The 113,125-nt window shown below is 68.6% G+C and carries 108 protein-coding genes, 1 tRNA gene and 1 pseudogene (2 of these 110 running past the window's edge); 49 read left to right on the forward strand and 61 right to left on the reverse strand.

What is annotated here, in order from left to right; all coding sequences use genetic code 11:
• The 3 genes from ASC59_RS07205 to ASC59_RS07215 all read right to left on the reverse strand — a co-directional run.
• Positions 1–1,915, reverse strand: partial view of a helix-turn-helix transcriptional regulator gene (locus tag ASC59_RS07205; protein WP_235492608.1) — the 5' portion only. It extends 1,001 nt beyond the left edge of the window; 1,915 of the gene's 2,916 nt are visible here — the first part of the coding sequence; its start codon is at positions 1,913–1,915; its stop codon lies off the left edge, out of view.
• Positions 1,916–1,977: 62 nt separating this feature from the next.
• The gene (locus ASC59_RS07210) at positions 1,978–2,181 is read right to left on the reverse strand and encodes a hypothetical protein (RefSeq protein ID WP_055820127.1); all 204 of its coding nucleotides are present in this window, start codon (positions 2,179–2,181) and stop codon (positions 1,978–1,980) included.
• Positions 2,182–2,399: 218 nt separating this feature from the next.
• Positions 2,400–4,919 (reverse strand): DEAD/DEAH box helicase, encoded by a 2,520-nt coding sequence (locus tag ASC59_RS07215; RefSeq protein ID WP_055820130.1) that lies wholly within the window; start codon positions 4,917–4,919, stop codon positions 2,400–2,402.
• A 60-nt stretch (positions 4,920–4,979) separates the two neighbouring features.
• Here ASC59_RS07215 and ASC59_RS07220 point away from each other — a divergent pair, with 60 nt between their 5' ends.
• Both ASC59_RS07220 and ASC59_RS07225 read left to right on the forward strand, forming a co-directional pair.
• Positions 4,980–5,483: a hypothetical protein gene (locus ASC59_RS07220; RefSeq protein ID WP_055820131.1), complete on the forward strand. Its 504-nt coding sequence runs from the start codon at positions 4,980–4,982 to the stop codon at positions 5,481–5,483.
• 90 nt (positions 5,484–5,573) lie between these two features.
• Positions 5,574–5,918 carry a hypothetical protein gene (locus ASC59_RS07225; RefSeq protein ID WP_055820135.1) on the forward strand — a complete coding sequence of 115 codons (345 nt, stop codon included), beginning with the start codon at positions 5,574–5,576 and terminating at the stop codon, positions 5,916–5,918.
• Between the two features lie 5 nt (positions 5,919–5,923).
• On the opposite strand, the gene ASC59_RS07230 is transcribed toward ASC59_RS07225, so the two are convergent.
• The 4 genes from ASC59_RS07230 to ASC59_RS07245 all read right to left on the reverse strand — a co-directional run bounded on the left by ASC59_RS07230 (position 5,924) and on the right by ASC59_RS07245 (position 11,229).
• Positions 5,924–7,318 carry an NtaA/DmoA family FMN-dependent monooxygenase gene (locus ASC59_RS07230; protein ID WP_235492609.1) on the reverse strand — a complete coding sequence of 465 codons (1,395 nt, stop codon included), beginning with the start codon at positions 7,316–7,318 and terminating at the stop codon, positions 5,924–5,926.
• Positions 7,319–7,350: 32 nt separating this feature from the next.
• Entirely contained in the window at positions 7,351–8,673 is a 1,323-nt protein-coding gene (locus ASC59_RS07235; RefSeq protein WP_055820141.1) for an aminotransferase class V-fold PLP-dependent enzyme, read from the reverse strand.
• A complete protein-coding gene (gene msuE / locus ASC59_RS07240) occupies positions 8,673–9,260 on the reverse strand; it encodes an FMN reductase (RefSeq protein WP_055820145.1) in 588 nt (195 codons plus the stop codon). The genes ASC59_RS07235 and msuE overlap by 1 nt, the downstream gene beginning before the upstream one ends.
• A 70-nt stretch (positions 9,261–9,330) precedes the next feature.
• On the reverse strand, positions 9,331–11,229 hold the full coding sequence (locus ASC59_RS07245) for a thioredoxin domain-containing protein (RefSeq protein WP_055820147.1): 1,899 nt from the start codon (positions 11,227–11,229) through the stop codon (positions 9,331–9,333).
• Positions 11,230–11,270: 41 nt separating this feature from the next.
• Here ASC59_RS07245 and ASC59_RS07250 point away from each other — a divergent pair, with 41 nt between their 5' ends.
• Positions 11,271–12,143: a hypothetical protein gene (locus ASC59_RS07250; protein ID WP_055820150.1), complete on the forward strand. Its 873-nt coding sequence runs from the start codon at positions 11,271–11,273 to the stop codon at positions 12,141–12,143.
• Positions 12,144–12,157: 14 nt separating this feature from the next.
• Here ASC59_RS07250 and ASC59_RS07255 read toward each other — a convergent pair whose 3' ends face one another.
• From ASC59_RS07255 to ASC59_RS07280, 6 genes are all read right to left on the reverse strand, one after another.
• The gene (locus tag ASC59_RS07255) at positions 12,158–12,991 is read right to left on the reverse strand and encodes an aldo/keto reductase (RefSeq protein WP_055820152.1); all 834 of its coding nucleotides are present in this window, start codon (positions 12,989–12,991) and stop codon (positions 12,158–12,160) included.
• Positions 12,992–13,125: 134 nt separating this feature from the next.
• Positions 13,126–13,512: a PPOX class F420-dependent oxidoreductase gene (locus ASC59_RS07260; RefSeq protein WP_235492610.1), complete on the reverse strand. Its 387-nt coding sequence runs from the start codon at positions 13,510–13,512 to the stop codon at positions 13,126–13,128.
• 48 nt (positions 13,513–13,560) lie between these two features.
• The gene (locus ASC59_RS07265; RefSeq protein WP_055820157.1) at positions 13,561–14,313 is read right to left on the reverse strand and encodes an ABC transporter permease; all 753 of its coding nucleotides are present in this window, start codon (positions 14,311–14,313) and stop codon (positions 13,561–13,563) included.
• Positions 14,310–15,272: an ABC transporter ATP-binding protein gene (locus ASC59_RS07270; RefSeq protein ID WP_082513463.1), complete on the reverse strand. Its 963-nt coding sequence runs from the start codon at positions 15,270–15,272 to the stop codon at positions 14,310–14,312. The genes ASC59_RS07265 and ASC59_RS07270 overlap by 4 nt, the downstream gene beginning before the upstream one ends.
• Entirely contained in the window at positions 15,269–15,565 is a 297-nt protein-coding gene (locus ASC59_RS07275; protein ID WP_055820160.1) for a transcriptional regulator, read from the reverse strand. The genes ASC59_RS07270 and ASC59_RS07275 overlap by 4 nt, the downstream gene beginning before the upstream one ends.
• Positions 15,558–16,268, reverse strand: a complete 711-nt coding sequence (locus tag ASC59_RS07280; RefSeq protein WP_157487948.1) for a hypothetical protein — start codon at positions 16,266–16,268, stop codon at positions 15,558–15,560. The genes ASC59_RS07275 and ASC59_RS07280 overlap by 8 nt, the downstream gene beginning before the upstream one ends.
• 195 nt (positions 16,269–16,463) lie before the next feature.
• Between ASC59_RS07280 and hrpA the strand changes: the two genes are divergently transcribed.
• Positions 16,464–20,378, forward strand: coding sequence for an ATP-dependent RNA helicase HrpA (gene hrpA / locus ASC59_RS07285; RefSeq protein ID WP_157487949.1), 3,915 nt, complete (start codon positions 16,464–16,466; stop codon positions 20,376–20,378).
• 193 nt (positions 20,379–20,571) lie between these two features.
• Positions 20,572–21,084 carry a GNAT family N-acetyltransferase gene (locus ASC59_RS07290; protein ID WP_055820168.1) on the forward strand — a complete coding sequence of 171 codons (513 nt, stop codon included), beginning with the start codon at positions 20,572–20,574 and terminating at the stop codon, positions 21,082–21,084.
• On the opposite strand, the gene ASC59_RS07295 is transcribed toward ASC59_RS07290, so the two are convergent.
• The 7 genes from ASC59_RS07295 to ASC59_RS07325 all read right to left on the reverse strand — a co-directional run bounded on the left by ASC59_RS07295 (position 21,045) and on the right by ASC59_RS07325 (position 28,464).
• Complete coding sequence (locus ASC59_RS07295) at positions 21,045–22,466, reverse strand: aromatic amino acid lyase (protein ID WP_055820171.1); 1,422 nt, start codon at positions 22,464–22,466, stop codon at positions 21,045–21,047. The two genes, ASC59_RS07290 and ASC59_RS07295, sit on opposite strands and share 40 nt — an antisense overlap.
• Complete coding sequence (locus ASC59_RS07300) at positions 22,466–23,767, reverse strand: NtaA/DmoA family FMN-dependent monooxygenase (RefSeq protein WP_055820175.1); 1,302 nt, start codon at positions 23,765–23,767, stop codon at positions 22,466–22,468. Before ASC59_RS07300 ends, ASC59_RS07295 begins: the two co-directional genes overlap by 1 nt.
• On the reverse strand, positions 23,764–24,771 hold the full coding sequence (locus ASC59_RS07305; protein ID WP_055820178.1) for a PLP-dependent cysteine synthase family protein: 1,008 nt from the start codon (positions 24,769–24,771) through the stop codon (positions 23,764–23,766). The genes ASC59_RS07300 and ASC59_RS07305 overlap by 4 nt, the downstream gene beginning before the upstream one ends.
• A 185-nt stretch (positions 24,772–24,956) precedes the next feature.
• On the reverse strand, positions 24,957–25,748 hold the full coding sequence (locus ASC59_RS07310) for an amino acid ABC transporter ATP-binding protein (RefSeq protein WP_442915075.1): 792 nt from the start codon (positions 25,746–25,748) through the stop codon (positions 24,957–24,959).
• Positions 25,748–26,713 (reverse strand): amino acid ABC transporter permease, encoded by a 966-nt coding sequence (locus ASC59_RS07315; protein ID WP_055820181.1) that lies wholly within the window; start codon positions 26,711–26,713, stop codon positions 25,748–25,750. The genes ASC59_RS07310 and ASC59_RS07315 overlap by 1 nt, the downstream gene beginning before the upstream one ends.
• Positions 26,713–27,612, reverse strand: coding sequence for an ABC transporter substrate-binding protein (locus ASC59_RS07320; protein WP_055820184.1), 900 nt, complete (start codon positions 27,610–27,612; stop codon positions 26,713–26,715). The genes ASC59_RS07315 and ASC59_RS07320 overlap by 1 nt, the downstream gene beginning before the upstream one ends.
• 15 nt (positions 27,613–27,627) lie before the next feature.
• Positions 27,628–28,464 carry a sulfurtransferase gene (locus tag ASC59_RS07325; RefSeq protein WP_055820187.1) on the reverse strand — a complete coding sequence of 279 codons (837 nt, stop codon included), beginning with the start codon at positions 28,462–28,464 and terminating at the stop codon, positions 27,628–27,630.
• A 77-nt stretch (positions 28,465–28,541) separates the two neighbouring features.
• Between ASC59_RS07325 and ASC59_RS07330 the strand changes: the two genes are divergently transcribed.
• Positions 28,542–29,768: an MFS transporter gene (locus tag ASC59_RS07330; RefSeq protein WP_055820190.1), complete on the forward strand. Its 1,227-nt coding sequence runs from the start codon at positions 28,542–28,544 to the stop codon at positions 29,766–29,768.
• A gap of 23 nt (positions 29,769–29,791) precedes the next feature.
• Positions 29,792–30,589: an aldo/keto reductase gene (locus ASC59_RS07335; RefSeq protein ID WP_235492611.1), complete on the forward strand. Its 798-nt coding sequence runs from the start codon at positions 29,792–29,794 to the stop codon at positions 30,587–30,589.
• Between the two features lie 206 nt (positions 30,590–30,795).
• Here the strand turns inward: ASC59_RS07335 and ASC59_RS07340 are convergent, their stop codons facing one another.
• The gene (locus ASC59_RS07340; RefSeq protein ID WP_055820195.1) at positions 30,796–31,779 is read right to left on the reverse strand and encodes an aldo/keto reductase; all 984 of its coding nucleotides are present in this window, start codon (positions 31,777–31,779) and stop codon (positions 30,796–30,798) included.
• Between the two features lie 162 nt (positions 31,780–31,941).
• On the opposite strand from ASC59_RS07340, the gene ASC59_RS07345 reads away from it, so the two are divergent.
• The 12 genes from ASC59_RS07345 to ASC59_RS07400 all read left to right on the forward strand — a co-directional run bounded on the left by ASC59_RS07345 (position 31,942) and on the right by ASC59_RS07400 (position 43,176).
• Positions 31,942–32,907, forward strand: a complete 966-nt coding sequence (locus tag ASC59_RS07345; RefSeq protein WP_055820198.1) for a DUF4349 domain-containing protein — start codon at positions 31,942–31,944, stop codon at positions 32,905–32,907.
• A 9-nt stretch (positions 32,908–32,916) separates the two neighbouring features.
• Complete coding sequence (locus tag ASC59_RS07350; protein ID WP_055820202.1) at positions 32,917–34,080, forward strand: acyl-CoA dehydrogenase family protein; 1,164 nt, start codon at positions 32,917–32,919, stop codon at positions 34,078–34,080.
• 187 nt (positions 34,081–34,267) lie between these two features.
• A complete protein-coding gene (locus tag ASC59_RS07355) occupies positions 34,268–34,762 on the forward strand; it encodes a cation:proton antiporter regulatory subunit (RefSeq protein ID WP_055820207.1) in 495 nt (164 codons plus the stop codon).
• A gap of 15 nt (positions 34,763–34,777) precedes the next feature.
• A complete protein-coding gene (locus ASC59_RS07360; RefSeq protein ID WP_055820210.1) occupies positions 34,778–35,962 on the forward strand; it encodes a cation:proton antiporter in 1,185 nt (394 codons plus the stop codon).
• Between the two features lie 221 nt (positions 35,963–36,183).
• Positions 36,184–36,669, forward strand: coding sequence for a glutathione peroxidase (locus tag ASC59_RS07365; protein ID WP_055820213.1), 486 nt, complete (start codon positions 36,184–36,186; stop codon positions 36,667–36,669).
• Positions 36,670–36,678: 9 nt separating this feature from the next.
• On the forward strand, positions 36,679–38,043 hold the full coding sequence (locus ASC59_RS07370) for a threonine/serine ThrE exporter family protein (protein WP_055820216.1): 1,365 nt from the start codon (positions 36,679–36,681) through the stop codon (positions 38,041–38,043).
• 45 nt (positions 38,044–38,088) lie between these two features.
• Complete coding sequence (locus tag ASC59_RS07375; RefSeq protein ID WP_055820218.1) at positions 38,089–38,478, forward strand: VOC family protein; 390 nt, start codon at positions 38,089–38,091, stop codon at positions 38,476–38,478.
• A gap of 4 nt (positions 38,479–38,482) precedes the next feature.
• Positions 38,483–39,358 (forward strand): hypothetical protein, encoded by an 876-nt coding sequence (locus ASC59_RS07380; protein WP_055820221.1) that lies wholly within the window; start codon positions 38,483–38,485, stop codon positions 39,356–39,358.
• Positions 39,359–39,502: 144 nt separating this feature from the next.
• Positions 39,503–41,551, forward strand: a complete 2,049-nt coding sequence (locus tag ASC59_RS07385) for an acyltransferase family protein (RefSeq protein WP_268765488.1) — start codon at positions 39,503–39,505, stop codon at positions 41,549–41,551.
• Positions 41,552–41,599: 48 nt separating this feature from the next.
• Positions 41,600–42,322: a DNA alkylation repair protein gene (locus ASC59_RS07390; RefSeq protein ID WP_235492613.1), complete on the forward strand. Its 723-nt coding sequence runs from the start codon at positions 41,600–41,602 to the stop codon at positions 42,320–42,322.
• 83 nt (positions 42,323–42,405) lie between these two features.
• Complete coding sequence (locus ASC59_RS07395) at positions 42,406–42,579, forward strand: CsbD family protein (RefSeq protein WP_055820229.1); 174 nt, start codon at positions 42,406–42,408, stop codon at positions 42,577–42,579.
• Between the two features lie 96 nt (positions 42,580–42,675).
• Complete coding sequence (locus ASC59_RS07400) at positions 42,676–43,176, forward strand: DUF427 domain-containing protein (RefSeq protein ID WP_055820232.1); 501 nt, start codon at positions 42,676–42,678, stop codon at positions 43,174–43,176.
• A 47-nt stretch (positions 43,177–43,223) separates the two neighbouring features.
• Here ASC59_RS07400 and ASC59_RS07405 read toward each other — a convergent pair.
• The 4 genes from ASC59_RS07405 to galU form a co-directional block, all read right to left on the reverse strand.
• Positions 43,224–43,296: transfer RNA gene (locus ASC59_RS07405), tRNA-Ala, on the reverse strand.
• Positions 43,297–43,347: 51 nt separating this feature from the next.
• A complete protein-coding gene (locus ASC59_RS07410) occupies positions 43,348–44,346 on the reverse strand; it encodes a hypothetical protein (RefSeq protein ID WP_055820236.1) in 999 nt (332 codons plus the stop codon).
• A 64-nt stretch (positions 44,347–44,410) separates the two neighbouring features.
• Complete coding sequence (locus ASC59_RS07415; protein ID WP_055820239.1) at positions 44,411–45,073, reverse strand: GNAT family N-acetyltransferase; 663 nt, start codon at positions 45,071–45,073, stop codon at positions 44,411–44,413.
• A gap of 9 nt (positions 45,074–45,082) precedes the next feature.
• Positions 45,083–45,976: a UTP--glucose-1-phosphate uridylyltransferase GalU gene (gene galU, locus ASC59_RS07420; RefSeq protein WP_055820242.1), complete on the reverse strand. Its 894-nt coding sequence runs from the start codon at positions 45,974–45,976 to the stop codon at positions 45,083–45,085.
• A 91-nt stretch (positions 45,977–46,067) separates the two neighbouring features.
• Between galU and ASC59_RS07425 the strand changes: the two genes are divergently transcribed.
• Genes ASC59_RS07425 through mscL form a run of 3 tightly spaced genes read left to right on the forward strand, consistent with a single transcriptional unit; the run spans position 46,068 to position 47,523 of the window.
• Positions 46,068–46,646 carry a 5-formyltetrahydrofolate cyclo-ligase gene (locus ASC59_RS07425; RefSeq protein ID WP_055820245.1) on the forward strand — a complete coding sequence of 193 codons (579 nt, stop codon included), beginning with the start codon at positions 46,068–46,070 and terminating at the stop codon, positions 46,644–46,646.
• Positions 46,647–46,688: 42 nt separating this feature from the next.
• The gene (locus ASC59_RS07430) at positions 46,689–47,048 is read left to right on the forward strand and encodes an FmdB family zinc ribbon protein (protein WP_055820248.1); all 360 of its coding nucleotides are present in this window, start codon (positions 46,689–46,691) and stop codon (positions 47,046–47,048) included.
• 19 nt (positions 47,049–47,067) lie between these two features.
• A complete protein-coding gene (gene mscL / locus ASC59_RS07435) occupies positions 47,068–47,523 on the forward strand; it encodes a large conductance mechanosensitive channel protein MscL (protein WP_235492614.1) in 456 nt (151 codons plus the stop codon).
• Between the two features lie 39 nt (positions 47,524–47,562).
• Here mscL and ASC59_RS07440 read toward each other — a convergent pair whose 3' ends face one another.
• The 4 genes from ASC59_RS07440 to ASC59_RS07455 all read right to left on the reverse strand — a co-directional run bounded on the left by ASC59_RS07440 (position 47,563) and on the right by ASC59_RS07455 (position 52,672).
• Complete coding sequence (locus ASC59_RS07440) at positions 47,563–47,754, reverse strand: hypothetical protein (protein ID WP_055820256.1); 192 nt, start codon at positions 47,752–47,754, stop codon at positions 47,563–47,565.
• 34 nt (positions 47,755–47,788) lie between these two features.
• Positions 47,789–51,529, reverse strand: coding sequence for an AAA family ATPase (locus tag ASC59_RS07445; protein WP_442915094.1), 3,741 nt, complete (start codon positions 51,527–51,529; stop codon positions 47,789–47,791).
• A gap of 117 nt (positions 51,530–51,646) precedes the next feature.
• Positions 51,647–52,063, reverse strand: a complete 417-nt coding sequence (locus ASC59_RS07450) for a DapH/DapD/GlmU-related protein (RefSeq protein ID WP_157487950.1) — start codon at positions 52,061–52,063, stop codon at positions 51,647–51,649.
• Positions 52,064–52,180: 117 nt separating this feature from the next.
• On the reverse strand, positions 52,181–52,672 hold the full coding sequence (locus ASC59_RS07455) for a pyridoxamine 5'-phosphate oxidase family protein (protein ID WP_055820266.1): 492 nt from the start codon (positions 52,670–52,672) through the stop codon (positions 52,181–52,183).
• Positions 52,673–52,781: 109 nt separating this feature from the next.
• On the opposite strand from ASC59_RS07455, the gene ASC59_RS07460 reads away from it, so the two are divergent.
• Positions 52,782–53,126, forward strand: a complete 345-nt coding sequence (locus ASC59_RS07460; protein WP_055820269.1) for a helix-turn-helix transcriptional regulator — start codon at positions 52,782–52,784, stop codon at positions 53,124–53,126.
• Here the strand turns inward: ASC59_RS07460 and ASC59_RS07465 are convergent.
• The 3 genes from ASC59_RS07465 to ASC59_RS07475 form a co-directional block, all read right to left on the reverse strand.
• Positions 53,119–55,812: a hypothetical protein gene (locus tag ASC59_RS07465; protein ID WP_055820272.1), complete on the reverse strand. Its 2,694-nt coding sequence runs from the start codon at positions 55,810–55,812 to the stop codon at positions 53,119–53,121. The two genes, ASC59_RS07460 and ASC59_RS07465, sit on opposite strands and share 8 nt — an antisense overlap.
• 90 nt (positions 55,813–55,902) lie before the next feature.
• Positions 55,903–57,543: an esterase/lipase family protein gene (locus ASC59_RS07470; RefSeq protein WP_055820274.1), complete on the reverse strand. Its 1,641-nt coding sequence runs from the start codon at positions 57,541–57,543 to the stop codon at positions 55,903–55,905.
• A gap of 129 nt (positions 57,544–57,672) precedes the next feature.
• Entirely contained in the window at positions 57,673–57,930 is a 258-nt protein-coding gene (locus tag ASC59_RS07475; protein ID WP_055820277.1) for a hypothetical protein, read from the reverse strand.
• A gap of 99 nt (positions 57,931–58,029) precedes the next feature.
• On the opposite strand from ASC59_RS07475, the gene ASC59_RS07480 reads away from it, so the two are divergent.
• The 4 genes and pseudogenes from ASC59_RS07480 to ASC59_RS07495 form a co-directional block, all read left to right on the forward strand.
• Positions 58,030–59,913: a DEAD/DEAH box helicase gene (locus tag ASC59_RS07480; RefSeq protein ID WP_055820280.1), complete on the forward strand. Its 1,884-nt coding sequence runs from the start codon at positions 58,030–58,032 to the stop codon at positions 59,911–59,913.
• 205 nt (positions 59,914–60,118) lie between these two features.
• The gene (locus tag ASC59_RS07485; RefSeq protein WP_055820281.1) at positions 60,119–60,835 is read left to right on the forward strand and encodes a ribonuclease HI; all 717 of its coding nucleotides are present in this window, start codon (positions 60,119–60,121) and stop codon (positions 60,833–60,835) included.
• Between the two features lie 45 nt (positions 60,836–60,880).
• Positions 60,881–61,225 (forward strand): ArsR/SmtB family transcription factor, encoded by a 345-nt coding sequence (locus tag ASC59_RS07490; RefSeq protein ID WP_055820285.1) that lies wholly within the window; start codon positions 60,881–60,883, stop codon positions 61,223–61,225.
• Positions 61,226–61,326: 101 nt separating this feature from the next.
• A pseudogene (locus tag ASC59_RS07495) lies at positions 61,327–61,674 on the forward strand (SRPBCC family protein); the annotation flags it as partial.
• A gap of 61 nt (positions 61,675–61,735) precedes the next feature.
• Here the strand turns inward: ASC59_RS07495 and ASC59_RS17190 are convergent.
• Both ASC59_RS17190 and ASC59_RS07500 read right to left on the reverse strand, forming a co-directional pair.
• Positions 61,736–61,915: a hypothetical protein gene (locus ASC59_RS17190; protein ID WP_157487951.1), complete on the reverse strand. Its 180-nt coding sequence runs from the start codon at positions 61,913–61,915 to the stop codon at positions 61,736–61,738.
• Between the two features lie 59 nt (positions 61,916–61,974).
• Complete coding sequence (locus ASC59_RS07500) at positions 61,975–62,622, reverse strand: DUF2278 family protein (RefSeq protein WP_055820292.1); 648 nt, start codon at positions 62,620–62,622, stop codon at positions 61,975–61,977.
• A 107-nt stretch (positions 62,623–62,729) separates the two neighbouring features.
• Here ASC59_RS07500 and ASC59_RS07505 point away from each other — a divergent pair, with 107 nt between their 5' ends.
• Together ASC59_RS07505 and ASC59_RS07510 are read left to right on the forward strand one after the other, a co-directional pair.
• Positions 62,730–62,942, forward strand: coding sequence for a three-helix bundle dimerization domain-containing protein (locus ASC59_RS07505; protein ID WP_055820295.1), 213 nt, complete (start codon positions 62,730–62,732; stop codon positions 62,940–62,942).
• Between the two features lie 9 nt (positions 62,943–62,951).
• A complete protein-coding gene (locus ASC59_RS07510; protein ID WP_055820297.1) occupies positions 62,952–63,716 on the forward strand; it encodes a 4'-phosphopantetheinyl transferase family protein in 765 nt (254 codons plus the stop codon).
• On the opposite strand, the gene ASC59_RS07515 is transcribed toward ASC59_RS07510, so the two are convergent.
• The 3 genes from ASC59_RS07515 to ASC59_RS07525 form a co-directional block, all read right to left on the reverse strand.
• Positions 63,658–64,989: a M1 family metallopeptidase gene (locus ASC59_RS07515; protein WP_055820300.1), complete on the reverse strand. Its 1,332-nt coding sequence runs from the start codon at positions 64,987–64,989 to the stop codon at positions 63,658–63,660. The two genes, ASC59_RS07510 and ASC59_RS07515, sit on opposite strands and share 59 nt — an antisense overlap.
• Positions 64,989–68,972: a Pls/PosA family non-ribosomal peptide synthetase gene (locus tag ASC59_RS07520; RefSeq protein ID WP_055820303.1), complete on the reverse strand. Its 3,984-nt coding sequence runs from the start codon at positions 68,970–68,972 to the stop codon at positions 64,989–64,991. Before ASC59_RS07520 ends, ASC59_RS07515 begins: the two co-directional genes overlap by 1 nt.
• 79 nt (positions 68,973–69,051) lie before the next feature.
• Positions 69,052–69,645 carry a hypothetical protein gene (locus ASC59_RS07525; RefSeq protein WP_157487952.1) on the reverse strand — a complete coding sequence of 198 codons (594 nt, stop codon included), beginning with the start codon at positions 69,643–69,645 and terminating at the stop codon, positions 69,052–69,054.
• Positions 69,646–69,916: 271 nt separating this feature from the next.
• On the opposite strand from ASC59_RS07525, the gene ASC59_RS07530 reads away from it, so the two are divergent.
• From ASC59_RS07530 to ASC59_RS17195, 3 genes are all read left to right on the forward strand, one after another.
• The gene (locus tag ASC59_RS07530; protein ID WP_055820308.1) at positions 69,917–70,384 is read left to right on the forward strand and encodes a DUF805 domain-containing protein; all 468 of its coding nucleotides are present in this window, start codon (positions 69,917–69,919) and stop codon (positions 70,382–70,384) included.
• A gap of 130 nt (positions 70,385–70,514) precedes the next feature.
• Entirely contained in the window at positions 70,515–70,682 is a 168-nt protein-coding gene (locus ASC59_RS07535) for a hypothetical protein (RefSeq protein ID WP_157487953.1), read from the forward strand.
• A 5-nt stretch (positions 70,683–70,687) separates the two neighbouring features.
• Positions 70,688–70,855 (forward strand): hypothetical protein, encoded by a 168-nt coding sequence (locus ASC59_RS17195; protein ID WP_157487954.1) that lies wholly within the window; start codon positions 70,688–70,690, stop codon positions 70,853–70,855.
• A gap of 40 nt (positions 70,856–70,895) precedes the next feature.
• Here the strand turns inward: ASC59_RS17195 and ASC59_RS07540 are convergent, their stop codons facing one another.
• The 4 genes from ASC59_RS07540 to ASC59_RS07555 all read right to left on the reverse strand — a co-directional run bounded on the left by ASC59_RS07540 (position 70,896) and on the right by ASC59_RS07555 (position 76,096).
• Positions 70,896–72,896, reverse strand: coding sequence for a glycoside hydrolase family 127 protein (locus tag ASC59_RS07540; protein WP_055820315.1), 2,001 nt, complete (start codon positions 72,894–72,896; stop codon positions 70,896–70,898).
• Positions 72,893–73,798 (reverse strand): carbohydrate ABC transporter permease, encoded by a 906-nt coding sequence (locus tag ASC59_RS07545; protein WP_082513465.1) that lies wholly within the window; start codon positions 73,796–73,798, stop codon positions 72,893–72,895. Before ASC59_RS07545 ends, ASC59_RS07540 begins: the two co-directional genes overlap by 4 nt.
• 3 nt (positions 73,799–73,801) lie before the next feature.
• Positions 73,802–74,722, reverse strand: coding sequence for a carbohydrate ABC transporter permease (locus ASC59_RS07550; RefSeq protein WP_055820317.1), 921 nt, complete (start codon positions 74,720–74,722; stop codon positions 73,802–73,804).
• Positions 74,723–74,803: 81 nt separating this feature from the next.
• Positions 74,804–76,096, reverse strand: coding sequence for an ABC transporter substrate-binding protein (locus tag ASC59_RS07555; RefSeq protein ID WP_055820321.1), 1,293 nt, complete (start codon positions 76,094–76,096; stop codon positions 74,804–74,806).
• A 196-nt stretch (positions 76,097–76,292) separates the two neighbouring features.
• Between ASC59_RS07555 and ASC59_RS07560 the strand changes: the two genes are divergently transcribed.
• Positions 76,293–77,354, forward strand: coding sequence for a LacI family DNA-binding transcriptional regulator (locus ASC59_RS07560; RefSeq protein WP_235492615.1), 1,062 nt, complete (start codon positions 76,293–76,295; stop codon positions 77,352–77,354).
• A gap of 49 nt (positions 77,355–77,403) precedes the next feature.
• Here the strand turns inward: ASC59_RS07560 and ASC59_RS07565 are convergent, their stop codons facing one another.
• Positions 77,404–77,709: a Dabb family protein gene (locus ASC59_RS07565; protein ID WP_055820327.1), complete on the reverse strand. Its 306-nt coding sequence runs from the start codon at positions 77,707–77,709 to the stop codon at positions 77,404–77,406.
• 47 nt (positions 77,710–77,756) lie between these two features.
• Here ASC59_RS07565 and ASC59_RS07570 point away from each other — a divergent pair, with 47 nt between their 5' ends.
• Both ASC59_RS07570 and ASC59_RS07575 read left to right on the forward strand, forming a co-directional pair.
• Positions 77,757–78,353 (forward strand): hypothetical protein, encoded by a 597-nt coding sequence (locus ASC59_RS07570; RefSeq protein WP_055820329.1) that lies wholly within the window; start codon positions 77,757–77,759, stop codon positions 78,351–78,353.
• A 45-nt stretch (positions 78,354–78,398) separates the two neighbouring features.
• Positions 78,399–78,971: a YdeI/OmpD-associated family protein gene (locus ASC59_RS07575; protein ID WP_055820332.1), complete on the forward strand. Its 573-nt coding sequence runs from the start codon at positions 78,399–78,401 to the stop codon at positions 78,969–78,971.
• A 41-nt stretch (positions 78,972–79,012) separates the two neighbouring features.
• Here the strand turns inward: ASC59_RS07575 and ASC59_RS07580 are convergent, their stop codons facing one another.
• A complete protein-coding gene (locus ASC59_RS07580; protein ID WP_082513466.1) occupies positions 79,013–80,485 on the reverse strand; it encodes an HNH endonuclease signature motif containing protein in 1,473 nt (490 codons plus the stop codon).
• Between the two features lie 497 nt (positions 80,486–80,982).
• Between ASC59_RS07580 and ASC59_RS07585 the strand changes: the two genes are divergently transcribed.
• Positions 80,983–82,269, forward strand: a complete 1,287-nt coding sequence (locus tag ASC59_RS07585) for a DUF1214 domain-containing protein (protein WP_162243177.1) — start codon at positions 80,983–80,985, stop codon at positions 82,267–82,269.
• 15 nt (positions 82,270–82,284) lie between these two features.
• Here ASC59_RS07585 and ASC59_RS07590 read toward each other — a convergent pair whose 3' ends face one another.
• Positions 82,285–83,064, reverse strand: coding sequence for an IclR family transcriptional regulator (locus ASC59_RS07590; protein WP_055820341.1), 780 nt, complete (start codon positions 83,062–83,064; stop codon positions 82,285–82,287).
• Between the two features lie 189 nt (positions 83,065–83,253).
• Here ASC59_RS07590 and ASC59_RS07595 point away from each other — a divergent pair, with 189 nt between their 5' ends.
• Entirely contained in the window at positions 83,254–83,931 is a 678-nt protein-coding gene (locus tag ASC59_RS07595; protein WP_055823014.1) for a CoA transferase subunit A, read from the forward strand.
• A 1-nt stretch (position 83,932) separates the two neighbouring features.
• A complete protein-coding gene (locus ASC59_RS07600) occupies positions 83,933–84,577 on the forward strand; it encodes a CoA transferase subunit B (RefSeq protein WP_055820343.1) in 645 nt (214 codons plus the stop codon).
• A 139-nt stretch (positions 84,578–84,716) separates the two neighbouring features.
• Here ASC59_RS07600 and ASC59_RS07605 read toward each other — a convergent pair whose 3' ends face one another.
• Positions 84,717–85,889 (reverse strand): epoxide hydrolase family protein, encoded by a 1,173-nt coding sequence (locus ASC59_RS07605; protein ID WP_055820345.1) that lies wholly within the window; start codon positions 85,887–85,889, stop codon positions 84,717–84,719.
• A gap of 59 nt (positions 85,890–85,948) precedes the next feature.
• Here ASC59_RS07605 and ASC59_RS07610 point away from each other — a divergent pair, with 59 nt between their 5' ends.
• On the forward strand, positions 85,949–86,698 hold the full coding sequence (locus ASC59_RS07610; protein ID WP_055820349.1) for a hypothetical protein: 750 nt from the start codon (positions 85,949–85,951) through the stop codon (positions 86,696–86,698).
• A gap of 18 nt (positions 86,699–86,716) precedes the next feature.
• On the opposite strand, the gene ASC59_RS07615 is transcribed toward ASC59_RS07610, so the two are convergent.
• The 8 genes from ASC59_RS07615 to ASC59_RS07650 form a co-directional block, all read right to left on the reverse strand.
• Positions 86,717–87,430, reverse strand: a complete 714-nt coding sequence (locus ASC59_RS07615; RefSeq protein ID WP_082513469.1) for a nucleoside/nucleotide kinase family protein — start codon at positions 87,428–87,430, stop codon at positions 86,717–86,719.
• An 11-nt stretch (positions 87,431–87,441) separates the two neighbouring features.
• Positions 87,442–88,452, reverse strand: a complete 1,011-nt coding sequence (locus tag ASC59_RS07620) for a diacylglycerol/lipid kinase family protein (protein WP_055820351.1) — start codon at positions 88,450–88,452, stop codon at positions 87,442–87,444.
• A 63-nt stretch (positions 88,453–88,515) separates the two neighbouring features.
• Positions 88,516–90,240, reverse strand: a complete 1,725-nt coding sequence (locus ASC59_RS07625; protein ID WP_082513470.1) for a long-chain-fatty-acid--CoA ligase — start codon at positions 90,238–90,240, stop codon at positions 88,516–88,518.
• A 45-nt stretch (positions 90,241–90,285) separates the two neighbouring features.
• Positions 90,286–91,326: a family 43 glycosylhydrolase gene (locus ASC59_RS07630; RefSeq protein WP_055820354.1), complete on the reverse strand. Its 1,041-nt coding sequence runs from the start codon at positions 91,324–91,326 to the stop codon at positions 90,286–90,288.
• 74 nt (positions 91,327–91,400) lie between these two features.
• On the reverse strand, positions 91,401–94,043 hold the full coding sequence (locus tag ASC59_RS07635; RefSeq protein ID WP_055820357.1) for an alpha-L-rhamnosidase: 2,643 nt from the start codon (positions 94,041–94,043) through the stop codon (positions 91,401–91,403).
• 5 nt (positions 94,044–94,048) lie between these two features.
• Positions 94,049–94,960, reverse strand: a complete 912-nt coding sequence (locus ASC59_RS07640) for a carbohydrate ABC transporter permease (RefSeq protein ID WP_055820361.1) — start codon at positions 94,958–94,960, stop codon at positions 94,049–94,051.
• A gap of 5 nt (positions 94,961–94,965) precedes the next feature.
• Positions 94,966–95,850, reverse strand: coding sequence for a carbohydrate ABC transporter permease (locus tag ASC59_RS07645; protein WP_055820364.1), 885 nt, complete (start codon positions 95,848–95,850; stop codon positions 94,966–94,968).
• 97 nt (positions 95,851–95,947) lie between these two features.
• The gene (locus tag ASC59_RS07650; RefSeq protein WP_235492616.1) at positions 95,948–97,264 is read right to left on the reverse strand and encodes an ABC transporter substrate-binding protein; all 1,317 of its coding nucleotides are present in this window, start codon (positions 97,262–97,264) and stop codon (positions 95,948–95,950) included.
• A 206-nt stretch (positions 97,265–97,470) separates the two neighbouring features.
• Here ASC59_RS07650 and ASC59_RS07655 point away from each other — a divergent pair, with 206 nt between their 5' ends.
• The 3 genes from ASC59_RS07655 (at position 97,471) to ASC59_RS07665 (ending at position 100,069) form a co-directional block, all read left to right on the forward strand.
• Positions 97,471–98,481, forward strand: coding sequence for a LacI family DNA-binding transcriptional regulator (locus ASC59_RS07655; RefSeq protein WP_235492617.1), 1,011 nt, complete (start codon positions 97,471–97,473; stop codon positions 98,479–98,481).
• 203 nt (positions 98,482–98,684) lie between these two features.
• The gene (locus tag ASC59_RS07660) at positions 98,685–99,293 is read left to right on the forward strand and encodes a hypothetical protein (RefSeq protein ID WP_055820372.1); all 609 of its coding nucleotides are present in this window, start codon (positions 98,685–98,687) and stop codon (positions 99,291–99,293) included.
• Positions 99,290–100,069, forward strand: coding sequence for a PspA/IM30 family protein (locus tag ASC59_RS07665; RefSeq protein ID WP_055820375.1), 780 nt, complete (start codon positions 99,290–99,292; stop codon positions 100,067–100,069). Before ASC59_RS07660 ends, ASC59_RS07665 begins: the two co-directional genes overlap by 4 nt.
• 18 nt (positions 100,070–100,087) lie before the next feature.
• On the opposite strand, the gene sufU is transcribed toward ASC59_RS07665, so the two are convergent.
• Both sufU and ASC59_RS07675 read right to left on the reverse strand, forming a co-directional pair.
• Entirely contained in the window at positions 100,088–100,525 is a 438-nt protein-coding gene (gene sufU, locus ASC59_RS07670) for a Fe-S cluster assembly sulfur transfer protein SufU (RefSeq protein WP_055820377.1), read from the reverse strand.
• The gene (locus ASC59_RS07675; protein ID WP_055820380.1) at positions 100,522–101,832 is read right to left on the reverse strand and encodes a cysteine desulfurase; all 1,311 of its coding nucleotides are present in this window, start codon (positions 101,830–101,832) and stop codon (positions 100,522–100,524) included. Before ASC59_RS07675 ends, sufU begins: the two co-directional genes overlap by 4 nt.
• A gap of 126 nt (positions 101,833–101,958) precedes the next feature.
• On the opposite strand from ASC59_RS07675, the gene ASC59_RS07680 reads away from it, so the two are divergent.
• The 4 genes from ASC59_RS07680 to ASC59_RS07695 all read left to right on the forward strand — a co-directional run bounded on the left by ASC59_RS07680 (position 101,959) and on the right by ASC59_RS07695 (position 104,987).
• Positions 101,959–102,624, forward strand: a complete 666-nt coding sequence (locus tag ASC59_RS07680) for an HAD family hydrolase (protein ID WP_055820382.1) — start codon at positions 101,959–101,961, stop codon at positions 102,622–102,624.
• A 110-nt stretch (positions 102,625–102,734) separates the two neighbouring features.
• Positions 102,735–103,691 carry a TIGR03557 family F420-dependent LLM class oxidoreductase gene (locus ASC59_RS07685; protein WP_055820386.1) on the forward strand — a complete coding sequence of 319 codons (957 nt, stop codon included), beginning with the start codon at positions 102,735–102,737 and terminating at the stop codon, positions 103,689–103,691.
• A 66-nt stretch (positions 103,692–103,757) separates the two neighbouring features.
• Positions 103,758–104,273, forward strand: a complete 516-nt coding sequence (locus ASC59_RS07690; protein WP_055820387.1) for a DUF6328 family protein — start codon at positions 103,758–103,760, stop codon at positions 104,271–104,273.
• 114 nt (positions 104,274–104,387) lie between these two features.
• Positions 104,388–104,987 carry a dienelactone hydrolase family protein gene (locus tag ASC59_RS07695; protein ID WP_055820390.1) on the forward strand — a complete coding sequence of 200 codons (600 nt, stop codon included), beginning with the start codon at positions 104,388–104,390 and terminating at the stop codon, positions 104,985–104,987.
• Here the strand turns inward: ASC59_RS07695 and ASC59_RS07700 are convergent.
• The 6 genes from ASC59_RS07700 to ASC59_RS17705 form a co-directional block, all read right to left on the reverse strand.
• Positions 104,984–105,784: an SDR family NAD(P)-dependent oxidoreductase gene (locus ASC59_RS07700; RefSeq protein ID WP_055820393.1), complete on the reverse strand. Its 801-nt coding sequence runs from the start codon at positions 105,782–105,784 to the stop codon at positions 104,984–104,986. The genes ASC59_RS07695 and ASC59_RS07700 overlap by 4 nt on opposite strands.
• Before the next feature lie 16 nt (positions 105,785–105,800).
• On the reverse strand, positions 105,801–107,612 hold the full coding sequence (locus ASC59_RS07705; RefSeq protein WP_055820396.1) for a glycoside hydrolase family 15 protein: 1,812 nt from the start codon (positions 107,610–107,612) through the stop codon (positions 105,801–105,803).
• A 79-nt stretch (positions 107,613–107,691) separates the two neighbouring features.
• Entirely contained in the window at positions 107,692–108,747 is a 1,056-nt protein-coding gene (locus ASC59_RS07710) for a YihY/virulence factor BrkB family protein (RefSeq protein WP_055820399.1), read from the reverse strand.
• Between the two features lie 76 nt (positions 108,748–108,823).
• Positions 108,824–109,396: a DUF3618 domain-containing protein gene (locus ASC59_RS07715; RefSeq protein ID WP_055820403.1), complete on the reverse strand. Its 573-nt coding sequence runs from the start codon at positions 109,394–109,396 to the stop codon at positions 108,824–108,826.
• On the reverse strand, positions 109,393–109,809 hold the full coding sequence (locus ASC59_RS07720; RefSeq protein WP_055820406.1) for a phage holin family protein: 417 nt from the start codon (positions 109,807–109,809) through the stop codon (positions 109,393–109,395). Before ASC59_RS07720 ends, ASC59_RS07715 begins: the two co-directional genes overlap by 4 nt.
• Complete coding sequence (locus tag ASC59_RS17705; RefSeq protein ID WP_055820409.1) at positions 109,809–110,720, reverse strand: hypothetical protein; 912 nt, start codon at positions 110,718–110,720, stop codon at positions 109,809–109,811. The genes ASC59_RS07720 and ASC59_RS17705 overlap by 1 nt, the downstream gene beginning before the upstream one ends.
• Positions 110,721–110,997: 277 nt before the next feature.
• On the opposite strand from ASC59_RS17705, the gene ASC59_RS07730 reads away from it, so the two are divergent.
• The 3 genes in view from ASC59_RS07730 to ASC59_RS07740 are tightly spaced (at most 60 nt apart) and all read left to right on the forward strand, a layout consistent with a single transcriptional unit that may run on beyond the window.
• The gene (locus tag ASC59_RS07730; RefSeq protein WP_055820412.1) at positions 110,998–111,771 is read left to right on the forward strand and encodes a histidine phosphatase family protein; all 774 of its coding nucleotides are present in this window, start codon (positions 110,998–111,000) and stop codon (positions 111,769–111,771) included.
• On the forward strand, positions 111,755–112,636 hold the full coding sequence (locus ASC59_RS07735; RefSeq protein WP_055820417.1) for an NAD(P)H-hydrate dehydratase: 882 nt from the start codon (positions 111,755–111,757) through the stop codon (positions 112,634–112,636). The genes ASC59_RS07730 and ASC59_RS07735 overlap by 17 nt, the downstream gene beginning before the upstream one ends.
• A gap of 60 nt (positions 112,637–112,696) precedes the next feature.
• Positions 112,697–113,125, forward strand: the start of a protein-coding gene (locus tag ASC59_RS07740) for an alcohol dehydrogenase catalytic domain-containing protein (RefSeq protein WP_055820420.1). It continues 747 nt past the right edge of the window; 429 of the gene's 1,176 nt are visible here — the first part of the coding sequence; the start codon lies at positions 112,697–112,699; its stop codon lies off the right edge, out of view.

The following is a 113,125-nucleotide window of genomic DNA, read 5'->3' on the forward strand; positions in this document are numbered from 1 at the left end:
AGTACGGGTCGACAGCGTTCGAAGCGAGGATGACTCCCGAGATGCGTTCGACGCCGAGCTCACGAGCGCGCGCGAGGCCGCTCTCGGCGAGCTCCACGGCCGATCGGTACCGGCCGAGCAGGTAGTGCATGTCGGAGATGTTGACCCTGTAGCGCAGTCCGGCGACGCGGTCTCCGTCGCCCAGTTCCCGCGCACGCTCGAGCATGGCGAGCCCGCCGTCGATGTCGCCGCTGTGCACCATGCTGACGCCGGCGATGTTGTGGGCGACGGAGGAATAGCGATCGGAGCCCGCAGCAGCCGCCTCCGCCGAGGCATCCGTGGCCATCGCGATGGCCTCCTCAGTGCGTCCCTCGATCATCAGGCGTCCGGCGAGTGCGGTGAGCATGGTGGCGCGCAGCTCGCCGGGGCTGCCGGGCGGAACGAGCTCGATCGCCTGCTCGAGGAGCGGCACGGTGCCCGTGCGGCCCGCGTTGCCGAGGTAGAAGGCCTTGTCTCGGAGCGCGCGGGCGTACTGCAGCGGCCGGTCGGGTCCTCCCTCCGCCAGTGCCAGGTCGATGAGGGCGCACGAGCGCTCGTTCTCGCCGGCGTTCCGCAGGTGCGACGCCGTGCGGCCGAGGAGCTCGAGCCGATTCATGCCCGAGACCCGCTCCGGCTCCACGACCCGATCCCACAGGTCGAGAGCGCGCTCGCCCATCTGCCCTGCCGTGGCGTACGCGAAGGCCGCCCGGGCCTCGGCCATGGCGGCGAGCGTCGCCGGGAAGGCCTTCTCGGGATCGTGGGCGGCCATCCAGTGGTACGAGACCTCGGCCGCGACGCGACGAGTACCCGCGGTGCGTTCGAGGGCCTCGGCGTAGGCGGCGTGGAATCGGGCGCGCTCTCCGGGAAGGAGCTCCGCGTGGATCGCCTCGCGGACGAGGGCGTGGCGGAAGGCGTAGTCGTCGTCACCGGCGACGAGAACGCTCGCGAAGACGGCTTCGCGGATGGCGGCATCGAGCTCCTCGGCGGCTCCCCCGTGCACGTCGGCGATCAGCTCGTGCTGCACGCGCACGCCGCCGGCGGCCAGCAGGCGGAGGACCGCCTGCGTGTTCGGCTCGAGGCGTTCGTAACGGGCGAGCAGCAGGTCGCGAAGGGTGTCGGGCAGGCCGTCGTCGGTGGGGCAACCTCCGAGGCCGAGAAGCTCCTCGACGAAGAACGGCACGCCTTCGCTGCGGGCGGAGGTGCGGGCGAGCAGGTCGGGATCGGGCGACTCGCCCAGGATGGCCTTCACCTGGCGCCGAACCTGCGCCCTGCTGAGCCGGCCGAGCTCCCACCGGTCGATGGAGCGGCCGCGGTCGAGCTCGGCGAGGAACGCGCGGACGGGGTGCCCGCGCGTCACGTCGTCGCTGCGATAGGTGAGCACCAGCAGCAGGTGGCCACTGCGCACGGCACGGATGAGGAAGCGGAGCAGCGTGAGGCTCGCGGCGTCGATCCAGTGCAGGTCCTCGAGTATCACGACGACAGCACGGTCCTGTGAGAACCTCTCGAGGACCACCGCGACCGCCTCGTGGAGCTGCGCCGATGAGCCCGCCTCCCTCTCGCCGCGCGCGAGCTCGGGAAGCAGGGCGATCAGCGCGGAGCGCCCTGGGCCGGCGGCATCCGTCACGGCCTCAGCGCCCACGGCGGCCACCAGGCTCCGCAGCACGTCCTTGACCGGAGCGTACGGGGCGGCGACGGCGCCGAGGTCGACGGACTGGCCACGGAGTACGAGCACGTCAGGGGCGAGCGCGGCCTCGAATTCCGTCACGAGACGGGTCTTGCCGATGCCTGCCTCTCCGCCCACGACAGCAGTGCGAGGAACGCCGTCGGCAGTGGCATCGAGGAGCGCGCGCAGCCGCTCGAGATCACCCTCACGCCCGACCATTTGCGGGCTCGACATCGACGCAGGCACAGTCCGATCGTGCCACGGACGGCCGACATCCGTCAGTGAGGTCAGTGAACTCATCTGTGCGCCAGTCGCGCCGGCGCTCCCTTGCCGTGGCCGAACAGCAGCGACCACACGGAGTGGTGGTGAATGGGCGCTCGGTCGGCGTCGGATCCGTCTCCGTCCTCATCCGCCCGGCGGCGCTGCTCGAGCCTCTCTTCGGCCGCCACCGACTCGTGCCGGTGAAGCGTCTCTGCCATGTACTGAGCTGCGAACTGCATTGTGAGCCTCCTGGATTCGATGGATCCAGCGTGCTCGCTGAGGACCTCCGGGTGGATCGGGAGGATGACCTAGATCCGGGCTGCAGGCACCTCAGATCCGAGGGCGGCGGAGTGCGCGCTTCGACCGCGGACTTCGTCCGGGCCTCAGCGAGCGGATAGGTGGGCGGGGCGCGCGCTTCGACCGCGCACTTCGTCCGGGCCTCAGCGAGCGGATGGCCTCAGCGAGCGGAGTGCGGACCGACCCTCGTGACCCGGATGACGGCCTCACCGGCGTCGTCGGAGGCGTCGAGATCGACCGTGGCCTCGATGGCCCAGTCGTGGTCGCCGTCGGGGTCGTCGAAGATCTGGCGGGCCGTCCACACGCGGCTGCTCTCGTCGAGGACGAGCAGCGCCGAGCTGCGAGCATGCGGACCGATGCCGATGGCGTCGTACTCGGTGAAGTAGCCGTCCAGCGCCTGAGTCCAGGCCGCCGCATCGAAGCCGTGCTGAGCGTCGAGCTCGTCGAGCGCCGGATAGTCCTCGCGTGCGGCCAGTTGCACGCGCCGGAACAGCTCGTTGCGCACGAGCACGCGGAAGGCGCGGATGTTCGTGGTGAGGCGGCTGGGCGCCGGGGGCACGACGGCCGTCTCGAGAGCGTGATGGACGGCGGCATCCGGATGCGCCAGTTCGTTCCACTCGTCGAGCAGGCTCGAGTCGACCTGGCGCACCAGTTCGCCCAGCCACTCGATGAGATCGGTCAGATCCTCGGTGCGCAGGTCGAGAGGAATGGTCTGCCTCGCCGTGCGGTAGGCGTCGGACAGGTAGCGCAGCACGACTCCCTCCGAGCGCGCCAGTCTGTAGAAGGCGATGAACTCGCCGAACGACATCGCCCTCTCGTACATGTCACGCACGACCGACTTCGGGCTGAGGGCGAAGTCGCGCACCCACGGCTGCACGGCCGCGTAGGTCTCGTAGGCGGCGCCGAGGAGGTCGGCGAGCGGGCGCGGATGCGTGATGTCCTCGAGCAGCTCCATGCGCTCCTCGTATTCGATGCCCTCGGACTTCATGGCGGCGACTGCCTCGCCCCGCGCGACGAACTGCTGCTGCGACAGGATGGCGCGCGGATCGTCGAGGGTGGCCTCCAGCACCGAGATGATGTCGAGCGCATAGCTCGGCGACTCGGGTTCGATGAGCTCGAACGCCTCCAGCGCGAACGGGGACAACGGCTGGTTGAGAGCGAAGTTCGGCTCCAGGTCGATCGCGAGCCTGATGACGCCGTCGTCCTGCGTGACGATCCCGGACGCCCGCAGGGTGCGATAGATGCCGAGCGCCCGGCGGGCGAGCTCGAGCCGGCGCTTCCACGGCTCGTGATTGTCGAACACCAGCGTGCGCACGTTCTCGAACACGTCCCCACCGCGGGCGATCACGTTGATGAGCATCGCGCTGGTCATCTGCATGTGCGAGCGCAGCGCCTCGGGCTCGGCGTCGATGAGCTTGCGGAACGACGGCTCGCCCCACGACACGAAGCCGTCCGGGGCCTTCTTTCGGATGATCTTGCGCTTCTTCTTCGGGTCGTCGCCCGCCTTCTCGATGGCCTTGAGGTTCTCGGACTCGTGCTCGGGAGCCTGCGCGACGACGGTACCGGTGGTGTCGTAGCCGGCGCGCCCCGCCCTGCCGGCGATCTGGTGGAACTCGCGGGCGGTGAGCTGCCGCATCCGTTGGCCGTCGTACTTGGTCAGTGCTGTGAGCAGCACTGTGCGGATGGGCACGTTGATGCCGACGCCGAGCGTGTCGGTGCCGCAGATGACGCGGAGCAGGCCGCGCTGGGCGAGGGTCTCGACGAGACGGCGGTACTTCGGCAGCATGCCGGCGTGGTGCACGCCGATGCCCATGCGGATGAGCCTGGAGAGGGTCTTGCCGAACGCCGTGGTGAACCGGAACTCGGCGATGAGCTCGGCGATCTCGTCGCGTTGCTCCCGGCTGGCGATCTTCGCGCTCGCCAGTGCCTGCGCGCGCTCGAGCGCCGCGGCCTGTGAGAAGTGCACGATGTAGACGGGAGCACGGTTCGTCTGCAGCAGGTCGTCGATGGTCTCGTGCACCGGCGTGGTCTCGTAGTAGTAGCTGAGCGGCACGGGGCGTTCCACTCCGGTGACGGATGCCGTGTCGCGGTCCGTCCGGCGGGTGAGGTCGGCGGCGATCTCGCTCGTGTCGCCGAGCGTGGCCGACATGAGCACGAACTGGGCACGGGACAGGAGCAGCAGCGGAACCTGCCAGGCCCAGCCGCGGTCCTGGTCGGCGTAGAAGTGGAACTCGTCCATGATGACGACGTCCGCCTCGGTGTCCTCGCCGTGTCGGAGCGCCTGGTTGGCGAGGATCTCCGCGGTGCAGCAGATGATCGGCGCGTCGGGATTCACGGCCGAATCGCCGGTCATCATCCCCACGTTCGCCGCACCGAAGACGTCGACCAGGGCGAAGAACTTCTCGCTCACCAGAGCCTTGATCGGAGCCGTGTAGAAGGAGCGGCTGCCCGCCGCCATCGCCGCGAAGTGCGCGCCGACGGCGACGAGCGACTTCCCGGTTCCCGTCGGGGTGGAGAGAATGAGATTCGCGCCGGAGACGATCTCGATGAGCGCCTCCTCCTGGGCCGGGTAGAGCGTGAGCCCGCTGTCGACCGCCCACTGCTCGAACGCCTCGAAGATCGCGTCGGCATCCGTCGACTCCGGAAGGCGGTCGAGGAGGGGACGCGCATCGGAGCTCATGGGAATCGATCCTACGGTCGCCCATCCTGGGCACGATGCCAACGGAGTACGCTGCTTCCCATGCGGAGCGGTCGGCTCTCGAAGAACACGATCATCACGGTCGTCAGCGTGGTGCTCACCGGTGCACTCGTGCTCACGATCTGGATCGTGGTGGCGAACACCCGCCCCGACACCCCCACGACGCTCGCCGGCGTGAAGGCCGAGGCGATGCTGGTCGTCGAGGAGATCCACGATCTCGTGCCACCCGCATCAGTCGTGGACAGCACCGACGAGGCGCAGACCGTCGACTGCGTCGCGGGCGGCGGCTCTCAGATGATGCGCATCCGCCGGGTGATCGTCGTTCCCGAGGACTTCGATCGCACCCAGTGGACGCTCGAACTCGAGGAGAAGTTCCGAGCCAGGCAGGGCTGGGCAACCGACTTCGAACGACTGCCCGGTCAGGCGGGCACTCGAGTGCGGCTGGTGAACCCGCAGACACTGATCTTCAGCGTCGTGTCGACCGCCGAAGACGGTGTGCCGCACCTCACGATCCTGAGCACGACCCGCTGCTCCCACCCCGAGTGACCCAATCCGACGGGCCGTCGCACGACGAAATGCCGTTAACGTGCGTGTCACACGCGGTGCGTACTGTTGCATCAAGGGGAGGGTATTCGAATGTGGGAAGCACCGTGGGAACCGTTGCTGCTTGAGCAGTTGCGCAACGAAGCACGCGACGAATTGTCGGCCGTCATCGAGATCAAGTGCCGTCAGGGTGAGGATCCGTGGGACTTCCTCCCCGACCTGCCATCGGTCGACGAGCAGGTCGTCGCGACCATCCGCGCCGAGCGTCTCGCCGACAGCCGGCTGACCGGTGAGCGGGCCCGTGCGCACCACCCGGCCTCGCCCCGCGGTGCCGCGGAGGCCTTCGAGTACAAGCTGCTGCGCTCGATCGCCCTCGAGCATCCGGAGCTGTCTACGGCCGTCTGGCACCTGCTCGCCCGGCTGCCCCGGGCGGCGTAGAGCGCCTACGCGCGTCGCCTGACAGTCTGCGCGGCCTCGGCCTCTCGTGCCGCCGCGTGGAGATTGCCCGGGCGCGCCAGACCGAGGTGCTCACGCAGGGTGCGGCCCTCATAGGCGTCGCGGAACAGCCCGCGCCGCCGGAGTTCCGGGATCACCAGTGTCGTGAACGCCTCGAACTGGTCGCCGTGGAAGGCCGTCAGCACGTTGAAGCCGTCGACGGCATCGGCCTCGAACCACTCCTGCAGATGATCGGCGACGACACCGGCATCGCCGACGATGGCTGCGCTCGGCACCAGGTGGGTGGCAAGCAGGTGGCGCAGGGTGATCGGACGCTCGTCGTCACCGACGCGCCGACCCGTGCGCACAGCCACCACGTCGATGAGGTGCTGTCCGAGGTCGCTGAACCGCTCGGCCAGGCGTCGGGTCACGACGGCGTCGAGAGCCTGCGGACCCAGGGCGACTCCCACGGCCTGGGAGAGGGCACGGATGCCCCGACCGGAGGGGAAGTCGGGCGAGAGCGAGAGTTCGGAACCGTCGTCGAGCGGAACCAGGGCGAGCAGCTGATCGAAGATGGCCCACGCCTCCTGCTGGGTGGCGGCGACGACAGGGAGCACAGGCGAGATGATGCGCAGTTCGTCGGTGGCGCGCCCGGCGGCAACGGCCTGGCGGCGCAGCTCAGCACTCAACCGCACGCCCTCGGCCAGGGTCGGCACGGCGACGAGGGCGACGTCCGCCGTGGCCGCAGCCAGCTGGCGCGAGCGCAGCGCCGTTCCAGCGTGCACGATCGGCAGGTGGCCCTGCACGGGACGCACCACGTTCAGGGCCCCAGCCACGCGCACGTGCTCGCCGCTGTAGTCGGCAGCGTGCAGCCGCGTCGGGTCGATGAGCCGACCCGTGGCGCGGTCCTGGACGAAGGCGTCGTCCTCCCAGCTGTCCCAGAGCAGGCGCAGTGCCTCGATGAACTCCGTGGCCTGGTCGTAGCGGTGCTCGTTGCCCCAGTGCGCGTCGCGACCGTGGTTGCCCGCGGATCTCGGCTCTGCTCCGGTGACGAGGTTGAGGCCGGCGCGACCTGAGCTCAGCGCGTCGACGGATGCCGTGGCCCGCGCGAGCGTGTACGGGTCGCTGTACGTGGTGTTGGCTGTGGCGATCAGGCCGATGCGCCGGGTGATGCCGGCCAGGTAGGTGATCGCCGACAGCGGGTCGATGCGCGCCAGCAGGTACGGATCGCGCACCTCGAGGTCGCTTCCCGTCGCCAGCCAGTCGCCGAAGAAGAGGTAGTCGAGGTGCGCGGCCTCGGCCAGCTTGGCCGTTCGTCGGAGCACGGCCGTGTCGGTGCGCGGGTCGGCGTGCGCGCCGGGGATGCGCCAGCCCGAGGGGAATGCGCCCAGTGCCCTCACCATCGCTCCGATGATGATGTGCTCCCTGCCACCCATCAGGCAGCGCAGCCGAATCGTACGGCCGATGCTCCCCGTGCAGGTGCCCAGTCCGGCCTGGGCCTGGCGTCGTCGACCGGCGTCCACTGGCCGTCGACGTACTCGTAGCGCCAGGCCGGGCCGCTGGCGAGGAACAGCGTCAGGGCGCCGAGCAGGGCATCGATGTCGGCATCCGTCGATCCGACCCCGAAGCTCGCGCGCAGCGCCGGCCCGTCGACGCCGAGCCTGGCGAGGAGGGGGTGCGCGCAGAAGCGCCCGTCGCGCACGCCGATGCCGTGCTCCGCCGAGAGGTAGGCGGCGACGAGCCCGGCATCGGTTCCGTCGATGGAGAACGACACCACGCCGACGGCGTCGACACTGTCGCTGAAGATGCGGTGCGGATGCACGCCGGGCAGTGCCTCGAGCCCGGCCACGAGCCGGCCGCGGAGGGCACGGTCGTCGGCGACCCACTCATCGGCATCGAGCCGGCCGATCTCGCTGACGGCTCTGGCCAGGGCCGCCACCCCCACGACGTTGGGCGAGCCGGCCTCATGGCGGGAGGGCGCCGGATGCCAGGTGGCACCGTGCAGAGTGACCTCGACCACCGCTCCCCCGCCCTGGAGCAGGGGTGGCGCGGCGTCGAGCCAGTCCTTGCGCCCGACGAGCACTCCGGCACCGAAGGGGGCGTAGACCTTGTGGCCGGAGAAGGCGAGGTAGTCGACGCCGTCGCGCAGCAGGTCGACGCGGCGATGCGGTACCAGCTGGGCGCCGTCGACGGCCAGCCTGGCGCCCCGGCGGTGGGCGATCGTCGCGATGGCGCGGAGCGGCATGGTCTCGCCCGTGACGTTGCTCGCCCCCGTCACCGTCACCAGCGCGGCCGGGCGCGCGGCGAGTTCGGCGTCGAGGCGTGCGAGCGTCTCGGCGAGGGTGTCGGCCGCCAGCACGATGCGGGCCGCCCGCCGCTGCCACGGAAGCAGGTTCGCGTGGTGCTCGATGTCGAGCAGCACGGTCTCGCCGGGGACGGCGCTGGCGAGCAGGCCGAGCGCCTCCGTGGTGTTGCGGGTGAAGACGACGACGTCGCTCTCGCGGGCGTTCACGAACTCGCCGACGATGCCGCGGGCATTCTCGTAGACGCTGGTCGAGACCTGCGACGCATAGCCTGCGCCGCGGTGCACGCTGGCGTAGAGCGGGAGCAGTTCGGCGACGTGGTCGGCGACGGCGGTCAGGGCCGGGGCGCTCGCTGCGTAGTCGAGGTTGACGTACCGGCTGTCGCCGCCCGTCACCAGCGGCACCCGAAGCGAGGACCCGACGACGCCCGGCCTGCCGGCGAGAGTCACCGCCATCACCAGGTTCCGACGTACGCCGAGACGTCTTCCGGCGCGACGATGGTGCGGATGATGGGCAGCCCGCGGTTGATGGCCTGCTCGATGCGTTCGTCGAGGGCCGGGTTGGTCACCACGTAGTCGGTGAAGTCGGCGTCCTTCGCGTAGACGCCGATGGGCAGGGTCAACGCCTGGAAGAAGGAGAACAGCGGACGGAACTGGTGCTCGATGATGAGCGCGTGCCTGTCGCTGCCGCCGGTCGCCGCGAGCAGGACCGGCTTGTCGATGAGCGAGTACTGCCCGACGAAGTCGAAGAGGTGCTTGAACAGTCCGGTGAACGAGGCCCTATAGACGGGACTGGCCACGATGAGGAGGTCGGCGGCCTCGATGGCCCGAAGCTCCTCCTCGGCCTCCAGTGAGAGCTGATCGCGGCGCAGAGCGCCGGCGAAGGCCGGGCCGCTCACGCTCAGCTCGACGAAGCGTGTACGCACCTCGACAGCACCGCCGAGCGTGCGCTCGAGCACACGCACGATCTCGCGGACGAGGGCTGTGGTCTTCGACGGAGCGTGCAGGCTTCCGGAGACGGCGACGACATTCAGGATGGGCATGGCAGCGACGCTAGGCGCGTCCCCACCCCGCCGCCAGCGATCCAGCAACACGACGTAAGAGTGCGTTTTGTTACGGCTGTCGTTGCAATTCCGACGGGTCCGTCACCGGCAGGCGGCAGACGAAATCGCTGCAGAGATAGGCCGCCGCCGCTCCGTCGACACTGCTGCGGTACTCGAAGAGCTCGAAGCCGGCCTCGGCGAACTCCCGCGCCTGGGCATCGGTGACGATGGTGCTGACTGATGCCGGATGCCGAAGTGCGGCGTTCGTCAGAGCGTCGGCGGCGGCGGCCGGCGCACCGCTGGCGACGGCGACGGCCGCATCCGGGACCACCGTCACGAGTTGCACGATCGGCCGGGTCAGGCGCCGGAGCAGGGCGAGCGCTCCGCCGGCGGCGAGCGGGTTCGCGAGGGCGCCTGCGGCCGCGAAACCCATCGCCGTGCGTGCGGCGTCGAGGAAGTCCCGGTCGGCCGTGAGCAGGAACAGCCTGTGAGCTGCGTCTGCGGTCGCGGTCAAGCCCGATGGGTACGCACCCTCGGACGGGTCGACGCCCAGGGCGATGCCCTGCGCGGCGAGAACGGGGTCCGGTCCGCCGGGAACCCTGAAAAATCCGCCAGCGCTCGGCATGACAGCGGCGACGAGTTCCCGCGCTGCGGCAGCGTAGCGGGCGACGCCGCTGGCCAGGGCGAGGTCGAGCAGACCGCCGGCGAGCATGCCGTAGTCCTCGAGGGTGGCCGTGGCCTCTGACACCCGGCCGTCGAGCGACGAACGCACGAGCCTGTCCGGTCGCACGTGCTGGTCGAGAAGACGGTCAGCCGCGCGGGCGGCCGCGGCGACCCAGTCCGGGCGACCGAAGGCGAAACCGGCGCGACTCAGCCCACCGATGGCGAGGCCGTTCCAGCCCGTGAGCAGCTTGCGGTCGAGGGCTGGTGGCGTCTGGTGCGTGCGCCCCTCACGGTCGAGCGCGTAATAGCCGCCCTCGGAGCGTCGCCCGTCGATGGTGCTCTCCGAGTCCTGGGCGCTGGCGAATCCGCCGTCGGGGAGCTGCATCCGTTCGAGAAGGAAACGCGCGACCTCCGAGGCGACGGTGGCCGCCCACGGGTTCAGGTCTGGGTTCTGCCTCCACGCGGTCGTGTACGTGTCGAGAAGCAGGGCGTTGTCGTAGAGCATGCGCTCATAGTGCGGTTCGGTCCAGTCGGGGCGGGTGGCGTAGCGGAAGAAGCCGCCCTCGACGGAATCGCGCAGGGCCGAGGCCCCCATCGCCTTCAGCGAGCGGGTCGCTGATGCGGCGCCGTCCCCGCCTCCCTCCAGGAGGAAGGCGAGTACCGGGGCCACGGGGAACTTCGGCGCCGTGCCGAATCCCCCGTGAACGTGGTCCTCGAAGGCGATGAGTCCGGTGGCGGCGTCATCGAGGGCCGTGGCGTCGGGGAGGTCCACGTCGCCGTCCGGCGTCTGGGCCGAGGCAGCGCCGGCCGCCGCCAGCGCCTCTCCGATGGCCGAGGCCGTGCCCAGCACATCGGCACGGCGATCGGTCCAGGCATCGGTCACGGCACCGAGGAGCTGGAGGAATCCCGGAACACCCTGCACGGCACGCGGCGGATAGTACGTTCCCGCGAAGAACGCCAGGCCGTCGGGGGTGGTGAAGACGCTCAGCGGCCAGCCGAGCTCCTTCGTGAAGGCGCCCGCTGCGGCCAGATAGCTGGCATCGACGTCGGGATGCTCTTCGCGATCGACCTTGATGGCGACGAAGTTGTCGTCGAGGTATGCGGCGATCATCGGGTCGCTGAAACTCTCCCGCGCCATGACGTGGCACCAGTGGCAGGTGGCATAGCCGATGGACACGAAGACCGGCACGTCCCGGCGCTTCGCCTCGGCGAAGGCCTCGGCTCCCCATGGCCACCATTGCACCGGATTGGTGGCATGGGCGAGCAGGTACGGAGAGGTCGAGTCGGCCAGACGATTGAGCGCCATGTTCCCAGCCTACGACTGGTCGCGCGGCGTACTCTGGCCGCATGCCGACTGCCGACGATGGCCTCGAGGAGCGCTCAGCGCTGCTCGCCCGCGTCTACTCCGCTGCCGGTCAGGCCGAGCTCGAGCAGTCCTACCGCGATGCGACGAGCGGAGAAGAACTGCGGATGCGGCCCAGCGAGTGGGCGCTGCGGGAGTTCGACCGTGCCGCCGCGACGGCTGCCGCGACGGCCGCAGCAGCAGCAGCCGCCGCTTCGACGAGCGCCCGTCCGTCGACGGATCCTGGCACCCAGCCTGCGCAGCCCGGGCACGTCGACGGGGCTGAGGAGACCGCATCCGGCTCCGACACCGAATCGCGCTCCAGACGAGGCTGGCGCGGTGCAGCCCTCGTGGCCTCCGGCATTGCGGTCGGGCTGATCGCTGCGTACGGCGCCCAGAACGTCGTCGACGAGATGACCCCGCCGACCATGATCGGGCGCACCGGTGCCGTGTCGTACTTCGGCGCCGCCGAACCGCCGGTCGACCACGCCGTCCTGGCCGTCTTCGACCGCGCCGCGCCCGACGTGCGCTCGCTCCCGACGGAGATCCTCGCCGAGTTCGACGCCAGCGACCTGCAGCGCATCTACGACCCGTCGACCAACGGCGGTGGCTACGACATCTTCGCGGCGCGCAAGAGCCGGGACATGTTCTGCCTGGTACTGCTGAAGACCGGTGAGAACTACGAGGCGAACTGCGGGACGGAACAGCAGATCTCCGATGACGGCCTCCGCGTGACGGCGATCGTCCCTGCGGCTCGACCTGTCAGCCTGCTCGCGGACGGGCCGACTCCGACCCAGGCGCCCTGGCAGGTGGAAGCCCACTGGAACCGCGACGGGACTTTCTCGCTGTCGGGGTCGCCAGTGGGTTTCACCGGCTAGATCCGGTTCTGGGTCTACTCCACCTCGTCGGGGTGCGCGCTCACACGCCCCTCGCGCTCGAGCGCCGTGATCGCGGCGACCTCGGCATCCGTCAGCGAGAAGTCGAGGACGTCGAAGTTCTCCGCCATGCGCTCCCGACGGTTCGACTTCGGGAAGACGATGTTGCCCGTCTGGAGGTGCCAGCGGATGACGACCTGGGCCGGCGTCTTGCCGTGGGCGGATGCCGCACCTGCGACGGCCTCGGCCTCGAAGAGCGGGTACTTGCCCTGTCCGAGTGGACCCCACGCCTCGATGTGGATGCCGTGCTCGCGGGCGAACGCCGTGACGGCCGGCTGCTGGTGCGCCGGATGCAGCTCGATCTGGTTGACGGCGGGAACGACGTCGGTGCTGGCGAGGAGCTTCTCGAGGTGAGGGACGAGGAAGTTCGAGACTCCGATGGAGCGTGCGCGGCCGGACGCCTGGATCTGCTCGAGTGCCTTCCAACTCTCGACGTAGCGGTCCTTCTTCGGGCTCGGCCAATGGATGAGGTAGAGGTCGACGTAGTCGAGCCCGAGCTGCTCGAGGCTGCGGTCGAAGGCGTCGAATGCCGACTGCGTGCCCTGGTCGTCGTTCCAGAGCTTCGTGGTGACGAAGAGATCGTCGCGGGCGATGCCGGAGTCGGCGATCGCCTTGCCGACGCCGGATTCGTTGCCGTAGACCTTGGCGGTGTCGAGGTGGCGGTAGCCGACCTCGAGCGCGGCGGTCACGATGCGCTCCGTCTCGGCCGGGTCGACCTTGAACACGCCGAAGCCGAGCTGCGGGATCGTGTGGCCGTCGTTGAGGGTGATGCTGGGAACGGTGTTCGTCATGTTCTCAATCCCATCACGGATGCGAGGCACACTCCCGGGGGTTGACGTGGGGTGCCCGTGGGTCGTCACGCCATTTCGCGGGGATCCGCGCCACCCGATGTGGCGCGAACGCACACGAACTGGCGTGGCAGGCCTCAGCCCTGTCCGCTGACCTTCTCGGGGTCGATGGTCAGGATGATGCGCTGCTGGTCGCGGCCTCCGTACCAGGGGTAGGCGCGACCGGTGTACTTCTGCGACAGCGCCTCGATGCTCTCCTCGCCGCCCTCGGTGGTCATCGCGGTGACGCGACCGCGCACCTGGATGAAGCGGAACGGGTTCTCCGGGTCCTGGATGGCGACGGCGACCCGCGGGTCGCGGCGGACGTTGCGCACCTTGAGGTGGGTGACGACGGAGTTGATGATGACGTTGCTGCCGTCGGTGTCCACCCACGTCTCGGTCACCTGAGGTGAGCCGTCCTTCATGATGGTGGAGAGGAAGCAGGGGCTGGGCTGGCGGAGCAGGGCGAGGAGCTCGGGGGTCATCGGCATAGTGCCTTCAACGCTAACCGCGTTTCGGCGGGCATCCGTTCGTCAGCGGTAGCGGCGGCCCTCGTCGCGTCGGAACAGCAGCAGCGCGAGTGTGAAGGTGACGATCGTCCACGCGAGGACGCCCAGCCACACCCACGGCTCGAGCTCTCCGCCCTGCACGGCCCAGATGACGAGCTCGCGGGCCTGCCGCGACGGCGTGAACATCGAGATGGTGTTCAGCCAGTCGGCGAAGAGGAAGGGCGGCAGGAACAGTCCGCCGATGAACGCGAGCGCGAACATCACCACCTGCACGACCGCGATGGCCGCCTTCGACGGCATCGAGTATCCGATGCAGATGCCGATGAACATGAACGTCAGTCCTGAGACGGCGAGCGCCACGAAGCCGGCGAGCACATTGCCGAGGGGCGCCTGGGCCGCGGTCGCGAGCCCGCCGATCACGATCACCGGGATGATCGCGGCGAGACCGAGGGCGCCTGTCGAGAACACGTGTGCCAGCACTCTGGCCACTCCGGGAGCAGGCAGGGTGCGCAGGTAGGGATCCCACGGCTTCTCACGCGCCTCGGAGATGGTGAGTCCGAAGCCGAACAGTGCATTCGACATCACGGCGAAGACGCACAGGGAGATCACGGCCTGCGTCGCGAAGACGGGATCGTCGGCGACGGTGCGCTGCGGAACCACGAAGAACAGCAGGGCGAGGGAGGGGAAGGCCAGCGAGCCGATGAGGGCGATCGGGATGCGCGCCGTCTCGATGATGGAGTACTTCGCGTGCAGCAGGGTGAGCTGGACGGTGCTCATGAGCCGGTTCCTTCCGACGTGGCTTCGACGGAGCCGGGAGCCGCGTCTCCGGTGAGGGTGAGGAAGGCCTCCTCGAGCGTGGCGCCGCGCACGGCGAGGCCGGAGAACGGGATGCCCGATCGCACCAGGTCGACGATGAGCCTGTCCGAGTCCTGGGCGTAGAAGGTCGTCGAGCCGTCACCGGATGCCTCGTGCCTGACGACGCCGTCGAGGGCTGCGATGCGCCACACCTCGGGCGAGACCAGCCGCACCTGGCGGAGCGCGACGCGGGCGAGCACCCGCGGCACCGTGTCGTCGGCGATCACCCTGCCGTGCGCCATCACCACGACACGCTCGGCCAGGGCCTCGATCTCCTCGAGGTAGTGACTCGTGACGACGACCGTCGCCCCGGCCTCGTGCTGGCGCCGGAGCGCGTCCCACAGGGTGCGACGGGCATCGACGTCGAGGCCGGTCGTCGGTTCGTCGAGCAGCACGAGCCGTGGTCTCCCCACGAAGGCCAGCGCCACGCTGAGCCTGCGCTTCTGCCCTCCAGACAGCGAGCCGGTCTGGCGTCGCAGGAGTTCGGTCAGCCCGAACTCCCCGGCGAGGTCGGCCGTCGGCATCCGCTCGGGAAAATGCCTGCCGACGAAGTCGATGACCTCGCCGACCCTGAGGGTGGCTGGCAATGCCGTCTCCTGCGGAGTGCTTCCGAGGCCGACGCGGTTGCGGTGATCGCCCGGGGATCCGCCGAAGAGGCGCACGGTTCCGCTCGACGGCGATCTCAGCCCTTCGAGCAGCGAGATGAGCGTGGTCTTGCCGGCCCCGTTGGGACCGAGCAGCCCCAGGATGCTTCCCGCCTCGATGTCGAGGGTGACGTCGTCGATGGCGAGCCTGTCGCCGAATCGTCGACTGACGTTCCTGAGCGATGCCAGCGTCGTGCCGGCCGGCGCGGGCGTGGTGGGCGAGTCTGCGGTGATCATGATGGGGTTCCCAATACGGATCTGAGGGTGTCCATGTAGTCCTCGAATGCCCGCCGCCCGGTCTTGCTGAGCGCCAGGTAGGTGACAGGGGTGCGGCCCTTGTGCGACTTCTCGACGTCGATGTAGCCGGCGTCCTCGAGCTTGCGCAGGTGAGTGGAGAGGTTGCCGGCGGTCATGTCGAGCAGCTCCTGGAGACGGGGGAACGCGATCGACTCCCCCGGCTCGCGTGTCGCGAGTGCCGCCGTGATGCGCAGGCGCGCCTGAGCGTGGATGACGGGGTCGAGGTCAGGCACGGGTCCGCGCTCCCGATGCCGGTGCCGACGCCTTCGTCCGCAGAGTGCGCAGGTGCACCGCCGAGGCGACGCCCAGCGCGAGGAAGCCGATGCCGCCACCGATCGCCAGCACCAGGTAGTGCGTCGGGTACCCGAAGTACGGCGCCACGACGGCGACGAGCACGGTCCAGCCGCCGAGGATGACCGAGGGCACAGCCCGCCAGATCGCACCCGCGACGATGAACATGACGCCGGAGAAGAGCACGTAGGCGGTCGGGTAGAAGATGTTCGCGAGCTCGCGGTCCATGCCGTTGACGGCGAGGGCTCCTCCGAACGCGGCGATGGCGACGCAGCCGACCCACCAGGTCATGCCGTACACGGCTCCGGTGAACGAGGATGCCGATGAGGCACGGATGCCGCGACTCGAGCGCACTCCGAGGAAGGTCGAGACGCCGACGGCCACCACGAGAAGCACGCAGAACACCGTGATGGCGACACCCGGCGGGATGCCGAACTCGGGCTGGAGTCCGTCGATGAGCCAGAGGCATCCGAAGCCCAGGAGCCAGACAACACCCCAGGTGAGCATGATGACCGGAACGAAGCCGCCCATCTGCCCCTGCACGCTGCGCTGCTGATCGTTCAACAGGGCCATCATCTGCTCGGGCGCCAGCGCCTCGTCGTCGCGATCGACGGAGGCGGCACCCCCGGTGTCGTGGTTCGTCATGGTCGACTCGCTCTCGTCATCGCACCGGTTCGGATCTGACTGCTGCAGGGCCACTTCGGTGCCGGGCTGCTTCGGTGCTGGTTAACTTTGTATCGCAAAGTACTCTGCAGTGTCAATGACTTTGTGCAACGGGGTGAGGTCCGTGCCGACCCCTCCGCCCGATCAGCACCGGGCACAGGCTTAAGATGGATGGCTATGGCTGAGACCGCGACGACCCCGACGATCCCGGTCATCACCTACCCTCCGGAGCTGCCCGTCAGCCGCATGCGCGGCGAGATCGCCGACGCCATCCGAGACAACCAGGTCGTGATCGTGGCCGGAGCGACGGGCTCGGGCAAGACGACGCAGCTGCCCAAGATCTGCCTCGAGCTGGGTCGCAAGAACATCGGCCACACGCAACCACGGCGCCTCGCTGCTCGCACGATCGCCGAGCGCATCGCCGAGGAGCTCGGCGACGAGCTGGGCGGCCTCGTCGGCTACCAGGTGCGCTTCACCGATCGTTCGTCGGCCGACACCCGCGTGAAGCTGATGACCGACGGCATCCTGCTCAACGAGATGCACCACGACAGACTGCTGTCGAAGTACGACACGATCATCATCGACGAGGCGCACGAGCGCAGCCTCAACATCGACTTCCTCATCGGCTACCTGAAGCAGCTGCTCCCCCGCCGCCCCGACCTGAAGGTCATCGTCACCTCGGCGACCATCGACCCGGCGAGCTTCGCGAAGCACTTCGCGGATTCCGACGGCAAGCCCGCTCCGATCATCGAGGTCTCTGGGCGCACCTTCCCCGTCGAGATCCGCTATCGACCCCTGGTCGCCGAGACGGAGGGCGATGACGAGGACGACGACGGAGCCGCCCGCGACGACAAGGACTACCTGCAGGGCATCATCGACGCCCTCGACGAGCTGGCACGCGAGTCGACCGGCGACGTTCTCGTCTTCCTCTCGGGCGAGAACGAGATCCGCGACGCCGAGGAGGCCGTGCGCGGCCACTACCAGGGTGGGGCATCCGTCACCGAGGTCCTCCCCCTCTACGGCCGACTCTCGTCCGCCGACCAGCACCGTGTGTTCGAGCCCTCGAAGACCGCCGGCGTCCGACGTCGCATCGTGTTGGCCACCAATGTGGCGGAGACCTCGCTCACGGTTCCCGGCATCCGGTACGTGGTGGATGCCGGAACTGCGCGCATCAGCCGGTACAGCGTGCGCTCGAAGGTGCAGCGCCTGCCGATCGAGGCGATCTCGCAGGCGTCGGCGAACCAGCGCTCCGGCCGTTCCGGCCGCACGAGCGACGGCATCGCCATCAGGCTGTACTCCGAGGAGGACTTCACCCGTCGCCCCGAGTTCACCGAGCCCGAGGTGCTGCGCACGAACCTCGCCGCCGTCATCCTGCAGATGATCTCGCTCGGACTCGGATCCATCGAGGACTTCCCGTTCCTCACTCCACCCGACTCGCGAGGCATCAAGGACGGCCTGGACCTGCTGAAGGAGCTGGGCGCGGTGGAGAAGGGCGCCTCGTTGCGTCTCACGCGCATCGGACGCGACCTCGCCCGCCTGCCCATCGATCCGCGCTTCGGCCGCATGGTCATCGAGTCGAAGACGCAGGCCGTGAGCCGCGAGGTGCTGGCGATCGTGGCCGGCATCACCATCCAGGATCCGCGGGAGCGTCCGCTCGAGAAGCGGCCCCAGGCGGATCAGCTCCATGCCCGCTTCGCCGACCCGACGAGCGATTTCCTCACCCTGCTGAACCTGTGGAACCACATCGAGAAGCAGCAGAAGGAGCTGTCGTCGAGCGCGTTCCGGCGACTCTGCAAGAGCGAGTTCCTCAACTACCTGCGCGTGCGGGAATGGCAGGACGTCTACCGCCAGCTGCGCCAGCTCGCGAAGCCGCTCGGCCTCACGGTGAACGACCGCGAGCTGGCGGGCGACTCCCCCGACGCCGACGGGATCCACAAGGCCCTGCTCTCGGGCCTGCTCTCCCACATCGGACTCAAGGACGAGAAGCCGGCCAAGGGAGCCGGCGGCCGCCCGCGCATCGAGTACATCGGTGCACGCCAGGCGCGCTTCGCCATCTTCCCGGGTTCATCGCTTGCCAAGAAGCAGCCGGATGCCGTCATGAGCGCCGAGCTCGTCGAGACCAGTCGCCTCTTCGGCCGCATGAACGCCGCCATCGACCCGGCCTGGGCGGAGCCGCTCGCCGGAGACCTGCTCAAGCGCAGCCACAGCGAACCGCACTGGGAGAAGACGCAGGGCGCTGTCGTCGCCTACGAGAAGGTGACGCTGTACGGAGTTCCGATCATCCCGAGGCGCCGGGTGCAGTTCGCCCGCATCGACCAGCCCTACGCCCGCGAGCTCTTCATCAGGCACGCGCTCGTGCAGGGCGAGTGGGACTCGAAGCAGGCCTTCGATCGCGCCAATCGCAAGCTCCGCACCGAGCTAGAGCAACTCGAGGAACGCACGCGTCGCCGCGACATCCTGTTCGATGACGAGGCCGTCTTCGAGTTCTACGAGAAGCGCATACCCGCCGACGTATATTCGACGCGGAGCTTCGAGGGATGGTGGCGGCGCGCTCGCAACGACACCCCCGACCTGCTCACGATGACGCCGGAGGCTCTGGCCCCAGAGGATGCACCCGAGGTCGACGAGACGGCCTACCCGCCGAGCTGGCGGCAGGACGACCAGCGCTTCACGCTGCGCTACCGCTTCGAGCCGGGCGCGGTCGACGACGGCGTCACGGCTGTCATCCCGCTGGCCCTGCTCGCCCGGGTGAGCCCGAACGGCTTCGACTGGCAGGTGGCGGGACTGCGCACAGAGCTCATCGCCGCCATCATCAAGGCGCTCCCGAAGGCCATCCGTCGACAGGTCGTCCCGGCGAACGACTGGGCCGTGAAGATCGCCGCAGAGCTGCCGGATGAGCCGGCCGACGAGCCGTTCACCGCCGCCGTCGCCGCGATCATCCAACGGCTGACGTACACGCCCGTCACGGCCGCCGATGTCGAGCTCGACCGCATCCCCGGCCACCTGCGCGTGACCTTCAGCATCGTCGACGACCGCGGCCGGCCCGTCGCCTCGGGCAAGGACCTGCGCGCGCTGCAGCTGCAGCTCGCCGACAAGGCTCGCGACGCCGTGGCCCGCACCTTCGCCGAGAAGCAGCCGCGCCAACGGGCCGGTGGCCCGACCCAGGTCGCTGCCGCCCGCGACGCCCTCACCGGCACCCGGCTGCGGCCCACCGGCGCGTTCAGCGAGCGCACCGGCATCACCACCTGGGACCTTGATGAGATCCCGCGTCATGTCGACACCCGCGTCGCCGGCAACTCGATCCGCGCCTACCCCGCCCTCGTCGACGACGGGGCATCGGTGAGCCTGCGTCTGCTGCCGACGGCCGAAGACCAGGCGGCTGCGATGCCGGGCGGCATCCGTCGCCTGCTCGCCCTCGCCGTTCCGTCTCCGTCGAGCTATGTGCAGCAGCACCTCACGAACACCGAGAAGCTCGCGCTGGCGGCAAGCCCCTATCGCAGCACGACCGCCCTGTTCGACGACTGCCTGCTGGCCTGCATCGACGACGTGCTCTATCGCATCGCCCCCGACGGCATGCTGTTCCAGCGCTCGGAGTTCGAGGCCGTGCGCGACCGCGTCTCCGGCGTGATCATGGAGTCGATGTTCGAGACCGTCGGGCTGGTCTCGCGCACGCTCTCCGCCGCCCGCTCCGTCGACAAGGCGCTGAAGGAGGCGACGAGCATGCAGGTCATCTCGGCGCTGACGGATGCCCGCGGGCAGGTGGGCGGACTGGTGTACCCGGGCTTCGTCTCGGCCACGGGGCTCGAGCGGCTGCGGCACGTGCCGCGCTACCTCAACGGCATCCTCGCCCGCGTGGTCAAGCTCCGCGAGAACCCGGCGCGCGATCGCGTGTGGATGACCGAGGTGCAGAACGCCACGGCGCGCTACGAGGAGGCCGGGGGCACGATCCCCATCGACGCGCGAGCGACACCGTCGCTCGTGAAGGCGCGCTGGATGATCGAGGAGCTGCGCATCAGCCTGTTCGCGCAGGAGCTGCGTGCAGCGGAGACGGTGTCGCTGCAGCGCATCGTGAAGGTGCTGAGCGGGCGCTGAGTCGGGTTGCCGGTTGCCTGACCAGGCTCCGCGGCCCCCTGGCGCTGGACATGCTTCCACTCGCCGGTTTCGGTCGCATCCACGCGCCCGAGCGACCAGAAGTGGCGAGCGGATGTCCCGAGACACCCGTGACGTCCGCAACGGTTCGTCATCCTGAGCAGGCACCCAGCCGGGCGCGAGTAGCGTTTCCCGCATGCCTGATCTCGACGCTGCTCCCGTCACCGTCGTCCACGTGCGCTCCGACGACGAGCTCGCCCGTCCCCTGGTCGAGGAGTTGTCGCGGGAGTACGACGAGCGCTACGGACTGAACGACGGCATCCCCTCGTCGGTCGAGCTCTCGCGCTACCCGGCCGAGCTGTTCACTCCCGAGTTCGGCGGGGACTTCCTGCTGCTGCTCGATGCCGCCGGGGACCCTGTCGCCGGCGGCGCATTCAAGCGCGCCGGCGACGACGCCGTGGAGATCAAGCGCGTCTGGACCCACTCCGCCCACAGGCGCCGCGGCCTCGCGCGGCGCGTGATGGCCGAGCTCGAGGCCGAGGCGTCGCGTCGCGGCATCCGTCGCCTCGAACTCACCACGGGGGCTCGCCAGCCCGAGGCTGTCGCGCTCTACCGCAGCCTCGGCTACACCCCGCTGTTCGATGTCGACGGCGACTGGGAGTCGTACGGCTACCTGCGGTTCGAGAAGACGCTCACCCCGGAGGCGTGAAGACTCTCCAGCAGGGCGGATGCTCTGGCGACGGCGTCGGGCGTCGGCCCCCCGCGGAGGCTCGCCACGGCTTCGAACAGGGGCTCGGATGCCGGCGACACCGTCGGCGGTGAGTCCGCCAGTGCCAGCAACTCCGCCGCGTGCAGGGCCTCGACGGCCAGCACGGTCCGGGTGAGCTGCAGGCTGCGCTCGAGCAGGCGAAGCGCGGCCGGGGCGAACGAGGCGACGTCCTCGACGCCCGAGAGCACCGTCGCACCCAGGGAGACGGGAGCGGCGAGCTGGCGCACCTCGGCGAGGGCGTCGGCGGCGGCGTACCAGGTGAGGCCGGGCAGCAGTGTGCGGCCGGCAGCGCGGTGCGTGCGCAATTCCGCCGACAGCAACGCGGTCCGGCGCTCGCTCGCGGCGGCCACATGGGCGAGCGCGAGGCGGGCGCTCTCGATGGCGATCGCCAGGCCCACGGCCGTGAAGTTGCCGCCGGACAGCATCCTGTCGCCGTCGACGACGGGGTTCTCCGGGCGTGCGGCCAGCTCGATGCCGAGCTCCCGGTCGATGGTGTCGGCGATGTCCAGAGCAGCGCCGTGCACCTGCGGCGCCGTTCGCAGGGAGAGGGGATCCTGCACGCTCACGGCACGGTCGGCGTCCTCCAGGAAGCTCCCCTCGAGCGTGGCACGGATGCGCTCGGCGCTGCGGGTGGAACCGGTTCGACCCGTGGCCGCCTGGACGGCCGCCGAGTAGGGCGAGAGCGAGCCGGCCGGCCCGTGCGCACCGAGGGCCTGCAGGCTCAGCGCGACAACGGTGTCGGCTGCCGTGACGGTTCCACGGAGCTCGTCGACGGCGAGCGCGGCCTGGCCGATCGTCGCGGCGTTGGCGCTCAGGAAGGCGGCCGCCTCGTGCGGCGCGAGCACGAGGCCAAGCTCGCCGATGGCCGCGAGCAGTGCCGCGAGGTGGGTGAGGTCCCCAGCGCCGACGGAGCCGAGGCGATGCACAGGCGGCGGGTCGAGCAGGAGGGCCGCCGTGGCCTGCACCAGCTCCTCGCGAACGCCGGCACCGCCGTTCAGCAGCACGGCGAGCCGCGACGCGATGATGGCTCGCACCGCCTGCTCCGGCAGACTGTCGCCGGCACCGCCGTCATGGTTCGCCACGACCTGTCGCTGGAAGGCGGCGAGGTCCTCGATCCGCTCGTCACGACCGGCGCCGAGCCGCGTCGTGAGGCCGTAGACGGACTCCCCCGACGCCAGCACCCGCTCGACGACCGTCCTCGCGGCGCGCACGCGCTCCAGTCCGGCCTCGGCGATCACGACGGGTGCCCCGGCTGCGATCCGGCGGATGTCGTCCGGGGTCGCGGCTTCTGCACCGAGCTCCACCTCGGCCCTCTCGGTCATCAGAAGTCCAGCAGGTTCTGCCGCAGACCGCCGTCGCCGAGTTCGGTGCGGAGGACTCCCCGTCGCCTCAACGCAGGGACCAGCGGATCGAGGATGCGGTGCACGTTGGCCGGGTGCACGTGACCCGTGAACAGGAAGCCGTCTCCTCCGACCTGCTCGCCCAGCGTCGCCAGGTGGTCGGCGACCTCGTCTGGCGTTCCGATGACGGCGAGGCCGTCGCCCTGCGCGCGGGTCTTCAGGATCTCGCGGAGGGTCGAGCCGGCCGGCGCGCTCCTCACGAAGTTGTCGAGGGTGCCCTGATTGCTGTTGGTGCTGAGCTCGGGCAGCGGAGCATCGAGGTCGAACTGCTTGAAGTCGACGCCGGACAGATAGGAGACGGACTGCAGTGCCTCATCGATGGCCGCCTGGGTCAGCTCGGCCCGTGCCGCCCGCACCGCAGCCGACTCCTCGGCGTTCGCCGTCACGATCGGCTGCACGACGAAGAGCACGCGGATCTCGTCCGGGGAGCGTCCGGCGTCCTCCGCGGCCTGGCGCACAGCGTCGCGGTGCGCCCGCATCCGTTCCGGCGTCGATGCCAGAGCCAGCACGACGTCGGAGTTCCTGCCCGCGAACGCCTGCCCACGGCCGGAGGCACCGGCCTGCACCATGACAGGCTCCTCGGGCATCGGAGCGTTGGTGAGCGGACCGCGCACCCTGAAGAAGCGACCATCGTGGTCGATGGTGTGCACCTTGCGGTAATCAGCGAACACCCGGCCATCGGCATCCTCGACGATGGCGTCGGGCTCCCACGAACGCCACAGCTTGCGCACGACGTCGATCCACTCGTCGGCTCTGTCGTAGCGGAGGTCGTGCTCGATCTGCTTGTCGAGACCGTAGTTCTGGGCGGCGAGATCACTGCCGCTGGTCACGACGTTGAAGCCCAGGCGACCGTCTGCGAAGTGCTGCAGCGTCGACAGCAGGCGTGCGGCGGTGAAAGGTTCGTAGAAGCTCGCCGAGAGGGTGGGCACGATGCCGAGCTTCGAGGTGGCTCCGAGCAGATAGGGCACGAGCGGAAGCGGGTCGTGCTTCGGCACGAACCGGGCACTGGCGAGGTTCACCTCGGAGGTTCCGCCGTAGGTGTCCGGCACCGTCACGCCGTCCTCGATGACGAGGAGGTCGAGACCGGACGCCTCGAAGACGCGAGCGGCGTCCTGGTAGACCTGCGGCTTCTTCCAGTCGTAGCCGACGCCGTAGCTGTCATCACCCCAGCCCTGCACCCCGAAGCCCGCTCCCAGAAACCATCCGAAGTGCAGCAGGCTCATGAGTACAGTCCCTTGCTCAGGTAGTTGAGGCCGGAATCGGCCGAGATGACGGCGATGACGGATCCCGTTGGCGCCTCGGCGGCGACCTCGAGTGCCGTGGCGATGGCGAGGGCCGAGGACGGTCCCAGCAGCAGGCCCTCCTCGAGCGCGAGGGCACGGGCGATGTCGTGCACGCGGTCGTCCTCGATGGTGCGCACCTCGTCGATGACGGCGCTGTCGACGTTCCGCGGCCACCACTCGCGCGGCCAGCGGGTGCCGACGCCGTCGATGCGGATCGGGCCGTCGGCCCCACCGCCGTACGTCGAGCCGACCGGATTGGCTCCGATGACGCGCACGCGGCCGTCGGAGACGTGCCGCAGGTACCGTCCGACCCCGCTGATGGTGCCTCCGGTGCCGATGGCCGCCACGAAGTGGGTGACGAGGCCGGCGGTCTGGCGCCAGAGCTCCGGCCCGGTGGTGAGCACGTGCGCCTCGGGGTTGTCGGCGTTGTCGAACTGGCGCGACTGCCACGACCCGGGAGTCTCCGCGGCGATGCGCGTCGCGGTGGCCCGGGGGTTGGCCGGGTCGTCGGGAGATGCATCCCAGTCGGCCTCGACGAGTCGGGCACCGAAGGCGGCCAGGAGCGACTTCTTCTCGGCCGAGGTGTGTGCATCGTGCACGATGACGACGGGATGCCCGGTGAGACGGCCCACGAGCGCGAGGCCGATGCCGGTGTTGCCGGAACTCGACTCCACGATGGTGCCGCCCGGGGCGAGCGACCCCGAGGCCTCGGCGGCGCGCACCATGCCGAGTGCGGCGCGGTCCTTGGCCGATCCTCCCGGATTGCGACCCTCGAGCTTCACGACGACGCGCGCCGGCAGGCCGCGGGTCAGAGTCGAGAGCTCCACCATCGGCGTCTCGCCGATGAGGTGCGTCACGGACGGCAGCACCTCCCACGCCGGTGCGTCGAGAGCGGCCACCAGGGCGGGCGGCACCGCAGGCGACGGCGACTCGGCGATGGACATGGGAGACAGGCTATGTCGGCAACGGATGCCCGCCCCACGCGGGTTGCGTCGAGTTACGCCTCGGCCGCGCGCTTCGCGCAGGCCTCAGCGCAAGCGCGCACAACCCGCTCGGTGAGGACCGAGCGAAGCGACCGTCCGAAGCGCGCTTCGGTCGCGCGCTCTGCGCGGGCCTCAGCGAACGAAGATCACAGGACCTTCGAGAGGAACGCCTTGGTGCGCTGGTGCTGCGGGTTCGACAGCACCTCACGCGGATCGCCGGACTCGACGACGACCCCGCCGTCCATGAACACGAGCGAGTCGGCCACCTCGCGGGCGAACCCCATCTCGTGCGTGACCACGATCATGGTCATGCCCGAGGTCGCGAGCTCCTTCATGACGTCGAGCACCTCGCCGACGAGCTCGGGGTCCAGCGCGCTGGTCGGCTCGTCGAAGAGCATGAGCTTCGGATCCATGGCGAGGGCCCGCGCGATCGCGACGCGCTGCTGCTGGCCGCCCGAGAGGTGCGCCGGGTAGTAGTCGGCGCGCTCGGCGAGTCCGACGCGCGCCAGCAGGTCGAGGGCGCGCTTGCGCACCTCCCCCTTCTGCTGGCCCTTCACGCGAATGGGCGCCTCCATCACGTTCTCGATCGCCGTCATGTGGGGGAAGAGATTGAAGCGCTGGAACACCATTCCGATGTCGCGGCGCTGCATCGCCGCCTCCTTCGGCTTGAGCTCGTAGAGCTTTCCCCCGTGCTCGCGATAGCCCACCAGGTCGCCGTCGACGCTCAGCCGCCCGGCCGAGAGGATCTCGAGGTGATTGATGAGCCTCAGGAACGTCGACTTGCCGGAGCCGGATGGCCCGACGAGGCACATGACCTCGCCGCGCTTCACCTCGAGCGAGATCGACTTCAACACCTCGTTCGAGCCGAAGCTCTTCGAGACGCCGTCGGCGAGCACCATGGGGACGGATGCTGCCGCGGATGCTGTGGTGTCGGTCATCAGTGGCCTCCGGCCTCGGTCGATGCGGATGGCGCGATGACGGTCGGCTGACCGGCACCGACGACCGGCAGGGTTCCGGTCGGGCCGGCACCGGCACCCTTCTCGGGTCGGCGATCGCCGACGCCGCGTGCGAAGCGCTTCTCGAGGAAGTACTGGCCGATCATGAGGATCGAGGTGAACAGCAGGTACCAGAGCGACGCCACGATGAGCAGCGGAATGGGGTTGAACGTCTCGGCCGAGATGTCGCGCGCCCGGTTGTAGAGGTCGAGGCCGAATGGCACGGCGGTGACGAGCGATGTGGTCTTCAGCATCGAGATCACCTCGTTGCCCGTCGGCGGGATGATGATGCGCATCGACTGCGGGATCACGACCCGCAGCATGGTCTGCGACCAGCTCATGCCGAGTGCCGTCGCCGCCTCCTCCTGCCCACGATCGACCGACAGCAGGCCGGCACGAACGATCTCGGCCATGTAGGCGGCCTCGTTCAGCGCCAGGCCGATCACGGCGATCCAGAACACGCTGATCACGTTCTTGGTCTCGAACGACGCCCACGGCTCCGTGAATGGCACCCCGATGTCGATCGACTGGTAGATCACCGCGATGAGTCCCCAGAACGTGAGCTGCACGTAGATCGGTGTGCCGCGGAAGATCCACAGGTACACCCACGCGACGCTCTTGACGACGGGGTTGGGCGAGAGCCGCATGACGGCGAGCAGGATGCCGAGCACGATGGCGATCACCATCGACAGCACCGTGAGCTCGAGGGTCACGAGGGCCGCCTGCGAGATGCGCCTGTCGAAGACGTACTTGCCGACCGCCTCCCAGTCGAACGCCGGCCTCTGGGCGGCGTCGATGACGACGAGCGCGACGATGAGGATCAGCACCACGGCGAACACGTTGCGCCACGGATGCTTCAGCTTGATGGCCTTGATCGGCTCAGGCCGACGCTCGTCGTCCGACATCATCAGCCGTTCGATGCCGCGTTGATGGTGGCCTCGGTGATGCCGCCGTCGGCGACGCCCCACGACTCGAGGATCTCGGTGTAGGTGCCGTCGTCCATGAGTGACTGCACCGCCGCCTGGATGGCCTCGGTGAGTCCGGAGTCCTTGCCGACGACGATGCCGTACGGTGCCTCGTCGAACGACTCGCCGGCAGCCTGCAGCTTCCCGTCCGTCTGCGAGATGGCGTAGAGGGTGACGGGCGAGTCGGCGCTCATGGCGTCGGCCTGGCCGAGGGCCACGGCGTTCGTCGCCGCATCCTGGGTGTCGTACTGCACCTTGTTGATCGGCTCCTTGCCCGCGGCGACGCACGCGTCGCTCTTGGCGGGAACCTCATCGGTGTCCTCGTAGGTGGTCGCCTGAACCGCGACGGTGAGGCCGCAGGCGTTCTCGGGGTCGATGTCGTTGCCCTTCGCCGATGCCCAGAGGATGCCGGCGGTGTAGTAGTTCACGAAGTCGACCTGCTTCTCGCGCTCGACGGTGTCGGTGAAGCTCGACTCGCCGATGTCGGCCTTGCCGCCGGTGACGCTCGGGATGATGTTGTCGAACTTGGCGACCTGGTACTCGGGCGTGAGGCCGAGCTTGGCCGCGACGGCTGCCGCGAGTTCGATGCCCCAGCCGATGGGCTCGCCGGCCTCGTTCTTGAACTCGTTCGGGGCGTAGGTCGGGTCGGTGCCGATGATGAGCTTGCCAGAGGAGGCGACCTTCTCGGGAAGGAGCTTGGCCGCCGCCTCGTCCTTGGTGGCTGTGGCCGTCGAGGCTCCGGTGGTCTCGGCCGGGGTCGAGTTGTCGACGCAGCCCGTGAGCAGCATCGCCGTCGCCGCCGTGGCGGCGAGAATGACCGGAAGGGATCTGGTGAGTCGCATGGAGATATCTGCTTTCTAGTTGGTGCTGGTGGAGACTGGTCGATCAGGATGGTTGGCCCACTGGGACCAGGAGCCCGGATAGAGGGCTGGTTCGAATCCCGCGATGGTGAGCGCGAGGGCGTCGTGCGCAGCCGTCACGCCGGAACCGCAGTACACGCCGACGGGATGCTCGGAGTCGACGCCCAGGCCCGAGAACCGCGCGGCCAGCTCACCGGGCGAGAGGAATCGGCCGTCGGCGTCGAGGTTGCCGGCGCTCGGAGCACTGACGGCGCCGGGGATGTGGCCGGCACGCGGATCGATCGGCTCGACCTCCCCGCTGTAGCGCTCGGCGGCACGGGCGTCGAGCAGTACGCCGCTGGCCGGAAGCGCTGCAGCCTCGTCGATGTCGAGCACCGCGAGGTGGCCGTAGCGCAGGGTGACGTCGCCCGGCGGCGGAGCCGCGGCATCCGTCGACGTCGGACGACCCGCGGCGGTCCAGGCCGACCACCCGCCGTCGAACAGGCGCACGTCGGCGACGCCGGCGTGGCGCAACAGCCACCAGGCGCGGGCTGCGGACTGTCCCCCGCGGTCGTCGTAGACGACGACGGCATCGCCCTGGTTCAGTCCCCACGATCGTGCGGAGCTCTCCAGGTCGGTTTCGGAGGGAAGCGGATGCCGGCCGTCCGTCGGAGCGCCGTGCCCCGCGAGCTCGGTGTCGAGGTCGACGTAGACCGCGCCGGGGATGTGACCGAGCGCGTATTCGTCGGCGCCGTCCGGCCCTCCGAGGCTCCAGCGCACGTCGAGGAGCTTGGGCGCGGCGTCGCCGGACAGCGATGTGGCGAGCTCGTCAACGCTGATGAGCTGGTCTGGCATGGCACCCCTCGGGTTCGTGATCAGTACACGCTAACCCGCTGACGGGGCGAACGACCAACCGGATAGTCTGGATCATCGTGAGCGCCTACTCCGATCTCCTGAAGACGCCGGGCGTCGCCCGGATCATCAGCGCGCAGCTCACGGCCCGCTTCCCGTTCGGGATGCTGTCGCTCGCGTTCCTGCTCCACATCGAACAGCAGACGGGCTCCTACGGGTCGGCTGGACTGGTCCTCGCTGCCACCAGCATCGGTCAGGCCATAGCCGGGCCGCTGACCAGCCGTCTCATGGGCGTCTGGGGCATGCGGCAGGTGATCGCCGTGACCATCGTGATCTGCTCAGCCGCCGTCACCGCCATCGCGCTGCTGCCGCTCACCGTGCCCTGGTACATGGCCGTCGGTGCCATCGCCGGACTCAGCATGCCGCCGATCCAGCCGGCCGTGCGCACGATCTATCCCAAGATGGTCAACTCGCGCCAGCTGACCCCCCTCTTCTCCCTCGACGCGACCGCCCAGGAGATCATCTGGGTCGTCGGCCCCGTGGTCACCACCTTCATCGCCACGCAGATCAGCACGGTGTGGGGCATCCTCACCGCCGTGATCTTCCTCGTCGGCGGTGGGCTCTGGTTCCTGTCGTCACCCGAGCTGGGCCGGGTGCGCATCCCCCGCAGCAAGCGGCGCTTCGGGACCGTGCTCCGACGTCCACCGGTCATGCTGGCGACAGTCGTCGGCTTCCTCCTCGTCGGCGCCTGCGCTGCCATCGAGGCCGGCGTCGTGGCGGTGTTCGGCCACGGCGGAGCAGAGGCCGGCATCGTTCTGGCGATCTTCTCCATCGGGTCCATCGCCGGTGGCCTCAGCTTCGGCCACATCGCCATCGGCCCGTGGGCGAGCGCCCGCCGCATGTTCATCGTCTTCGTGGGCACCGCGGCAGCCATGATCGGCCTCGTGGCGATGGAGGGTCAGGAGTTCCTCTGGCTCTCCGTCACCCTCTTCGTCGCCGGCATCGGAATCGCCCCGGCGCTGGCCGTGCTGTTCGCCATGGTGTCGGCGAGCGTCAAGTTCAGCGACACCGCCGAGGCGTACGGCTGGGTGGGCACCGGACAGCTCATCGGCGCGGCGCTCGGCTCCGCCGCCGCCGGCTTCCTGATCGACACCGGCGGACCGGTCGGAGCGTTCTGGGCCGCCACGGCGTTCGCCCTCGTCGGATTCATCGTTCCGGTGGTCGGCAAGCGCTGGCATCCCGACCTGCGCGGTCGCGATGCGAGCCCCCTGCCCGACACCGAGCCCGTCCCCGTGCAGCCGAGCTGATGGACCTCTCGCATCGCCTCACGATGAGCGACGGACTGAGCATCCCGCAGCTCGGTCTGGGCGTATACAAGATTCCGGATGCCGACACCCCGGCAGCGGTCGTCGCCGCCCTGGATGCCGGCTATCGGCACGTCGACACGGCGTCGCTCTACGGAAACGAGACCGGGGTGGGACTCGGGATCGACGACTCGGGGATCGAGCGCGACGACGTGTTCGTCACCTCGAAGGTCGGCAACGCCGATCACGGCTTCGATGAGACCCTGCGCGCCTTCGACGAGAGCATGCGGCGCCTCGCCCTCGACAGGCTCGACCTCTACCTCATCCACTGGCCCGTGCCCAGCACCGACCGCTACGTGCAGACCTGGCGCGCCCTCATCAGGCTCAGCGAGGAGGGGCGCGTGAGCTCGATCGGCGTCTCCAACTTCCACCGCCATCACCTGCAGCGCCTGCTCGACGAGACCGGCGTTCACCCGGTCGTGAACCAGGTGGAGCTGCATCCGTGGCTGCAGCAGCGCGAGCTGCGCGCCTTCCACGCCGAACACCTCATCGTCACCGAGGCCTGGTCGCCGCTGGCTCGGGGTCGGGCGGTCTCTGATCCGACGCTGACCGCCATCGGCCAGCGCCACGGCAAGACCGCCACCCAGGTGGCCATCCGCTGGCACCTTCAGGAGGGCACCGTGGTCATCCCGAAGTCGGCGTCGCCGGAGCGCATCCGTGCGAACGCCGACGTCTACGACTTCGAGCTGTCGGATGCCGACGTCGACGCGATCGCGGCGATGGACTCCGGTGAGCGCACCGGGCGGGATCCGGACGACGACTAGGCGCCGACCCACCCCGCCGGTCGAGTAGGCCGCGAGCGCAGCGAGCAGACACCCCGCTGGTCGAGTAGGCCGCGAGCGCAGCGAGCAGCCGTATCGAGACCATCATCACGACGGCGATACTCGAGGATGCGCCGCACTGCAGGTGATCTCGATACGTGTCCGACTTCGTCGGTCACTACTCGATCAGCGAGGGGTCAGGGCCCCGCTCACCACCGCGGGTGGATGAGCGACCGCAGCCTGCGATCGTAGAGGTCGGCGACAGCAGCGTCGAAGTCGGCGCCCAGGGGCGGCGTCGAACCGGCGGCGGCGTTCGCGACGGCCTGTTTCACCGAACGCGCTCCCGGGATGACGGCGCTCACGGCGGGGTGCTGGGCGATCCAGGCGAGTGCGGCCTCGGCGACGGGGACGCCATCCGGAACCAGCTCGGCGAACTCGTGGGCGGCCTCGAGCCCCGTCTCCCACGGCACTCCCGAGAACGTCTCCCCCACGTCGAATGCCGAGCCGTCGCGGTTGTAGTTGCGGTGGTCGTTGGCCGCGAAGGTCGTCTCCCGGGTGTACTTGCCGCTCAACAGGCCGGACGCCAGCGGAACGCGCGCGATGATTCCGACGCCGGCGGCCTGCGCCGCCGGCAGCACCTCGTCGAGCGGCTTCTGCCTGAAGGCGTTGAAGATGATCTGCACGCTCGCCGTACCGGGCCTGGCGATGGCGTCGAGGGCCTCGGTGCAGGTCTCGACGCTCACCCCGTAGTTCGCGATGACGCCGTCGGCCACGAGGGTGTCGAGAGCGTCGTAGACCTCACCGCTGGTGAACACGGCCGACGGCGGGCAGTGCAGCTGCACGAGGTCGAGGGTGTCGACGCGGAGGTTCCGCCGCGAGCGATCCGTCCACTCCCGGAAGTTCGCCAGAACATAGTTCTCCGGAAGCTGGTCGACGCGGCGCCCCATCTTGGTCGCGACGGTGATGCCGTGACCGGGGTTGTCGGCGAGGAAGCCGCCGATCAGGCTCTCCGATCGGCCGTCGCCGTAGACGTCGGCCGTGTCGAAGAAGGTGACCCCGGCGTCGACGGATGCGGCGAGCACATCGAGCGCATCGGACTCGCTCACGTCACCCCAGTCCGCTCCGAGCTGCCAGGTGCCGAGACCGATGACCGAGACTGTGCGGCCGGTACGTCCGAGAGTGCGATGTTCCATGACTTCAGCCTAGGCCGGACCCGAGGCGGCCGATCGGATCGCTCTGCGGAGTGGTGCCGTCCCCGCCGGCGGAGCGCGCAGAGCTCCCGCGATACCCGATCGTGACATCACGATCGGGTTGCGTCCCACCCTGCCGCTGATCAGCGGTTCTACAGTGCAGGCATGAAGCGCGCGCACTTCGCCACCGTCGCCACCGTCGTCGCCGTGGCCGCCACCCTGCTGCTCGCCGGATGCTCGGCATCCGGTTCGTCCGAGTCCGAGTCCGGCCGCGACTCGGTCGCGGAACCGGCACCGGCCGACGGCGCCTTCGACGCGGGCGGCGAGTCCGCCGATGAAGCCGCCGGCGGGAAAGCCCCCAGCGTCGAATCCCGTGACGTCGTCACCACGGGCACGATGTCGGTGACGGCCGACGACCCCGTCCAGGCAGCCGGTGAGGCGGCGGCTCTGGTCGATGCCGCCGATGGACGCGTCGACTCGCAGAACGAGCAGCCGGGCACGGATTCGCAGCCGGCGCGGGCATCCCTGGTGATCAGGGTTCCGGCGGATCGCTACACGGAGCTCGTCGCCGACGTCGAGAAGCTCGGCGACGTGACCGGCTATGCGACGGAGGCGACCGACGTCACGCAGCAGAAGCAGGACATCGACGCACGCATCAGTGCTCTCGAGACCTCGACGAAGAGACTCGAGAGCCTCATGGCCGACGCGGACTCCACCGCCGACCTCATCGAGATCGAGAACGCCCTCTCCGGACGCCAGGCCGAACTCGACAGCCTCACCACCCAGCGGGACTACCTTGCCGACCAGGTCGCCTTCTCCACGCTGTCGGTCGACTTCACGGCACCGGGCGTCGTCTCCCCCGGGTCTCCGCGCACGTTCTGGGACGGCTTCCTCGCCGGCTGGAACGCCCTCGTCGCCTTCCTCGCGGGAACCCTCGTCGTCATTGGCGCGTTCCTGCCGTGGCTCCTGCTGGTCGCCGCCATCGCCGCGATCGTGCTCCTCATCGTGCGGATGTCCAGGCGTGGCCTCCGGACGCCGCAACCCGCGGACGGTCAGGCAGGTGCTCCCGACCAACCGGCGCCGGAGCCGGCATCTGTCGCCGAAGCCGATGCTGTGGACAGCCGCGCGTAGTGTGATGGCGTGAGCTCAGCACCCGACACCCCCCTCCTCGACGACGCCCTGCTGGAGCGGATCCGTTCCCGTGCCGCGGGCTACGATCGCGACAACGCCTTCTTCACCGAGGACTTCGACGAACTCGTCGCCGCCGGATACCTGCGCGCCCTCGTGCCGGCCGAGTTCGGCGGCCTCGGACTCTCGCTCGAACAGGTCGCACTCGAGCAGGTGCGTCTCGGGTCCGCAGCACCGGCGACGGCCCTCGCGGTGAACATGCACCTCGTCTGGACCGGCGTCGCTAAGGTGCTCCACGAGCGCGGCGACTCCTCCCTCGACTTCCTGCTGTCGGAGGCGGGCGCCGGCGAGGTGTTCGGCTTCGGCATCAGCGAGTCCGGCAACGACCTCGTGCTGTTCGGATCGACGACGGATGCCGCCCCGCAGCTCGACGGCGGATACAGGTTCACCGGCACCAAGGTCTTCACCTCGCTCTCCCCGGCGTGGACGCGACTCGGCACGATGGGCCTCGACACCACCTCCGCCGACGCGCCGAAGATCGTCTACGGCTTCGTGGACCGCGCCGACGCCGGCGTCACGCGCAAGGACGACTGGAACACCCTCGGCATGCGCGCCTCGCAGAGCCAGTCCACCGTCCTCGATGGCGCATACTCCCCCGCCGACCGCATCATTCGGCGCCTCGATCCTGGCCCCAACCCCGACTCGCTCGTCTTCGCCATCTTCTCCAACTTCGAGATCCTGCTGGCTGCCGTCTACACCGGCGTCGGGCAGCGTGCCCTGGAGCTCGCGGTCGCCGCCGCTCACCGCCGCACCTCGCTCAAGGCCGGCGGCCGGTCCTACGCCCAGGACCCCGACATCCGTTGGCGCATCGCGGATGCCGCCATCGCCCAGGACGGCATCCGGCCCCAGCTCGTCGCCCTCGCCCGAGACGTCGACGACCAGGTGGATCACGGTGCGCAGTGGTTCCCGCAGCTGGTCGGGCTCAAGCTCCGAGCCACGGAGAACGCCCGTCGCGTCGTCGACCAGGCATTGCGCGTGTCGGGCGGCGGGTCGTACTTCGCCGGCAGCGAGCTCGGGCGGCTCTACCGCGACGTCCTCGCCGGGATCTTCCACCCCTCCGACGCCGAGTCGGCCCACAGCACCGTCGCCAACGCGTGGCTGGGGCCGATCGACTAGGACGCCGCTGCTCGATCCCGGAGTTCACGCGGGTGACTCCCGCCGAGAACGATGACCTTGCGGGTGCGAACGCCTCGCCACCCACCCGGACTACGATCTCGGCGAGAACGACGGCGGTGACGACGAGGGTGCAGCGCCGGCGGGCGGCGTGAACGGATGCCTCCCGCAACGGGAGTAGTTTGTATGCGTGGGAATTCGCATTGAGAAGATCGACCTGCCCGGCATCGGCATGCGTCACGATCTCGTCACCGAGAGCGGCCGGCGCCTCAGCGTCGTGTCGTACCGTGATGGCGAGCGCAACCTCGGCATCTTCGACATCGACGATCCCGACGCCTGTCGTGACTCGATCCCCATCACCGAGGACGAGGCCGAGGCGCTCGCCGACGTGCTCGGAACATCCGTCACCCTCAGCCGACTGACGAAGCTGAGCTCTGACACCGAGGGGCTCTACACGGAGCAGCTCGAGCTCGCCTCCGATTCGCCGTTCATCAATCGGCCGCTCGGCGACACGAAGACGCGCACTCGCACGCACGTCTCCATCGTCGCCATCGTGCGCGACAAGAAGGTGATCCCCTCCCCGACCCCCGCAGAGATCCTCCGCCCCGGTGACGTCATCGTCGCCGTCGGCACGCGGGACGGTCTGGACGCCGCAGGCCGGCTCATGGCCAACGGCCCCGACTGATCCGGGGACGCGCCTGTGCATGACAACACGCTGATCCTCATCGAAGTCGGCGCGCTGCTACTCGGCATGAGTCTGCTCGGGCGTCTGTCGATCAGGATCGGCATCTCGCCCATCCCCTTCTACCTGATCGCGGGTCTCGCCTTCGGCGAGGGCGGGCTCATCCCGCTCGACGCCAGCAGCGAGTTCTTCGCGGTGGGCAGCGAGATCGGCGTGATCCTGCTGCTGACCCTGCTCGGGTTGGAGTACACCGCCAGCGAGCTGCTCACGAACCTCAAGCAGTCCAAGACGGCCGGCATCATCGATGCCCTCTTCAACGCCCTGCCCGGCGCGGCATTCGCGCTGATCCTCGGATGGGGCCCCGTCGCGGCCGTGGCCCTGGCCGGCATCACCTGGGTGTCGTCGTCCGGTGTCATCGCGAAGACCATCCGCGATCTCGGCCGCATCTCGAACCGCGAGACCCCGATCGTGCTGGCCATCCTCGTCATCGAGGATCTGGCCATGGCGTTCTACCTGCCCGTGCTCTCTGCCGTCGTCATCGGTGTCAGCCTCCTGCAGGGCGCCATCACCGTGGCGATCGCCGTCGGCGTCGTGGTGCTGATCCTCTTCCTCGCGCTGCGTTTCGGTCATGTGATCTCGCGGATCTTCACTCCGGAGCACAACGAGCCCCTGCTCCTCGGTGTGCTCGGGCTCACCATGCTCGTCGCCGGAGTCGCCGCACAGGTGAACGTCTCGGCGGCCGTGGGGGCCTTCCTCGTGGGCATCGCACTCTCGGGCAAGGTGGCCCAGAACGCTGGCGAGGTGCTCACCCCCCTCCGCGACCTGTTCGCCGCGTTCTTCTTCGTCTTCTTCGGACTGGCGACGGATGCCGGCGACCTGATCGGCATGCTCGTCCCGGCGATCATCCTGGCGGTCATCACCATGGCGACGAAGGTCGCCACGGGCTACCTGTCGGCCAAGCGGGCCGGCATCGGCGTTCCCGGTCGCTGGCGCGCCGGCTTCGCGCTCACGGCCCGCGGCGAGTTCTCGATCGTCATCGCCGGACTCGCTGTCGGAGCCGGGGTGGCTCCGCTGCTGGCGCCTCTCGCCACCGCCTACGTGCTCATCACGGTCATCCTGGGCCCGATCCTCGCTCGCGTTCCCGACGCACGCTGGTTCAAGGCGGCGATCAAGCGTCGGGCGGCGCTCGCCCGCGCCTCCTGAGCCCGCTCCGGCCCGTTCGGACCCTCCGTCGGTCCCGCGCGTCCGGGCCCGCGCGTCCGGGCCCGCGCGTCCGGGCCCGCGCGTCCTCCTCGTTCTGGAAAGCGAGGACCTTCTCACCAGACGGGGCCGGAACACGCGTCGCGACGGGAATTCGCCCAGAAACTCCTCGCTTTCCAGATCTCGACGGGCATAATCCGGTCGGCGATGGCATTGTCATCTATATGACCACCATCAACGACATTCCGCTCACGACCATCACCGGCGAGACGAAGACGCTCGCCGAGTACGGCGACACGGTCAAGCTCATCGTCAATGTCGCGTCGCGCTGCGGCCTGGCTCCCCAGTACGAGAAGCTCGAGGCGCTGCAGAAGCAGTACGAGGACCGCGGATTCACGGTGCTGGGCTTCCCCAGCAACCAGTTCCTGCAGGAGTTGGGCAGCGAGGAGGCGATCTCCGAGTACTGCTCCACCACGTGGGGCGTGACGTTCCCGATGTTCGAGCGCGTCAAGGTCAACGGCCGCAACCAGCACCCGCTCTACGCCGAACTGGTGAAGACCGAGGACGCCAACGGCAAGGCCGGCAAGGTGAAGTGGAACTTCGAGAAGTTCGTGATCACCCCCGACGGCGAGGTGCACCGCTTCCGTCCGACGACCGAGCCCGATGCGCCCGAGATCGTCGAACTCATCGAGGGCTCGCTGCCCCGGTAGCCTGCTCCTATGGCGGTTTCCAGCGGCACGGCGGGCATGAGCTCGACGGACGCCGCGGACTACACGCGCGCCGTGCTCGACATCGCCATCAGGGTGACCGAGGTGCTCTTCACCAACGGCGCCGGAGCCGAGGATGCCGTCGCGGCGATGCAGGCCGTCACGCACGCCTACGGGCTGCGCAACATCGAGGCCGACATCACCCACACCCTGATCTCGCTGAGCTGGGAGAACCCGGCGACCTACGAGACGATCTCGCGCAGCCGCAACGTCAAGTACCGCACCCTCGACTACCACAAGCTCACCAGGGCGACGGAGCTCATCGGGCGCATCATCGACGATCCGCCGTCGGTTCCGGATGCCCGACGCCAGGTGACCGCGATCGTCGGCGCGGCGCCGGCCTATCCCCGCGCGCTCCGCCGCATCGGCTGGGCGCTCGTCGGCACCGGCGCTGCCCTGCTCCTCGGCGGTGGCCTCATCGTGGCCGCGGCATCCTTCATCGCGACCCTCGTCATCGACCTCCTCACCTCGGCCATGCAGCGGCGCCGGGTTCCGGTGTTCTACCAGTCGGTGGCCGGCGGCGCGATCGGCCCCCTCGTCGCGGCCGTCGTCTACACGCTCGACCCCGGCGTGAATCCGTCACTCGTCGTCGTCGCGGCCATCATCATGCTCCTGGCCGGGGTGACGACGTTCGGCGCCGTGCACGACACCCTGTCCGGGTTCTACGTCACCGGAACGGCCCGCCTCGTCGAAGCCGTCCTGATCACGAGCGGCCTCGTCGCCGGCGTGCTGGGCGCCACGCTGCTGCTGGCCCGCTTCGGCATCGTGCTGCAGATCGACGGAACCATGGCGCCCACCATCGCCGGCCTGACCATGCAGCTGATCGCGGCCGTCATCATCGTGTTCGGCTTCGGGCTCGCCGTGCAGGTTCCGCTGCGCGCGTTCTGGGCAGTCTGCGCCCTGGGGGCGGCCGCCGAGCTGTTCTACTCGCTGCTCGTCGGCACCGAGGTCGGGATCGTCTTCTCCTCGGCGGGAGCGGCCCTCGCCGTGGGCCTGCTGGCGGCCATCGCCGTTCTCGTCGTGCGGGTTCCACCCCTGGTCGTGGTGGTCTCAGCCCTCATCCCCCTGGTCCCCGGGCTCGCGCTCTTCCAGGGACTGCTGCAGGTGGCCGACGCCGACATCAACGGGCTGATGTCGCTGCTCAGCGCCGCTGCAGTCGCGGCAGCCCTGGCCGCAGGCGCGATCCTCGGCCAGTACCTGGTGCAGGCTGTGCTCGGACCGGCACGCAAGCTGCAGCGCCGCTTCGTGGGGCCGCTGATGGCCCTGCCCATCCAGCTGGGTCGCAAGAGAGTGCACGAGCACACCGACAGAGTCTGAGCCGCTCCCCTTGTCGCCGTGACTCTGCGGTGCTTTGCTGGGCCCATGATCGAAACAACGCGGATCTTCAGCGGCTTCGCCGTCCCCGACGTCCCGGCCGCCCGGGCCTTCTACGCTGACACCCTCGGCCTCGGCGTCACGGAGGAGATGGGCGGCCTCGTCCTCGACCTCGGTGACGATCACCACATCTTCGTCTACCCCAAGCCGGATCACGTTCCAGCCACCTACACCATCCTCAACCTCGAGGTCGCCGACATCGACGCCGCCGTGACCTCGCTGGAGGCATCCGGGGTGCAGCTGCTCCGCTACGACGGATTCGGCCAGGACGAGCGCGGCATCCAGCGCCCGGCGGGCAAGCACCCGGGGCCGAACATCGCCTGGTTCACCGATCCGGCCGGCAACATCCTCTCGGTCCTCCAGCCTCCAGCAGAATAGAGGCATGACTCTCCCCACAACCGATACCGTCGTGCTCTATCCGGCAGGGAGCACCCGCAACGGCGCCGTGGTGCTGCACCTGGAGACCGTCGCAGACGGCAGCCTCGCCGTGATCCTCGACGAGACGGCGTGCCACCCCGTGGACGCCGGCTGGCCCGACCAGGGAAGCGACCGCGCCGTGCTCGTGACCTCGAGCGGGCGGGAGATCGCCGTGACCGAGGCCGTCGTCGCCGCGACCGACGGTGAGACCCTCTTCATCGGGACGGACGTGCCCGTGCGCAAGGGGGAAGAGGGCTGGACCTTCGTCGTCGCCCATCTTGTGGCCCCGGATGCCGCTCTCGCCGAGCGCGACGAGGTGACCGTCGTCGTCGACGAGCAGTACCGCAACGCGCTGTCCATCGGCCACACCGCCTGCCACCTCGCCTCGTTGGCCCTGAACCGCGCCGTCGCCGACCGGTGGACCAAGGACGTGCGGGCGGACGGCCTCGGAGCGCCGGACTTCGACGCTGCTGCGATCGCGAGCTCGCTGATCCGCGAGAACGGATCGACGGACGTGTTCCGGCTGAACAAGTCCCTGCGCCGCAAGGGCTTCACCACCGATGGCCTCTCCGAGGAGCTCTCCGCCATCGAGGCGGCGACGAGCGCGACGCTGGCCGCCTGGATCTCCGAGGACGCGCCCGTGCACATCGATGTCTCCGGGCCCGGCCTCACCGACCGCCGGTCGTGGGTGGCCGACCTCGCCGAGGCATCCGTCAGCATCCCCTGCGGCGGAACCCATGTCTCCGCTCTGTCGGAGCTCGGCTCGCTCGCGGTCTCCCTCGAGCTCTCCGACGTCGACGGAACTCCCACCCTCACCATGCTGACGGATGCCGCCGGCTGAGGTTTCTCAGGGCGGCTGCGTCGTTCAATAGCGGCTCCCGGCCTCCACTAAACTCGGTGCGGATGTCTTCGGAAGGACGGACTAATTTCGCACGCACCGCCCGCTCGGCTAGCGGAACCCAGGATCCGCACGGAGATTCAAGCACTGAGGGCCATCGCCGTCGGCGCCGTCGTCCTCTTCCACCTCTGGCCGACACGAATCTCCGGGGGCTACGTCGGCGTCGACATCTTCTTCGCGATCAGTGGCTTCCTCATCATCGGTCACCTTCTGCGAGAGATCGACACCACCGGCAGCCTCTCCCTGTCACGATTCTGGGCGCGCCGCGCAAGGAGGCTCCTCCCAGCGAGCCTGACGGTGCTCATCGCCACAGGGATCGCGACGGTGCTGTGGGTGCCCACCACCTTCTGGCAGCAGTGGTTCAAGGAGATCGGCGCATCGGCGATCTATGTCCAGAACTGGGTACTCGCCTCTGACTCCGTCGACTACCTCGGTGCCGATAACGCTCCGTCGGCGGTTCAGCACTTCTGGTCGCTGTCTGTGGAGGAACAGCTCTATATCTTCTGGCCTCTCGTCATCACGTCGATTCTCCTGCTCGCTCGACGCTCCGCGAGCGTTTCTCGTCACCGCCTCATCGGGGCCGCGCTCGTTGCGCTGACCGTCATTTCCTTCTTGTACGCGATCTACGGCGTCGGGACGGATCCCGCACCCGCGTACTTCTCGACGCTGAGTCGCGCGTGGGAGTTCGGTGTCGGTGGACTCCTCGCTCTCTTTGCGTCTCGACTCCGCGTCGATTCACCGCGAATCAATGCTGGAGTGAGCTGGGCGGGATACCTCATGCTCGGCGCGACAGTATTCATCTACACGCCGGAGACTCCCTTCCCAGGCGCAGCGGCGCTTCCGCCAGTCCTCGGCACGCTCCTGGTCATCTGGGCCGGCACCCCACCCGTGAGCTGGGCTCCGACCCGCCTCGTCGCGATCCGCCCGGTGCAATGGATCGGGGATATCTCGTATTCGCTGTATCTGTGGCACTGGCCACTCATCGTCATCCTCCCGTTCGCGCTCGGTCACCCTCTGGGCCGCACGAGTCTCATCGGCGTACTCGTCGTCAGTATCGTCCTCGCATGGTTGTCGAAGGTGCTCATAGAGGATCGGACTCGGTCACTGAGATTCCTGACCTCGCGACCAGCGATGGTCACCCTCACTGCAACGGTTGTCGCCACAGGCCTCGTGTTCAGCTCGAGCGTCTACGGCTACGTGCGCACGGGCGACTCGATTGCACGGGCTGCGGCGCAGGCCAGGGAGGCCCTCTCTGCCGTCACGGAATGTGCCGGTGCGGTCGCGACGATCGCGGGCAGCGACTGCCCCGACCCATACGCGCCAAATCATCTGACGAACGCTTCCGTGGCGGCAACAGACATAGGCAAGGGTGTGCAGGCCAAGGACAAGTGCAAGCAGTCCCTCGAGGGGGCGGCTGTCGTCGCGTGCACCGTCGGCGATGTCAAGCGGTACACCCAGACGCTGGCGCTATTCGGGGACTCGCACGCGGGCCACTTCCTCGAGGCGTTGGATCTGTACGGGAAAGAGCGGGGGATCAGGTTCGTCACCTACCTGAAGACGTGGTGTGCAGGTATTGGGGCAGAGGGCGTCGAGGCAGCAGGTCATGCAACTGTCGCGGCCACGGAGAGCTGTACCGTCTGGGGACGGGCGGCGCTCTCAGCCATCGCAAGCCGTGGCGACATCGACGGCGTCATATTCTCCAACTTCACCCAGCACTACGTGGGAGCGCCAGCCGAGGGCTCGGGGCACGGATTGACTGCCACCGACTTCATGCACGCCTGGCAGCCCCTGATCAATGCGGGAAAGAAAGTGATCGCGATCCGCGACATCCCGAACGCAGGCAACCTGGACGTTCCGGCCTGCGTTGCGGAGCATTCCGGGGTGAATGATCCCTGCACTGTGCCGTTCGAGACATCGCGCCTCCCCGATGACGCCGACCCGATGGTCCTCGCCGCGAAGGAGATGCCCATGATCAAGGTCGTCGACATCCAAGACGTATTCTGCACCGGGATGACGTGCCACACGCTCATCGGCGGCCTTGTCGCCTACTTCGGGTCGAACCATATGACTGCAACCTTCTCCCGCACGCTGGCGCCTGTGATCGGGTCACGTATCGAAGTGGCATTGGCTGGCTGACCACCTCGCGCATTTTCCGATCGCCCGTTGCGCGAGATCGCAGACGCGGTGCCATTCTTGGCTATGGCCACGTCGACGGCGGCCGGATTCACCGCGGAACTCGAGGAGCTCCGCGACCCGGTCGAGCTGACGAAGACCCTGCGCTACTTCACCGCCGGGCCCGACGAGGAGTTCATCGGCGTGCGCATGGGCTCGATCTTCACCCTCGCGAAGCGGCACCTCGACATGCCGGCCGCCGACCTGGAGGCCATGCTGGAGAGCCCGGTGCACGAGGTGCGGGTGGGTGCGTGCAGCATCATGGGCAAGGCGGCAGCGGCCAGGACAGCGACCGTCGAGCGTCGGGGCGAGCTGTACGAGCTGTACCTGCGCCGGTCGGACCGCGTGAACAACTGGGATCTCGTCGACCTGGCCGCCCGCGACGTACTCGGCGGCTGGCTCGCCGACAAGCCGCGCGACCCGCTGTACCGGCTGGCGCGGTCCTCGTTCTGGCCCGACCGGAGATCGGCCCTGCTGGCGACGGCGTGGTTCATCAGGGCCGGTGACGTCAACGACGCGCTGGCTCTCTCGGAACTGCTGGTCGCCGACCCCGAGCCTCTCGTCACGAAGGCCGCCGGATGGATGCTGCGCTATGCCGGCGATTCCGATCGGCCGGCACTCCTGGCCTTCCTCGACGCCCACGCCGGGGCGATGCCGCGGGTCATGCTGAGCAATGCACTGGAACATCTCGACGCGGCGGAGAAGGCCCACTACCGCTCCCTTCCAGCGAGCTGACGGCACGCGGCTGGGAAGTCAACCCCTAGTCGCGCAGCGCCGATCCTGAGAGCGTTGAAGTAATCGATCGAAGGAGGACTCTCATGGGTTTGGACGACAAGATCAAGCACGGTGCCGAAGAGGCTGCAGGCAAGGTCAAGGAGGGCGTCGGCAAGGCGACCGACAACGAGCGCCTCGAAGCCGAAGGGCATGCCGACCAGGCCAAGGCCAATGTGAAGCAGGCTGGCGACGACGTCAAGGACGCCTTCAAGAGCTGATCTCACGACCTTCGACGAAACGCCTCCGCCCGATCCGGGCGGGGGCGTTTTCCGTGTTCCCGGGTGTTTTCCCAGCCCGCCGCGTAGCATCCGGCCATGAGCACTCCCGTGACGCCCATTCCCCCTTCAGACGGTCAGGAGTCGGTGTGGGACTATCCCCGACCTCCTCGAATCGAGCAGGTCGACGCCCGCGTGCGCATCCGACTCGGCGGCGCCGTCATCGTCGACACCCGCGACGTCGTGCGGGTGCTCGAGACGAGCCATCCGCCGGTGTACTACCTGCCGATCGCCGACTTCGCACCGGGAAGCGTGACGCCGGCCGCCGGCTCGTCATTCTGCGAGTTCAAGGGATCGGCCCGGTACTTCTCGCTCACGGCCGGCGAGACCACCGCGGAGCGGGCCGCCTGGACGTACCCGACTCCCGAACCCGGCTACGAACTGCTCGGCGGCCGGATCGCCATCTACGCCGGGCAGGTCGATGACGCGAGCGTCGACGGCGAGATCGTCACTCCGCAGCCCGGAGGATTCTACGGCGGGTGGATCACGTCGACCGTCGTCGGCCCGTTCAAGGGCGAGCCGGGCACGCTGGGATGGTGAGACGACAGAACCCCCGGAGCCTGGCTCCGGGGGTTCTGTCGTGTCTGTGGACCTAAGGAGATTCGAACTCCTGACCTCCTCGATGCGAACGAGGCGCGCTACCAACTGCGCCATAGGCCCTGACAATCACCACGATACCATCCGATCCGGACGGTGCAGAACCGGTCGGGATCAGCCGACGCGGCGGCGGCGGAGCACGGCGTCGAGGTCGCTCATTCCGGGAGTCGCGTCGCCGACGATGCCCATACGGGCGAAGCGGCTGTCGACCTCGGGAGCCGATGCCGCGGCGGGCGGGGCGGCCGCGGCGGACGCGGCGGGTGCTGCCGCAGCAGGAGCGCGTCGGATGGGCACGGTCGCGCCGGCGTTCATGGCAGCGGCCTTCTCGCTCATCGCGGCGAAGACGGCGGCACGACGCAGCGCCGCGGCCTCCTCGACGGAGTCCATCGCGGCGGCCGCGACGGTGCCCCGCGCGAGGGTGAGCGGCTTGGGCAGTGGTTGCGGCGTCCAGGCGGCTCGAGGAACGACAGGGGCGGCGTCAGCGAACTCGACGGGCTCGAACCGCTCGCGAGCGGCGACGGGGGTGATGACTCCAGACACCGGCGTGCGGCGTCCTGCCCTGGCCAGGGACGAGAGCACGAACAGGGTGACGGCAGTGCCGCCGAGACCGGCGACGGCCAGGGTCCAGGTGCCCCCGACGGACGCCGTGACGATCCCGGCGGTGAGCGCGCCGAAAGCGACGAGCAGGCCGAGCGAGGTGACGGCCCGGCTGCGGCGGAGGGCACGGGCACGGGAGCGGGCTCTGCCGGCTTCGGCGGCCGCACGGGATGCAGCGGCACGGGCGCGGCGAACAGCCTCCGCTGCCTCGCGCTCGGCGGCCCGGCGCTCCTCGGTGGCGATTCTCGCCTCGGCCTTGAGCCTGGCGCGCTCGGCGGCCGCGCGTTCGCGGAGCACGTGCTCCTGCGCCGCGACGGCGCGTGCTGTGGTCTCGAGCCGTACGGCCTCCGGCGTCTCGGCCGTCTCGGCGAGGATGCGCAGGGTCTGCTGCAGTCGCACGGCGTTCCGCTCGGTGGCGAGGTACTGCCGACGGTGCAGCCAGCTGGGCACGAGGTAGGCGATCCAGAGCACGGCGGCGATCGCCACCATCACCCCGCCGCTGAGTACGTCGCCCATGCGTCCACGGTAGGGCAGCGCGACGCCCTCCGCCCCGCGGCCGGGGGTGTGTTGCGAAGACTTTCTAGAATCGCGTCGTGACCGGGAGCGGAATGGCGGCAGCCGCCCGGTCGTGATCGCTCACCCTGGCTGCATCCGCCGGCACCCGTCCGTCGAGCCACCGACGCAGCACGCCGTCGGTGAGTTCCTCCACCACGAGAGCGAAGCAGAAGTGGTCTCGCCAGTCGCCGTTGATGTGGATGAATCGTCGTCGCAGACCCTCGTAGCGGAAGCCGAGCTTCTCGACGACGCGCAACGACGGGGCGTTCTCGGGCCGGATGCAGATCTCCATGCGGTGCAGCCCGAGCCTGTAGAAGCAGTAGTCCGTCGCCAGCGCGACGGCCGTGGGCGTGAGCGACTTGCCCGCGAAACGCTCGGACACCCAGTAGCCGATGGTCGCGGAGGCGAGCGATCCCCCGGTGATGCTCGAGACGTTCAGCTGACCGGCGATCTCGCCGTTGTACTCGATCACGAAGGGCAGCCCCGTTCCCGACCGCGCATGCGCGAGCAGGCTCCGGATGCTGACCTTCATGTCGAAGTTCATCGGGGCGTGCGGACTCGTCGCCTCCCACTGGCGCAGCCAGCGTCGATTCTCGAGGAGCTCACGCTCCACGATGCGGGAGTCCCGCAGCCTGATGGGGCGGATCGTGATCGCGCCTTCGCGCAGAGTGGGGATCGGGGCGGGCACGGCACCAGACTATTCGAGGTGCGAGGAGAACTCTCGCAGCCACGGGCGCAGATCTGGGCCGAGGTCGTCGCGCTCGACGGCCAACTGCACGATCGCCTTGATGTAGTCGAGGCGGTCGCCGGTGTCGAAACGACGTCCCCGGAAGATCACGCCGTAGACGCCTCCGGTGCCCTCGACGTCGGCAGCGAGCTCCTGCAGCGCATCCGTCAGCTGGATCTCCCCGCCCTTGCCCGGCTGCGTGTGCTCGAGGACGTCGAAGACCTCGGGCTTCAGAACGTAGCGACCGATGATGGCCAGGTTCGACGGCGCGTCCTCGGTGGCCGGCTTCTCGACGAGTCCGGTGACACGGACCACGTCGGGGTCGTCGGTGGGCTCCACGGCAGCGGCTCCGTAGAGGTGGATCTGGCCCGGGTCGACCTCGAGCAGCGCGATGATGGTGGCATCGCGCTTCTCGAGCTCGTCGATCATCTTGGGAAGGATGGGGCTCGCCGCGTCGATGAGGTCATCGCCGAGGAGCACCGCGAATGGCTCGTCGCCGACGTGGCGCCGAGCGCGCAGCACGGCGTGGCCGAGACCCTTGGGATCGCCCTGTCGGAGGAAGTGGATGTCGGCGAGGTCGCTCGGAGCCTTCGTGCGCTCCAGGCGGTCGAGGTCGCCCTTGGCCTCGAGGTTGCTCTCGAGCTCGGTCACCCTGTCGAAGTGATTGGCCAGGGCGTTCTTGTTGCGCCCGATGATCATGAGCACGTCTTCGAGCCCGGCAGCGACGGCCTCCTCGACGACGTACTGGATGGCCGGCTTGTCGACGACCGGCAGCATCTCCTTCGGCATCGCTTTCGTGGCAGGGAGGAAGCGAGTTCCCAGTCCGGCAGCGGGAATGACGGCTTTCGTGATCCGATGACTCATGATCGCAAGGCTACACAAGCCGGGCGGCGGGAACCGTCCCGCATACACGATGCTCATCTGCTCGTAACATGGCCGCGCCTAGACTGGGGCCATGGCAACCGACGCAGCTCACCAGAAGCGCGCCCTCCGCGCCGAGCACCGCGAACGCCGACAGAACATGTCGACGCGGGAACGGGAAGCGGCGACGGCCGGATTCACCGAGAACCTCGAGGCCATCACCATCGACCTGTCAGCCCGGTCGATCGCGTGCTACCTCTCCCTCCCCACCGAGCCGAACACCCGCCCGTTCATCAACTGGGCGGAGTCGCAGGGCATCAAGGTGCTCTTCCCCATCAGCAGGCAGGACGGCCTGCTCGACTGGACCGTCGGCGAGGAGCAGGCTGAGACCGAGGGGATCTACGGGATGCCGGAGGCCGTCGGAGAACTGCTCGGGCCGATCGCGATCAACGACGTGGACCTCATCATCGTGCCGGCGTCCGCGGTCGACACGACGGGCATGCGCATGGGCTGGGGCCGGGGCTATTTCGACAAGACGCTGGGATCGATGCAGAATTGTCCTCCGGTGTACGCCGTCGTGTTCGACTCGGAGGTGATCGACGTCGTTCCTCGCGAGCGTCACGACGCCCCCGTCGACGGGGCCGTCACGCCGACCCGCATCATCGCCTTCTGAATTCCCCCCTGATCCACGAGCACCACACAGCACGGAGAACCAGTGCCCACCTACTCTTACCGCTGCACGGAGTGCGACAACGCCTTCGACATCCAGCAGTCGTTCACCGATGACAGCCTGTCGATCTGCGAGGTCTGCGGCGGACGGCTCCGCAAGGTGTTCAACACCATCGGCGTGACCTTCAACGGGTCCGGGTTCTACCGCAACGACTCACGGGTCGGCGCCTCAGGAGGCTCGGCCGGCTCGAAGTCCTCGGGCGCCGGCAGTGTGACGGGGTCGAGCACGTCGTCGTCATCGGGATCGGGATCGTCGTCATCGGGCTCGTCGTCGGGATCATCCGGCTCGGGCACGTCCGGCTCGGGTTCGTCCGGCTCGGGTTCGTCGAGCTCCTCGTCGTCCTAGCGGTCATGTCATAGCCTCGATGCAGGAACGCTCAACACTCGACGAGGGGAAGCACGTGCTCAAGGGATTCCGGGAATTCATCCTCCGGGGCAATGTCATCGACCTGGCGGTCGCTGTCGTCATCGGTGCCGCATTCACCGCTGTGGTCAACTCGATCGTCGTCAACCTGTTCAACCCGCTCATCGGCGCCCTGTTCAAGGCCGAGAGCCTCGACGAGTCGCTGGTCTGGACGATCGCTCTGCCGACGGGTTCGGCCGAGGTGAAGTTCGGCGCTGTCATCGGGTCGGTCATCACGTTCCTCATCGTGGCCGCGGTCGTCTACTTCGTCTTCGTGCTCCCGATCAACAAGCTCAAGGAGGCGCAGGAGCGCCGCCGGAAGGCCGGTGTCGCCGAGCCGGACGCCCCGGACACCGAACTCGACATCCTCAGCGAGATCCGCGACCTGCTCGCCGCTCAGGCCCGCACGCGCGACTGAGCGGCATCCGCTCGACCGGGAGCGATCGTCGCGCTGCGGCTACCAATGCGGCGGACGGTCGCGTCTCAGTCGTTCATCGTTCGGGCCGACGGGTCCGGATGCCGCGGGCAGATCCTCGCGCTCGACCGGGGACTCCGGGCTCGTGTCGGTGCCCTCGACGGCGGTCAGGCGGGCGCGACGGTTGCGAGTGCCGTGCTTCTGAACGTGCTGCCTCGGGCCCTCGTCTGTCACGCGGTCCAGCCTACGCGCGACTCCGATGGTCGACTCAGCGGAGGCCGGACGGCGAGACGATGGTGATCGGCGCCGTCTCGGTGTCGATGCCGGGCACAGCGGCCGTCGGCGCCCCGAGCACAGCACCGATGCGCGATGCCACGGCATCGGGATCGGCGAAGAGCTCGAAGGCGTGCACGCGCAGGTAGTGCCAGCCGAGGCGGCGCAGCACATCCGGACGGAGCCTCAGCGACTCGCGCAGGCTCATCGTGCCGACCACGGAGTCCGTCTCGACGACGATGGCCTTGCCCCGGAACGACGCGGCGAGGGCGAGCTTCTCGCGGTGTCCGAGCTCGACGGTGACACCGCGGAGGCGGAGGCGCTCGGCGAGGTCGATGAGCATCGCCTCACTCGCGATGGCCGTGGGCGGTGTGGTCTCGGCCAGGTCGATCTGCTCGAGCACCTGCGCCAGGGCCAGGATGCCGTGACGACGGCGGTCCTCATCGATGTCGCTGGGCCTGAAGCAGGACACGATGTCCATGGCGCGGCGGGCGCGCGTCATGCCGACGGCGAGCAGGCGATCGCCGCCCGCCTCTCCCAGAGACCCGAAGTTCGAGAGCAGGCGGCCGTGCGGCGTGCGTCCGTAGCCGATCGAGAAGATGACCCTGTCGCGGCTCTGGGCAGTCGCCTGCTCGAGCGTGAGCACGGTGAACGGCTCGGCCGTGTCGTTCAGGATGAAGCTCGAGAGGTCGGTCCGCTTCGCGAACGCGGCGAGAACGGCCTGGTGCACGCGCACGGCGTGACGACCTGATGCCGTGATCACCATGAGCGACTCGCGCGGGCGCTTGACCGCGTGGTCGATGACGAGCTCGACGACCTTCGCCACCTCGGCGTCGACGCTCTCGACCGCTCCGCTCTCGTTGTCGGGCATGCCGTGGCCGCCGACGACGTAGTGCAGGTTGAGGCTGCCGTGCCCCAGGAAGCTTCCGGCCCACGGCAGGGCGTCGATGCGTCCGGCGTAGAAGCGGCGGTTCACGAGCTCTGCGAGGTCCTCTCCCCCGGCGCGATAGCTGCGCGTGAGGGTGAGGGTCGGCAGCAGTTCTCCGAGTCGCGCCAGCGCCGAGTCGGCGTGCAGGGCGTCGACACCGGGGCCCTCCGGGGCGTCGGCCGCGGCATCCGCGGCGCCCCTGATACCGGTGTCGAACAGCGACGGCGTCTGGGTGACGGGGTCGCCGAAGGCCACGATCTGCTTTCCGCGGCGGATGGCGCCGAGGTTCTCGGCGAAGCTGGTCGCGCCGGCGTCGACGAGGAGCACGGTATCGAACGAGATCTCGTCGGTGATCTCCGCCACGTCGTAGGGCGAGGCGAGCCACACGGGGGCGACCACCTTGCCGAGGTGCGGAGCCGCGAGTTGCAGGTTGCGGGGGCTGGTGCGATCGGAACGCAGGAGCCGGCGCAGCTGGTCGGCTTCCTCCGGCCAGTCGACGACGCCGATCTTCCAGGTCTCGGCGAGCAGCGCCGCCAGCAGGCCGCCGGATGCCGACGCGTGGGCTTCGTCGACGAGCTTGAAGTCGGCCTCGAGCCTGTCGAGCACACCGGTGTTGGCGTTCAGGAGGGCCTTGTCGCCCGCCAGCATCGACTCGAGCACCGACTGCCACCAGGCGAGTTCAAGCTCCGCGACGACGTCCTCCTCTGCGACGTGGCGCCGCGAGAGGTCGGTCAGCAGCGGGTCGAGGTTGAGGTCACGGAGGTGGGCCAGCAGGGCCGTGCGCTCCTGGAGGTTGGCGAGCACCTCGGACTCCGCGGCCAGACCGGACATCGTGTAGATGAGCTCGCGGGTGGGGCGCGAAGCGAGCTGGCGCGGCGTTCCTGCTGTGCCGAGAGGGGCGTCGAGGCGGGCGAGGTCCTCGGTGACGCGCTGGTAGGCGACGTGCACATCGGCGATGCCGACGGGGACGGCCGGCGTGGAGCCTGCCACCACGTAGCGCTGCCAGAGGGTGCGCTGCTGCTGCACGCGGCGGAGCGCCTCGTTCATGTCGGTGACGTGAACGCCCGGCCGCAGGTACTCCTGCGCGAGCTTCTTGAGGCGGCGGCGGTTGGCGCCGGTCATCTCGGGGGCATCGCGGCGGGTCGACGTCGCCGCGATCAGCTCGACCAGCGAACGGTCGTAGACCGACGGCTGGAACTTGTCGAGCGTCTCGCGGATGTCGAGGAGCAGGCGGAGGTAGATGCCGAGCTCGGCGATCGACTCGAACGGGCGCAGCCTGGTCTGCCCGACAAGGGCGTTGGCGCGCTCGATGAGGCGCGGCAGCTCCTGCGTGTTCAGCCGCTTCGCCAGGGCGTGGGCCGTGTCGGCCTCTTGGGTCGAGGTGAAGGATGCCCCATACCAGGGCGAGTCGCCCGGGCCGTACCGGAACTCGCCAAGGGCCGCGGCCTTGATGAGGGCTGCCGCTGCCCCGGCTCGGTCGCCCGCGAGGGCGACGATCGACGAGTGATCCAGACGTGCGGTGGTTGCAGGGGGCGTCGGCAGGAGGGACAGCCGGGTGAGCTCACCGAGGGCGTCGAGCACGGACACACCGAGTGCCGGGTCCCGGCGCGTCAGGGCGGAGCGGTAGTCGAGGAGCACCTTGCGCAGGCGCACGAGGGCGTCGTCGACGTCGCTCACCTGCGGCCTTTCGGCCTTCTCGTTCCGGCCGATCGAGAGCATGAGGTCGCGGCGGAGGGTGCGCGCAGACACGGCGGCACCCGGCAGGCCCACCTGGCCGAGCCTGTGGGCGATGCCCTCCAGGCTCGCGCGTCGGGCGCTCACGACGAGAACACGCTTGTGCTGGCCGATGAGGGTGCCGAGGGCGTTGACGATTGTCTGGGTGCCACCCGTGCCGGGAAGCGTCTTCACGACGAGCGAGTTGCCGGCCGAGATCTGGGCGACGACGTTCTCCTGCTCGGGGTCGGCATCGAGCAGCAGCACGTCGGTCGCCGGCGGTCGCGAGTCCTGACCCATGGCCTGCACGGGGTTGTACGCGCTCTCGATGCGCGCACGGGCCGCGGGATTGCCCGCGACGGCGTCGATGACGACATGGTCGAGCTTCGCGGCATCCGCCGTCATGCGACGGCCGACGTCGGAGAAGGACGACACGACGAGTCGAGGGGCGACGCTGAACCAGGCGAGGTGCGAGGTGAGCCCGCGAAGGCGATCGATGACGGGCTGCGGCTTGAAGTCTCCGTTGGAGACGGCGAGAGCCACGAAGGCGTCGGCGTCGAGCGTGATCTGGAACTGCTCCTTGAGGGCGTGGGCCAGTTCCGGGTTGAGGAACGGCGCACCCTTCAACTTGAGCTCGAAGTCCCGTCCGTAGCGGCGGATGGCCAGGGGGCGCAGCAGCACAGGGGCGAGATACTCGACGTCGTCGTGGGTCCACTGCGCGAGGCCGATGCCCAGGTGCACGCTCTCGATGCCCCGCATGGAGCGCAGTTCGATGCCCTTCTGCGTGATGGCTCCGGCGGCGAGACGGGCGTTCCGCAGGGCGAGCTCGTCACGGATGAGGCTCGACAGCAGCACGGTCTTGCCCGTGATGAACTGCGGGAGTCCGCCGGGATGCGTGACGCTCAGCTCGATGCGCGTGCGCGGCTGGTCGTCGAAGTGGAGCAGCGGTGATCGTCCGCCGATGGCGGCGAGTTCGTCTCGCCAGCGCTGCCACGCGGGCTCCGCGATGTTCGCCGGACGCTCCGCCGGATCGCCCGTGGTGACAGCGTGCGGGGCGGTCACTTGGGCAGGGGGGAGGTTCGACGACGTCTGCATCGGGTCGTCGTCTGTCTTTCGGTCAAGGCGCCACACACCGACACCCTAAATCGATACGGCTGCATTCCGTCGGAGGCCGGTCGGGTTTTCGCCAGACCGGCCTCGCGTCGGATTCGCTCAGGCGGCCCGCACGTAGCGGGTCTTGGGTCCGTCGGTCCCGCCGACAACGGCGTTGTCGGGGATCATCGCGTCGCGCTCGAGGTGGTGGCCTGCGACGATGCGCACGTTCGCGCCGATGCGCGAGTGGCTTCCGATGCGGGCCTTGTCGCTGATGACTGCGCCGGCACCGATGTGCACGTTGGCACCGATGAATGAGTGCGCACCGAGCATGGCGTCGCGGTCGATCCAACTGCCGGCGCCCACCCAGGCGTCCCGGCCGATGCTCGCGCCGTTCTCGACGTAAGCGGTCGACGCCACGAACGCGGTTGCGTCCACGTGCGCCTTGGGAGAGACGAATCCGCCGCCGTTGGAGTGTCGCCGGTACTTGGTGACGACGCCCTTCTCGAGCTCGACTTCTTCGTTCACACGTCTCACGGGGTTTCCCTGCCTTCCGAGGGCTGCTGGGGAGTCTTGACTTCGTTCGCCCTACGATGACAAGAACGCCTGATGATCAGCCGCTATTCCGCTGACAATACGGCTACCAGAGTTCTCTCAGGGCAGCGACACCGTCTCGTTCTCTCCCCCGTCGTAGCGCTCTCCCGTGAGCTTCGCCTTGACGAAGCTGATCACCGTCGCGATGCGTCCTCCCGGGGAGTCCCAGTACTCGCCGCTCTCGGCCGTGACCTTGAACAGAACGGCCTGCGGGCTGTCGGGGCCGTCGGGCAGCCAGGCCTCGACGGCCGGGTTCCAGAGCTCGTGCAGCTTGGCGGCATCCGTCAGCACCTCCGCGGATCCGGAGAACGAGACGAAGGAGGATCCGCTGGTGAGCGAGACTCCGACGCTCGGGTTCATGCTGATCTCGCCGGCATCGCGGGAGTCGGCCTCGGCGATGAACCAGATCACGCCTTCGTCGGTGATCTCCTGGGGCGACATCGGTCGACTCACGACGTGGCCCTCTCCGTCGATGGTCGAGAGCATCGCGATCGGGATCTTGCGCGCGAGCTCGACGATGCGGATGCGGGGGTCTTCTGTCGTGTCGGTCATGTCGTGCTCCTTGATCGGGCCGGCCCCTCCGGCGTCGGAAGAGTGCGCTCTCGACGCTAGGTTTCCCACCGGCCCGCTGACAGGGGTTGACAGCGCTACGATCGCCCTCATGCCGCACGAGAACCGTCCAGCCCTGCTCACCGTCGCCGATGTCGCGGCCAGGTTCGGCGTGTCGACGTCGACTGTGCGCGTCTGGCTCAGCCACCGTGATGCCGGCGCCACGGGAGGAGTGCCGTCGATCCTGCCGGAGCCCCTCGCCCGCGGGGTGGTCTGGCTCGCCGACGACATTGACGCCGTGGCCGCTCAGATCGAGGGCAGGAGCCGCACCGGCGGCCGGCCGAAGACCGCGGTGGCCGATGCCGACGGCACCGCCGATGCCGACGGCACCGCCGATGCCGACGGCACGGCCGACGCCGACGGAGCCACGCCCGCAGAGACCGACTCGACTATCTGACGGTCTTCGCTGCGGTCGCCGACGAGATGGCGCTCTTCGTCTTGTAGCCGTAGCGCATGGCCGACATCTTGACGCGGATGACCTGCCCGACGTCGGCGCTCACCTGCGTGTACGTCTTCGCCGTCGCCCCGCTGATCGGAGTGCTGCCGCGGTACCAGGCGTACCGATAGGTGGTGCCCGTGGTCTTGGGCGACCAGTCCGAGCCGGACAGGGCAGACAGGGTCGACCCGACGGTGCGGGTTCCCTTGACGGTCGGCAGCGCCGTTCCTGTGAACGACTTGAGCGATGCGATGGTCGCGGTGGCCGCGCTCACGCCGGAGCGAGAGGTGACCCCGGACTTCACCGCAGTCACCCGCACCGTCAGCTTCGACCCCTTGTCGGCGGTCGCGACGACGTAGGTCTTGGCTGTCGCCCGGGCGATCGCCGTGCCGTTCCGGTACCACTGGTAGGTGTAGGACGTCGGCGTGGGCACCCAGGCGGTGCTCGGCTTCGCCGTGAGGGTGCGTGCGACGAACGGCTCACCCGACACCGTGGGCACGGCCGATCCGGTGAAGGCCCCCGTGGTCTTGGCGGCGGTCGCCGAGCGGTAACTCCGGCTCTCGACCCCATCCCTGACCGCGGTGACGGATGCCGTCACGATGGCCCCGATGTCGTCGGGCTTCTGGGTGTAGCTCGAACCTGTGGCGCCGGAGATGACGGTCGAGCCGCGATACCACCGGTAGGTGTATGACGTCGGTGCGGGCGTCCAGCCACCGTCGGGGGTGACAGTGAGGGCGTTGCCCACGGCCCGCGATCCCGTGACGACCGGAAGCTTCTCGCCGGCGAAGGCCGCCTCGGAGACGGTCTTGACGGTGCCCGTCGACGTCCACGTCCTGGTCGTGTAGCCGGACCTGGTCCCGGTCACGGCGACAGTCGTGAGAGTGCCGACGTCGGCGGCGACCGGCACGTAGGCGGCGGAGGTCGCCCCTGAGATGGCGGCACCGTTGCGCATCCACTTGTACGTCATGGTCGTCGGAGCCGGCGTCCAGCCGCTGCCAGCGACCGCCGTCAGCGTCCGACCCACCTGGCGGTTGCCTGAGATCGTCGGCGGGTTGGTGCCGGCGAAGGCGAGGACCGGCGGAGTGAGAGTGACCGACACCGTTGCCGCGGAGGTCGTCAGCGAGGAGACCGTGACCTTCAGGCCCTTCGTGCGCGAGGTGAACGAGCGCCCCGCCACGAACGCCAGGCGAGGGCCGCTCGCCGTGGCGTCGGGAAGGACGACGGAGGTCGAACCCCCCGGACCCGACTTCAGCACGCGGATGCCCGGACCCATGGCCGAGATCGACCAGTGGGCGGGCGGGTTCGCGAAGCGGGAGTAGAGCGAGCCGGCGTCGCGTCCCTGGGCATTGCGGTACTCGACGTAGTAGCGCTCCTGCGAGACCGGGTCGATGATCTTCAGCGCGCGACGTCCCGACAGTGCGGATGCCCCGGTGATCGCGTAGCTGGTCGTCGAGGGGGTCGCTGCCGCCGTCAGCGTCGGGGCATCCGTCGCCGAGATGAGACCGAGCCTCAGCTTGGAGATCGCGTTGAGGGCAGGAGTGTTGTCGTTCCCGTGCAGCGTCGTGCCGTCGTTCACCACGAACGACATGCCCATCACGTCGTACAGGTCGGCGTACGGGTCCTCGAAGCACGACGAGGTGCCGTAGGAGGTGCCCACGATCTTGGCGTCGGTGTCGGGAGACGTGCACTGCTGCACGTTCGCGTGGTGGAGCGAGAAGTTGTGGCCGATCTCGTGGGCGAGGGTGAGCTCGTCTCCGGACCCGTCTCCGCCGTCGAACGCCGCCCAGACCACTCCGCCGTTCCCGACACCGTTCCCGATCGACCCGAGGCCGTTGAAGCTGGTCGCGCACGACGGGGGGCTGATGACGAACAGGTGCTTCGTTCCAGCCCCGACGTAGTCATCGGCTCCTCCGGCGTGACCGAACTTCTTGGCCGCCTCATCCCAGAGGGCGATCGTCGAGTCCTGGGTGCCGCACCCCTTCGTCGACGAGTAGCGCTTGATCGAGGTCAGGGTGATCGCCGGAACGGCGCCGGCCGACTGCTCGGTCCAGAACTTTCCGACCTTCGCGAGCACGGCTTTCACGTAGGCGTCGGTGGACGCCGCTGTCGCGGTCGACCCGTTGGAGACGACGGCGACGTCGATGGTGTGGGCCGCTGCCGCTGCCTGCACCTCGACCGCGCCGATCTCGCCGGCCACGACGGTCAGGGGGTCGTCGGCGACGACGGCGGCCTCGACGATCTGCTGGCCCTCGGCCGAATCCGCAGCGACGGTTCCGGATGCGGCGATCCCGGCGTCGGCGAACACTTCGGCACTCGGTGCCGCCACGACGTCGACGGGCGCTCCGGAGGCGGCATCCGTCGGAATGAGGTATCCATCGATCGGCACCGACGAACCGTCGGCGAGGAGCACGTGAGCAGCGAGGGTGTCGTCGGCATCCGTCGCACCCTGAGGCGACACGACCGGGCTGGGAGTCTCCTCAGCCTGGATGACGACAAGCGTGCCGACGACGTGCACGGCGGCATCGGCCGCCAGCTCGTCGGCGACGGCCACCGAGACCGGGGCGAGCAGTCCGCCGAGCAACGCCACCGTCGATGCGAGCACCGGAATCGTGAGAGAGCGTGTGCTGAACGATCCGGGAGAAGACATGGTGTCGACGCTATCGACGCGACCGGCGCGGGCGCGACTCCAGAAGAGGGCGCATTCGCCGGTCGCCGGCCGTTCCCGGCGTGCGGATGCCTATGCGGCCTGGTCCGAAGCCGCCACCTCGAGCCGCAGAGTCGCCGCGAAGTTCGGCCCGCCCACCGGGAAGGTCCACCCCGCAGCCGAGGCATCGGCAGGGGTGGCGTCCTCGGTGGCCCTGATGATGCGCGGGTCGATCACGGTGTCGGCATCGGCCTCGGTCAGTCCACTCGTCAGCTTGAGAGTCTGCTCGGTGGTGTGCATGAAGATGATCGGATGCCCGCCCTTGATCACCTGCAGCCAGTACTGGCCGGCGAAGATCACGTTGTCAGAGAAGCCGATGCCGAGGGTGTCGCGCTCGGCGACGTAGACGTCGAGGCGGAAGACCATGTCGGGCGCCTTCGGATTCGCGTTGGAATCGATCCAGCCCTCCCAGATCAGCCTGCCGTCGCCCGCCCAGCCCATGGCCCTGTCCGATTCCGACAGGGGCCGGCTCAGCGCGGCCTGCAGCGCTCCGGGTCCGTCGTCGCTGAGGTCGACGGTGCGGAAGGGCCCGTAGCAGTTCTCGGCGGCCGCTGACTGCTCGAACAACGAGAAGTCGACGAAGCGCGGCTTGATCGTCACGCCGAAGAAGAACTCGCTGCGTCCGAAGAAGTCCTTCTCGTCCCCGCTGATGCGAGCGTCGTCGAGCGAGAGGCGGATGCTGTGGGTGCCGTGGAAGAAGCGCATCGCGATCTCGTACGCCTCCCGGCTGGTCACCAGCGAATCGGTTCCGCCGTGGCACTTGTTCACGAAGGTGCGCGGGGAGCCGGGCAGCTGGGCCGATGCCTGCTTCACCAGTCCGTCGCTGCGGTTGTAGGTCATGCCGTCTCCCGCGAGCAGGCTGGCGAGCCGGTTGCCGGCCGAGGAGATCTTGATGTTGTAGTCGCGGTAGTTGGTGCCGACGACGGTGAGCAGCTTCGACGGCGGGAACCAGGTCGGCACGTCGAGGAATGCTGTGCTCGTCGGGTCGAAGGCGCCGAGTTCGCTGGCCGCCTTCAGGTGCACGAAGGAGAGGAAGGCCTCCGGCATCCGTTGGAAGGCGATTCCGCGATGCGGTGTCCCGAGGGTGATGGCGCGATGGATGGATTTCGCGGCGCCCTGAGTCACGCTCGGGTCTTTCGCCGCCTCAGCCTCGTGGAGCAGGCGCATGGCCTGCACCATGACGAGGCCGCCCATACTGTGAGCGATCACGTCGACGCCGTCGAACGGGTCCTCCTCGGCGCGTTCGGCGAGGTAGGCGATGCGCTCGATGAGCTGCACCAGGCCCTCGGCGAAGGTGTCGATGTTGCGGGGGTTCAGGTCGTAGTAGCGGTACACCCAGATCGTTCCGCGGGTGCTCCAGCCCTCGTGGTCGTCGACCACCCGCGGGTCGATGACGATCGAGCCCTTCGTGAACTCCGGATTCCAGCCGATCAGGTCGGGGGGACCGTCGACCGCCCTCGGGTAGTAGCCGATCACATCGGTGGCGTCGTTGTACGGATGCTCCGACGACTTGAGCGCCTTGATGACGAAGCCCTCGTAGATGTAGTTCTGCCCACGCTTGCCGGGGTAGACGGTGCCGTCGTTGAAGCCCTGGTAGGCGTTGCGCCTGTCATCCTCGATGTCGAGGCCGCCGAAGCCCCGGATGAGAACGAGTGGTCGCGGTCGTGTCTCCATCGTGCCTGCCCCTCACGGGTCGGATGCTCCGATGGGCGTCGTCGCCCACCGCATGCAGGCGCAGGCAGCGGTGCCGGCGTCGATGGCACCATCGTCCCGCTCGCGGCATCCGCTCGTCAACAGGTCGTGTCAGTCACCGGTCGGCGGAACGGCATCCCGCAACTCCCACGGAAGCTCGTCCTCGTCGAGCACGACCTCCTCGGCTGGCGGCTCGTCGAAGGGCCCGGCCTCGTGCGGCCAGCCGGGAGGCTGCACCTGCGTCGAGTGTTCGGCCTGGACCGTCGCAGCCTCGGGGGTGTCGGATGCCGTGTCCGTCGCCTCGCCGCGATCGAGGATCACGCGCCTGAAGCGCGCGAAGCCGGGGAGGGAGTCGTCCGTCTCAGCCATGGCTCCATCCAAGCATCGATGGGCCGGTGACGGCGCGGGCGCACCCGGCCGAGAAGCCCTCACCACCGCTGCACAGCGGGGCGCGGTACCGTTGGAACCATGACGTCCCCTGACTCCACCCCGCAGAGCGAGGCGGACACCACCCCCGCCGAGCCTACCTTCACCGATCTCGGCCTCTCAGACGCCGTGCTCAAGGCCCTCAAAGACGTCGGCTATGAGACCCCGTCCGCCATCCAGGCGGCCACCATTCCGCCGCTCCTGGCCGGACGCGACGTGCTCGGCACCGCCCAGACCGGAACCGGCAAGACCGCGGCGTTCGCGCTGCCCATCCTCTCCAACCTCGACGTGTCGCAGAAGTCGGTGCAGGCCCTGGTGCTCGCCCCGACCCGCGAACTCGCGCTGCAGGTCTGCGAGGCCTTCGAGAAGTACGCCTCCCACGTGCGCGGCGTGCACGTGCTCCCCGTCTACGGCGGCCAGGGCTACGGAGTGCAGCTGTCGGCCCTCCGCCGCGGCGTGCATATCGTCGTCGGCACCCCCGGCCGCATCATGGACCACCTCGAGAAGGGCACCCTCGACCTCACCGAGCTCAAGTACCTCGTGCTCGACGAGGCAGACGAGATGCTCAAGATGGGCTTCGCCGAGGACGTCGAGACGATCCTCGCCGACACGCCGGACGAGAAGCAGGTGGCCCTGTTCTCGGCCACGATGCCCGCAGCCATCCGCCGCATCTCGGCCCAGTACCTGAAGAACCCCGAGGAGATCACGGTCAAGACCAAGACCACGACCTCCGCCACCATCACGCAGCGCTACCTGGTGGTGTCGTACCCGCAGAAGGTCGACGCCCTCACCCGCATCCTCGAGGTCGAGAACTTCGAGGGCATGATCATCTTCACGCGCACCAAGAACGAGACCGAGACCCTGGCCGAGAAGCTGCGCGCCCGCGGCTACTCAGCCGCGGCCATCAACGGCGACGTGGTGCAGGCCCAGCGCGAGCGCACGGTCAACCAGCTGAAGTCGGGCAAGCTCGACATCCTGGTGGCGACGGATGTCGCGGCCCGTGGTCTCGACGTCGAGCGCATCTCGCACGTGGTCAACTTCGACCTTCCGATCGACACCGAGTCGTATGTGCACCGCATCGGCCGCACCGGCCGTGCCGGCCGCAGTGGTGAGGCCATCAGCTTCGTCACGCCTCGCGAGCGACGGATGCTGACCAGCATCGAGAAGGCGACCCGCCAGACCCTCACCCAGATGCAGCTGCCGAGCGTCGACGACGTGAACGCGACGCGCCTGGCCCGGTTCGACGACGCCATCACCGAGGCCCTCGGCCAGCAGGAGCGGCTCGACCGCTTCCGCGACATCATCGCCCACTACGTTGAGCACCACGACGTGCCGGAGGCCGACGTGGCAGCCGCGCTCGCCATCGTGTCCCAGGGCGAGACTCCCCTGCTGCTCTCCGCAGAGGACGAGCGTGCGCAGCAGCGCGCCGAGCGCTTCGAGCGCGAGCGGGAGCGCAACGAGCGCTCCGGCGGCGACCGCGCCGATCGTGGCGGATCCCGCGGTGGCGATCGCTGGGATCGCGGCGACCGCACCGACCGCGGTGGTCGCGGAGACCGTCCCGACCGCTACGCCGACCGCGGAGCCGGAGATCGCCCCGAGCGCCGCTCCCGTCCGAGCAGCGGCCCGATGGCCATGTACCGCATCGCCATCGGCAAGCGCCAGAAGGTCGAGCCGCGCCAGATCGTCGGCGCGCTCGCGAACGAGGGCGGCCTCAGCCGTCAGGACTTCGGGGCCATCGACATCCGCCCCGACTTCTCCCTGGTCGAGCTCCCGGCCGGCCTCTCCGACGAGACGCTATCGAAGCTGAGCGGAACGCGCATCTCGGGCAAGCTCATCGAGCTGCGCCCCGACAGCGGCGGCCCATCGCGTTCGGATCGCGACTCGGGTGGCAGCGACCGCCCGTACCGCAAGCCGCGACACGACTGACGCCGAGCGCGCGGCGCCCGCTCGCCACCTGTGGCCGGGCGCTGCGACGCCGCTCGCCACCTGTGGCCGGGTGCCGCGTGCTGGAGCGACCACAAACGGCGAGCGAGCGAGCCGGCGGCGTTCGGATGCGGTCGTGCGTGCCGGCGGCATCCGTCACCCGAATACCATGGAGCTTTGCGCTCGCCCCTTCGGAAGGCCTCCCCTCGTGACGATCACCGCTGCCGCTGACGGCTCGGCCCTCGGCAACCCCGGTCCGGCGGGGTGGTGCTGGTACGTCGACGAGAACACCTGGGCGGCCGGCGGCTGGAAGCACGCCACGAACAACATCGGCGAGCTCACCGCGGTTCTGGAACTGTTCCGGTCCACGGCGCATCTCGATGATGACCTGCTGATCCTCTGCGACAGCCAGTACGTCATCAACTCGGTCACGAAGTGGATGCCGGGCTGGAAGCGCAAGGGCTGGCGCAAGGGCGACGGCAAGCCGGTGATGAATCTCGAACTCATCCAGGAGCTCGACGCTGCCGTCACGGGTCGCCGCTACAGGTTCGAGTGGGTGAAGGGCCACGCCGGTCACCCACTGAACGAGGCGGCCGACGAGCGCGCCCGGGCGGCCGCAGAGGCCTTCCAGCGTGGTCGTCCGGTTCCGAGCGGGCCGGGCTTCCCCGGTGCCCGCACCGCGGTGACGGATGCGGCCTCGAGCGTCGCCACTCCCCCGGCAGCCGCGCCTGCGACTCCTCCCGCGGCATCAGCGCCCGTGAAGACCCAGCTCTCCCTGTTCGACGACGAGCCGGCCGGCGAACCGGCCGCCGAGCTGCTGCACGCCGTCACGGTGGAGCTGACCGCCGACCAGCACACCCGTCTCAGCCGCTCGGCACGCGAACAGGGCATCTCCGTCGACGAAGCGCTGCGCCGACTGATCTAACGCCCACGGTCTTCCGAACCGGAGCATCGTGGTACATTCACCCTCATGGGTGAACCATCGACTGCGCTGCTGGATCGGGTGTTCGGCGCCGTCTCCGATCCGACGCGACGCGAGATCCTGCAGCGACTCTCGCGAGCCGATGAGCGCGTGACCGATGTCGCGAGCCACTTCTCGATATCGCTCAACTCGGTGTCCAAGCATGTGCGCGTGCTCGAGACCGCCGGGCTCGTGACCCGGTCGGTGCAGGGGCGCAACCACGTGCTGTCGCTCAACGCCGCGCCGATGGCCGAGGCAGCCGCCTGGATGGAGTCGTACCGGGAGTTCTGGAGCGACAGGCTGGCCGCGCTCGACAGATTCGTGACGAACGCTGGAGAGGACGCATCCGAATGAGCATCGACGCGCGATCCGACGCGGTCGCGCCAGCCCTCGTGGTCTCCCGCGTCATCGCTGCGTCACCCGAGGTGCTGTTCGACGCCTAGACCGATCCGCGCAGCCTCGCCGCGTGGATGCAGCCGGGTGACGCGACGCACACGGAGGTCTCGGCTGATGCCCGCGTAGGCGGTGAGTTCAGCATCCTCATGCACATGCCCGGAGCTCCAGTGCTGCACCGGGGCACCTATCTCGAGGTCGATCGGCCGCGGCGGCTGGTGTTCACCTGGCGCTCGCCGTTCACCGACGACGGCGACACCGTCGTGACCGTCGACTTCCGAGCGGCGGATGCCGGCACGGAGGTGGCCGTCACTCACGAACGCCTTCCCCATGAGGCGGCACGCGCCGCTCACCGCGGCGGCTGGACCGACTGCCTCACCGAGCTCGCGGCCTGGGTGAGCAGGGGCTGACGCCGCGTCGGCCGCGCGTTGCGTCCGACCTCGGCGAGCGAGCGCGCCGTGTCGCGGCGCCTCAGTCCGTCGCGCGAGCCGGGCGCCCCGGACGCACGGCCGCGGTGTCGGCGATGTCGATGCGCGTGTTCCCGTCGGGCAGCTCCTCGACCTCGATCCGCGGGGCGGCGTCAGCCTCCGTCGCCTTCGGTGCCGTGGTGAGCTGGTCGTGGCGCTTCTCGTCGTTCGACATCTCGGTCATCCCTGAACCCTACGCCGGAGCCTGTGCAGGTGCAGAATGCCCGCGCGGGCACACGCACGTCACACCGGGTGTCCGGCGTCATCCGTTCTCGACGACTGCGACGTGAACTTCGAGATGAACGCGTCGTACTCTCCGTCGGAACGCTCGACCATCACGGCTCCGTCCTGCCAGATCCCGTTGTCATCTGCCCACGCGGAGTCGATGGGGTCGCCCTGGTTCTGGTGGATGTTGTGCATACCCAGGCCGGTCTCGAACGGCTCGCCCCAGACGAGCGTGCGCCGTCCGATCCGGAGGATGGATTCGAGCGCGACCGACGCATCGAGGTTGGATCCTGCGATCCACGGTCGTCGCGGGAACAGCCCCGACAACCACGATGGCGGGCGCACGATGAACAGGCACCCCGGGTTGTCGACGAGGGAGAGATGGCGGATGTGGTCGAGGGCACCGGTGTCCCGGCTGCGACCCAGCTCGTGATAGCCCGGTGATGCACCGCCTGCCGGCAGGATCGACGATCGCCGCACTGTGAGCAGCTTCCACTGCACTCCGACCGCCGACTGCTTGCTGTCGACGTCGACGGCGCTGCGGTAGGAGCCAGCCGGCGCCGAGAGCTGCAGGTTGACGTGGTACCAGCGCCCCTGATCATCGGGAGTGTCCCGCACATGGTTGGTGAGGGTGCCCGCCAGGACGCCGTAGTGATCGAGCGGCACGGTTCCGAAAGTACACCCGGAGGCGCTGGGACGCGACGGTCGGAGTTCACTGTCATGTCGGCCCGGCGACCTTGACGCACCGGAGATCGGTGCTGGACACTCGAGACATGAAGACCCCCAATGAGGATGAGGCCGTCGCGGAGATCGTGTCCCGGCTGTCGACTCGGTTCCCGGATGCTCCCCGCGCCGACGTCGAGGCCGTGGTCGACAGCGAGCATCATGCCTACGACGGTCGGCCGGTGCGGGCCTACGTTCCGGTCCTCGTCGAGCGGGGGGCCAAGCAGAAGCTCCGCGCCCAGTCCTCGCACGAGGACGCGTAGGGCGCTCAGGTGACCCGCGCCATCGTGCGCTGGGAGGCGTCGACACTGAGCGACGAGCGGCGACTCCGCATCCTCGAGCTCGTCAGCGAGCAGGAACGCGCCCGATGGGAGACCGAGCCGACGGAGCAGCGACGCGACGGCTTCCTCGTCGGGCGGATGCTCCTCCGCGAGCTGAGCGCCGAGCTCTGCGGGCTGCCGCTCGAGGCGATCTCGGTGCGGGCGGAGTGTCCGAGCTGCGGCGGAGAACACGGGATCCCTCGGATCGACATTCCCGGCGCGGAAGCACCGCATGCCAGTCTGTCGCGCACGGTCGATCTGGTCGTGGCCGCCGTCCTGCCCGCGACTGCCGGCTCGTCGGTCGGCGTGGATGTGGAGACCATCGCCGGCTCTCCTGAGCGGCTGCGGGCCATCGATGAGCTGGTTCCGCGACGGTCGGGCACGCGGCGACCAGGCTTGCGGCGACCAAGCGCGGCGGTCTCCACCCTGCGCCGCTGGACCCGCGTCGAGGCCGTGCTGAAGGCAGACGGACGCGGTCTGCTCGTCGACCCTGCAGCCGTGACGGTGAGGCGAGCAGCCGGCAGGCTGACGGCATCCGTCGCCGGAAGCGCGACGAACTACACCGTCCTCGACCGGAGCATCACCGTTGGCGGCCGCCGGCGTGCCGTCGTGAGCCTCGCCGTCGGCAGGGCCGTCGCCGAGGCCGGCGGCATGGCGGTCAGCGACCCGAGAGTGACGGCAGAGCCGGGAGTTCGCGCTCGTACAGCCAGGCCGTGAACAGCGTTCCGAGCACCAGGCCGGTCCGGGCTTCGGCGAGCGCGACGAACTCCGCGGTCGACGCAGTGCCGTGACGCTTGAGATCGGCCCAGGCCCGCAGTACCCCGAAGAACGCGGCATCACCCGCCGTCAGACGCAGGGCGTGCAGAGTGAGCGCTCCGCGCTTGTAGACGCGGTCGTCGAACATGTGCGCAGCACCGGGGTCTCCGACGACGAGGTCGGACGGCAGATGGGAGAGCTCCACCCGGTGCTGACGGGCGAGGGCGTCGGCGCCGATCGAGCCCGAGGCCTCCGACCAGATCCACTCGGCGTAGCAGGCGAAGCCCTCGTTGAGCCAGATGTCCCTCCACGCGCCCAGCCCGACGCTGTTGCCGAACCACTGGTGCGCGAGCTCGTGCGCGACGAGCCGCTCCGATCCGCCACGTCCGTCGGCGTGATTCGACCCGAACACGGCGAGCCCCTGCGCCTCCAGCGGGATCTCCAGCACATCGGCGGTCACCACGACGCCGTAGGACTCCATCGGGTAGGGCCCGAAGGCCTGCTCGAAGACGGAGAACATCCTGGGGACATCGGCGAAGTCCGCCAGGACCGCCCGCTCGATCGCCGGCGGGAAGTAGAGCGTTCCTGCCGTGCCGCCCAACGCCAGGTCCGTGGCAGCGTAGCGACCGATCTGAACCGTCGCGAGATAGCTGGCCGTCGGCTCACGCTGCTCGTACGTCCACTGGCCGCGGCCGGCAACCACGCGGAAACTCGTGAGCGTCCCGTTGCAGACGACCCGGTACGCCGCCTCGGTCTCGAAACGGATGCGATAGGTCGCCTTGTCCGACGGATGATCGTTGCACGGGAACCACGTCGGAGCACCCGAGGGCTGGGACGCGACGAGGAGCCCGTCGTCGAGTTCCTCCCAGCCGAGGGTCCCCCACCGCGTGCGGCGGGGCTTCGGAGCACCCGCGTACTCGACCGACACGGCGAACCGCTCCCCGTCGATCAGCGGGAGCGCCGGTGTGATCCGCAGCTTCGTCGCGGTCTGCCGGAACTCCACCCTCAGTCCGTTGACGCTCACCCGTGATGCCCGCAGGCCCACGAGGTCGAGGCTGAAGCGGCTGAGCTCCTGAGTGGCGACGGCTGAGACGACAGCCGTGGCGGTGAGCCGATTCGTGGTGATGCGGTACCTGAGGTCGAGGTCGTAGCTGAGCGTGCTGTATCCGCCATTGCCGCTGGCGGGCAGGTAGGAGTCTCCGGCGGTCTCGGCGCCGACTCCGGCGGCCGCCATCACCGCACCCGCACGTGGTAGTCCGCTGTCGTGACGACGCGCCACGGTCCGATCGGGTTGCCGCTCCACCGACTGCCCACCGGAACCTCCTCACCGCGCATCACGAGCGAGGCCGGCCCCACCGTGGCGTGCGCCCCGATGCGGGCGGCGGGAAGGATGACGCTGTGCGGCCCGAGGGTCGCTCCAGCATCGAGAGTGACGACATCCATGCTCATGATTCGATCATGGAACAGGTGCGTCTGCACGACGCAGCCGCGATTCACTGTCGACCCGTCCCCGAGTCGAACGAGGTCCGCCTCGGGCAACCAGTAGCTGTCGCACCAGACGCCGCGACCGATCGACGCCCCGAGGGTGCGCATCCAGACGGCGAGCGCCGGCGTACCGGCCGCCGTCTGGGCGAACCAGGGTGCCGCCACCATCTCGACGAAGGTGTCCGAGACCTCGGTACGCCAGACGAAACTCGACCAGAGCGGATGCTCCCCCACCCTGATGCGGCCGACGAACACCCATTTCGCGAGCGAGGTGAGGGCTGCGGCGACCCCGCCGGCTCCGAGCATCACGACCCCGCTCAGCAGGACGGTGACGATCGGGCCGGTCGATTCGACGAGCGCGGCGAGCGCGAAGAATACACCGAGGCCGATGCCGCAGGTGACGAAGACGGGCAGGATGCGACAGAGCTCCCACAGGGTGCGCGCGACCCGGAGGCCGGGGGTCGGGTTGTAGGTGCGGGTCTCGTCTCCCGCCACGTTCGCCCGCCGCAGGCGCACAGGAGGAGATCCGAGCCAGGACGATCCGGCCTTGGACTTGGCCGGCGCCACCGAGAGCACGGCCACGAGCGAGTCCTTGGCCACCCGGTGCCCCGGGGCGGCCATGCCCGAGTTGCCCAGGAAGGCGCGCTTCCCGATGCGCGCGGGGCCGACGACCATCCAGCCGTCCTGCAGCTCGTAGGAGGCGACCATGGTGTCGTCCGCGAGGAAGGCGTGGTCGTCGATGGTGGTCATCGACGGAATGAGCAGCACCGTCGACGCCTCGACTCCCCGGCCGACCGTGGCCCCCAGCATCCGGAGCCAGACGGGGGTGAACAGGCTGGAGTACAGCGGGAACAGCACGGTACGGGAGGCGTCGAGGAGGCGCTCGGTGCTCCACGCCTGCCAGCCGATGCGGCTGCGCACGGGATGGCGCCCGGCGTCGAGCCGGATGGCGAGAAGCCTCACCAGGATCACGACGAGGCCGGCGAAGACGACGCCGGTGACCAGCGTCGCCGGCACGAGCCAGACGGCCGCGGCCAGCGCGGCATCCGCCAGGTCGTCGGATCCACGCATCCCGGCGGCGATGACGACACCACCCGCCCCGAACGCGATGATCGGCAGCAGCGAGAGCACGAGCGATGCGGCGGCGTACGCCCACAGCCACCGCGTGCGGCGGGCGGGCTCCGGCCGGTCGCGCCGCGCGGGGGCGGGTCCGATGCGTTCGGCAGGAGACCCGGCCCAGCGCTGACCCGACGGCACCCGACCGAAGACGGCCGAGCCCGGGGCGATCTCGGCGTACTTCCCGATGCGCGCGCCGGGCAGCAACGTGCTGCGGGCTCCGATCGTGCTGTGGGCGCCGATGCGCATGCGTCCGATGCGCACAACGTCGCCGTCGATCCAGTACCCGGCGAGGTCGACCTCGGGCTCGACGGCGGCGCCCTCTCCGATCGTCAGCATGCCGGTGACGGGTGGCATCGTGTGCAGGTCGACGTTGGGGCCGATCTTCGCGCCCAGGGCACGCGCGTAGTAGCTGACCCAGGGTGCACCGGCCAGTCCGACGGCGCCGATCTGGTGGGCGATCTGGTCGGCCAGCCACATGCGCATGTGCACGGAGCCGCCGCGGGCGTAGTCGCCGGGCTCGACGCCGGAGAGGAGCATCCGTGCGCCGAGTACGGCGATGGCCATGCGCCCGAACGGGGTGACGAAGACGAGGATGCCGACGACGAGCAGCCAGAGCGGCACGACGGGCAGGAACGCGAAGTCGTCGCTGACCCAGGTCAGGATCTGCGTGGCGGAGAGCAGGTAGAGCAGCCAGCGCACCCCGCTCAGGATGAACAGCGGAATGCCGACGAGGGTCTGCAGCCACTGCGTCGACCGCGGCGTCGGGGCCGACTCTCGGAACCCTGTGGTGACAGTGTCGGTCTGGGCGCGCACCCGGGTGTCCAGCTCAGCCGCCATGGCACCGAGCCGCGGGTAGTCGTAGATGTCGGCCACAGTGAACTCTGGGTCCCGCTCACGGATGCGGCTGACGAGCTGGGCAGCCGACAGGGATCCGCCGCCCAGGTCGAAGAAGCTGGCATCGGAACCGGATGCGGGAACTCCCAGCACCGCCAGCCAGTGAGCCGCGAGCCACTGCGTCGTCGAGTCGCCGTCGACGTCGTCCGTCGCGTCGGTGCTGAGCGGCCAGGGCAGCGCGGCCTTGTCGACCTTGCCCGACGTGCGGGTCGGCAGTTCGTCGACGATGGCGAGGAGCGGGACGATGGCGGCGGGCAGCTCCTCGGCGAGGCGGGCGCGAGCGGCCCCCTGGTCGAAGGACGCGCGGTCGGCGACGGAGATGTAGCCGACGAGTATCTGGTTGCCTGCTGCGGTGCGACGCACGGCCACCGCGGCTCCGGTGACGCCGGGGAGCGCCTGGACGGCCGCCTCGACCTCGCCGAGTTCGATGCGCCGGCCACCCACCTTGACCTGGTCGTCGGCGCGGCCCTGGAAGACGAGTCCGCGACGATCGAACTGCACGAGGTCGCCACTGCGGTAGGCGCGGTGCCAGCCGAGGCTCGGCAGCGGTGCGTACTTCTCCGCATCCTTCGCCGCATCGAGGTAGCGCGCGAGTCCGACGCCTCCGATGATGAGCTCGCCGACCCCGCCGTCGGCGACGGGGACGCCATCGGCATCCACCACCGCGAGCGCCCATCCGTCGAGTGGCAGGCCGATACGCACCGGCACCGAGCCGTCGAGGAGTGCTGCGCAGGCGACGACCGTCGCCTCCGTCGGCCCGTAGGTGTTCCAGACCTCACGCTCGGGGGATGCCAGGCGCTCGGCGAGTTCTGGCGGGCACGCCTCTCCGCCGAAGATGAGAAGACGCACGTTCTCGAGGGACTCGACGGGCCAGAGGGCTGCGAGCGTTGGCACGGTCGAGACGACCGAGATGCCGTGGGTGACGAGCCAGGGCCCGAGGTCCATGCCGGACCGCACTAGAGAGCGCGGAGCAGGAACCAGGCACGCGCCGTAGCGCCAGGCGAGCCACATCTCCTCGCACGAGGCGTCGAAGGCCACGGAGAGGCCGGCGAGCACCCTGTCGCCCGGACCGAGCGGGGAGCCCTGGAGGAAGAGCCGGGCCTCGGCATCGACGAAGGCGGCCGCGGATCGATGGGTGACGGCGACGCCCTTCGGTGTGCCCGTCGAGCCCGAGGTGAAGATGATCCAGGCGTCGTCGTCGACGGTCGGAGACGTGAGCAGAGGGGCGGCGTGCGTGCTCGGGTGTGCGCTGGCTCCGTCGAAGAGCGGAACGGCCGGCGCGGACTCGGCATCAGCGGTGGCATCCGTCGCGGGAACGGGCCGCTCCGTGGCGACGAATCCCCCGGCTCCGGAGATCACGCCGACCACCTGCGCCTCGCCGAAGACGAGGTCGGCCCGTTCCTGCGGATCGTCGGCGTCGACCGGAACGTAGGCTGCGCCGGCCGCGAGAACGCTGAGGATGGCGATGTAGAGCTCACGCGCACCCGATTGCATGCGGATGCCGACCCTGTCTCCACGGCGCACGCCGGCCTCGTGCAGGCGAGCGGCCGATTGCACGACGGCGGCCATGATCTGCCGGTAGCTCACGGCACCGAGGGCGTCCTCGATGGCCGAGGAGTCAGGATGCTCCGCGGTCGTCTGGCGGAGCACGTCGAGCAGTGTGCGCGGCGCCGGCGCGTCAGCGGCGCGATCGAGGAGTCCTGCGAGGGGTGCTGTCACGGTCTCACTCCAACTCGCATCGAATCAGGGTCGCGCGCCAGTTCAGCACGGCTGCCCACGGCCGATCGTATGACCGGCGTCAGTCTGCGAGGGAAGCTATGAGTTGCGCCTTGGTGAACTTTCCGTAACCGGTGATCCCCTTCTCCCGAGCTCGGCCCCGGAGCTGAATGACGGTGAGCCCACTGAGGTCGCCGCGCTCGGCCGCCTCGTCGGTGAGGGCGCTGGCACGTGTCGATGTCGGAGTGCTCACGTCCGCTGGAGCCGCCTCTGTTGCAGCGGGCACGATCACGACATCGGTCTCGGGCGGCACCGAGGCCTTCGCGGGCCCGGTCGCCTTCGCTCGGACCGGCTTCGCGGACACAGGCGCGATCTTCTTCTGCGGCGCCGGCTTGACGGGGGCGATCTTCGCCCGCTTCACGGGGGCGATCTGCGCAGGCTTCACGGGTGCAGGCTTGACCGGTGCGATCTTCTTCGCCAGCGCATCCTTCTTCGCGCGCTTGGCCGCGTCCTTCTCGATCTTCGCGGCGAGGACCTTCAGCTCCGACTCGACCTTGGCAGCGCGCCGCTTCGCCTTCGCCCCGGCCTTCTTGGCCGTGCGCCTGGCGTCCGCGACAGCGTCCTTCGCCTTCTCCAGCGCTTTCGCCGCTGCCTTCTCGACCTTGTTCTTCGCCATGCGATCACTCCCATCGTCGGTGGTGCGCGACCAGTCTGGCACTCCCGGGTGAACGCCGCCGCCCGGCACCGACATCAACTCGCGATCGGCGACGGCGGGGCGACGCGAACGAGAACCGCTGATCAGTGCGACAGCCCGCGGAGGCCGGCCCCGTGTGAACTCGCGTTGCGCGCCTCCCCACGTGAGGCACGCTCATCTGCCACTCTCGGTTCTGCCGCACGCAGAGCGCGGCGATCCACCCACCTGATCCTTCCCTCTTGGAGACCAACCGATGACCACAGCTCCGTCCGCTCCCGCCACTCCTCTCGACGCTCCGCTCTACGGAGCCAGCTTCGGCCAGGCCGTCTCCCGGTTCTGGTCGAAGTACGCCACCTTCTCGGGTCGCGCCAGCCGCAGCGAGTTCTGGTGGTCGTACCTCTTCCTCGTCATCGTCAGCACGGTTCTGTACGTGCTGTTCATCGTCGGCGCCGTCAGTGGCGGCTCGACGACGGATGCCGCGACCGGCCTCACGACCCCCAACATGTCTCCCTTCGGCGTCATCATGTCGATCGTCTACGCCGTGTGGGGCCTCGCTGTCCTCATCCCGACTCTCGCGATCAGCTGGCGTCGTCTGCACGACACCAACCGATCCGGTGGATTCTGGTTCCTCGGCCTGATCCCGTTCGTCGGCAGCATCATCGTGCTGGTCTTCCTCATCCTCGACTCCGACCCGGCCGGAGCACGCTTCGACCGCCGCTAGTCAGCCACCGCGGTCGACCGACGACCGTTCTGCGGCATCAGCTGCCCGAAGCCCCCGATCTCGCGGTCGGGGGCTTCGTCGTTGCTCGACGAGCGCAGCAGTGCCGGGCAGCCGCGGCTACCCTGAACAGGTGGAGTACGTCATCGAATTCGACACCAAGCCCCAGCTCGTCGGCACCTTCCATTCGCAGGCAGAGGCCGAGGTCGCTGCCGAACGGATCGCCGAGCACCGCGGCGTCTCGTCGTGGCGGGTGCGCCAGGTCTACAACGGCGCGATGGCCCTCGCCGAGCTGCGCTGAGTCGCGTGGAGATCGACGAGGGCGATGAGCCGCGGTTCGTCAGCCCCGAGCCCTGCCCGCAGTGCGGTGACGCCATGGACGGCGGCGTGATCGGCGGGGACGACATCGGCATGCTCATCTCCCTGCGCTGCCTCGGCTGCGGCTACACGGCGCTGGTGGACCCCTTCGTGTGAACGGGCTGCGGCGTCATGGACGATCGCCGCAGCCCGAGCTTCAGAGCGCGTGGTGCACAGGCAGCCAGACGCGCATCGTGGACGGACCCCGCTCTGCCCAGCGGTGGTACGGCACGAGATTCACCGTGAGCGGAGCCGGAGCCGGAGCCGGAGCCGGAGCGGGAGCCTCGGTCGACCTTGCGGAATCCGTCGCCGAATAGGGCCAGCCATCGTCATCCGCCGCGTCCGCCGATTCTGCGCGGAGGACCACCGCGACGCCCGAGTCGTCGTCGATGGGCTGCATCGACCTCTCGACCCGGAGCTCGCTGAACGCATCGGGGCCGGCCGGGAGATCGCTGGACTCGAGGCAGTAGACGATCGGGCCGCGCTCCACGGCGACGCTGTCGCGGATCGCGTCGATGCGCGGGTCCGGCACGGAGAAGCGCGCGCGCATCGGGAGGTCGAGCTCGAGCACATCCCCCGCACGGAACGCCCGGCGCACCGACACGTAGCCCGGTTCGGCATCGATCGACTCGACCGAGCCGTCGACACCGCGCAGAGTCAGGCTCGCGGATGCCGCCCACCCCGGCACGCGCAGAGAGATGGTGATCGGATCCGCCACGTCGTCGACGACAGTCACGGCGATCGCGCCATCGGCCGGGTAGCGCGTCGCGACGTCCACGGCGATGTCGCGCCCGCCGGCCAGTTGCGTGCGGATGGACGCCGTCGCGTACTGGTGCAGTTGCAGGCCATCGTCATCCGTCGTGGCGATGTACCCGGCGAGGCTCGCGAACGTGCGGGCGACGTTGGGCGGACAGCAGGAGACCTCGAACCACGGCGCGCGCAGCGATGACGAGGCCCGAGGCGACATGACATCAGGCGACGACGGCTGCCCCGGCGTCCTCTGGTGCAGGGTGTTCGCATAGAAGAACGCCGTACCCTCCCGGGAGGGCGAGGTCGCCACGACGTTGAAGAGCGTGCGCTCGATGAGGTCGGCGTAGCGGGCGTCTGCCGCGCCTCCCGTTCCCGCGGCCAGCAGCAACCGCCAGCTGAACATGATCGAGGCGATGCCGGCGCACGTCTCGGAGTACGCGCGATCCGGCGGCAGCTCCCAGTCATCGCCGAACGCCTCGTCCTGGTGGTGGGAGCCCTGCCCTCCGGTGACGTAGGTGCGCCGCGCCACGGTGCGGTCCCATTGGCGCCTGAGCGCGCCGAGCAATTCGGCGTCGCCGCTCTCGACGGCGACGTCCGCAGCGCCGGCCGCCAGGTAGTTGGCGCGGACGGCGTGCCCGGTGAGGGCGTCGGCCCGGCGCACGGGAACGTGGTCCTGGAAGTAGGACCGCCCCCACTCGATGTCGGCCAGGGTGCCGTGGCCGCGTCGGTCGACGAACAGGGCCGCCTGCGCGAGGTAGCGCCGCTCCCCCGTGAGTCGTCCGAGTTCTGCCAGCCCCACCTCGACCTCGGCGTGACCGCACACCGACTGGATGCCGTCGTCTCCGAAGACGGAGCACACCAGGTCTGCCGCGCGAGTCGCCACTGGGAGCAGGCCGTCATCGGAACCGGGCGAGGTGCGCTCACGCGCAACGGCGGCCTGGAAGAGATGCCCCAGGCAGTACAGCTCGTGGCCCCACTCGAGGTCGGACCAGCGGGCACCCTGACCGGAGCGGCCGAAGTTGGTGTTCAGGTAGCCGTCGGCCTCCTGTGCTGCGGCGACGCGGTCGACGACGGCACGGAAACGGGCCTCGAGGGCGGCATCCTGGCCTCGTCGACCGATCTCCCATGCGAGCGCCTCGAGGTACTTGTACACCTCGGAATCGGAGAACTCCCGGCCTCGGCGGCCACTTGGCAGGGCTCCGGATGCAGCCAGGTCGAAGTTGCCGAGCCACCCGTCCTTCTCCAGCCAGTGCTCGATGTGCGCCAGCGTCGCCGAGCCGTTGACGCTCTGTCGTTCGGCCCAGAATCCGTCGGTGATGTGCACTTCGTCGACGCCCAGTGGGCGCAGTGCTCCCGTGGTCGGGACGACGGGGGCGGCGGGAAAGCGTGTTGTGGTGGTCATGGTCATCCCTTGAAGGCGCCGGACATGAATCCGCGCACGTAGTGGCGTTGAAGAATGAGGAACAGCAGGATGCAGGGCAGGGCGAGGACGACGACACCGGCCTCGGTCGCCCCGTAGTCGACGACGCCCTGCACCTGGCCGCGCAGGTTGGAGATGGCCAGCGGCAGCGTCATGCGCGCGGAGTCGTTGATGAGGATGAGCGGGGCCATGAAGTCGTTCCATGCAGCCAGGAAGGCGAACAGCCCGACGGTGATGAGGCCCGGCTTCACGGCGGGAACGAGCACGCGCCACAGCACGGTCCACGAGGTGCATCCGTCGACCATGGCCGCCTCGTCGAGCTCGCGTGGAATGGACTCGAACGAGATCCGCATCATGAAGGTGGAGAACGGCAACTGGAACATGGTGAGCACCAGCGCCACCCCCACCAGCGAGTTCGAGAGCCCCACCATGTTCAGCAGCACGTACAGAGGGATGAGCAGGGTGGCGTAGGGCACCATCAGGATCGCGATCGTCGCGAGGAAGAGGGTGTTCTTGCCCCGAAACTCGAAGCGTGCGAAGGCGTACCCGCCGAGCAGCGAGATCACGAGGGTGAGCACGACGGTGAGCAGCGAGACGAACACCGAGTTGAGGATGTACTGTCCGATGCCGTCCTGGTAGTTGGCGAGGGTGATGTAGTTGCCGGGGCCCCAGCCGTCGGTCTGGTTCGTACCGGCTCGAGGAGCCACGGAGGAGATCGCCGTCCAGACCAACGGGTAGAGGAAGATGATGGCGATCGCCGCGGTGAAGACCCAGAACGGCATCTGCAGGGCGATGCCGGCGACCGAGTAGCGACGGCGATGCTGGCGGGGTGCGACCGAGGCGACGGATGACGTCTCCGTGCGCGGTGGTCGTGCGAGGGTGTCGGTCATGGCTCAGTCCTCCACTTTCCGGCTGAAGCCGCGGATCTGCACGATGTTGATGACGACGAGGGCTGCCAGCACGATGACCGAGAGCGCGCCGGCAACGCCGAGGTCGTTCTGCCCTTGGAAGGCCATGCTGTAGATCAACTGCACGACGGTGATGGTGCTGTTGTCGGGGCCGCCCTTGGTGAGGATGTAGAACTGCTCGAAGGCGAGCAGGGAGCCCGTCACGCAGAGCACCGTCGTGAGCGCGAGCGTCGGCTTGAGCAACGGGATCGTGACGTGACGGAACGTCTGCCACCGCGACGACCCATCAATCCGCGCGGCCTCGTAGACCTCGTCGGGGATGCCCTGCAGTCCCACGAGCATGAGCAGCATGTAGAAGCCCGCGTAGCGCCAGACGATGAGGAACAGCGTCGACCAGAGGGCGGCATCCGGGGTTCCCAGGAAGGTGAAGCCCCAGGCCTGCGTGAGCTGGGCGAACGGCCCGGCGATCGGCGAGTAGAGCACGTAGAACAGAAGCGAAGCCGATGCCAGCCCCAGGGCGCTCGGGATGAGGAAGGACGCACGCAGGAAGCCCTTCCAGCGACTCGACTCCTGCACGAGCAACGCGAGCCCCAGCCCGAGCCCGATCAGCAGGATGGTCGCGAGCACCGTGTACTTGAGCGTGAACAGCACGGAGTCGAGGAAGAACCTGTTGCTGATGGCGCTCGCGTAGTTCTCGGGGAAGTTCCACCCCTGGTCTCCGCCGAGCAGCGGCCACTCGGATGCCGACATCTTGAACACCAGCAGCAGCGGCAGGATGAACAGGAACAGCACGAACAGGGCGGTCGGCAGGGCGTACAGCCAGCCGACGCCGGCACGGCCCGATGTACGCCGACGACGCCGATGAGGCGCCATCTCGGCTGGGATGAGGGGAGCTGTGACGCTCATGGAGGTGCCTTTCGATGCTGTGCTGTCAGGGCGGGAGTCGGGTGCGCCGGCCGATGGTCGACCGGCGCACCCCTCCGTCTGCTACTGGGAGAGCACGTCCGTGATCGCGTCGTTGTCGGCGTCCACGGTGTCCGTGCCATCGAGCACGGCGTTCCGCACCAGGGTCAGCCACGGGCTGGTGGGCGAATTGAACGCCTCCTGGAAGTTCAGCGAGACCGGGGTGTCACCCTCGCCGGCGACCTCGTTGATCGTGATGAGGCGCGGGTCCTTCTCGGAGTACTCGTTCGTCGCGAGGTCGGAACGCGAGACCACGTCGTTGTCCTTCGCCAGCACGCCGACCTGGGCCTCCTCCGACATCATCCAGTTGAGGAAGTTCCAGGCCTGGGCGGCCTTCTTCGAGTCCTTCGACACGCCGATGCCGTCACCACCCACGAAGGTCGATCCGCCGCCCTTAGGGCTGGGGATGCCGGAGACGCCGACGTCGAACGGCGTCGACGACAGCAGCGTCGCCGGGTAGGGCATCAGCCCGACCTTGCCCTCGGTGAAGCCGGCGGTCCAGGTGGGCCCCGCCTCGTCCTTCGACGACGGCAGCACGGCGCCGGACTTCCACAGGTCGGCCCAGGTGCTGTAGATCTCCTTCGCGGTGTCGCTCGCGAGCAGGGACTCGGTGCCCTCCTCGTTCATGACCTGCTCGTCGGCCGCCCACACGCTCGGGAACCAGGTGAAGACGAGGCATCCGCCGCAGTTCAGGCCGGTGGCCGTTCCGTAGGTGTCCGGCTTGTTCAGACCCTGGATCGCCTTGGCCCATTCCGCGAACTCGGCGAGGTCGGCCGGACCGGCATCGGCATCGAGACCGGCCTCGGTGGCGAGCTCCTTGTTCCAGAACAGCATCGACAGGTCGAGCACGAACGGGAGCACGTGCTCCTTGCCATCGGCGGTTCCGGCAGCGAGGTGGCCCTTGTTGATCGAGTCCTTGAAGTCGAGGCCGTCGATGTTCGCGGTGAGGTCCTGGAACAGGCCCTGCTTCACCCAGTTGGGAACGTAGACGATGTCGGCAGCGAACAGGTCGGGAAGGCTGTTGGAGCCGGCTGCCGCTCCCACCTTGGCGACGTAGTCGTCGTTGGGGACCACGGTGAGCTTGACCTGGTTGTCGTGGCTGGCGTTGTACGCGTCGACCAGCAGGTTCGCCTGCTTCTCGAGCGGAGCGCGCGTCCACAGGGTGAGCGACGTGCCGTCGTCGACCCCGTCGGGCCCGGCGCTCGCGGCTGTGGTTCCGGGATCCGAGCTGGAACAGGCGGCGAGGCCGGCCAGCAGGATGCCGGCGGTGACCAGGGCTCCGACCCTGCGCATCCGTCGGTTCATGGTGCGTGTCATGGAAGTACTCCTTCGAACTCGTCATTGAGTGGGCCGGGTGGGGGCCCGATGCTGCGCGGCGGCGTAATGCCGAAATATCCGAAATGCTTTTCGGTACGGTATCGCGGGCCAATCCCGCCCGTCAATAGCGACATCCTGTAACGTTTACGAAACGCGAAGGGAGCAGTGCATGGTCGAGCGGGAAGCAGGTGCATCCATGGGACGTGCGGCGACCCTCAGCGATGTCGCGAAGCTCGCCGGCGTCTCGATCGCCACGGCGTCGAAGGCCATCAACGGTCGAGACCAAGTCGCTCCGGCCACCCGTGAGCGCGTCATGGCGGCGGCCGAGAAGATCTCCTTCACGCCCAACGAACTCGCGCGTGGCCTCATCAACGGACGCACGGGCACGGTGGGCTTGCTCACCAGCGACCTCGAGGGTCGCTTCGTCATCCCCATCCTCATGGGAGCGGAAGACGCGTTCGGCGCCGGCCAGGTGAACGTCTTCCTGTGCGACGCGCGTGGCGACGCCATCCGCGAGCAGCACCACCTGAAGGCCCTGCTCACCCGCCGGGTGGACGGCATCATCGTCGTGGGCCGCCAGACCGACCCCCGACCATCACTCGGTCACGACATCCCCGTTCCGGTGGTCTACGCGTATGCGCCGTCCGACGATCCGACCGACATCTCCCTCACGCCGGACAACCGCGCCGGCGGGCGACTGGCCGTGGAGCACCTGCTCTCCTGCGGTCGCCGGCGCATCGCGCTGATCTCGGGTGACCCGTCGTTCGCAGCGGCTCAGGACCGGTCCGTCGGGGTGATCGAGGCGTTGACCGCTGCCGGCCTGGAGCTCGTCGGCTCCCCCATGTACTCCGACTGGTCCGAGCACTGGGGACGCGACGCGTCGGCCATGCTGCTCCGTCAGTTCCCCGACGTCGACGGCATCGTCTGCGGCTCCGACCAGATCGCCCGAGGCGCGCTCGACACTCTCCGCGACCTCGGTCGCGATGTTCCCGGGGACGTCGCGGTCATCGGCTACGACAACTGGGAGATCCTCGCGACCAACGCGCGACCCGGCCTCACCACGATCGACGCGAACCTCCAGCAGTTGGGACGCGCGGCAGCGACGCGCATCTTCGATGCTCTCGACAGCACCGGCGCCGGTGCGGGCGGGGCCGGGGCCGGCGGGGCCAGCGGCGTTGACGGCACGCAGCTCTCAGGAGGCACCGAGTACCTCCCGGTGCGCCTGGTCATCCGCGGGTCGACGATCCCGCGCCGATGAACCGGTGGCGCGGCCTCTGAGATGTCAGCCGCCGCACGCCGCCAGGAGGCTAGGCGTCGTGCTCGAACGGAACGAGGTCGAGCTCCTGGAAGTCGGCCACCTCGGGCACCCAGCGGGTCTGCACGAACTCCACGTGCGACGGATGCCCGTTGTACGCGGCATACGCGGCGTCATCCGGGAACTCCATCGAGAACTGGAACGCGTGCGAACTCTTCTCGCTGACCTGACGCGAGATGCGGAAGTTCCGCACGCCGGGAATGGACGGGAGGATGGCGGCTGCATCCGCCAGGAAGGCACGTTCCTCCGACGAATCGTGCGGGTGCTGCAGGGCGAAGCTCACTGTGTGCTGGATCACCGCTCCACCGTAGCGCTGACGACTCCGCAGTCGTAGAGTTCCGCGACATGGACGACCACGAGATCAGGCCATTGACCGCGGAGACCTGGGACGCCTTCGCCGACCTGGCGGAGCGCCACAACGGGGTGTGGGGCGGATGCTGGTGCACGTGGTTCCACCCCGCCTGCGAGGAGAGGGGCAAGACCGCCGAGGGCAACCGCGCCTACAAGGAGCGCCTCGTGCGCGAAGGCCGTGCCCATGCCGCGCTGGTGTTCGACGGCGACACCGCGATCGCCTGGGCCGAGTACGGCACGCCCGATGAACTGCCGGTCATCCACCACCAGAAGCAGTACCTTGCGACACTCGACCGCCTGCCGGACTTCAGGATCACGTGCCTGTTCGTGGACAAGCACCATCGTCGAGAAGGGGTCGCCGAACTCGCCGTGCGCGGTGCGGTCGAGCTGATCGCTCAGGCCGGCGGCGGCATCGTCGAGGGCTACCCGCACGAGGTGCCGCCGGGCAAGAAGGTGTCGGCGTCATTCCTCTACAACGCCACTCGCACCCTCTACGAGCGAGTGGGCTTCACCTTCGTGCGGCCCAAGGGGCAGGGCAACACCGTGATGCGGATGGAGGTTCCCGATTCGCGTGGTGGCACGCGTGCTTGACACGCGGGCTCCCCGGCGTCGCAGGGGCGCGCTAGCGTCGTACCCATGGTGAGCTTTGCCGACAAGCCGATCCTCGACGTGAGCATCGAGGAGTGGGAGGCGTACCTCTCGGGAACGCCCGACGACGGTGGCGTGCGCCTGAAGCTCCGCAAGAAGAGCTCGTCGGCTCCGGGCATCACCTGGTCGGAAGCCCTCGACGTCGCCCTCTGCTACGGCTGGATCGACGGGCAGGCGGGCCGCTTCGATGACGACTACACCCTGCAGGCCTTCACTCCCCGCCGTAAGAACAGCCCGTGGTCGCAGATCAACCGCGAGCACGTCGCCCGCCTGATCGACGAGGGCCGCATGCGGCCGGGCGGCATCGCGGAGATCGAACGTGCGAAAGGCGACGGCCGCTGGGATGCCGCCTACCGCCAGAAGGACGCGGTCGCACCGCCCGACCTGCAGATCGCACTCGAGTCCAGCCCGGCGGCTGCCGCCTTCTTCGAGAGTCTCACCAAGGTCGATCGGTTCCGGGTGTACTTCCGCATCGGCAACATCAAGACGCCGGCTGTGCGGGCGGCCCGCATCCGCGACATCATCGAGAAGGCGGAACGCGGCGAGCAGCACTATCGCTGACGCGCGGGTCCACCAGGACCGCTGTTCGTGCTGATCGCGCATCACCGTTGATCGTGCATCCGCTGTCGAAGGGCGTGCGCCTGTCGCACCCGGCCTCGTCGGGCGGGTCGCCACTCGGGCGGACCGAGTTCGGGCGGCGGCATGATCTCGGGGCTGCCGTCGACCATGCGCACCCGCCACCCGCCGCGGGTCTCGATGGTGCGGTGATGGAACCAGCACAGGAGCACCCCGTTGTCGACGTGAGTTCGTCTTTCGACCGACCACGGGACGACATGGTGCGCCTCGGTCTCGACGGCGGGTCGCGCGCAGATCACGCATCCGCCGTCACGGGCATCCAGCGCCCGGCGTTGGGCCCGGTTGAAGCACCGTTCGGTCGTGCCGAGGGCCAGGACCCTGCCATTCGCAGCGAGGTCGACGGCCTGGATGCCGTTGGCGCAGCACGCCTGCCGCACGGCCGCCATGCTGATCGGGACCTCGAGACCGTCGACGTGCCCGACTCCGTGCCCGGACCCATGGTCTTCGGCGGAGACGGTGACGACCATCGTCGGAGACGCCCCTCCCAGCGTGGGCAGTTCGCCAGACCGGCCGGCGATGTCGAACACCGTGATCAAGGCGTCATGCATGCGCTGGCTGCGGCTTCGCGGGTCTTTCCGTTGCGCGGGCTCGAGGCCGCTCTGCTGTTCCTGCTCGGCACGCTGCTGCTCCAGAGCCGCCAGCTCATGCTCGGGCATGAACCGCTCGGACTGGCGCGGGTTGGTCATGGCGGTGAAGACCGCCTGCATGCTCGCGGCGAGTTCGGGAACGGCCAGCCCACTGAACGGGATCATGCCATTGGGGGCCGGCTTGAACCAGAACCCGCGTGACGCGAACTGCTTCTCCGTCGGCTCGGCGCCGTCGGGATTCAGGAATTCCGCCCACACCTGGGCTTCGTCGCGGGTGCAGGACGGCGTCACGGGCGGTAGGGCCGGAACGCCGGCTTCGGCGGCCGCTCCGATGGCGGAACACACGAGCTCATGCTCAGCCGGAACGAATCTGGAGTACGTGTCGGTCGGCGCGCCGGCCTTGGCCGCGCTGAGTACTCGGGTGATGACCTGTGCAGAATCGATGCCCAGCCGCCCGGTCGCCAGCCCAGCCCGCACCGCATCGAACTCGGCCGGAAGTTCGTCTCCCGTCATGGTGATGGCCGGCCGGGTCTGGGACCCCAGTCGCAGCCTCGCCCGGGCTGCGGGCGTACTGATGCGGATCATCTGCTCCATGAGTTCCGCCGCGGTCTGGAACCCCATCCGCTTCGCCAACGATTCCGAACCCAGGATCGTGCGGGATCGATGCGCGAGCTCGCCCGCCGCGATGACCCGCACGGCATCGAGCGCCCGACCGGCGTCTTCGGTCGCTGCCGTGAACGCCAGCATGTCGCGATCGCTCAGTGCGGGCACGACTGCGGCATCAGCGGCCTCTGCCAGGAGCGCGCGCGTCGCTGCGACTGCCTCCCGCATCCGCTGGCCGAGTGATTCCATACCTTCACGCTAGGGGTACCCACCGACATTGGGGTTGTGACGAATAGGCATCTGATCGGCATTTTGTCATCAACAACCTGTGGATTCGATCGCGTGAGGGCGCGCTTGTGGAGGAGGACCGTCGGGAGTGATTTCGATACGCCTGCTCGCTGCGCTCGCGGGCTACTCAATCAGCGGAGGCGAGCGGGCTACTCAATCAGCGGGGTGCTTGTTGAGTTCTCGCGGGCCACTCGATCAGCGGAGGGCTCACGGGCGCCGCGGAAGCCCGGGGTCGCCTGCCATTCGACCTGCCGAGCAGCATGGCCGCCGTGGAGGCCAGCCGGGAGGACGTCCCCTTCGACACGAAGGATCCGCTGTTCAGGTTCGGCCACGAGCTGAGCATCTGACACCTCGACAGTGGAGACGGTGCAGCCGTGCGAGCGCGAGGCGCCTCCCTCGCACGGCTGACGGCGCCTATCGTTGAAGGCACTCGCACCGTCGAACGTCGAATGAGGATCATGAGCCAGATCACCGCACCCAGCCCCGACGACGTCACGCAGGCATGGGTGTACCTTCTCGGCCGGTACCTGGTGATGCGTCAGGAGAGAATCGACCTGGCCGAGGACGGTGTCGACTACAACGTCATCAAGCACAACCCGGCTGTCGTCGTCGGCTCCTCGGCCGGGACGGCCCCCACCTTCGTGAACCCGAACCTGGATGTCGTGTACTCGGAGGCCTGGATAGCGGTGGATGCGGCCACGCCGGCCATTCTGGAGATCCCGGCCGTACCCGCCGACCGGTACTACACGGTGCAGATCGTGGACGAGTGGGCCGAGATCACCCACAACATCAATGAGCGCAACTTCCCCGACGCCCCCTACGGTCGTTACGCGATCTGCCTCGAGGGCACCGAACCTGACATTCCCGACGGCTGCCTGCGCATCGACATCCCCTCCTCGAAGGCCAAGATGCTCGCCAGGGTGCAGATCGGCGACGATGTCGACGCTGCTGTGGATCTGCAGCACCGGTTCACGCTGTCGTCGCTCGGCTCACCGACACTGACAGCCCCGACCGACCTGCCCGACTTCGACAACGCCCACCTGCCCGGCGCGTGGATGTTCACCGAGCCCTACGTCGCGGCCGCGCTCGCCCCCGTCGACGCCTGCGGCAGGGCTGGAGAACTGCAACCGCTCGTGTCCGGCATCGCGGCCTACATCGGCTCGGATTCCAGCCGGAAAGCGGAGGTCGATGAGACCATCGCGTCCGTCGCGATCCCCGCGTTCGTGCACTTCGTGACCCATTTCGGCAACGTCACCAACGGGTGGTCCTCCACGGCGGCGTACCCGAAGTTCGGTGACGACTTCTGGTTCCGGGCCACGGCCAACTTCGGCGGCATCTGGTGGAACTCGTCGAACGAGGCCGTCTACGAACTGCTCCATGTCGACGCCCAGGATCAGCCGACGACCGGCGACAGGTCGTACCGGATGACATTCGCCGCCGACGCCTTGCCTGGCGACGTGGTCGATGGTTTCTGGTCGCTCACCGTCTACGGGAAGCCCGATTACATGCTCGTCCCGAACGCCGCAGGCCGGTTCACGGTGGGGTCGGAGCACCCGCTGGCGGCATCCGCCGACGGTTCGATCGAGCTCGTGTTCTCGCCCGAGCTTCCCGACGGCGTTCGCGAGAGCAACTGGCTTCCCACGCCGGCCGGAAAGCCGTTCACAGCGGACCTGCGGCTCTACCTCCCCCACGAGTCCGTTCGGTCGGGCGAGTGGACCCCACCGGCACTCCACCCGATCAGCTGACGGCCCGCGGGCCGATCACTCTCCGTGGTTCGCCAGCCTGCGCGACACCCTATGGGCCTCGAGCAGCAGTGCCCTGCCCAGTTCCTTCTGCCGCTCCGGCTTGAACCGGCTCTCGATCCCGGTGAGCGTGAGTGCCCACATCGGGCGATTCGCTCGGTCGAAGATCGCGGCCGCCATGCCCCAACTGCCCTCGACGATGCGTCCTGGGTTGACGACGTAGCCGACCTCCTGCGCATCGGCGATCGTCGCTCGGATGCCGGCGAGGGTCTGGTTCACACCGTGGCGGTTGCCGCTGAGATCGAGCCTGGCGAGATGCTCCTCCTGCTCCGCCTCATCGAGGTGGGCGAGGATCGCGAGCCCTGCCGAGCCGATCCCCAGCGGGAACCGCGTGCCCTCGGCGAGCACGAACGACCGGATGGGGAAGCTCCCCTCCTCACGCAGCAGGCAGATGGTCTCGTCGCGCCGGCGCATCGAGAGGAACGCCGACTCCCCGGTGGATGCGGCCAGCCGCACGAGCGACGGATGCGCGATCTCCTCGATCGGGAAGCGGCTCGCAGCGGCCGACCCCATCACGTACATCTCGGCGCCGAGGAACCAACGTCCGCTCGACTCGTCCTGGTCGAGCAGCCCCTCGGCCGCGAGGGAGTTGAGCAGCCGATGCACGGTGGGCTTCGTCAGCCCCGTCGCTGCGACGAGGTCGTTCAGCCGAACGCCGTCCGCGCGCGCACTGGTGACCTCGCGGAGGAGCGTTCCCACGCGCTGCACCACCTGGGTGCCCGCGGGCGGTTGCGGCATCCGACGTTCCATAGTGTGAAACTTTCTCTCCGGAATTCCACATGCTAGTCCACATGTTGATCGGCGCCGGATGCCGTCCTAGGGTCGGAACGACGCCGTCTCCGCGGCGCCACTCGATGGAGAGGGAGCAACGTGACGAAACTGGCCACGGACACCAGGGCGCTGATCAGCGGCCTGGTCGCGGACGGGATGACCATCGCCGTCGGAGGATTCGGCCTCAGCGGGGTTCCGTTCGACCTCATCGACGCCCTGCGCGATTCGGAGGCGAAGGACCTCGTGATCGTGTCGAACAACATGGGCGTCGACGGCAAGGGCCTGGGCGTGCTGCTCGAGAACAACCAGGTGGCCAAGGTCATCGGGTCCTACGTCGGCGAGAACAGGCTGTTCGCCAGCCAGTACCTCGACGGTCGCCTCGATGTCGAGTTCGTGCCGCAGGGCACGCTGGCCGAACGGCTGCGCGCCGGCGGCGCCGGCATCCCGGCCTTCTACACGAAGACGGGTGTCGGCACCCAGGTCGCCGAGGGCAAGCCGCTCGCCGACTTCGACGGCGAGACCTACCTCATGGAGCGGGCCATCACGGCCGACATCGCCCTCGTGCGCGCCCATCTCTCCGACACGGAGGGCAACCTCGTCTACCGCTACACAGCACGCAACTTCAACCCCGCCGTCGCCACAGCCGGGCGCGTCACGGTCGCCGAGGCCGAACGCATCGTCGAGGTCGGCGAGATCGACCCGAACGTCATCGTGACTCCGGGCATCTTCGTGCAGCACCTCGTACAGGCGAGCGACCGCGAGAAGCCGATCGAGCAGCGCACGGTGCGCCCGGCACCATCCACCGACGCCGCAACCACCGAGGGGGGCAACTGACATGCCATGGACACGCGACCAGATGGCGGCCATCGCCGCCGGTGAGCTGAACGACGGCGACTACGTGAACCTCGGCATCGGCATCCCGACCCTCGTGGCGAACAACGTGCCCGACGGCCTCTCCATCACGCTGCAGAGCGAGAACGGTCTGCTCGGCATGGGTCCGTTCCCCTTCGAGGGCGAGGAGGACGCCGACCTCATCAACGCCGGCAAGCAGACCGTCACCGTGCTTCGCGGCAGCAGCATCTTCGACTCGGCCGAATCGTTCGCCATGATCCGTGGCGGCCACGTCGATGTCGCCTTCCTCGGCGCGATGCAGGTGTCCGGCAGCGGGGACCTGGCGAACTGGTCGATCCCGGGCAAGCTGGTCAAGGGCATGGGCGGAGCGATGGACCTCGTGGCCGGCACCAGGCGCGTCGTCGTACTGACGGAGCACGTCGCGAAGGACGGCGCCCCCAAGATCGTCGCGGAGTGCACGCTGCCGCTCACCGGGCTCAGGGTCGTGCAGCGCATCATCACCGACCTGGCCGATTTCGATGTGACCGCCGACGGCCTGGTGCTCACGCACCTGGCCCCGGATGTCACCATCGAGCAGGTGCGCGAGTCGACCGGGGCCCCGTTCAGCGTCGAGCTCGTCTCCGACTGACACGAGCCACTCCCTGCCCTCGGCGGCTCATCGCCCCCCATCCGAGCGTTTACAGGATGAGAGCGAGGATGGCCCTTCAACAGACCCCAACGGGGTGCTCATCCTGTAGGCGTGCCCGCACGTAGGCCGGACGCACCAGTCAGAGCCGAGCTCGGAACGGCCTGAAGAAGTCGCGCAGCTCCTGCGCGTAGAGCTCGGGCTCCTCGAAGGCGGCGAAGTGTCCGCCGCGAGCGGGTTCGGTTGCGCTCACCAGATTGGTCGAACGCTCCAGCCAGTCCCGAGGCGCCCGCACGATGTCAGCCGGGAAGATCGAGAAGCCCGACGGCACCTCCACGCGCCGGGCCAGCTGCTCCGGGGGCAACTTCGAATTCGCGTTGTACATCCTCATCGACGAGCCGATAGTTCCCGTCAGCCAGTAGATCGTGACGTTCGTGAGGATCTCGTCCTTGGTGAAGCTCCGCTCGACATCGCCGCCGCAGTCGCTCCAGGCCCTCATCTTCTCGACGATCCAGGCGGCCAGACCCACCGGAGAGTCGGTGAGGCCGAAGGCGGCGGTCTGCGGCTTGGTGCGGTGCATCGCGCCGTAGGCGCCCTCCGTCGCATTCCAGTGCGCCGCGTCAGCCACCAGTGCGCGCTCGTCGGCTGAGAGCTCGGACAGGTCGACGCCCGGTGCCGGGATGCCGGCATCCGTTCGATGCACGGCGACGATTCTGTCGGGATGATCGAGGGCGAGGTACCGGCTCACATGGCTGCCGATGTCGCCTCCTGCCGCGCCGAACCGATCGTGGCCGATGACGGTCATCAGTTCGGCCCAGAGCCCGGCGACGGCCCGAGAATCGAGGGGTGTCGACGGATGCTCCGAGTAGCCGAATCCGGGCATGTCGGGAACGATCACCTCGAAGGCATCGGCGGGGTCTGCGCCGTGCGCACCGGGGTCGGTGAGCAGCGGGATGACCTTCGAGAACCGCCAGAACGAATCCGGCCAGCCGTGCGTGAGCACGAGCGGGAACGGTCCGCCCGATGCCGCCGATCGGTCATCCGCAGCCGGAGCGTGCACCAGGTGGATGCCCAGTCCGCCCACCTGCGCGCTGAACCGCGGCAACCTGTCGAGAGCCTCCTCCTGCGCTGCCCAGTCGAACTCATCGATCCAGTAGGCGACGAGTTCCTGCAGGTACTCGAGATCGGTGCCGAGGCTCCAGCCCGCGTCTTCAGGCGCATCGGGCCAGCGCGTCTTCAGAAGCCGTTCCCGCAGATCGTCGAGGGCGCCCGGCTCGGCGTGCTGGCTGAACGGCTGGAGAGCGGCATCCGACATGCCTCTCAGCCTAGGGACGGAGCGCGCGGATCGGGCGGTCGCACGGCAGGATGGTGTCGATGGACGACGTGAACCGGCCGGAGCCGCATCCGGCGCAGCCCTCGGAGCAGCACCCGGCACCTCCCCTCGAGCCGGAAGGGGCTCCTGGCCGAGCCCGCCGGCTCGCCGCCGGAATGGAGAACCGCCACCCCGCGTGGTTCGTGGAGCACGCCCTGGCTGCCGGCTGGATCTGGGCGGGTTTCTGGGTGGCACTGCTGTTCGTCGCCGATCACTTCGACCTGCACGCCGTGATCTGGGTCGTGCTCGTGGTGATCGCCGTGCTTCCGAGCTTCGCCGCGACCATCGTGGTGCTGAGCCAGACCCCCCGCTCCCACCTCGAACGCCCGGAGTCCGTGCTCGCGCACTTCTTCGGCCGCTTCGCCGGGTACACCTTCGCCTTCGTGGCGTGGACGATCTCGGTCGTGCTGAGTGCGACGATCGCCGCCCAGCTGCAGAGCGCCGGCAAGGACAGTGAGACCGCGACCCTCGGCATCGGCGCCGGCTGGCTGCTGGCCGCCGTTCCCGTCGTGGTGCTCTTCCTCTGGCTGGTGCTGACCTTCCGCTACGCCTGGTACCTCTCGCGACTGCGCGGCTGGCGGGCGCACCCGAGGCGCACGCGCCTGCCGAAGGGTTTCCTCGAGGGAATGCCGCGCACGCACGCCGTCGTCGTCGGACTCGCGCACCCGGCACTGCTGGCCGTCACGGGCAGCCTCGCCGTTCTGCTCGCCAGCGCCCTCTGGGTCGACGACGTCACCATCCACCTCATCTAGAACGAGCGCGCACACCGGTCACAGGACCTCGCCGGTCACCCCGGACACGACGAGGTCGGCCCGCTCCACCGACTGCTCGATGAGCACGGCGTTGGCGCCGTCGACCTCGCGCGCCCAGGCCGTGGCGGCCTCCGGCGTTCGCCCGTGGCGGGTGTGCCGGTCGATCAGCCGGCGCTCGCGCTCGGCGACGGGAGTCGAGCAGAACCAGGCGGCGTCGAGCATCTCCCGCACGCCCGACCAGGGTGCGGCATCCGAGAGCAGGTAGTTGCCCTCGATGACGACGATCGTCGCGGAGTCCTCGACGGCGATCTCACCCGCGACCCCCTCGTCGACCGTGCGCCTGAAGCTCGGGGCGTAGACGGTATGGCCGTGCTCCGTGCGGAGGCGGTCGAGGAGCGCGACGAAGCCCCAGCCGTCGAAGGTCTCGATGGCTCCCTTGCGGTCGTGGATGCCGAGCCTGTCGAGCGTGGAGTTCGCGAGGTGGAAGCCGTCCATCGGCAGGTGCACGGCAGGTCCGGCCGCGGCTGCGCCCCCGTTGATCCGGTTCACGACGGCCCTCGCCAGCGTGGTCTTCCCACTCCCGGGGCTACCCGTGATGCCGATGAGCACCCGTCGACCGGCTGCATCCGACAGCGAACGGATGCGGGCGACGAGGGCATCGACGGCCTCGGCCGACAGAACTGGTCGCTCTTCGCGCTCGGGGCGCTCCCCGCGTTCCGTACCGTCCACCATGTTGCCCCGGCTCAGGCCTCGGGCGGCATCCGCACGATCAGGCTGGACGGGTCGACCCAGGTCTTGAACGAGCGCGCCTCGCCGAAGGAGTCGCCGTCGAGCTGGATCTGCTCGGCCCGGCTCAGCGAGACGACGAGCTCCTTGCCCTTGAGGTAGTTCAGGGCCCGCACCTCCTTGGTGAGGCCCATGAGCCGGCGACCCGCCGTGGTGCGGCGCAGCACGCCGTTCTCCCAGAAGATCTTGGTCATGATCTGGATCCAGCCGAAGAAGCCCTCGGGACGGAGCACCACGATGTCGAACTCTCCGTCGTCGACGGCGGCATCCGGAAGCAGCAGGATGTTGGCGGGAAGCGAACCGCAGTTGCCGACCATGATCGTGTGCGCCCGCAGGGTCTTGTTGCCCTTGCCGTCGAGGTTGTAGCGCAGGCGCAACTGGTTCTTGTCGCGGAGCGCGAGGCCGATCGCCTTGACGTAGGCCAGCCAACCGGCCTTCGCCTTGAGATCGTCGTCGGTGTTCGCGAGCATCTTCGCGTCGAGGCCGAGTCCGGCCATCACCAGGTAGGAGTGCCGACGCGTCTTGCCGTCGTCGCCGCGGATGTCGATCACGGCCATGTCGATCGGCCGGTCCTTGCCGGTGAGGGCCGTGCGCAGCGAGTTCTCGGCGTCGTCGAGGGTGAGGTCGAGGTTGCGGGCCAGAAGGTTGCCGGTGCCCGAAGGCAGCAGGGCGAGCGGCACCCCCTGTCCTCGGAGTGCTTCGGCCACGACGCGCACGGTTCCGTCGCCACCCGCGGCGATCACGACGTCGGCCCCGACCTTCAGCGCCTCAGCGGTCTGCCCGGCGCCCGGGTCCTCCTCGGTGGTCTCGAGCCAGAGCGTCTCCGCCCAGCCCGTCTCGGCTTCGAGCGCCTGCAGTGCGGGGCGCAGGGCATCGGCGTCGAGCTTGACCGGGTTGTAGATCAGCACAGCCCGACGGGTCGAGGTGGAATCCGAGCTGGTGTCGGGCGGAACGGCTACATCGGTCATCCGATCACCGTACGGGATCGGCGCCCCACCCGCAGGGGGGTTGCCGACGGTGTGCGCGACGCCCTACTCCGTGCGGCCGGCGATGAGCGACTCGCGCACCTTCTTGCGCAGCACCTTGCCGATGAGCGAGGTGGGCAGGGCATCGAGCTGGACGACCTTCTTCGGCACCTTGTAGGCGGTCAGACGCGTACGGCAGTAGTCGCGCAGCGCACCCCCGTCGAAGCTGGTGCCGCCGCGCATGACCACAGCCGCCGTCACGTCCTCCCCGCCGGAGGAGCGCGGCAGTCCGACCACCGCAGCCGCCACCACATCGGGGTGGCTCAGGAGGACCTCCTCGACCTCCGACGGGCTCACGTTGAAGCCGCCGGTGATGATGATCTCCTTCACCCTGTCGATCACGGTCACGAAGCCGTCAGCGGAGACGGTCACGATGTCTCCGGTTCGCATCCATCCGCCCTCGAGCAGCGCCGTCCTGGTGTCCTCCGGTCGTCGCCAGTAACCCTGGAAGACCTGCGGCCCGCGCAGGAGCAGCTCGCCGGCCTCCCCGGCCGCGCGGTCCTCGTCGGGAGCATCCGGATCCACGACGCGGATGTCGGTGCTCGGGAAGGGCACGCCGACGGTGCCGGGTCGACGCGAAGGACCGATCGGGTTGCCGACGGCCACGGGCGACGTCTCGGTCATCCCGTAGCCCTCGACGAGGAGTCCTCCTGTCGCCTCCTCCCACCGCGTCACCGTGGAGACGGGGAGGCTCATCGCCCCTGAGATGGCGAATCGGATGCTGGACAGGTCGACGCCCTTGCGACTCGTCGCCCGCGAGAGGGCGTCGTAGATCGGCGGCACCGCCGGAAGGAAGGTCGGCGGCGACTTCTTCATCGCACCGAGCACCAGATCGAGGTCGAACTTCGGGAACAGCACCAGCTTGGCGCCGATGCTCATCGCGAAGGTCAGGCAGAGCGTCATGCCGTAGGCGTGGAAGAGCGGCAGCACGCCGTAGAACGTCTCGTCGCCCTCGGCGAGTCCGGGAACCCAGGCCCGGCCCTGTGCAGCATTGGCACGCAGGTTGCGATGCGACAGGATGGCGCCCTTCGGGTTTCCGGTGGTGCCGCTGGTGTACTGCAGGAGGGCCGTGTCGTCGATGGACGGACCGACGACGCGCTTCGACAGCCGGTGTCCTCCGACCAGGCGATCCCAGGTGAACACCCTGCGGGCCTTCGGAGTGCTGGTCATCGCCGCCCGCGATTCGCGCGCCTTGCGGATCGGCAGGGAGAGAGCGAGCCGCTTGGCGAAGGGGAGCGCATCCGTCATGTCGACCGACACGATGTGAGCGAGCTTCACGTCGCTCGGCATGTCGGCCACGAGGTCGTAGACCTTGTCCCAGACGATCGCGACGCTCGCCCCGTGATCCTCGAACTGGTGCCTCAGCTCGCGTGCCGTGTAGAGCGGGTTGTGCTCGATGACGATGGCACCGAGGCGAAGCGCCGCATAGAACGCCACCACGTGCTGCGGGCAGTTCGGCAGCACGAGCGCGACTCTGTCACCCGGGCCGACGCCGAGCCTGCGCAACCCTTCCGCGGCACGGGAGACCTGCTCCCCCAGCTCGCGGTAGGTGGTCTGGGCACCGAAGAACTCCAGGGCGACCTTGGGCCCGAACCGCGAGACGGAGGCGTCGAGCATGTCGACCAGGGTCTCGGTCGGCTCGTCGATGTCGGCCGGCACGCCATCGGCGTAGGAGGCCAGCCACGGCCGGTCACGGAAGAGCAGGGACGGATCGTTCTGGTCCTGGAGCACACCTCAACCCTAGGTCGCCGGGTATGCCGTGCGGGTGATGGGCCTTCAGTCGTAGTCCTCGATCCGCCACTCGTCGTGCCAGTCGATGATCACGTCGTCGCCGTCGAAGCGGAGGGGCAACCAGACATAGTCGGCGATCGAGGTGTCGGGGTCGGGAAGCGGAACAGCGCCCCACTCGCTGTGGTCGTGGTCCGGGCTGAACACCCGCTCGAACAGCGCCGGGATGTCGGGGAGATCGGCGGGCGGGTCCACGACCCAGCGATCGCCCAGCGCGATGTAGAGGTCGCGCTTCTCCGGGTGCTTGAAGATGGACGACAGCTGCGAGCGGTACGAGGTGTGGGAGTCGTCAGCTGGATGCGGGTCCCCGATGACGGTCCAGGGGCCGTGATGGCTGTCCGCGACCGCTGACTCCGACTGGTTGGGGAAGTAGCCCGTTGTTCCCGACGTGATCAGGTAGTGCCTGCGGTTGCGTCTGAAGTACGCGGGAGCTTCACGCACGAACGGGGGCTGCGGATGCGGGAAGTGCGTCGAGTAGTACCCGGTGACATCGGTGTAGTCGTCAGTCAGGTCGGCGCAGATCATCTCGCTGTGCACGCGCTCGAAGTAGTAGTAGGCCTTCCCGTCGGACGGGTCGACGACGAGATCGAAATCTCCCGCGTTCATGCCGAGCGGCCGCAGTCCACTCCGAACGAGCTCGTAGGGTCCGAGGATGTCGTCCGCGGTGAAGACGCTCGACATCTGCTCGCCGTTGCGCTGCATCACCTTCACCCAGCACACGTACTTGCCGGTGCGGGTGTTGTGGATGATGTGCGGGCGGTCGGCGAACTGAGCCGGGTGCATCGGATACTGCGGATCATCGACGACGGGCGGGATGATCAGGCCGCGATCCTCCCAGTTGTAGAGATCAGTCGAGGCGTAGCACCGCACTCCCCAGTGCCAGATGCCGTTGCCGGGAGCCGTCCTCTCCTTGTTCTCGCCGTACCAGTAGAAGACGCCATCGACGAAGAGGATCGATCCTCCATGCGCCTGGATGCGCTCCCCCGCGGTGTCGAACCACGGCTGGCCGGGTCGAATGGACTGCTGCATGGTTGTTCCCTGTCTGGTGCTCGTGCTGGTCGTGGTCGGTGAATCGTGGGGCTGGTGCGTGTGCTGCGTGATGCCTACCACCGACGGAAGGGCGGCTTGGGGGCATCCTGCGACGCCGGACGGAACGTCGAGGTGAACGAGTGCCGACCGGCCCCGACCCTGTGCTCTCCTCCATCACCCGGAAGCACGACGGTGGCCGTGGTGTCCGCCGGCACCTCGACATCGAGCCTGAACGTCTCCCCGTCGCGTCGCCAGGCCGAGGAGGCGAGCCCGAGTGGCGTGCGGTGGCTCGCTGAGGCGTGCGTGAGCCCGCCGCCGGGCTGAGGCGCGATGCGCAGCGATGCGAAGCCGGGCTCGGCGGAGTCGAGGCCGGCGACGACACGGTGCAGGAAGTCCGCGACTGCACCGAGGGCGTAGTGGTTGAACGAGGTCATGTCGCCGGGGTTCACCGTTCCGTCGGGCAGCATGCTGTCCCAGCGCTCCCAGATCGTCGTCGCCCCCATCGAGACCGGGTAGAGCCACGATGGCAGTTCCTCCTGCAGGAGCAGGTGGTAGGCGGCGTCGATGCCTCCGGCGCGCACGAGGGCGTCGCAGATGATCGGGGTCCCGACGAAGCCGGTGCTGATGTGGAAGTCGCCGGCAGCGACGAGGTGCAGCAGCCGTTCCCCGGCGTGCTCGGCCTGGTCCTCTGTCGCGAAGAGCTCGAACACCAGCGCCACGGCGATCGCCGTGACGGTGTCGCTCACGACCCGCCCGCTCGGCGCCACGTACTCGCGCTGGAAGGCCGCTGTCGCCCGCTCTGCGACGGCGCTGTAGTGGGCCACATCCATCGTCCTGCCGAGGATGGCCGCAGTCTGGGCGAGAATCCGCGCCGTCCGCACGTGGTAGGCCGTCGCGACCAGGTACTTGTCGGTCTGCGAGGCACCCGGGCTGTCCGGGGGTGCGGCCGGGTCGAGCCAGTCGCCCAGCTGGAAGCCCGTGTTCCACAGGCCCGTGTGGCCGGTGAGGTCGTCGACGAGATCGACCCACGCCCGCATGCTGTCGTACTGGTCGATGAGCACCCGGGTGTCGCCGTCGTGCCGATACATCTCCCACGGAACGATGACGGCGGCGTCCCCCCAGGCCGCGGTGGGGTGGTTCGGGAAGCCGCACTCGATCCACGGGACGAAGTTGGGCACATGCCCCTGGTCCGCCTGCTCGTGGGCGACGTCCCGAAGCCAGCCGCTGAGGGTGCCGTGCGCACCGAAGAGGCGCAGGGCCGTCGGCGTGAACACCTGGATGTCGCCGGTCCAGCCGAGCCGCTCGTCGCGCTGCGGGCAGTCGGTCGGCAGATCGACGAAGTTGTCGCGCATGCTCCACACGACGTTCTCGTGCAGGCGGTCGAGCCCCGGATGCGAGCTCTCGAACCACCCGGTGCGCTCCATGTCGGTGTGCACGACCAACGCCTCCACGTCGACGGTGTCGATGCCGCCCGGCCAGTTCTCGAGCTCCGCGTAGCGGAAGCCGTGCAGGGTGAAGCGAGGGGTCCACTCCTCCAGGCCGGCGCCGGCGAAGGTGTAGCTGTCGACCGAGATGGCGGAGCGCAGGGGCCGCACGCCGAGCGAGCCGTTCTCGATCACCTCGGCGTGGTGCAGGGTCACGGTGTGGCCGGCGTCTGCCGACGCCCGGATGCGCAGCTTCCCGGCGATGTTCTGGCCGAAGTCGAGACGGATGCGAGAGCCGGCGACCGCCTCGATGCTGATCGGCCGCAGCACCTCGGTCACCCGGATGGGCGGGCCGGTCGGCGCCTCGATCGCGGCACCGAAATCGGCGAGGGCGAGCACGACAGGTGGGTGCCATTTCCGGGCATCGAAACCGGCGTCGCTCCAGCCGGACGGGAGCAGCCTGGCGTCGTAGGACTCGCCCTCGTAGAGGCCAGCGCTGGTGATGGGGGCATCGCTCCACCGCCACGCGTGGGTGAGGGGGACGTCGAGACGGGATCCGTCCGTCAGCGTGATCTCGAGCTGCAGCAGCACGGACACGTCGCTTCCGTACACGTCCCAGAGACCGCCCTCGAAGCCGATGCGACCCCGGTACCAGCCATCGGCCAGCCAGACCCCGATGGCGTTCCTGCCTCCGCGGATGGCGCTGGTCACGTCGAAGGTCTGCGACCGGAGCCTGTGGCTGTAGCTGGTCCACCCGGGTGAGAGCAGCTCGTCCGAGACCGGCGCCCCGTTGAGCTCCAGCTCATAGACGCCGTGGGCCGTCGAGTAGATGCGGGCCCGGCGGACGCGGGCAGGGTCCACGCCGTCCCACTCCGCGCGCAACAGGTATCCGCCGCGGAGTTCGCCCTGCGGTTCGGCCGGAGACGGGGAGACGAACGGAACGCTCCAGTCCGTGCGCTCGAGGAGGCCGGCCTCGATATGGTGGGTCGCGCTCCAGGCCGAGTCGACCCCGTCGCCCACTGCTCGGAGCCGGAGCGTCACGGCCTCGCGCGAGGTGAGCGGAGCGAACGGCCAGTCGATGAGGCGACGACCTCCTCCGTGCTCGAGATGCAGTTCGACGGTGCCGTCCTCGCGCGTGAGTTCGAAAGCGACCGAGCCGACAGGGCTCAGCGAGTCCGTGGACCAGGAGATGCGTGGACGACTCTCGCCGATGCCGATGGCCGAGCCGCCGCGGCGGTTCTCGAGCCAGACGTCGTCGATGGTGGTGATGCGGGGGTGATCGGTGATCGTCATCCGTCTTATCCCTTGACCGATCCGGCCGTGAGGCCCTTCATGACTTGTTGATTGAGGAACAGGTAGATGAGCAGGGTGCCGAACACGCTGACGGCGATCGCCGCGAACGTGGGACCGTACTGCACCGCGCCGTACTGGCCGGTGAAGTTCAGCAGCCCGACCTGGATCGTGCGGAGTGCGTCGCTGTTGGTGAAGGTCAGCGCGATCAGGAGGTCGTTCCAGAAGAAGAAGAACTGCACGAGCCCGACGGTGAAGACGGCGTTCTTGACCAGTGGCAGCCCGACCGCCCAGAAGGACCGGATGATGCTCGCTCCGTCGAGCGTGGATGCCTCGAAGATCTCGCGCGGCACCGACCGGAAGAAGGTCGCCATCATGAACACGGTCAGCGGGAGGCCGGTGGCGATGTAGGTGAGGATCATCGGCCAGTAGGTGCCGGTCAGACCCGTGCGGAAGTAGATGGTGAAGAGCGGCAGCAGGATCATCTGCGTCGGCACCATGATGCCGGCGAGGAACAGGAGCAGGACGGTCCCGCGACCTTTCCACACCATCACCTCGAGGGCGAACCCGGCTGCCACGCCCACGATGAGCACGACGGCGAGCGATGGGAACACCACGATGACGCTGTTCAGGATGTACTTCCCGAAGCCGTTCTCGAACACCGAGACGTAGTTGTCGAGCGACCAGTTCTGCGGAAGCGCCCAGAACGGCTCGTTGAGGAACTCGTTCTGCGTCTTGAACGACCCGAGGAACATCCAGACCATCGGATAGATCATGATGAAGAGCAGGATCCCGAGCAGGATGCGCACGGGGAGCCTGGCGAGGAATCGACGCGGCGATGCCGGCCGGTTGCGGGGAACAGCCGTCCTGGAGATGCCCTGCGGGTTGACGCTGGCGAGGGCCGTGGTCGGAGTGGACATCGGTGTCAGTCCTTCGTGAGGTCGCGGCGCGTTGACCGGAAGATGAAGACGGTGAACAGCAGGCAGAGGATCGTCAGCATGAGCGCGATGGTGCTGCCGTAGCCGTACTGGCCGTAGGTGAACGAGGTCTGGAACATGTAGAGCGTCAGGGGCGTCGTGGCGTTGCCCGGACCGCCGTTCGTGAGCGCGACGACACTGTCGAAGACCTTGAGGGTCCCGTTGATGCTGAAGATCACCGAGGAGAGCAGCACGGGCAGCGAGAGCGGCAGCACGATGGTGCGGACCAGCTTCCAGCCGCCCGCGCCGTCGAGACGGGCCGATTCGAGCATCTCCTCCGGGATGTCGAGCACGCCGGCGTAGAGCAGCACCCCGTAGAAGCCCATGGACTGCCAGAGACCCATCAGGATCAGCACCCAGAACGAGGCATCAGGGGTGCCGAACCAGTCGACGGACGGGATCCCGAAGAGGTTGAGGAGCGAGTTGACCGGGCCGACCGTCGGGGCCGATTCGAACAGCCTCGTGAAGAGCAGTGCGATGGCGACTGTCGGCAGGACGATCGGGAAGAAGATGATCGTGCGCACGGTCGATGAGGCCCGCTTCAGGTAGAAGACGTAGAGCAGCGACAGACCGTAGCCCGCCGCCACCTGCAGCACCGTCATGATGAAGGCGAACCGGATGGTGAACCAGAGCGCGCTCCAGGCGGCTGGATCGTTGAAGAACTTGACGAAGTTCCCGAATCCGTTGAAGGTGAACCCGATGATCGGGTTGCCATCCATCACGGTGTAGCCGAGCGACCAGATGATCGGCACCAACATGATGATGGAGTAGACCAGCAGCGCCGGCCCCAGGAGGATCAGGACGGCGCGCTTGTCGCCGAGGACTCTTTCCATGGTTCTGTTTCAATCTGTCGGCCGCGCGAAGCAGCGAAATGAGAACGGGGGCGCGCCACCTGCGCGTCGCGCCCCCGCATCCGCGTGACGGAAGGGCTCAGCCCTCGTCGTTCGCGGCCTGCACCAGCTTCATGAAGTCGGCACCGCTGACGGCACCGCTCGCGAGTCCGCCGCCGTTGGTCTGGCTCACACTCGTGGCCTTCGGGTTGAACAGCGCCTCGAACCACAGGATGCTCGACGGGGCGTCCTTGATGGTCTGCTGCACGATCTGGGTCGTCTCGGGCAGGTCTGTCGGCGGGTTGTCGAGAGTGAAGCCCGACACGACGCCGCTGTCGGTCATGACGGTGTCGCCGTAGTTGGAGACGATGCACTTGAGCCATGCTGCCTGGCTGTCGCCGAAGCCCTTCTTCGCGAACATGACGGGAACGCCGACGTTGGCCGGGACCTGATCGATCGAGCCCTTTCCGCCGTCGACGGCCGGGAACGGGGCGAAGCCGATGTTGTCGGCCCCGATCTGGTTCTGCGTCGCGTCGTTGAAGTTCGCCAGCGCCCAGCTTCCCATGTAGAAGAAGGCGGAGCCGCCCGTGAGGAACTGGTTCATGGCGGCGTTGTAGTCGATGGATCCGACGGCGTCGCCGAAGTAGCCGGCCTCGCCCAGGGCGGCGACGGCGTCGGCGGCCTTGACGTATTCGTCGTCGGTCAGCTTGGCCTTGCCGTCTGCGACGTCCTTGAGCGCGTCGGGACCGAGGTCGCGCGCGATGTAGTTGCCGACGAGGCGGGTGATCGGCCAGCCGTCTTTACCGTCGGCGGAGAACGGCTGGACTCCAGCGGCCTTCAGCGTCTTCGCGGCATCCACCAGGTCGTCCCAGGTCGCCGGCGCCTCGATGCCGTTGTCGGCGAGGATCTGCTTGTTGTACCAGAAGCCCTCGATGTTGAACTCGGTGGGCAGCGAGTACAGGTCATCCTCTCCGTAGAGAGCCTTGATCGTCGATTCAGCGGCCGGGAGGATCTTGTCGGAGACGCCCAGCGTGTCGAGCTCCTTCGACAGATCGACGACCTGTCCGGCGTCGATGAACTGCTTCATCAGTGATGGCGTTCCTGCCGCCATCGACATGTTCGAGAGGGCGTCCTGCCCGGCCAGCAGCTGGAGCTTCTGGTCGAACTGGGCGCCGGCCGACTTGTCGGGGGTGAGCGGGGCGGCCTTCTCCTCTGCCGCGCACTGATCCTTCGACAGCGTGGTGAGGGTGTCGATGATGGTGGTGTTCTCGGTCTGGCCGAGGTAGGTGAATGTGCCACTGTCGGCACTTCCTCCCCCGCTGGCCGGTCCGCACGCGGTGAGCAGCAGCGCTCCCGCTCCAACGACGGCCACGAGGGGCGCGAGACGCCGCATTCGTGATTTCGGTGCTGTGGTCACAATTCCTCCTTGAAGTGCGAAGCCTCACAAATTGAAGCGTTTCATTCGGAAAATATACGCGCTTTCTGGCATCTGTCAACCCGAATGCGATATGTTTTGGAGCGCTTCATTCTGCAAGCATGAGCGGAACCGCGAAACGAATCGCACAGCAAGGGGAACATCCAGTGGCACAGGCGCGACGGGACATGGGCAAGGCGGCCCCGAGCATGTCCGACGTCGCGCGTCACGCCGGAGTCGCCCTCGGCACGGTGTCGAACACCATGAACAATCCCGAGAAGGTGAGCGAGGCGACCCGACGCAAGGTCCAGGCGGCGATCGCCGAGCTCGGCTTCATCCGCAATGATGCGGCTCGCTCCTTGGCAACCGGAACCAGCAACACGATCGGAATCGTGCTGGCCGACCTCAGCAACTCCTTCTTCGTCGACATCGCCCGAGGCGCCGATGCGACTGCCCGACAGCACGGCATGAACCTGCTCATCGCGAACTCCGACGTCGATCTGGCGAAGCAGTCCATGAACATCAGCCTCTTCGAGGAGTCGCGGGTCGCCGGCGTGCTGCTCGCGCCGCTCGACACCGCCTACGTCCGGGGCAGTGCGTCGCTGCTGCGAAGCACTCCCCTCGTGCTCGTGAACTTCGCGGCCGACTCCGGTCACTACGCCGGTGTCGTCGCCGACGAGGTGCATGGCGGCTACGAGGCCGCCGAGCATCTCATCGGGCTCGGTCGCACCCGCCTGGCGTTCCTCGGTGGACCCCTGCTGCTCACAGCCGTCGCGCAGCGCCTCGAGGGTGCACGCGCCGCTGTCGCCGCGAATCCCGGCGTGACGCTGGAGCACATCGAGACCCGCGGCCTCAACATCCCGCACGGCCGGCACGCCGGCCAGGACATCCTCGCTCGGGGTGCCGGCACCTTCGACGGCCTGGTGGCGGCATCCGATCTCCTCGCGGTCGGTGCCATCCAGGTGCTCGACGGAAAGCCCGGCTTCGATGTGCCGACCGACCTCGCCGTCGTCGGCTACGACAACAACCACTTCGCCTCCGAGAGCGCCATCCCGGTCTCGACCATCAGCCAGCACGGCGAGGAGATGGGCCGGGTCGCTGCCCAGTTGCTCATGAACGAGATCCAGGGCGGGCCGACGACGGCGAAGCAGACCGTGGTCATCAAGCCCGATCTCGTGCCCCGACGGAGTTCGCTCGGAGACGCCTGGCGGCGCGACTAGAACACTCACGGGGTCCGCCGGATCTGAGTATCCGGCGAGAGTGCTTGGCCATCCGGGGCTCTCGGCGTAGATTGCGTTATATCGCGTTTGCGCTTCGGGTACCTGAGGCACGCGCCGATGACCGAGGGGGCATCCATGGACTCGAATCGCACGACTGCTGCGAAGCGCATGACGGCCGGGCCGGCGCGCTGATGGAAGTCTTGATGTCGGTGCTGCTCTCGCTCGCGCTCATCGTCACAGCATCGGTCACCACGATCGTTCTCGTCGTGCGGGCGGTCTTCCGCCGCATCCGACGCAGCCGGACCATCAACGGCGCCGTGCTGAAGGGTCGCGCCAGCCTCACCTGGGGCCCTCAGCGCAAGGTGCTCGCACTGCAACTGCAACTCAACGACGCACTCGAGAGCGGACGGGCGGCCATCGATCTCGCCGTACGCACCAACGGGCGTCGCGGGGAGTTGCCGCGCATCTTCCGCCGCATCGAGGCCGAGGGTGTCGCCCTCCAGGCGCAATTGCGACTCATGGAGACAGAGACGGATGCCGCCGCCCTGGCCGACGAGCTTCCGGCTGCAGGGCTTCGGGTCGAGCAGGTCTCCGAGATGATCCGCCGACTGCGCGCATCCGTCGCCGCCGGACTCGGCGACCCGACGGGCAGCTCGCTCGCGTCCCTCCGTGCGGAGGTCGACCGCGAGGTCGCGGCCCTGCACGCCGGAGTCGAGGAGCTCCGGCTTCTGAACGCAGACGACGGCCGGTACCCCGCGCCTCTTCGCACAACCCCCACCGTTCGCCTCCAGACCAAGGGAGCCCAGTCATGAGCGCCGACAGCAACAGCAACACCGCCCGGATGCGCACCATCTTCCGCACGAAGACGTCCAAGGCGCTCGACCGCATGGAGGATCCGCGCGACGCCCTCGACGACAGCTACGAGCAGCAGGTCAAGCTGCTGCACCAGGTACGGCAGGCCGTTGCGGAGGTCGCCACGGCGAAGAAGCGCATCGAACTGCAGGGCGAGGAGATGGGCACGCGCTACCAGCGGCTCGGCGACCAGGCCCGTGAGGCCATGGAGCACGGTCGCGAGGACCTCGCCCGAGCGGCACTGGAACGGCGCGCGGCCCTCGAGGGGCAGGTGTCGAAGCTCCAGGAGCAGCACAGCTCGCTGCAGAAGCAGACCTCGCAGCTGCAGGAACGAGAGCGTCGCCTGGCGGAGCAGATCGCCGCCTTCCGCATCGAGAAGGAGACGATGAAGGCCACCTACAGCGCCTCCGCCGCCCAGGTGCGCGCGAATGAGGCCGTGGCCGGCATCGGCGCGAACATGAACGACGTCGGCGTCAGCCTCGACCGTGCCCGCGATCGCGTCGCCCAGATGCAGGCGCGCGCCCAGGCCACCGACGAGCTCCTGTCGAGCGGCGCCCTGAAAGACCTCACGGCCGCTCCGGATGCCGACATCGAGCGCCAGCTGGCCGAACTCGCGTCGCGCTCCGACATCGAGCGCCAGCTCAAGGCGATGAAGGGCGACGGAGCCGAAGGCATCCGTGACTCGAAGGACACCGGGTCGGACGGCTGGCTGAGCATCGGGCAGGCTCCGCAGTAGGGCGGTCGCCGAGCCTCATCACCGCAGTCTCGTCAGCGCGTCCTCAGCGGCGACCCAGCCGAGCATCGCGCACTTCACACGTGCGATGAATTTTGAGGCACCGCTCAGAACCGCGGCGTCGCCGAGCAGCTCCTCGTCGGGCTCGACGGTGCCCCGCGAGCGCATCATGGTGCGGAAGGAGTCGATGCGCGGTTGCAGCTGGGACACCGGAAGCCCGGCAAAGAGCTGGGCGAGCAACGATGCCGACGACTGCGAGATGGCGCATCCGTGCCCCTCCCAGGTGACCGAGGTGAGGGTGCCGTCGTCGGCGACGTTCAGCTGCAGCGTGATCTCGTCGCCGCACGTGGGATTGAGTTGGTGCGATTCGGCCGACGGATGCTCCACGAGGCCGTAGCCGTGGGGACGCTTGGCGTGATCGAGGATGAGCTCCTGGTACAGGCCGGCGAGATCGCTCATCGTGAGCCTCCGAAGAATGCGATGCCGTCGGCGACTCCCGCGAGGAAGGCGTCGACGTCGTCTCGGGTGGAATACAGGTAGCTGCTCGCCCGGGTCGACGAGGTGACGCCGAGGCGTCGATGCAGGGGCTGAGCGCAGTGGTGGCCGACGCGCACGGCGATGCCGCGGCTGTCGAGGAACTGGCCCAGGTCGTGCGAGTGGATGCCGGGGACGTCGATGCTGGCCAAGCCCACCCGTTCGGCGCCGCCGACGGGACCGAGGATCCGCACGCCGTCGATGACGGCGAGGCCGTCGGTCAGCCGCCGCCCGAGCACGGTCTCGTGTGCCGCGATGCGGTCCATGCCGATCGCCTCGAGATAACGTACCGCCGCTGCGAGTGCGATGGCTTGGGAGACGCGCTGCGTTCCGGCCTCGAAACGCAGCGGCGCCGGCAGGTACTCGGCCTTCTCCATCGTCACCGTCGTGATCATCGAACCACCGGTGAGGAAGGGAGGAAGGGCGTCGAGCAGTTCGCGCCGTCCGTAGAGCACGCCGATGCCGGTCGGAGCCAGCATCTTGTGCCCGGAGAACACGGCGAAGTCCACGTCGAGGGCGTGCAGATCGAGCGCCAGGTGGGGTGCGGACTGGCAGGCGTCGAGCACGACGATGGCGCCTACGGCGTGAGCGCGTGCGACGAGCAGATCGACGGGGCTCACGGTGCCGAGCACGTTCGACACATGGGTGAATGCCACCACCCTCGTGCGCTCGCCGATCAGATCGTCGAGCTCGTCGAGCCGCAGGGACCCGTCGTCATCGACCGGGATGAAACGCAGGGTCGCACCCGTGCGGGCCGCCAGCTCCTGCCACGGGATGAGGTTGGCATGGTGCTCGAGTTCGGTCACCAGGATCTCGTCGCCGGCTCCGATCCGGAAACGCTCGGCGGCTGCTCCCCCGCGTCCGAGGCTCGCGTTCGAGATGGCGTACGCCACCAGGTTGATGCCCTCTGTCGCGTTCGACGTCCAGACGATCTCCTCGGCGGACGCCCCGACGAAGCCGGCCACGATCTCGCGGGCCTCCTCGAAATCCTCTGTGGCGAGGGCGGCGAGGGTGTGGGCACCACGGTGCACGGCGGAGTTGCGATTCTCGTAGTAGTCGCGTTCGGCATCCAGGACCACTCGTGGCTTCTGAGAGGTCGCCCCGGAATCGAGGTACACGAGCGGGTGCCCGTTCACCGATTGCGCGAGCACGGGGAAGTCTCCGCGCAAAGCAGCGACCTCGTCGGTGCTGAGGGGGGCTGGTGAGGTCGTGCTGGTGACGCTGATCGACATGGGGTGGCTGGGCGCTTCCTGTTGGGGTGCCCCTCAAGCCTAAGACGCCCGGCCGCCCCACCGGGCGATGGGGATAGCCTGAAAGAGAGAGCCGCCGGCGTTCGCGGCGCAGAGAGGATGTGAGCCATGACCCAGACAACGATCGCAGTGCTCTTCGACATCGACGGCACCCTCGTCGACTCCAACTACCTGCACGTCGAGGCGTGGCAGCGCGCATTCCAGGAGATGGGAACGGATGTCGACGCCTGGCGCATCCACCGGTCCATCGGACAGGACGGCGACGAGCTCATCACGTCTCTCGTCGGCGAACAGGAGGACGCCTGGACGTCGAAGGCGTCAGAGCTCAACTCCACGTACTACATGGAGCTCACGCCACGTCTGCGCATCTTCGACGGAGCACGAGAGCTGCTGCGCACTCTGGCGGAGCGCGGCGTCACCGTCGTGCTCGCGACCTCGGCTCCGCAGGATGAGCTCGACGTGCTGTTGCGCGTGATCGACTCCGACGATGTCATCCACGCCACCACGAACGCCGACGATGTCGACACGGCGAAGCCCGAACCCGACATCGTGCGCATCGCACTCTCCCGTGCCGGCGTCGACGCCGATCACGCCGTCTTCATCGGTGATTCCGTCTGGGACATGAAGGCGGCCCTGCGCGCAGGAGTGACGCCGTACGGCGTGCTGTCTGGCGGCATCTCCGGGGAGCTGCTGACGGATGCCGGAGCCCGGGCAGTCTTCGACGACCCGGCCGACCTGCTCGATCGACTCGACGAGATCGCCCTGCTCGGCTGACGGGACCCTGCAGCGCATCCAGCGTGCGCGGCCGCGCGCCGCATTGTGGACCCTGCGGCCGCCATCGGCAAGCACCTTGTCGCTCGCCGAGGACTGCGTAGCGTCGAACCATGAAGATCGGATACAAGCTCGCGGCCGAGGCGTTCGGCCCTCAGGAACTCGTACGTCAGGCCGTGCGTGCCGAACAGGCAGGTTTCGACTTCGTCGAGATCAGCGACCACTTCCATCCGTGGGTCGAGGCCCAGGGCCACTCCCCCTTCGCGTGGAATGTGCTCAGTGTCATCGCCGCGAAGACCACGACGCTCAATTTCGCCACCGGTGTCACCTGCCCCAGCGTGCGCTATCACCCGGCGATCATCGCTCAGGCCGCTGCGACCCTGGCCCTGCTCTCGGACGGGCGTTTCACGTTGGGCGTCGGCGCGGGCGAGCGGTTGAACGAGCACATCGTCGGTCGCGGTTTCCCGGGGATCCACGAGCGGCACGCCATGTTCGACGAAGCGCTCGACATCATCCGCCTGCTCTGGCAGGGCGGATACCAGAACTACGACGGCAGGTACCTCAAGCTCGAGGACGCTCGCATCTTCGATCTGCCCGAGGTGCCGCCGACGCTGGCAGTGGCGGTGAGCGGCCCCGCTTCCGTGGCCCTGGCCGCCGAACACGGCGACGGTCTCTTCGCCGTCGAACCGAAGAGCGACCTGGTGTCCGGCTACCGCGACGCCGGTGGCACGGGGCCGCTCTACTGCGAGGCGCCGCTCGCCTGGGCGCCGAGCGAGGAGGCGGCCATTGAAGCGGCCCTCGAGACGAATGCCTGGTCGCTCTCCGGCTGGAAGGTGATGTCCGAGCTGCCGAACCCGGTGAACTTCGAGGCTGCATCCACCACGGTGCGCGCGGACGACATTCGCGAGCAGTTCGCCTGCGGCCCCGACGTGGAGCGGCATCTCGAGGTCATCGGCCAGTTCACCGATGCAGGATTCGATCACATCGCCCTGATGAACAGCGGGCCCGACGTCGACGGCTTCTTCGACTTCTTCCAGCGGGAGCTGCGGCCCCGCCTCGCCACGGAGTGAGGGTCGTCTCGGCTACGCTCGGGCGTCGAGAACGAGCATCGACAACCTGACGAATACGGAGTTCCAGTGGCGGATCCCATCACCACCGACGTCCAACCGCATGACGGTCGAGACGAGACGGCGACCGAGCGGTCGGATCGCAACTGGAACGAACTGCTTCAGGAGTTCCGCGTGCTCCAGACCGGCACCCAGATCCTCGCCGGCTTCCTGCTCACGCTGCCGTTCCAGTCCCGCTTCGACGAGCTCAGTTCCTTCGACGTCGGCGTCTACCTGACACTGGTGGTCGGTGCGGTGCTGTTGACCATGCTTGCCCTCACACCGGTGAGCATCCACCGACTGCTCTTCCGCCGGCACGCCAAGCCGGTGCTCGTGAACGCCGGCAACCGCATCCTGCTCGCCTGCCTGGCCGCCAGCTCGCTGCTGTTCGCCGGGATCGTGCTCTTCCTCTTCGACTTCCTCCTGGCCGCCCCCGCCGGGTGGATCGCCGGTGGGGTCGTCATCGTGGTGGCGCTGGGCCTCTGGGTGGCGCTTCCCTTGTCGCTCCGACGGCACGGCGGTGCCGACGGCGGCGCTGGCGCCTAGGGCGTGCCTGACCTGGCGAACAGAGGGTCCGGCAACCGAGCCGGCTGGGGTGCCACAGGCACGTATTAGCATCCCTTACCAAGCACAGGTCCCTCCGATCGAAAGCGAGCACCCATGGCCGACGTCGTCCTCTTCCACCATGCGCAGGGCCTCACAGCGGGAGTCGCCGCATTCGCAGAACAGCTGACCGCAGCCGGACACACGGTCACCGCCCCCGATCTCTATTCCGGGCACACCTTCGACACCCTCGACGAGGGACTGGCGTACGCGCGCGAGGTCGGCTTCGAGAAGCTGCTCGATGACGGTGTCGCCGCGGGAGAGTCCATTGGCGGCGAGCCCGTCTACCTCGGCTTCTCCCTGGGAGTGCTTCCGGCACAGAAACTCGCGCAGACCAGGCCGGAGGCGCGCGGCGCCGTGCTCCTGCACTCCTTCGTGCCGGTCTCCGAATTCGGCGAGGCGTGGCCTGATGAGGTGCCCGTGCAGGTGCACGCCATGGATGCAGACACCTTCTTCGTCGACGACGGCGATCTGGATGCTGCGCGCGACCTGCTGGCCACGACCGCGCGCGCTCAGCTGTTCCTCTATCCGGGCGACGCCCACCTCTTCGCGGACTCGTCGTTGCCCGACTACGACGAAGTAGCGGCGGCACTCCTCACCCGCCGCGTTCTCGAATTCCTCGCCGGGGTCGACGGCGGCACGAAGCCGTCGTCCTAGATGGTCGCGACGGACCCGGAGTCGACCCTGTAGTTGGATCCGGTGACGAAGGATGCGGCATCCGAGCACAGGAAGACCACGACGTTGGCGACCTCCTCCGGTTCGCCGCGACGACCGAGCTCCATGAACGGGCGCTCCTCCGAGAGGAAGGAAGCGATCGCCTCCTTCTGCGTCACCCCGAGTTCCTCGGCCCGCTTCGCCATCATGGCATCCGTCATGGGTGTGCGGATGAACGCCGGCGAGACCGCGTTGACGAGCAATCCCTCTGAGGCATAGCTGCGCGACAGTCCCTTCGACAGCGCGAGGATCCCGGCCTTGGCAGCGCAGTACGGCAGTTCGTCGTCGTAGGGTTGAACCGCATCCTCGGACGCGAGGAAGACGATGCGACCCCAGCCACCCGTGCGCAGGTCGGGCAGGAACTCGCGCACGACGCGCACCGGCCCGATCAGGTCGGTCTCGATGGTCTTCGTCCACCCCTCGTCGGTGATCTCGTGGAACAGTCCCTGGGCTCCCGTGACTCCGGCGGACTGGACGAGGATGTCGATGCGTCCGACGGCATCCCTCACCCTCGAATGCAACTCGGAGAGGGAATCGACACTGGTGATGTCGGCCGCGAAGGCGTGCACAGCGTCGCCGTCGGCCCGGAGCTTCGTGGCGGCCTTCTCGAGCGCCTTCTCGTCGAGGTCCGTGATGACGACGGTCGCTCCTTCCGCCAGCAGCCTGCGCGCCGTGTGCCATCCGATCCCGGAGTCCCCTCCGGTGACCAGCGCCACCTTTCCCGCGATCCCGAGATCCATGTGACAGCTCCTCTCCTCACGCCGCCGAGGGCGCGTCGTTCTCCCGTGCCTGGTTGATGGCGTTCACGGCGTTGATGAGCGCCAGATGACTCAACGCCTGGGGCAGATTTCCCCAGAACCGACCGTCGGCCGGGTCGATCATCTCGGCGTACAACCCAACGTCGTTGGCGAGATCGATCAGCTCGTCCACCAACGTCTCGGCGTCGTCGGGACTGCCCGTGGCTGCCAGTGCTTCGGCCAGCCAGAAGGCGCAGGCGACGAATGTCGACTCCTCATCCTCGGCACCGCTGTAGCGGTAGAGCAGCGGACCAGCCGCCAGTTCCTCCCTGATGGCGGCGATCGTCGCGGTCATGCGCTCGGGCGGTCCGAAGTCCGCCCCTGCATGGATGAGGATCGCCGCGTCGAGCTTCGTCGATCCCGGATGCATGACGTAGCTCGAGCGCTTCTCCGACCAGCAGTTCTCGGCGATCCACTCCTCGATGAGCTCCCTGTTGCGTCGCCACCCGGCGAGATCGGCTTCGGCCGGCGAGATCTGGCCGATGTCGGCCAGGTGACACGCGTCGGTGATGGCCCGCCAGCACCCGACCTTGCTGGCGAGATAGTGCCGTCGGCGCGGAAGCTCCCACATTCCGGAGTCCTTCTTCTGCCACGACCTGCAGGCTCTCTCGGTGAAGGCGCAGAGCAGTTCGGCCGTGTTGGCGTCGAGGATGTTGCCGGCGTCGACGTACTGGCGCATGATGCCGATCACGTCGGCGTAGACGCCGAGCTGCAGCTGGCCGGCAGCGGGGTTGCCCGCACGCACGGGACCGATTCCGCGCCATCCGGCTGCCTCGAGCAGGCGCGGCCGACCCGGAACGTCGCCGCTCAGGCCGAAGAAGACGTGCAGTTCCTCGCCGTGCCTCTTGAGGGTGTCCAGCGCCCACGACACCGCGGCGTGGGTCTCCTCTCGCAACCCGAAGTGCACGAGTGCACCGACGGTGTAGGCCAGGTCGCGCATCCAGGCGAATCTGTAGTCGTAGTTCTTGTGCCCTTCAGGGTTCTCCGGCAGCCCCGTGGTGGCAGCAGCGGCGATGGCACCGGTCGGGCTGAAGATCAGCAGCTTGAGGGCGAGGGCGCTGCGCTGAACCGCGTCGGCCCAGGGGCCGTCGTAGCTGAACACGCGCGACCAGGCCTGCCAGCTCTCGATGGTGCGGTCGATGCCGGTGTCGACGATGAGCGGGTCGGGTACGTGCACGGGCTCGTCGTCCGTGGCGCAGAGCACGATGAGGTGGCGTGTTCCCGGTTCGGTCGTGAAACGGCCCCTGAAGCCCGGTTCCGAGGTTGCTGCACCTTCCGGCCCGTGCTCCGATCCGACGAGGATGAGGTTGACGTCGTCTGCGCTCAGCACCGGGCCGTGGAGCGTCTCGCGTCGCGTCACGACCGGGCTCCCGCCGATGATGTTTCCCGGGCGCACCTCCCAAGCCATCTCGACAGCACCCCGCACACCGTCGATGCGACGGGCGAGTTCGCTCCACGGAAGTCGCCCGGCCACGCCGGTGACCAGGGCGTCGGTGACGACCACCTCCCCGGACTCCGTCACGAACCGGGTCTCCAGCACGTTGGTTCCGGCGATGTAGGCGCGGTGCGACTCGAACGGGTCGACGGGGCGGAGCGTCATGCGCCCGCCCCTCTCCGCGTCGATGAGGCCGGCGAAGAGCGGATCACTGTGCAGAGACGGCATCGGCAGCCAGTCGATGGCGCCGTCGGAGGCGACGAGGGCGACGGTGCGCCCGTCACCGATGGCCGCGTAGTCCCGCAGGTCCGTATAGTCGTCGACGTCGCGCACCATTCTCCTCACGCTAGGCGCGCCCGGGTCCAGGAAGTAGGGGTGGCGGAATCGGTCGTCTCATGCCACTCTTCCGCCGCGCTCAGCGGTCCGCGGAGCTGCTCTCGCGGATGCGACGGCCTTCCTCGACGTCCTGCTTCTCCTTCTCGGCCGCCTTGTCGCTCTTGGTCGTGTCACGAGGCGGCAGCTTGATGTCCTTCTCGGCCTCGATCCCGGCCTGCAACTGGCGCCCGCGTTCGAGCTCGGCATCCAACTCCGCTCCGAACAGCAGGGCGAGGTTCGCGATCCAGAGCCAGAGCAGGAAGACGATGATGCCGGCGAATGAGCCGTAAGTGCGGTCGTAGTTAGAGAAGTTCGCCACGTAGAGCCCGAAGCCGACGGATGCGAGGACGAGGACCACGAGAGCGACCGCCGCCCCGATGCTCATCCACCGGAACTTCGGCTGCTTCGCATTGGGAGTGGCGTAGTACAGCACGGCGATGATGAGGATCACGGCAAGCGCCAGGATCGGCCACTTCGCGATCGACCAGGTCACCTTGAGAGCCGCCCCGAGTCCGAGCGCATCTCCCACGGTGTCGATGACGGGGCCCGACATGACGAGCACGACCGCTATGACGAGGATCAGCACGATCGCGATGATGGTGACGAGGAGCTGCATGGGGCGGAGCTTCCAGAACGGACGACCCTCCTCGATCTCGTAGATGCGGTTCATGGCTCGGCTGAAGGCGCCGACGTAGCCGGACGCCGACCAGATCGCCAGCACGATGCCGCTGACGAGAGCGAACCCGGCGGCAGGCGACGAGGCGAACTGCTCCAGGGGTTCACGGATGACGTCGACCGTCGAGCCTGGCGCGACGTCGGTGACGATCTCGAGCAGCGCATCGACGGCCTTCTGGCCCTGCCCGAACACGCCGAGCAGCGAGGTCAAGGCGAGCAGTGCCGGGAACAAGGAGAGCACCGCGTAGTAGGTGAGGGATGCCGCGATGTCGAAGCACTGGTCGGAGGTGAACTCCCGGAGCGTCTTCTTCAGCACGTAGCCCCAGGATCTCTTGGTCACCTCGGTGGGCGAATCGGGCTTGCGCTCGTCGTCGGGCGCTGGTGCCGTGGCCGCTTTCTCACTGGATCGTTCTGGGGACATCGGTGATTCTCACTTCTTCTGGAAACGACGTCGAGCGCCGGCCCCGGTGGGGCGCCGACGCTCGACGAAGGTGTTGTCAGTTCGAGCTGGCGGTCTGGACGTTGTCGCGGGACTCCGCGGCCTGGCCCTTCACGTCGTCGACAGCCGAGCTCGCCTCGGCCTTGACGTTGTCCACCGCATCCGTCGCAGAGTCCTTGACGGCTGCTGCGGCGTTCTGCGCGGGCTCCTTCAGGTCGTCGGCGACGGTCGAGGCGACGTCCTTGACCTCGTCGACGAGCGGCTGGGCCGCGTCGGTCAGCGTCGTGGTGAGCTGCTTCTCCTTCTCGCTCGGCGGGATCAGCGAGGACAGCAGCCATCCGGCGCCGAACGCGATGAGCCCGACGGCCAGAGGATTGCCCTTGGCCTTGGCGACCGCACTCTGGGCGGCGCCGGCGACGTTGTCGCCCATGCTGCTCGCATCGTCATGCACGTCGGAGGCGACACCCATCACGCGGTCACGCACCGATCGCACGGCGTCCTTGGCCTTGTCGGCCTGACGCTGGGCGATCTTCGACGGGTCGACCTTGTCGGCGAGCGCATCGACATCGCTGCCGAGATTGCGTCGCGTCGCCTCGATATCCGCTCGGATCTGGTCTGGATCGTTCGTCATCGGTTCTCCTCGTTTCGCTTCAGTGTCTCTGGAATCTCTTTGACCGTCTCCACGGTCTGGGGCGCACCCTCGACGGATGCGATCGCCTTGCGGCCGGTGACGAAGAGGATCGCCGCGACGATCCCCCAGATCACTGCGACGACCAGGCCTGACCAGGCGTTGCCGATCAGGTAGCCCAGTCCCCACCATGCGGCCACCGACAGGAAGACGAGGGTGAGCAGGCCGGCAACGCCGGCTCCGCCGAGCATCCCGGCTCCCTTTCCCGCCCGCTTGGCCGATTCGGAGATCTCCGCCTTGGCGAGCGCGATCTCCTGCCGCATCAGCGTCGACACGTCACGGGTCACCTCGCTCAGGAGGTCGCCGAGCGACGTCGTCGCTGCCTTCTCCTCTGATGGTGTCGGTAGATCGGTCATCAGTTGCCGTCTCCCCACGAGCGCTGCGCGTTGCCGGCGCCGAACTCGTTCGACGAGTCATCGCGCTCAGCCGCAGTATCGTCGCCGAACGCAGGCGCGGTGTCGCTGTCCGGGCCGGTTCGGGTTCCATCGCCTGTCAGGGCGGAGTACACCGGCGTGGTCGTCGGTGACCCTGATGCCGGCCCACCCGGGGTCGCGTACACGTCGGTGTCGAGATCGGTTCCCGAGCCTGTCGCGCCGATGGCTCCGGTGGTTCCGACGGATCCTGTGGCAGTCGTTGTGCCCGGGGCACCGACAGCGCCGGTAGTGCCGACGGCGAACGGTTCGCTGTACGTGTCGGTGTGCACGTCCGGCGTGACAGCCGGCCGGTACGACGAGGTTCCGGCGGTGCCGTCCGAGGCGTCCGAGTGGTTGCTCACGGCCGAGCGCGTGATGCGTCCGGCGACGAGGCCGACCACTGCAGCGACGGCGATGAAGGTTCCCGGGCGACGCCTGGCGAAGTTCTTCACCTCGTCGAGGAGCGACTCGGGATCGCGCTCGTCGAGCCAGCGGGAGATGGAGCTCGCCCGGCTCGAGGCCTGCGACACGAGCTCGGCTGCGAGCCCGCTCGACGACGCCTGCGACATCTGGTCGAGGTCGTCTCCGATGGTCCTGAGACCGGCGGCTGCCCGTGACTGCTGGGTGGCGGCCTGCTCGCGCAGTTCGCTCGTCACCTGTCCGAACAGGTCGGATGCCTGAGACTTCGCCTCCCGGATGACTCCGGATGCCTCATCCTTGGCCGTCGCAGCGACGTTCTTGGTGGAGCCGACGACCTGGTCCTTGACGTTCGCGGCCTCACCCTTGACCGCGTCAGTGGTTCCCGTCGCGGCACCTCCGGATGCCGGTGAGTCCGTCCGATATGTGTCTGTCATGGTGGTTCTCCTCAGTGAACTCGGCGACGGTGGAGGTCGTCTCTCGACCGCCACTCGTCAACGGTGGAGCCAGCATGCGACAGCGGGGGCCGCCTCAAATAGGGGTTTGCGGATCACTTCTCGGCGGTGTTATAAGCGCCGACGGCGGACCGGGTGGTCGACTCGACTCGGACCGAACGCCCGTCTTGTCAACCCCGCGATGAGCCGCACACCCTCGCTCTACCGTTGCTCGTGGACGGACCGGACTACGGGGCGCCGCCCGGGAGGGAGTGAGCCTGTGGGCCACCGGACAAGGAACGAGCTGTGGCTGATCCGCCACGGCGAGAGCGTCGGCAACGTCGCGGCATCCGCTGCGGAGGCAGACGGAGCCGAGGTCATCCCGCTCGACATCAGGGACGCCGATGTGCCGCTCTCGCCTGCCGGCGAGCATCAGGCCGGCGCCCTCCGTCCCTGGCTCGCCGAGAGGCGCACTTCCTTGGGGGCAGTCTGGTGTTCGCCGTACACCCGCGCACGGGAGACCCTGGCCATAGCCATCGGTGACAGCGAGCTCGCGGCGCCCGTCCACGTGGACGAGCGTCTCCGCGATCGCGAACTGGGAATCCTCGACCTCCTCACGAGCGATGGTGTGCGCCGCCGGCATCCGGAGGAAGTGGCACGTCGTCGCCACCTCGGCAAGTTCTATCACCGGCCGCCGGGCGGGGAGTCGTGGGCCGATGTCGTTCTGCGGCTTCGCTCCTTCCTCGCGGATGCCGCCGCCGAGAGCGCCTCCGACGGTGGCCAAGCCGGCCCGTCGGGAGCCGGTTCAACCCTGATCGTCGCCCACGATGCCATCGTCATGCTGCTGCTGTACATCTGCCTCGACTTCTCCGAAGCCGACCTGCTGGATTTCGCAGAGACGCACACTGTGGCGAACGCATCCGTCACCCATCTCGTCAGGGAGTCGCCGGAGCAGCCGTGGCGGCTCGTGGAGTTCTCGAACGTCGACCATCTGGCCGAGGGCGGCGCCCCGGTCACAGTGCATTCCGGAGACGATGATGTCCAGCCCGAGTGATGACAGCGGCACGACGCAGGTGGATGAGCGGATGCTGCGTGGGTGGCCGCTGCCGGCCCCCGGCAACTCCAAGTACAGCCGCGGGCGGATCGCCATCGTCGGCGGCTCAGCTCAGGCCCCCGGCGCGGTCGGGCTGGCGGGAGTCTCGGCACTGCGGGTCGGAGCGGGCCGCCTGTCGATGATCGTGCCGCAGGACGTAGCCGTGCCGTTGGCCGTCGCCGTGCCCGAGGCCGGGATCCTCGCATTCGACGGCGATGAGTTGCCGAGAGACGCCGTCGACGAGATCGCCGGCGCCGACGCCGTACTGCTCGGCCCGGGCCTCACCGATCCGGACGTCACGGTGCGACTGCTCCGCCGCGTTCTCGAGGTGATCGACGCGGATGCGCGCCTCATCCTCGACGCCTTCGCGCTCGGGGTCCTCTCCCGACTTGCTGAGGAGATCGAGGAGTGGCCGGCCGGCCTCGTGCTCACGCCCAACCGGGAGGAGGCTGCACTGCTCCTCGACCGGGACGGTGAGGTCGATGACGATGACATCCCGGCGATCGCTGCGCGGTACGGCGCTGTCGTCACGTGCTACGGCGTGATCAGCAGCGCCGATGGCAGCACCTGGAGAATCGGGGCCGACATTCCCGGCCTGGCGACCTCGGGCAGTGGGGACGTGCTCGCCGGCGCGATCCTCGGCCTGGCTGCGCGCAGCGAGGATGCCGCCCAGGCGGCGGTGTGGGGGACATTCCTGCATTCCGCGGCCGGAGAGCGGCTCGTGGCGCGGGTCGGATCCATCGGCTTCCTTGCGCGGGAGATCTCGGAGGAACTCCCCATGATGCTCGAGAAGGTCAGCGGAGGCGCTGAGGGGAACAGCGCCTGAAGCCGATCGGCCATCTGTCAAGGCCTACGCACGAGCCGCCGAAGAGCGTGTACTCGAGGCATGAGAGCTCTGACATGGCAAGCGACAGGCAAGGTGAGTGTGGAAGAGGTGCCCGACCCTCGGATCGAGGAACCGACCGATGCGATCGTGCGCATCACATCGACGGCGATCTGCGGCTCGGACCTCCACCTCTACGACGTGCTCGGCCCGTTCCTCAGCAAGGGCGACGTGCTCGGCCACGAACCCATGGGGATCGTCGAGGAGGTCGGCTCCGCGGTGACGTCGCTGTCCGTCGGCGACCGCGTCGTCATCCCCTTCGTGATCGCCTGCGGCGAGTGCTACATGTGCCGGCGCGGGCTCACCACTCAGTGTGAGACGACCCAGAACCGCGCGAGCGGCACGGGCGCCGACCTCTACGGGTACACCGAGCTCTACGGCTCCGTGCCGGGAGGACAGGCCGAGTACCTCCGAGTGCGCAGGGCCGATGCC

Origin of the sequence: Leifsonia sp. Root1293 (assembly GCF_001425325.1) — a bacterium.
In the GTDB taxonomy this organism is placed as follows: Bacteria; Actinomycetota; Actinomycetes; order Actinomycetales; family Microbacteriaceae; genus Orlajensenia.

Coding starts and splice junctions, on each gene's coding strand:
- ASC59_RS07210 (WP_055820127.1), bottom strand. CDS start 2,181: ATGCAGTTCGCAGCTCAGTACATGGCAGAGACGCTTCACCGGCACGAG.
- ASC59_RS07215 (WP_055820130.1), bottom strand. CDS start 4,919: ATGAGCTCCGATGCGCGTCCCCTCCTCGACCGCCTTCCGGAGTCGACG.
- ASC59_RS07220 (WP_055820131.1), top strand. CDS start 4,980: ATGCGGAGCGGTCGGCTCTCGAAGAACACGATCATCACGGTCGTCAGC.
- ASC59_RS07225 (WP_055820135.1), top strand. CDS start 5,574: ATGTGGGAAGCACCGTGGGAACCGTTGCTGCTTGAGCAGTTGCGCAAC.
- ASC59_RS07230 (WP_235492609.1), bottom strand. CDS start 7,318: ATGGTGAGGGCACTGGGCGCATTCCCCTCGGGCTGGCGCATCCCCGGC.
- ASC59_RS07235 (WP_055820141.1), bottom strand. CDS start 8,673: ATGGCGGTGACTCTCGCCGGCAGGCCGGGCGTCGTCGGGTCCTCGCTT.
- msuE (WP_055820145.1), bottom strand. CDS start 9,260: ATGCCCATCCTGAATGTCGTCGCCGTCTCCGGAAGCCTGCACGCTCCG.
- ASC59_RS07245 (WP_055820147.1), bottom strand. CDS start 11,229: ATGGCGCTCAATCGTCTGGCCGACTCGACCTCTCCGTACCTGCTCGCC.
- ASC59_RS07250 (WP_055820150.1), top strand. CDS start 11,271: ATGCCGACTGCCGACGATGGCCTCGAGGAGCGCTCAGCGCTGCTCGCC.
- ASC59_RS07255 (WP_055820152.1), bottom strand. CDS start 12,991: ATGACGAACACCGTTCCCAGCATCACCCTCAACGACGGCCACACGATC.
- ASC59_RS07260 (WP_235492610.1), bottom strand. CDS start 13,512: ATGACCCCCGAGCTCCTCGCCCTGCTCCGCCAGCCCAGCCCCTGCTTC.
- ASC59_RS07265 (WP_055820157.1), bottom strand. CDS start 14,313: ATGAGCACCGTCCAGCTCACCCTGCTGCACGCGAAGTACTCCATCATC.
- ASC59_RS07270 (WP_082513463.1), bottom strand. CDS start 15,272: ATGATCACCGCAGACTCGCCCACCACGCCCGCGCCGGCCGGCACGACG.
- ASC59_RS07280 (WP_157487948.1), bottom strand. CDS start 16,268: ATGACGAACCACGACACCGGGGGTGCCGCCTCCGTCGATCGCGACGAC.
- hrpA (WP_157487949.1), top strand. CDS start 16,464: ATGGCTGAGACCGCGACGACCCCGACGATCCCGGTCATCACCTACCCT.
- ASC59_RS07290 (WP_055820168.1), top strand. CDS start 20,572: ATGCCTGATCTCGACGCTGCTCCCGTCACCGTCGTCCACGTGCGCTCC.
- ASC59_RS07295 (WP_055820171.1), bottom strand. CDS start 22,466: ATGACCGAGAGGGCCGAGGTGGAGCTCGGTGCAGAAGCCGCGACCCCG.
- ASC59_RS07300 (WP_055820175.1), bottom strand. CDS start 23,767: ATGAGCCTGCTGCACTTCGGATGGTTTCTGGGAGCGGGCTTCGGGGTG.
- ASC59_RS07305 (WP_055820178.1), bottom strand. CDS start 24,771: ATGTCCATCGCCGAGTCGCCGTCGCCTGCGGTGCCGCCCGCCCTGGTG.
- ASC59_RS07310 (WP_442915075.1), bottom strand. CDS start 25,748: ATGACCGACACCACAGCATCCGCGGCAGCATCCGTCCCCATGGTGCTC.
- ASC59_RS07315 (WP_055820181.1), bottom strand. CDS start 26,713: ATGATGTCGGACGACGAGCGTCGGCCTGAGCCGATCAAGGCCATCAAG.
- ASC59_RS07320 (WP_055820184.1), bottom strand. CDS start 27,612: ATGCGACTCACCAGATCCCTTCCGGTCATTCTCGCCGCCACGGCGGCG.
- ASC59_RS07325 (WP_055820187.1), bottom strand. CDS start 28,464: ATGCCAGACCAGCTCATCAGCGTTGACGAGCTCGCCACATCGCTGTCC.
- ASC59_RS07335 (WP_235492611.1), top strand. CDS start 29,792: ATGAGCGACGGACTGAGCATCCCGCAGCTCGGTCTGGGCGTATACAAG.
- ASC59_RS07340 (WP_055820195.1), bottom strand. CDS start 31,779: ATGGAACATCGCACTCTCGGACGTACCGGCCGCACAGTCTCGGTCATC.
- ASC59_RS07345 (WP_055820198.1), top strand. CDS start 31,942: ATGAAGCGCGCGCACTTCGCCACCGTCGCCACCGTCGTCGCCGTGGCC.
- ASC59_RS07365 (WP_055820213.1), top strand. CDS start 36,184: ATGACCACCATCAACGACATTCCGCTCACGACCATCACCGGCGAGACG.
- ASC59_RS07370 (WP_055820216.1), top strand. CDS start 36,679: ATGGCGGTTTCCAGCGGCACGGCGGGCATGAGCTCGACGGACGCCGCG.
- ASC59_RS07375 (WP_055820218.1), top strand. CDS start 38,089: ATGATCGAAACAACGCGGATCTTCAGCGGCTTCGCCGTCCCCGACGTC.
- ASC59_RS07380 (WP_055820221.1), top strand. CDS start 38,483: ATGACTCTCCCCACAACCGATACCGTCGTGCTCTATCCGGCAGGGAGC.
- ASC59_RS07395 (WP_055820229.1), top strand. CDS start 42,406: ATGGGTTTGGACGACAAGATCAAGCACGGTGCCGAAGAGGCTGCAGGC.
- ASC59_RS07400 (WP_055820232.1), top strand. CDS start 42,676: ATGAGCACTCCCGTGACGCCCATTCCCCCTTCAGACGGTCAGGAGTCG.
- ASC59_RS07410 (WP_055820236.1), bottom strand. CDS start 44,346: ATGGGCGACGTACTCAGCGGCGGGGTGATGGTGGCGATCGCCGCCGTG.
- galU (WP_055820242.1), bottom strand. CDS start 45,976: ATGAGTCATCGGATCACGAAAGCCGTCATTCCCGCTGCCGGACTGGGA.
- ASC59_RS07425 (WP_055820245.1), top strand. CDS start 46,068: ATGGCAACCGACGCAGCTCACCAGAAGCGCGCCCTCCGCGCCGAGCAC.
- mscL (WP_235492614.1), top strand. CDS start 47,068: ATGCAGGAACGCTCAACACTCGACGAGGGGAAGCACGTGCTCAAGGGA.
- ASC59_RS07445 (WP_442915094.1), bottom strand. CDS start 51,529: ATGCAGACGTCGTCGAACCTCCCCCCTGCCCAAGTGACCGCCCCGCAC.
- ASC59_RS07455 (WP_055820266.1), bottom strand. CDS start 52,672: ATGACCGACACGACAGAAGACCCCCGCATCCGCATCGTCGAGCTCGCG.
- ASC59_RS07460 (WP_055820269.1), top strand. CDS start 52,782: ATGCCGCACGAGAACCGTCCAGCCCTGCTCACCGTCGCCGATGTCGCG.
- ASC59_RS07465 (WP_055820272.1), bottom strand. CDS start 55,812: ATGTCTTCTCCCGGATCGTTCAGCACACGCTCTCTCACGATTCCGGTG.
- ASC59_RS07470 (WP_055820274.1), bottom strand. CDS start 57,543: ATGGAGACACGACCGCGACCACTCGTTCTCATCCGGGGCTTCGGCGGC.
- ASC59_RS07475 (WP_055820277.1), bottom strand. CDS start 57,930: ATGGCTGAGACGGACGACTCCCTCCCCGGCTTCGCGCGCTTCAGGCGC.
- ASC59_RS07480 (WP_055820280.1), top strand. CDS start 58,030: ATGACGTCCCCTGACTCCACCCCGCAGAGCGAGGCGGACACCACCCCC.
- ASC59_RS07490 (WP_055820285.1), top strand. CDS start 60,881: ATGGGTGAACCATCGACTGCGCTGCTGGATCGGGTGTTCGGCGCCGTC.
- ASC59_RS17190 (WP_157487951.1), bottom strand. CDS start 61,915: ATGACCGAGATGTCGAACGACGAGAAGCGCCACGACCAGCTCACCACG.
- ASC59_RS07505 (WP_055820295.1), top strand. CDS start 62,730: ATGAAGACCCCCAATGAGGATGAGGCCGTCGCGGAGATCGTGTCCCGG.
- ASC59_RS07515 (WP_055820300.1), bottom strand. CDS start 64,989: ATGGCGGCCGCCGGAGTCGGCGCCGAGACCGCCGGAGACTCCTACCTG.
- ASC59_RS07525 (WP_157487952.1), bottom strand. CDS start 69,645: ATGGCGAAGAACAAGGTCGAGAAGGCAGCGGCGAAAGCGCTGGAGAAG.
- ASC59_RS07530 (WP_055820308.1), top strand. CDS start 69,917: ATGACCACAGCTCCGTCCGCTCCCGCCACTCCTCTCGACGCTCCGCTC.
- ASC59_RS07540 (WP_055820315.1), bottom strand. CDS start 72,896: ATGACCATGACCACCACAACACGCTTTCCCGCCGCCCCCGTCGTCCCG.
- ASC59_RS07545 (WP_082513465.1), bottom strand. CDS start 73,798: ATGACCGACACCCTCGCACGACCACCGCGCACGGAGACGTCATCCGTC.
- ASC59_RS07550 (WP_055820317.1), bottom strand. CDS start 74,722: ATGAGCGTCACAGCTCCCCTCATCCCAGCCGAGATGGCGCCTCATCGG.
- ASC59_RS07555 (WP_055820321.1), bottom strand. CDS start 76,096: ATGACACGCACCATGAACCGACGGATGCGCAGGGTCGGAGCCCTGGTC.
- ASC59_RS07560 (WP_235492615.1), top strand. CDS start 76,293: ATGGGACGTGCGGCGACCCTCAGCGATGTCGCGAAGCTCGCCGGCGTC.
- ASC59_RS07570 (WP_055820329.1), top strand. CDS start 77,757: ATGGACGACCACGAGATCAGGCCATTGACCGCGGAGACCTGGGACGCC.
- ASC59_RS07575 (WP_055820332.1), top strand. CDS start 78,399: ATGGTGAGCTTTGCCGACAAGCCGATCCTCGACGTGAGCATCGAGGAG.
- ASC59_RS07580 (WP_082513466.1), bottom strand. CDS start 80,485: ATGGAATCACTCGGCCAGCGGATGCGGGAGGCAGTCGCAGCGACGCGC.
- ASC59_RS07585 (WP_162243177.1), top strand. CDS start 80,983: ATGAGCCAGATCACCGCACCCAGCCCCGACGACGTCACGCAGGCATGG.
- ASC59_RS07590 (WP_055820341.1), bottom strand. CDS start 83,064: ATGCCGCAACCGCCCGCGGGCACCCAGGTGGTGCAGCGCGTGGGAACG.
- ASC59_RS07595 (WP_055823014.1), top strand. CDS start 83,254: ATGACCATCGCCGTCGGAGGATTCGGCCTCAGCGGGGTTCCGTTCGAC.
- ASC59_RS07600 (WP_055820343.1), top strand. CDS start 83,933: ATGCCATGGACACGCGACCAGATGGCGGCCATCGCCGCCGGTGAGCTG.
- ASC59_RS07605 (WP_055820345.1), bottom strand. CDS start 85,889: ATGTCGGATGCCGCTCTCCAGCCGTTCAGCCAGCACGCCGAGCCGGGC.
- ASC59_RS07610 (WP_055820349.1), top strand. CDS start 85,949: ATGGACGACGTGAACCGGCCGGAGCCGCATCCGGCGCAGCCCTCGGAG.
- ASC59_RS07615 (WP_082513469.1), bottom strand. CDS start 87,430: ATGGTGGACGGTACGGAACGCGGGGAGCGCCCCGAGCGCGAAGAGCGA.
- ASC59_RS07620 (WP_055820351.1), bottom strand. CDS start 88,452: ATGACCGATGTAGCCGTTCCGCCCGACACCAGCTCGGATTCCACCTCG.
- ASC59_RS07630 (WP_055820354.1), bottom strand. CDS start 91,326: ATGCAGCAGTCCATTCGACCCGGCCAGCCGTGGTTCGACACCGCGGGG.
- ASC59_RS07635 (WP_055820357.1), bottom strand. CDS start 94,043: ATGACGATCACCGATCACCCCCGCATCACCACCATCGACGACGTCTGG.
- ASC59_RS07640 (WP_055820361.1), bottom strand. CDS start 94,960: ATGTCCACTCCGACCACGGCCCTCGCCAGCGTCAACCCGCAGGGCATC.
- ASC59_RS07645 (WP_055820364.1), bottom strand. CDS start 95,850: ATGGAAAGAGTCCTCGGCGACAAGCGCGCCGTCCTGATCCTCCTGGGG.
- ASC59_RS07655 (WP_235492617.1), top strand. CDS start 97,471: ATGTCCGACGTCGCGCGTCACGCCGGAGTCGCCCTCGGCACGGTGTCG.
- ASC59_RS07660 (WP_055820372.1), top strand. CDS start 98,685: ATGTCGGTGCTGCTCTCGCTCGCGCTCATCGTCACAGCATCGGTCACC.
- ASC59_RS07665 (WP_055820375.1), top strand. CDS start 99,290: ATGAGCGCCGACAGCAACAGCAACACCGCCCGGATGCGCACCATCTTC.
- sufU (WP_055820377.1), bottom strand. CDS start 100,525: ATGAGCGATCTCGCCGGCCTGTACCAGGAGCTCATCCTCGATCACGCC.
- ASC59_RS07675 (WP_055820380.1), bottom strand. CDS start 101,832: ATGTCGATCAGCGTCACCAGCACGACCTCACCAGCCCCCCTCAGCACC.
- ASC59_RS07680 (WP_055820382.1), top strand. CDS start 101,959: ATGACCCAGACAACGATCGCAGTGCTCTTCGACATCGACGGCACCCTC.
- ASC59_RS07685 (WP_055820386.1), top strand. CDS start 102,735: ATGAAGATCGGATACAAGCTCGCGGCCGAGGCGTTCGGCCCTCAGGAA.
- ASC59_RS07695 (WP_055820390.1), top strand. CDS start 104,388: ATGGCCGACGTCGTCCTCTTCCACCATGCGCAGGGCCTCACAGCGGGA.
- ASC59_RS07700 (WP_055820393.1), bottom strand. CDS start 105,784: ATGGATCTCGGGATCGCGGGAAAGGTGGCGCTGGTCACCGGAGGGGAC.
- ASC59_RS07705 (WP_055820396.1), bottom strand. CDS start 107,612: ATGGTGCGCGACGTCGACGACTATACGGACCTGCGGGACTACGCGGCC.
- ASC59_RS07710 (WP_055820399.1), bottom strand. CDS start 108,747: ATGTCCCCAGAACGATCCAGTGAGAAAGCGGCCACGGCACCAGCGCCC.
- ASC59_RS07715 (WP_055820403.1), bottom strand. CDS start 109,396: ATGACGAACGATCCAGACCAGATCCGAGCGGATATCGAGGCGACGCGA.
- ASC59_RS07720 (WP_055820406.1), bottom strand. CDS start 109,809: ATGACCGATCTACCGACACCATCAGAGGAGAAGGCAGCGACGACGTCG.
- ASC59_RS17705 (WP_055820409.1), bottom strand. CDS start 110,720: ATGACAGACACATATCGGACGGACTCACCGGCATCCGGAGGTGCCGCG.
- ASC59_RS07735 (WP_055820417.1), top strand. CDS start 111,755: ATGTCCAGCCCGAGTGATGACAGCGGCACGACGCAGGTGGATGAGCGG.